This window comes from Legionella lytica (genome assembly GCF_023921225.1).
In the GTDB taxonomy this organism is placed as follows: Bacteria; Pseudomonadota; Gammaproteobacteria; order Legionellales; family Legionellaceae; genus Legionella; species Legionella lytica.
This window is the reverse complement of sequence record NZ_CP071529.1, coordinates 1-115,343: the sequence shown is the minus strand read 5'-3', so window position 1 is coordinate 115,343 and position 115,343 is coordinate 1. Positions and strand designations below refer to the sequence as shown.

Here is a 115,343-nt window from a genome sequence, read left to right as displayed (position 1 = left end):
CTCTATGAGCGTCAAATATTATTGAGGAAGTCGCTATTTTGTTGGAGCGTTTATGCATTTCAAATTTAATTAACTGGCGGATATCTAGTTCGGTTATTAATAATTCGGTGTGAACGTGTTGAATGTCTCTAAAATATTCGTAAATAATCTCGATGTATTGTGCTTCTGTTTGAAGTGGTCAACCAAAATGTTACACCCCAGTTAAGTAACTTTCATTAAAAAATCACTCTGTTTTTCAAATTGATTTGGGCTTAAATATCCTAAATAAGAATGCAATCTATGGCTGTTATAGAACATCGTGATGTAATTCAAAATGTCCTGTTGGGCTTCCCATCGAGTTTGATAATTTCGCCATTGAACTCGTTCTTTTTTTAAACTTCCAAAGAAACTTTCAATGACACTATTATCCCAGCAATCTCCTTTTTTACTCATACTGCCAATATAGCCTTTACTCGTTAATAAGTTACGGTATTGGTAACTTGCGTATTGAGTTCCCCTGTCTGAATGAACAACGAGCCCTAATGATGGCTTTCGCTGCCAAATAGCCATGTTCAGAGCATCACAGACTAATGTTGCTTTCATTCTAGAACCCATACTCCAACCCACTATTTTTCTTGAAAATAAATCCATAACAACCGCTAAATAAAGCCAGCCCTCCTGAGTCCAGACATAAGTAATATCGGATACATAAGCTTTATTTGCTTCTTTAACATCAAACTGTCTATTTAAAACGTTTTCATAAACCGGTTGTTTATGGTTGCTATTTGTTGTCACTTTGTATTTCTTTCGATAGCGAACAAAAACTTGAGCTTTTTTCATTAAGCTTTGAGTTCGTCTTCGCCCCACTGGATAGCCTAATACATTTAAAGCATTCTTCATCCTGCGGCTTCCATAACAATACTGGCTGGCTTCAGCTATTTTCTTTACCCATTCAATAATCTCCTGATGCTCAGGAGTCTCTGGTTTATTTCTTTGGCGTTGCTGATAACTGTAATATCCATGTCGTGTAATGCCCAGTAGTTGGCACATTACGCCAACCGGCCAGCTCTTCTTATATTGGGCAACAAACGAATATTTTATTTCGTTTCTTGAGCAAAGAAGCGCCGCCTTTTTTAAGATCTCTTTCTCCTGCTCAAGGCGCAATAATCGCTTCTTTAACTCTTAATTCTCTTCGAGAACCTTGTTTATATCTGCCTGAGTGATGACACTGGTATTCAGCTCAATAATACTGTTTCCTGTATATTTTTCCTTGTTTATCCATTCATGCAGCGTCGGGCCAGGAACTCCTAATCCTTTTGCTGCCTGATTCACATTACCATAACTTAATGCAAGACTTACTGCCTCTTGTTTGTATTCTTTACTGTACTTGCGTACTTGTCTTTCCATAACTTACACCTCTTTGTTGGTTCATAAATACTAACAAATCAGTGTCCGTTTTTCCGCGGTAAGATTACTTTCACACATTAATCCATCACCCTTTTTTGAAGTGGGTATCAAATACGTATTCGATGAAAAAACTGTCAATCCCCCTCCCGATAGAATATAATTCAATCAGAGTGAATGATTAATGAATAGCGAGATGGAATCATGCCGTTAAGTATAAACGCCAACTGCCCCTCAACCTGGGGCTCATCGATGAATGAGATACAGCAAGCGATTTATCAGGTGTTGCTGAATTCGAGCTTGTTGTCCTATGAGGGTTGGCTGTATCGTCGAGACCAACTCCCGGAGGCGCTTGCTGGTTATGAGTACAACTACGTGTACGTCCGCAGAGACGATTCAAAAACCTTATACTACATCACTGCGGAGGGGACTGCTGAAGCGATATCCGATGCGTCGTTTGATTTTGACGCGTTGGAGCAAGACCTTCAGCATCTTGAACCAGATAGCTCAGAAATACCTGATATCTGGGCACTGAGCCATGAACAATTTCAGCAATTAATCACCAAAAAGAATGGCCCTGCTCCAAGAAACACGCCATTAGCCAATCCAGTGATGACTGCTGAGGTGGGGTACACTGATGCAGAGAGCCTGCTTAATCTGAAGAGTGCCTTACTCCATTTTAACATTCTTTTTGGTGATTTGGCTCCTGAATTAAAACAACAGCTGGTGACACAAATCATTACCACGAATCAGGATAAAAATTACCAGGATGCATTCGCATCCATGGAATCCCTTTTTAGAAACGAGAAAACAATCACCACGAAAATAGAATTAGTCCGTGAAGAGGAACGCGCACGGCAATTAGAACAATCAACACGCCCAAAAAATCAGTTAGACATCCCCTCAATGGAAAAAGCCTCAACCGATGATTCTATGCCGATGTTTTCCCGATTACCGCAACCAATAAAACAACGCATACTGACAACGCTATGTGCCTCAGCCCATTCGACGGTGGCACTGTTTATGAATGATTTATTTCTCGAAGGTTTTCTGGATGAAGGGAATACAATATGGCCCTATCTGGCGAAGGTGCTGGAGCAAAGCCCTAATATTGAGCGCTACGTTACGGCAGCCAAGATGTTAAATGATCCAAACAACCTCTTGTTCACTTGGCTGAAAAAAATCACCGTTGATAATGAGCCTGTCTATGATTGGCCGGCTTTTTTGGACCCACTGTCCACTCAACAACAAATATTCTGCCTTCGCTTGGCACAGCACCTGTTGCATCAAGGTGATAACGTATCTGATGAACAGCTCCAAAAAGCATTTAAAGTTAAGCCATTTTTGCAGCATGTGGCTTATGGGCAGCAAGATGAGGCTGATGCCTTACTTAAAAAAGACCATACTTTGGCTCAGGAACTCCTCACCGCCAGGAAAATTCCCTTTACGGATTACTCAGGAAGAACCTTTAAATGCAGTGCTTATGAATATGCCTATTGGGCCAAAGACACCCATATGTGCCGCATGCTTGAACGGCACATGGACAATGCCACCAAACAAGAACTCTTGAACCGCGTGCGAAAAATCGAAGAACTCACTGGCTCTGAACTTATCCAAAAACCCAGGGGACTCGCTTATAGGGATAAAAACGGAGTTGAGCATCGCAGTGCTCATTTTGATTTAGGTCCATTAAAGCGGGCATTAAGAGACTATCTTGAGGCTTTCGACAAAAGCCCTAAAAATAGTGATGAAGATTGGGCTGCATTACGTACAATCTGGCTAAAGGTGGGTTTACCGCAAAGAGAGGTTCCGGCGCACATTGCGCAGGAGTATTGTCATCCGGACCGTTCATTTTACGAGGTATGTGTGTATCCGCGATTATTGGATGCCGCAAACCCTAATAATCTGAAGCGGACGCTTTATTTTTTTAATAAAAAAACTGTCTCCTATAACTTGTGGTTTACTCCTGATTCTTATTCTGATGATGCTGGTTTGGGTTCTTCAGTTGCAATAGTGAGTCCGGACTGTTCGTATCAAGAAAGAGCTGAGAACCCAGTGTGTTGTGCTGAGTGGGAGGACGTCAAGCATAATTTATGGGTTATAGGATTCTTGGATGAAGCAAGAACAAAGGACCTTATACAGTCGCGTGCCAATCTGGAGTCCTCATCAAGCGTACAGGCAACCCCTTCTCTCGGTAGGTAATGAACAACAACTCGGCCGCCGGAGCGGCGAGCCGAGTGTCATAACAGGAATCAGCCAGTAAGCAGGTATGGTATTCATACATAGTATAAATTGACACTTGGTTTGTATCATTAGCAGTGGCTAATATTATAAATGGGTATTTATACACTAATTTGTAATGAGGACATTGTTCAAAAGCGGATACCCTGCCCTATTTGTAATATGTGTTAAGGGCGAGCTTATGTTTATAGAGCATGGAATAAAGGCGGGTCTAAAGGCACTATAAAAAAATATTGCCACGAACATTACATATGTTAAAGCTGTATTTGAAACAGCACAAGACACATTGCTAATATACACATCCTTATTAATTGATTGAAAAGGAACAAATTTATGTGGACTACTGCTATTGCTTGCATTTCAATAATAGTCTCCGTTAGTTCTATATATCTTAGTTATAAAGCTAACAAATTAGCTGACAAAGCAAACGAGCTATCTAAGGAAAATGCCGAGTTTTCTAAGGATTTGAATAAAGTGAAGATTACTAAATCTATTATTGATGAGATTTCTAATGATTGGAATAGTTCCCGACATATTATATTAACACACTGGAAGTTTTATCAAAGCAGAGATTTTACAAAAGAGGATTTCAATGAGATCTGGGAAATAGCAAATTATAGAAAAAAAGGTAAGGCAGCGCGTCTTTCATTTGAACAAATTCTTAACGAACAATCATAATACCATTTAAGTCCAATGCTACGAAGATTTCAGTAATTTGTTCTAAATATACGTTGGGTATGCTTCAATTAGTTTCAACAATGGAGATCGATTATGGGCAGCCTTAACAAAGAAAAATGAAGCTTTTATGGAGCTATAGCCGGTTGATTTCAATACATCTTTATTGAAACCTCAAATGGTAGATTTCTCATCTTAAAACTGAAGAACACCTCCCAAGCAATTTTTGGGTTCTTCAACAGACCACTTTCTCATGATTTAGATAAGTAAAATTTTAATCAACCCGAGTAAATGTATGAGTCAAACATGAGATTTTAGGCAGTGTTGCAAAAAAATCGATTGTCTATACTTAGTCAATCAAAAGTATGGAGTAATGCATGGAGAAATATCAACCAGTGGATTTTAAATGGCGCCATTTTCATGGTGAAGTGATAATGCAATGCGTCCGTTGGTATTGTAAATATGGCATTAGCTATCGAGATCTAGAAGAAATGATGGCAGAGAGAGGGATGACAATTGATCATACGACTGTTTATCGCTGGGTTCAGCATTATGCACCGGAACTGAAAAAACGACTTGACTGGTATAAAAAAAGTTATGCCAGGCGTTGGCATTTGGATGAGACTTACATTCGAGTGAAAGGTGAGTGGAAGTACTTATACCGAGCCATTGATGAGCAAGGCAATACGATTGATTTTTATTTGTCTCACCGACGCAATACTATTGCGGCCAAACGCTTTCTGAAGAAACTTATAAAGAACAATCCAACATGTGATATTAGTGTGATTAATACGGATAAAAATCCCACATATAATCAAGCTATTCAGGAGTTAAAACAAGAAGGCCATTTAGCGCCACATGTCAGGCATTTGCAAATCAAGTATAGGAATAATCGACTCGAAGCAGACCATGGAAAACTTAAACGTCTTATTAATCCTGTGCGAGGATTTCACTCAATGAAAACAGCTTATGCAACGATTAAAGGTTTTGAGGTTATGCGCATGTTTAAAAAAGGTCAGTTTAACCTGTGGATGTGTGGGAACCGTAATGAAATTTCTTTTATTAATGAGCAATTTGGTTTATACAGTTGAGCTACGCCCGAAATTCATGATTCTTCATTTTTAAAATTATTTGCAACACAGCCAGTGAATTTATCTGTGTCTACCCATTCAATTTTTAGTAATCGTGGTCCGTTTTCAATACCATGTGTAAGTTTATCATCAAAATTATAATTTAAATCATATGTATCTCTTGTTCTAATATTTAACTCACCCATTAGTTTAAGAGTATTTTCTATATATTGGATTTCCACACTGCACCTCGTTAACGCTGGTTTTTCCAAAAACAGTTTATCATTCGTCTTTATATATTTTCATTACCTTTCGTCCCCCCTTTGTATAATAATCAAGGCGCTCATATATTTCTTTTAATTCATCAGGAGTAATGGCCCATAAGTAATCGAGGAATTGCTCGATTTTGAAACATCATCATCTCCTATTTCAAGTGGTCCCTCAACTCTGCGCGGGGTATCTTAGTATTTGTCGAGTTACAGACGCTAACCTCAATTACGGAACTTAGCCTTGTATTTTTAGCAAATTTCGGTAGTTATTTATTCGTTTTTTGCGACACAGAGCGAATTCCGGAGCACAAATATGAATGTTTAATAAGTTAGAAAATATTAGACATCGGAATCAATGAAACGATTAAAATATAACTAAAAAGCCGCACATAGCCTTTTGGCCAAAATTACGGAAAGCAACTAGTTAGTTCTTGTTTGTCGTGTAGGTTCTATCCATGGCCGAGGAGTCGCTACTCGACAATATATATAATCAGGGTTTCCATCCGTTCAGATTAGGATACATTATATCGTCTTTTCTCTGTTTAGATTTTGATCTAATGGTGTTATGTTGTATAATTTGACCACTTCCAGACTTGCTATATTTATATGAATATTCTTTTATTTTGGTCTATATGTTTTATATTTCTCTCTAACACAGCGCTATGTTTTAAATTAGATGAAAAAATATTTTGTCCGAACGAGATAACTTGTTCGCGGGAAAAAAGTATTAGTTCTTGTAAGTTTTCTGATGACCAAACGGGCCTGTGGAGCAAACCAATTGCTCAGGGACAAATTAAAAAAGGCACATATAGATTTACCAGTGTATATGCTAGCTATCAGGCACAAATTAATGATCCGATTCGCCGAGCTGAATTTAATCCTTCACTAGATAAAGCGCAATGCAATTACAAACTTGAAAGTGATATATCTGACGCCCACTTTATAGAATTAAACACAAACAGCTTTGAAGAATTAGTAGAAGCTAGTCCGGATGAAGTTAGCCAATGGAGATTATATTCTCCTGTAGCTGGTTGCGAAGGAGGCATATCACAAGCATGCCCTCTTGCTCGCGTCCCTTCATTGAAATTTATTGTAGAATCATCTTCGGAACTGTATATAAGCGCTAATGGCATAATTATATCGGGTCTAATACAAAACAAAAATAAAGGCTTTAGTGTCTTAACTATGTATGAAGCCTGGGATGCCTGCTCAGATACTGGATTATGCTTACTTCATTTAATGCTTAAAAATGGAGAGCAAAGCGTGGATTTGGGTGGTGTAATAGTTGACATGAGCAACGGGATGAGTGCCGAAGATTATTTTGATAGACCAAGGACTAATTTTGAAATATTAATAAATCGAGATGAGCCAAATATAATTAAAATTAGCCCAACAGTTAGCGCAAAATAAAATTGTAAAAATTTGCCATTCCTAATAGTCGTTATAAACATGTTGAATTGAAAAATATAATTATATTCATTTCCATCCATCATTACCGGATATGATACGGTTACATGAAATACAGCGTGTTCCTATTGATTGTTGTTTAGAATCAACTTTAGGATGAGTATATAAAGGATCTGTTAAAAATTCCTTTATCTCATTTTCCAAATACGCCTTTGCAGAGTTTGCGGTAGGAAAGATACTCGATGTAAAAAACATTTTTCGAGATAAACAGGGACATTTTACATCAGCCCTTCCAGTAAATTGATTGTTATCTCCAGAAATTTCAAACTTGCATTCATGTCCATTAATTATTTTCTCACTTGTATTCATGACGCACTCAGATGTCTAAATCCTTCCTCTATATATTATAGCTCACGGAACTATACCTCAACGAATTGTAGGGAAGCACGCGAAAAAGAAGTTCATCATGTAACCGCATCGCAGCAGCGCTTTTAAATATTCATCTTATTTATATGTAAGTGCTCGCTCTCAAACTATCTAGTTCCTTATCTTAGAGTATTCATCTACCCTACCCGTTTTTTGTGAAAGCCATTTTATATTTCGTAAAATTTTTATTTGGTATAGCCTAATACGGATGATGGTGATTTGTGATGCTAATGCATTAGGTTTAGACCATAAGAAGGCATGTTTTCTAGCTAATCGTATATAGTTTTTATATCTATTTTTATCTTTCCAACTAAAAAGAGGTTTATTTTCTATTAATTCCTTATTAAATTTATCAATAGCTTGTTGTACTGTTTGAATTTCTTGTTGCGGTGATCGAGAATTTAAGCTCCAACTTGCATAGGAAATGCACATAAAATCATATGATTTGTTATAAAACTCAATTTTTTTATGATCTCTTTTTAATTTGGTGACGCGATCATATATAAACTTGCTCCAAACATTAACTATATTAGAAATCAGTTCTAGCATTTTCTTTATTCCTTCTATCAAATTAAGGGATAGGAGATTATGTAATTAAATATACATGGCAATGTAGCTTTGTATTATTTATACACAAAGTATGGCAATTATTTAATGAGCGATAAAGAGATTTACTTAAAACTTAATAAAATAAATCATTTTTTAGAATTTTAATGAAATTACGATTGAAATCGACCTCCAAATATTGCGTATTTTAAACGATTGAAGGTACTCCAATGCAAATGTATGAATTGATTTATACGTTGCCTATTTCGATAAGATAAGCCTTTCATCAGCGGGCATATATTTTTAGTACATTAGATTCCCTAGTTGTTCTATTATTGTGTATAGGTTAATTAAAAGGAAAAACGTAGTTGAGGGGGGTATTGAATTTATACGATGAGTTGAGGAAACCGTGTTATTAGTCTTTGGACGTTCACGGCGTTTGGTTTAGATTACAGCCAAAAGTCTTGGCTTTGGAGTAAATCCCCGCGCTGAGTTCTTAGTTTCGCCATAACGCAAAAATATTCAAATCCCTCATCAAAAATCGGAAAAAGCCAATTTCCTAGCCTAGCTCATCCACCAAATCCTTACACAGATGAATCACATAATAGTGTGAGTCTTTTTTAAAACGTAGTTCGTGGTTGCGCTCTTTATTTTTAAACCGAAGAAGCTGTAAAAAAATAAACTTTAGAAACCAGTGCATTATTAAAATAATGCTAACGAGGAAATTCGTTTTAGACGTTCAGGGTTATCTTCTACATAAATAGCAGTAGTGACAATATTGGCATGCCCGGCTAAACGAGATACGGCTTTAATGTCTGCCCCTTGCTCAATAAGGCGGGTAATAAATGTGCGTCGTCCTGAATGAGAGCTTGCCCCATGGATTCCTGCTTTGTCGTAGAGCGCACGAAACCACTTTTGCAGAGTGTTGGCGGTGAATCGGCTTTTGCGTTGGGTTTGAAACAGCGGTTTATTAAAAGGGGTTTCTTTTAACGTATTTAGATGGGCTTGTAGTGTTTCACGAATTTTCTTATGCGTAAGGTAGACATGCCGTTGCTTATCTCCTTTGGTCATCGATCGCTTTAAACTGATCTCATCTAATAATTGATAGTGTACATTCGCCACATCGCCAATGGTAAGTGAGGCGATTTCTTTAGCACGCAAACCCAATCCGAAGGAGCAATAAATGATTGCCAGATTGCGAACACCAAATTTTCCTTCTTTAGCGACTAAAGTGAGCAATTTAAATTCATTTTCCGTCAAAACCTTTGCTTTGCCTTCGCGAGCCATTCTTCTCTCATATAACTACCTAATTTATCGATATTTTATATAAAGTAGGGTGTATTTGCAAAGACAAAAAATGGCGTCCGCTTAAAGCCCTTTCTGGGTCTGATGACATCCTCTTTTGTCTATAAGAGGGTGTCTTTTTAAAGTTTTAAAAAGTGTAGCTCGGTGTAGCGTTCACGTAGATTTTATTTTGCTACGGAAGGACTTCTTAATTTTAGTGGAGAGGGAATGCAAGAGCTTCTTGTGTTTACTGGATTCATGCTAAGCGGTGCAGCGGCAGGGGCGCGTGTTTAGTTCTTTATTGCCCCCATGTAGCAGATGTAGCAAATATTGGAATTGGATATCGATTATTTGCGGTAGGGATTGAGTTCAATGCGAGTTTTATTTCCTGACTTGATGAGGCGAATGTACTGATGTTCGATGAGTGTTTCTAATGCGTTATCGCGCAGCTCTTTTGTACGTAAAGGACTAAATTGCAGTATCTCTCTTGGGGTTGGCATTTCGGGTTTTCGTACTAAGAGCCAATCAAGTAGCTTACGCGCCTCATCAAGATAGGGCTTTGCCGACTTAGGCTCTAATAAACGTCTTGCTTCACACAAATACCAGCGGGTTAATATAATGGCCTGCTCCATCTCTTCGGCTGCGATGTCCCCTAGTCGTCCTGAAAAAAGATGAAATAGGGCTGCCAGACGCGCTGCATTTTCAGCGGCTTTGCTGGCAAAATCTTTGATTTCCATCCACTGCCCTTGGGTTGTAAGACCGGATTCAATGCTATTAAAGAACTGAATCCATAAATGCTTTGCTGCGGCGGTCATTTTTAGTGTGGGTAGATTAATACACCCCACTTGGGTTAAGCGTTGAGAGTGTTCCAGGCATTGCGTGATACGCTGCTCGTATTCGATTAAACCCATCAGTTGTTCTGGAGGTTCTTGATAAAAACGAGTTCCCATGGAGCTGTCAGGGAAGGCGAGAAGGCAACGCGCCAAAAAACCGCTTTGACGGGTAACACCCGTAGCCTGATGAATCATTTGATTTAACAGCAAGGGTTGCATCATTAAATTTAGCGTCAAGCGCCGATGTTCAATAATGAAGCTTTGGGATGTTTTGCGATGTGCCGCAAAGGACTTTCCCTCCCATAAGCGATTGAGCAGGGCAACAAAACGCAACGGGTTTGATTGCATGCTGTGGCTTCCGAGTATGATTCCGGCCTCATCAGACCATAAGGATGCACTTGGCCAGCCGTGTGCTAAATGAACAGCCAAAGCTTCTTGGGTTGCATCTTCAAAATACAAGGTTGGTTGTATGGGGATGTCTGGTTCTTGGTGAACTAACTCTTCAAGTAATTCTTTGTAGTATTCACTGTCCTCTCCTGTATAGGTGGCGCGTTTGATTTGGGTGAGTAAACCATCTCGCTCCATTTGCCAGGCTTTATGCTGGGTGAGTGCGCTTAATCGTTCAGGTTCTCGTTTTTTTCGTATGTTGCTTTCCCACTGGCGAATAGCATTGGAAAAAATGGAGTCAGCCGCACTTTTACGTTCTCCTGAACTGGCAATGACTAGAAAATATAAAGAAACAGGACTAGTTAAATAGGTGTCACGAGCAACATTAGCATGAGCCTGACATGCTAGAGAAAGGTTTGCTAAAGCACCATTTGCTACTAAAGAGAGTGGTTGTTGCCCATAGCATTGATAGGAGTGAACTACACGTTGGAGTATACTCGGTAATGCATCTAAAGGATAAGTCGCTTCATTATTTAGAGTATAAACAAGCGGTATGGGCTGTTTCCAATACCCTTGTGGATGCTCTTGATTGGGTAATGGGTTTGGTTGCTCTAAATAAGAATGGGACATAAAATCGCGCTATAAAATTGGAACTTAGGGCGCTATTTTACGCTCAGAGCTTCCCTGTTGTAAAATAGACATCAAGCGTAGGGAATAGGGTGGCTAATGAACGAGGCAAATGAAGAACAAACGTGGGTAATTCAGTGGCGAATTGATGCAAAAACCCATAATTACGAGGATTGGCCAGGTTATAGCGAAACCCCGATGACTCGCAATGAAATGCTTTCCGCACTGGAAGAGTGTCACAGCAAGTGGCCTCATTATGAGTTTCGTGGGCATAATGTTCATGCAGCTCTGTTGCGTCATCGAGTAGATGAATCAATAGGTGCTACTAAAAAGGAGTAATTAGGAAATGTCTTTAGAGTTGTGTCATTGGATTCTTGCGCTTTATGTGGCTGGATTGTTTATGAGTATTCTTGGTTCTATTCAGTTCTTGCTTAATCGTAATGAGATAAAGAAAACCACAGATATTGATGTCTTTCAAACTCGCCCTAGCTTGAAACTTTATCTTATTTTAAAACCCATCTTTTGGCCTTATTTTTTTGTTGCCGAAAAAAGCCCCATCGAGCGAATTTCTGAATTATTCTTTAAGCATTATGGTGATGAGGGGCATACTTATTTACGAAATAATGGGCTTAAAAATTTTCTAAGGGATGTAGTAAGGGAAAAAATCGCTATGAACATTATCAAGTAAAACGACTCTTTTGGCCAATTGATGAAGGGAGTGAAGACTATCAAGAACACCAAAAATATTTTCCTAATAACAGCAGGCCTCTTCATGCTGAAATTATTTATGCGCAGCACCAAGAAAAGTATCTTGTTGGGGTGATGTGGAGTACTAGAGAGTGTTTGGACAATACTAAGCCAGTGAGCAGATTTCAATTAGACGAATGTGAATCAATGACTTTTTTGCAATTTCAACAGCGATTGCTGCAAATTAATCAGGCCAAGGCAAGAGAGTTCTTGAATCAGTACAAATACACTAATTAGCGGTTTTTTCGCTATTTATTTTAAATTAAAGAGGGAGGGAGGTATTAAAATGAACACAGTGAGCGTTCAATTGAAAAACGGGAATTATTTGCTTATCCCTGCGGAATTTTATCCCAGATATCCTACATATAGTAGCCACTAAGGAAAATTTATCATGTTTCACACCTATTAATCGATTTGTAGCTGCTATTAAAACAACCTCCTCTTTTATTTTTAACCCGGTTTTTGCGGTTTTTCAGTGATTAATTTAAGTCTCTGCACCCCTCTACTGGTAACTAACAATTCATTAAATCCAAAAACAACCTATTATTTTTATCTATTTCTCGGTTTCATTATTTCTTATTACCTCACTAAAGCGTTCACCCTATTTACCAGTATACGTCCCTTTACTACTGATCGCTTGGCGCATAACTTAGGGTATAGTTCTTTTGAAAGTGCACTTAAGCCCTATGACAGCCGGATGCTTCAAGAAATTATTCATGTAAATGATTTAAAAGGATAAAGACGAATATTGTACTTTGATGATTTATATGGAATTTTATTTTATGTAGCCACCCCAAGAAGGTTATATGATACTTTTGGGCCTTCTCGCCTACGAGTAGTTAAATAATATAATAAAATATCGAGCGTTTTTTAAACAACAAATACCCATTTAAACCATACCTTCAATGTTTGTATTGGAATTTAATATTGGTTATGTATTTGATAATGACACCGTACTTTTAAGATAGTGTCATTATCAACTTGGGTTCAATTAGCCAAGCCCTTATTTCTAAGCTTGTAATTGTAAGGTTAATCGCATATTGAGCGCATCAGCTACTTTGACCAATGTTTCCAGAGAAGGAATAAATGAACTGCTGCCACTTTCAAGGCGAGAGACAACGGACTGCTTGCTGCCAATTTTTTTTGCAAGTTCTGATTGGGTCATGTGGCGCTCTTTGCGTGCATTCGCAATCATTACCGCAATGTTATTAATAATTTGTTCGCGTTCGTAATGCTTTGCAAACTCATCATCCTGCTTGATTTTATTGTCAATAAATTCATTCAAGGTAAGTGCTTTCATTATCGTATACCTCCATCATGCGTTTTTCAGCAAGTTCAATCTCTTGCTTTGGTGCTTTTTGCGATTGTTTTTTGTATGCATGTAAAAGTACTATAATCTCTTTTTGAATGCATACATAAAAAAAGCGATAGCCACTGCGAGATGTTTTGATCTTAATTTCCCAGAGCGATCCTTTTATTTGTCTAAATTGTACGCGCGGGCTATCGAAACCAAGCTCCTCGATGTTTTTCAAGCATCCAGCAATACGCGCGATTTCATCTGTCGGTAAATCGTTTAGGAATTCCGCCACCGGGTTTTTTCCCGATTGTTTTTGGTAGAATTTTACTTTCATAATTTATTATAGCATAAATGTGATATTTTCGCCATTGTTAAACCCATGGAGTCCAATCTTTTAGGTAATAGCATTTTGTGATCCTCCCATTTATAAGTAGGTTTCAACTAATTAGTTGCAGTTTTATCATGTAGGTTTTTATAGCATTTGATTTTATCCATTAACTCATTTTTATTGAGATGAATAATTTTCTTAATTACGAGCTCAGGGTTATGGCTTTGATCTAATAATTGCTTCGCCCATAGCATAAAGACATCATCTTCAGTGAGCATCGTGAATAATATTTCTGGCTTCTCTTTAAATAATAATTCAATAGCACAGGCTGTAAGCCATTTTGTAGGAATTGTGTCTCCATGAGCCATGCTTTGAATAGCCATTGGTGAGAAGCTTTTGTCTTTTTTAAATAATTCTTTTGCTAGGGCATGTAATTTTTCAGAACGGTTGTAAATTGATTGTATTTCGGCAAAAACAGCTTGCATTTGGCGAGTAAAATCCTGCTTTTTATATTCTGCAAGATTTGCCTTGGTTAAAATCGTTAAAGCATCTTCTTTGCTCTGTCCCGAAAGTTTGCTGACAGCGATTTTCATTTGTTGAATGATGCTTGCTATCATTGGTTCAAAAATGTTGAGTTCGACCTTGTTTTGATGACAAAGAATTTCAATTTGGTCTAATGTCTCGGTGAACTCATAAGGCAGTCGGAAGCGGAAATCAATTAATGAATTTTGTGGTGTTGGATGTAGCTGTTGATAAATAGCCGTAATATTTTGGATAAATTGTTTAAGTTCAATCAGTTCATTTATGGATAATTTAGCCCATCCGTCAAAAGAGTCGGGGGCATCCATTAGAAATGAGCCATATAAAACTTTTGAGTCAGCTTGTTTTACATAAACTCGCGGAGCTTTCCGTGAGTTTTGTCTAATTTCGAATCTTAAGAGCTTATTCATTAAGAAGCCTCTAATAAAATAAGTGGTGAGTTGTTGTTATATTGAGATGCAATATCTTTTGCCTCGTTTAGTCGTGTATATGTTTTGTTTGTTGCTAAATCAACATAATATTTTTTCCCTGCGTGTTTGTAATGGTGTTTCGCGCGAAAGGCAAAAATAGGGGTATTTATAAAACCACCTATTAAAGAAATTTTCATGATTTTAGTGATTGCTTCCGTATCCTGAATGGTTTCATTAAAGTATTTTCCTAGTAAATGATGTTCATTTAACTCGTACAAACTTTTTAAATGGTTCCAGCGATTTCCGTAATACCGCATGTAATAAGTAACACCGGATATATTTATTTTTCTGGCACGTGTCGCATCGTTTTTGTAACTGGACCTTCTTAAAGAATAATAAGGTTTGAACGCACGCAAGATAGGCAGCGTTTCCTTTTGGCCATATAAAAAAACAAGATTATTGAACCGTGCGTCTAGTTTCGCTTTTTGAGTTCGCGCATCCCCTAATTTAACCTTTATTGCTTCTAGCGATTGGATAATAGAGTCAATGCCCTGTTCCTCTAGGGTTGGGATGTCATGCAAAGAGATTTCGATTTGATATTCCAAACGCTCAAACGTTCTGAGGGATTTGCATAGCTGTGGATAATGGATTAGCGTGTCGAGTCCCACGGGGCTGCCTACAACTTCTTTAATGGCTATTCTATTCCAATAAGAGTAGGAAATCTCTTGAGGTCGTGTGCACTGCGGTGTCAGTCTTAATGCACTGAGTAAGTCATTTAATGAAAGGCCCAACTCAAGGGGTGTTTTTTCCGATTCTAAATTGATCATGACATCCTCTTTTTTTCTCTTAGTGTCCCAATGACAGAGCTTAGTTTATTCATCATCGTTGTTTAAGTCAATACAAAACATCAATTTAAAACACAAACAATTATTATAAATTAAGTTTACAAGTACCTGATAATTTGGCATAATATACGTGTTCACTTAGGAACATTAAAGAAAACAAAAGGAGTTAAATCTATGAATCAATACGATGCTCTAAAGGTGCTTGGTTTGTCAGGCCAGGTAACTCCAGAGGATATCAAAATAGCTTATAAACGAGCATGCTCCAAATATCACCCCGATAAAAATCCAGCGGGTCTTGAAATCATGAAGATGGTTAATCTCGCTTATGACGCATTAAAATCATTTGATGGTCAGGTTTCTGTTTCTCAAGATGCAGCGCAATATGGGGAGGCAGTTGCAAACGCATTGAACGCAATCAGCGGCCTTGGCCTTATTATAGAGATTTGTGGCGCATGGGTTTGGGTTACAGGAGAAACCAAGCCTCACAAAGATTCGTTAAAAACCGCTCAATTCAAATGGGCACCTAAAAAAACCTGTTGGTATTTTAGACCAGAGGATGCAAAGCGCTCCCGTTCTCAAGGTAATTATACTCTGCAAGATATTCGAGAAAAATACGGCAGTGTGCAGTTTTCAGGGCGTGAACCCCGCCATCTACCTTAGTATCCATGACCACCTGCAAAGGTGGTCTTTCGCCCTCCCCTTTTTTCTAAATCATGGTGGGTGCAAAGAATTACCTATTGCATAGCTCGCCAAGTTAGAAACTTAGCTTAAGGATTTATAATGATGAAAGAGAAAAATGAATTTCAACCAACCGCTGAAATGGCACAAGCCGCACAAGATTATATTCATGCAGAAGCCCATTATTTAACGATAGAGCCCATTGTAAAAGAGATTCAACAGGCGTTACTTACCGAAACGCAGTATCGCCATAGAGAAACCAATCAGGTTATAACAAACCCTAAAGATACATGGTTAATGAGTGATGTCGATTTCAATCAATACAACGTATTGTTGCATCACTGCTATTTAGAAAAGGGATTTAATCCAAAATACGGTTATTGCCCCTTACTTATTGCTGAAGATGAACTAAGAAAGGCCGGGAAAAAGTTAATTGATTCGCTTCGCTCAATCACGGGACTGGGTGCAATGGATGTGATTAACGCGAAAGATGGAAAGGGATTAATGCATTTCAAAGAGTTTATTGATGTTTCGTTACGGCTTTTGGTGCCTTATTTAAGGAATTAATCGTAAATAAAGTTCATGAATTATATTTACATTAATGGGATTTGTGTTATACTGTCTTTGTTCTTTAGGAACATCATAGAAAATTAAAGGAGCTTTATAATGATCAAACATCCACTTCAAATCGACTCCATTCTTTATTCCTCTTGGGGTTATGACCAAACCAATATCAATTTTTACCAAGTCATTCAGCTTGTTGGTAACTCTACCGTCGTTTTAAGAGAGCTCGCTCAAGAAATTGATACATCACCAAATTCATTTATTGGTAAAACAAAACCTATTCTTAATCAATTTATCGGCGAGGCTTTTAGAAAAAGACTCAGAGAAAATGGCATTGTACGCATTGAATCATTTATTAATGCTTATCCATGGAATGGCTCGAGTCGGAATTATTCATCATATAGCTAATATTTCCCCCTGCGTAAGCGGGGGTATTGATAATAAATTAACTAAATAAGCTTACTTAGGAACGTTGATGATGAATTTATCCCCTTTAGAAAGTCACGGATTAATAAAAGAAATAACGATAGTGTGGACTATTGATGATGTGCTGGAGGTTCGACCCGGTTTGACCAACGCACAAGCAAGTGCGGTCTTGTTTCACCTTAAAACTAATCATGACGCAACCATAGGCATTAATTGGGATGTAGTAGGGGCTGTTTGTGATTATTTATTTGGTAGATAGCAATAAATTTAGGTGTTATGGAGGGTGGTGTACGCCTACCTCCTCTTTTAATAAGAAATATATCTGTTTAAGAAAAGGAAAATCATGGAATTAAGACTGTACCACGGACGAACGAGTCCTGAGCAAGAAATGGATAGCTGGGGCTTTGAAGGGCCAATACTTACCGGAGTCGAAGGGATTGTATGGACTTATGGAATACCTAGAGTCTTTTTTGGGAGTAGCGATGACTATAATAAGGCTAAAGAGCTTACAGGGTGGGATGAATTAGGCGACGGGTTAGAAATGTCAGTTTTTGAAGATATGATTAAAACAAAGCAAGGGTATTTTGGGGATTGGGAGTTGATATAAACAATGCCTCTCATCAATAAATGTAAATTATTATTATAAATAATATTTACATTTATTGGGGTTCTGGTATACTGTATTTGTTCACTTAGGAACATAATAAAAAACATAAGGAATTAAAATGATTAAACATTCCCTTCAAATTGGCTCCATTTTTTATAGTTCTTGGGGTTATGACCAAACCAATATTGATTTTTACGAGGTTACAAAGCTTATAGGCAAATGTACTGTGGAGCTTCGTAAAATTGCTCAGTCCAAGATTCCTTGCGAACGCGATTACTTTTGCGGCAAGACAAAACCAATTCCTGGAAAATTTGTAAGTGGCCCCCTCAGAAAGCGGTTAACGAAACTCGGTAATATCAACATTAATTCATTCGAACATGCCTCCCTATGGGAAGGAAATGAGCTTCTATATTCCTCTTACGCATAAAACAATCCAATCAAGAGGAGAGCTGTCTCTCCTCCTCAAGAATAAAGGAGAATCCTATGTTTATCAGTCTGATTTTAAAATGTTTTTCCCCCTTTCACATCGCAGTTGAGTCATTAAAAAAACAAAAAAGGGAAAAAGAAATGATTCATTATCATTTGGGTATAAAGGTTCCCACAAAGACATGGGGTATTACCACATGGATTATATAAAGTTATGGCAAGAATTTTCGGATGTCCCTATCAATAGCAGAGACGAAATAGTAGAGCGGTTCATTCATTTTGAAAAAGGAACCGATAAAATTGATATATGGTCGTGGTTTGACCGAAAGTTACCGAAGGGAATTGCATATGAACATTGTAAATAGATTTGATACGGTATCGTATCTGGCGCTAATAATTTTGCTTACAGGCTTTATGTCTTACCCCGCACAATCAGCACGTTCAATATCTTTTGTGGGGAAGCATATGTTACACCGCCCTACAAAGACTAATAGGGGCAAATTTTTAACTGGAGTGGCAGTAGGTTCCCTTTTGTTTTCTCAAAAGAGCGGTTCTGAATCAGATAATGTAGACTACAGTTTTAATGGCTTTGATGAATTGTATGCTGAATATGAGCGTAATACACAATTATTAAAAAAAGGAAGTTTGTCGAAAGAGCAGCAATTAACATTGATACGTAGAAATGAGCAAATAAAAATTGCATTAGTTCGGAAAGCTAGAAATCGGTATGTCGAGTCATTTACGCTTCAATTAACTCCCTTGAAAGAAAAAATAATCGACCGCGAAAAAACCGAGTCCAAAAGATCGCCAAATACCGACCAAGTTATTCGAAAGGAAATTGTATATCAAATTCGTTTATCAAGAGAAAGTCCGAGTACAATTGATAATTTTGATGTAATTAGCGTAAATGATACGAAACCAAATAGCTTAAATCCTTATCAGTTTAACTATTCGGAGCAATGGGGAGAGAATGTTATTAAGATAAAACTGAGAGATAAGAAAGATCACGGGTTCGAATTTGAATTAACCAAGACTTATTATGTGCCACAGCCAAAAGAAAAGAACCCACAAAGAGCTTTTCTCCCTGAAATCGAAGACAGATTCTTGTATCTTGCTCCTTTACTGGTGATATGGTTTTCTCTAAGAGCGTTATTAGGGCCTGCTGAGTAAATGCAGGCCTATAAATATAATTGTAAGGAGTATTTTATATGTTAGAAATATTAGTTGGTATTGCAGTTGTTCTAGTAATTTTTTGTTTTTACGGGGTTATTTATTGTGAAGCAACAGGAGGTTGCCCTCATTGAGCGTTTAGGAAAATATCATCATGTTGCTCATGCGGGACTTAATTTTAAAATTCCATTTATTGATTGGATTTCTGGCAAATTATCCTTACGAATCCAGCAACTCGATGTGAAAGTTGAAACCAAAACCAAAGATAATGTTATTGTTCAAATTCAAGTTTCAGTCCAGTTTCGCATCAAAGAAAACGGAATCTATGACGCGTATTACAAATTAGAAGATCATACGCAACAAATTACAGCATATGTACTTGATTTGGTTCGTTCCGAAACCCCTACCATGATTTTAGATGATATTTTCGAGAATAAGGACACCGTAGCCAACGCGGTTAAAACTCACTTGACGAGGACGATGGAAGAGTTTGGATTTGAAATTGTGAAAGCGTTAGTAACTAATATTGAGTTAGAAGCAAAAGTAAAAAATGCCATGAACGAAATTAATGAACAACAGCGCTTGCAAATTGCCGCTCAAGCAAAAGGAGAGGCCGAAAAAATTCTAATCGTCAAAAAAGCGGAGGCAGAAGCTGAAAGCAAACGATTGCAAGGTGAAGGAACAGCCAACCAAAGAAAAGCAATTATTGATGGATTAAGTCACTCAGTAGAAGATTTTAAAAAATCTATTCCAGATACAGAATCTAAAGATATTATGAACATAGTATTAATTACTCAATATTTTGATACATTGAAAGAAATAGGAGCTAACAATAAATCCAGTACAATAATATTGCCCCAAATGCCCTATGATATTGCATCTCAACTACAGCAAAGTATCATCACAGGAAATTTAGCAAGTAAGGCTTCCGAAAAAGACTGAAATTTGGATTTATAGATATAAAATGAAGCTTACATAAGTTAAGCTTCATCCTTAAATGGATATTGATAGCTTTTTTAGGTTAAAAATGAATTTGATACTTAAACAAATAAGAATTCTGGCAGAAATTTGGGTTAAATTACAGACTCGGTACAAATGCGAACTGGAAACGTGATTTTGATTTAATTTAGTACTAATTCGGTTTGAAGTTAATTACGTTATCTAATAAATATTCAGAGTTATTTAAAACAAGTAAATTACTATAAAATATAGATTTTATATGGGCTATGGCTGTATCAGTATTGATGAAATTAAGCAATGGCATACCAATAACTGATCGCATAATTATGCGATTGTACTACAAATTAAAATGACTAATGTTAATACCCCCACAAGCAATAACAAGAATAGATTCTAATGGTTGAATAATCGGGTGATTATCATAGACCACAGACATCGAAGCTCCACTTGAAAGCTCTACCAACATACGCTGATCTTTTGCAAAAGCACGACTGCCTTGTTCTGCGTCCGTATCGCTGACGATTATGTTTTTAATAACATGCTCTTTTGTCCATTGCATGAGTCTTGGTGTAACACTTTTTGCTCCTAGGCTAGTTGCTTTACTAGTAATTGTCGATAATGTAACTCGGTGATCGGCCTTTACTGATTGAAAAAATGCATCAGCGCCCGCTGTTTCAACAGCAATTAATGGTACATCATTCCAACCTTGTTGACGCATGCCTTTTAGAACACCGCAAGCTAATCCACCACCGCCTACTGACACAATAACCGCATCAGGGGGTTGAATGCCTTGCGAGACAACTTCCTCAATTATTGTCGCATGTCCATCCCATAACATCGGGTGATCAAAGGGAGGAATATAGGGGTTCTTTACAGGAAGGGACGAAATTTCCCGGTTCACCCTTATAACCCTTTGCCAGTCTAGGCTAGAGTCAATAAATTGATTTTTGCCTGGTTAAATCAAATAACACTAACCTATTGAATATAATTTCATTTGTTTCGTTGGATGATTTCATGTTAGATGAGGAAGATATATAATAAAATATTCAGTGAAATAATTCTTATACTAATTTTTTTAGCACTCAATCTAAGTCCCTCAGCATTAAAAATTTTTAACGACAGAACCTTTTGAATACAGTAAAATGAGTTTCCCTCAACAAAAGTGCAAATCAATTGCACTGATTGATAAGGGAGGTGCTGTATATGGAAAATTTTTTATCAATTGCTTTTTCTTAAGTAAGTCAACTCATGGAGGTATTGGATGAAAAAAATATTATTCTTATCTGTAATTTTAGGGGCTCTTCCCTTAAATTCTATCGCTGGAATATGGGCTACTACAGTTCATAGCCGAGCAAATTGTATCAATAATGAATCAATAACTTGGTGGCTTAATCATTCTTTTGACTGGCGTGTAGTCAGTACTCATGGGAATATTTATGGTAAAGACCGAGATCATTTAATTGATACAGGATATGCCGTTACGTGGAGGCAAGCTGCTGTTCATTGGAATGAAGCTCCATTAAACGATCACCGATGGTTTGTTTCCGGATATCATTATTTAAGCGACTATGGCAATGGACGAATCCCATTCGATACTACCAGTGTAGGGGACTGCAGTATTTATAATGGCTGGTGGGATTATTAAATTAGTACGTAATCATATAAGGATTAAAAATGAATAAAAAATTATTACTTGCCGGAGTTTCTATCTTATTTTCCCTCAATGCAACAGCGGCACATCAAAATTCACTAACAAAAGAAGAAGTTAATAAGCGTAACATTGAAATGCTTTCTAAAGCAGGTATTGAGATTTCTGATTCAAGCGAAATCAGTATTGTTTCAGCCAATAAATATATTAATTCTAAAAATATTTATAAAAATGATAATGATGCTCATATGGCAAAAAAGATGAGAGAATATCTTGCCATGTATGATGAACAACAAAAAAAAGGCTACGTTATGGAGGCAGAACCACGCGCCAAGGAGCTAATGGAATTAAAAAAAGTAGCTCCATTCCACAAAGAAAAATATAAAAATGTTTTTTCTTCTAAAAGTACCCATCTAAGATCTTCTAGTAGCGAACTAAAGTTGGCATATACTTTTGTTGGAGTACCACCATCTGAAATGGATCTCAATATAGGCGTATCGCCCTATGGAGCATATAAGTTAGTTAAAAATGGAGATGATGGTGATGGATGGGACGGGGCTGTTCAGTTTTTTGAAAAAAATGGTATAGGTAGTTGTGCTTTCACTGAACATAATAGAAAGCTTGCCCATAGCGGCGTGGAATTAATAAAGGAATTAACAAGTTATGAGATTAATAGCAAGCCCACTATCCTACTTGTTAAAGGAACGAAAGAAAGTGGTTTCATCTATAAATTAAAATGGTATGACTCTACATTTAGTAGAGAATTGGAGTGTGCAAGTTCAGATTATAATACACAATTACGTGCAAAAGTAATTGAATTAGCTAATCGGATAGAATCTTATCAATAACTTTAACTTAAAACCTTTGACCTGGATAAAGTACTTTATCCGGGCCATAGAAGTTAAGATCGAAGTTCAGTTATGCCTTTTGCTAAGAACCCTGATGAATAGTAAGAAACTCAGCTTTATCTCGCGCTACTAAAAATACTTATCTAAATGACATAAAGGAACACTCGTTTTTTGTAGAGCTTGAGACGTCATTTGAATAAAATCGTCAACTTCCAGTTTATTTTTTTTAGCAAATTCAAAAATCTCAAGCTTTTGATTGTTCAAATCTTGCTTGTCAGTTGAGGTGCGAAGATAAGCAATTGTTTTGGCCATAATTTACTCAAAAAATAGTCTGTTAATGTTTAACCTAAAATAATAGGTTTAATTATACAGTTAACTATAAATATATAAAGTGTAATAGAGCAACAAATCTGATGTATAATAACGTCCGTTTTAATGCATACAAAAATAACCCGTGGCGCGACTAAAAATACTTTCCAGTGACGATATTAATAAATTATACAAATTACCCGCCTTGGAGGATAAAGACCGATCGTTTGTATTTGAGCTAGATGAGGAAGATAAGGAGTATCTCAACTCTTTTGATAATATCCCTAAAAAAATCAATTACATTTTGCAAGTTAGTTTCTTTAGGATTTCGCAATATTTTTTTAATTTTACGTTTCAAGGACTCAGGAAAGACACCTGGTATGTTATTAAAACTTATTTTCCTTGCGAGAAATTTCCAAAAAAACAAGTGAATAAACGGCATCATTATGACAACCGTAATGCCATTTTAAAAAAATATGGCATGTCAATTTATTCGAGCAAAAATAAGGCTATAGCTATCGGGTACGCCAAGGAGTTAATAAAGCAACATGCCGTACCCAAATATGTATTTAATTCCCTGATAGAGTACTTCCATCAGCATAAAATAGTCAGGCCATCCTACACCACCTTACAAGAAGTGGTTTCTAAAGCTTTGAACCATGAAAAAAATAGATTAAGCAATAAGATATATACCCTAACTGACAAACCGTTCAGAGAATTATTGGCAAACTTTCTCGAAAAAGATGAGTTATTTTATCAATTGACTGCTGTGAAAAAAGATCAAAAGGATTTTACAACTGGAGAGATTAATACCTCCATAAAAAACCATCAATTTTTGTCCGCTCTTTATCAAAGATCCACCGAAATCATTAAAGAACTGGGTATTTCAGAACAAAACATTCTGCATTATGCTGATTTAGCTGTGTACCATACCTGTTACGGTTTGCGGGCTATGAAACAAAAAAACTTATCTCGACTATATCTCATGTGCTACGCTCACCAACGCTATTTAAAAATCAGCGATCACTTGGTTGCCAGTTTTATTTATAAAATGAATTATTACACAGGTGAAGCGGAGTCTTACCAGGCACAGGCCATTTGTGATGCTAAAAACGAAGACAAAGACCAACGTCATGCAGCCGCTGCAATATTATCACTCGTAAACAATAAAAAGGTGGCGGATTCTGAAATACGGAAAAAAGCATATGAGATTATGCCAGAAGAGAAATTCCAACAGTTCATACAAAAAATTAAAAAACCAAATTTTACTCCCGAGTTTTATCGTTGGGAATACTACAGTGATGCAGCATCGACCATTAAGTTAAATACCCGAGCCGCATTTAAAGCTCTGGATTTTCATAGTAAAAATAAGGCGTTAAATGCTGCTATAGTTTTCTTAAAAAGCCACTATAACTCTAATAAGTCATTCAGCACTTACCAATTTAAAGACATACCCCTTGAATTCATACCCAAAGTGCTTCAGCGCTACGTGATTAAAAAGGTTCGATTGGATAAAAATAATAAAAAGGTAAAAACCATTGACCCTGACAGGTATGAGGTGATGCTTTATCTTCAAATTGAAAAGAGCCTAAAAACAGGTTCAGTTACCATTTATAATAGTTTATCTTACCGCTCATTAAATGATGAGCTACACCCCAAACAGGATTGGGATGAAAATAAACATTCAATCATTAAAAGCCTTGAGAATAAACTGTTGGCAACGGATATAAACGATATCCTTAAACAGCTTACTGATCGATTATTCCTGCGCTATAAAGAAATAAACGATAAAATTGCATCAGGTCAAAACAACAAAATTAAGCTCAAACACAACAAAAATGGAGAGGTTATTCGCTGGCAGTTACCTTATAAAAAATCAGACGATGGTGTTAATAATCCTTTTTATGAGAATTTACCCCTCACAAGTATCGGGAAAATCATACAGTTTGGTAATAACCATACCGGATTTATGAAAAAATTTACTCATATCTTGCCAATAGGCAGTAAAAAACAAGCTGATGAAGCGGCATTATCGGCCTGTCTTGTTGCAAAAGGTACTGGAATTGATATTGATAAAATGAAAGACATTAGCGATGTTAAAGAACATGACCTAAAGTCAACTTATGCTGATTTTATTCGCCATATGACCTTAACACAAGCAAGTGATGTAGTAATGAGTTGTGTAAAGGAATTGCCAATATTTGAAAAATATACCCTGGCTGATTATGGAATCCATGCAAGCATTGATGGACAGAAATTAGAAACCAAATTCAATTCTATTATGGCAAGGTTCTCAACAAAATATTTTGGATTTGGCCAGGGAGTATCTGCTTATACATTGTCCGCAAACTGGCTGCCCCTATGCACAAAAATTATTGGAGCAAATGAGCACGAAAGCCATTATCTGTTTGATATGCTCAATAGCAACACTAGCGATATTGAAGTTGCAGCGGTATCAGGGGACATGCACAGTATAAACCGAGTTAATTTCATCATATTGTTCCTTTTTGGCTACCGTTTTATGCCTCGGTTTACTCAATTAGATAAAAAAGCAAGTTCAAACCTGGTCAGTTTTGATGAGCCTAAGCTTTATGAAGGAATGCTTATAAAACCAAGTAAAAAAGTGAACGTTAAATTAATTATTAAAGAATGGGATAATATTCTAAGAATAATGGCAACACTTGGACTTAAAAAGAGTAGCCAAAGTACTATTGTAAAAAAACTATCATCTTATCAATCTAATGATACTCTGAGAGCGCTGATTGAATTAGATCAAATCATCATGACCTTGTATGTGCTTGATTATATTGACGATGAAGGTATGCGTAAAACGGTTCATCGTTCATTGAACCGAGGAGAGTCTTACCACCAAATAAGATCGGCAATAGCTAAGATAAGTAGCAGAAAATTGGTTGGAAGAACAGAAATTGAACTTACTATTAATAATGAATGCGCTCGTTTACTGGCTAACTGTATTATTTTTTACAATGCTTCGCTTCTTTCTGGACTTTATGAACATTATAAAAAGGACAAAGCGGAGGACAAGTGGTTGAAAATTATTCGATTATCTCCCGTGGCATGGCAACATATCAATTTGATTGGAAAATATGAATTTTATAGTGACAGAGAACTCCCTAATTTACATGAGGTTATACAAAATTTGATATCCAATGAAAAAATCGATTTATTGGCTACAACTTAGGCTGGTAAAGGGCTATAAGGGCATGCTGGGAAATTTCGTACCTTCCTGCAAAGAACCCCAAATAGAAAAAGAGCAACGTACTCTTATAATGAGTACAATACTGAAACATTGTGAAAAAGCACAGCAGCCCAAAAACTTTGAAGAAGATGCACAAAAACACCATAATAAGCGCAAGGCTTCGAATAACATTGCCTTTTTAGCTTGCGAGATGATTCCATCTCTAACTTCCTCCTTAAACTCAAAAGAACGGCTTGCCTTATTTGAGAAGCTTAATACATCTCTCTTTCAAAAGTTTCTTTCATCAATCCTCCTATTTCCTAATTTTCTGAATCTAAGCCATCCGAAAAACGCGGATCTAGAACCATTACAATCCTTGGAAGAAGAACATCAATGCTACATTTACTACCTTATTTCATTTATTAATACCCCCCAACAAACAAGATCCTTTCATGAAATTCTATATTACCGTGCAACACCAACACATGCTTTGACTGCGTTAAATTCCTGGATGCTGCAATGCCTGCAAGAACAACCTGAATCGCTGCTGTTTGTTAATCAAGTCATTCATGAGGCTTCAAAAGAAGAAAACACTAAAGAATTTCACATGTTGCAACAATTAATCAATTTGTATTGCATTAAAGAAAGCCCCTCAAGGGAGGCTCAGCAGGCAAGGAATGTGATTTTAACTTGATTAAATATGTTTAACTGTTTTGATACAATATTTTTGACTGGGGAATAATTTCAGCCCAACCCAATATTGACGAAAAACTTATTTAAATATTTGGTAATGTGCATGAGTTGCATAAGCTAACATTTCTGCATCGCCAGAGCTGTCACCATAGGCATAAATTATGCGGGGCTCATTTCCGATGAGCTCTAAAACACGATTTAATTTCTCTGCACCATTACAACTTTGCCCATGAATTGTACCGCTCGCAACGTTCTGAGTATCAAAGTGGATTTGCGTGGAAACAATCGCATTAAAACCATTAATTTTAGCCCAATAATCAATATAAACGTTAAACGCCGCCGTAGCTAAGATACAATAATGGCCTTGGTCTTGGTGCCATTTTAACCGTTCCAGCGCAGTGTTTTTTACCAAAGAAGGGAGCATTTGATCAGAAAAGTGCTCGCCTGCTTGGTATAAATGTTCACGCTTCAGCCCTTTAAAGAAGGTGTTGGCAATGATGTTATTTAATTGATCCAGTCCACTAAAATGGCAATGATAACTAATCAAAGATGGGAGTCTGAAAAGCAGTTTTGGTAAAAAAAAGTGCCCACTAATGAATTTTAAAAAGGGAGTTGTGGTACTTTTTTTGGTGATTGTACCGTCAAAGTCAAACAATGCAATTGTTTGATTATCATTGATTTTTTCTGACATCTTAAGTCCAAAATAAATCTTGTTGGCTCATATCAAGTATAGCGTGAATAAGAACATTTTTAATGTGATCTATAATTAATCATATTGAGCATTGAATGCCCTTTTCATCTTTAATCATGTGAGTTTTAATATGTCTGAAAATAATTTATTAAACATTGTTTTTCATTATGCGCAAACCCAACCTCAAAAAATAGCCTTAAAGTTTTTGGAGTCTGATTATCAAACCAGTCAGGAGTTATCATACGAACAACTAGGTGAGCGAGTTCAATCTTTAGCAAAAAAATTAGTGGTATTACAAGCGAAGAGCAATCAAACTATGCAAAAACCAATATTGCTGTTGTTTGATTCCAGTATTAATTATATTGTATCTTTCCTCTCCGTATTGCATTCAGGCAATATTGCGGTTACCGCTTATCCTCCACGTCAAGTGCGACATTTACAACGTTTATTCAAAATTATTACTGATTCGTCTGCACAATTGATTCTTACTACCAGTGCGGTAAAAGACTATTGTGACGAAAATAAATTTGAATTTCCCGAAGGGACTACATTAATTTGCGTGGATAGCTTAGAGCAAAAACCGGCTGACTTAAATATCGTTTTACCCAAAGTTGATTCAGAGCACATTGCCTTTTTACAATATACCTCAGGCTCTACAGGTTCACCGAAAGGGGTGGTAGTAACTCATAAAAATATTTGTGCCAATCTTGAGCTTTTAGAAAAATATTTAGGGCATGAATCGGTAAGTATATGCGTTTCATGGCTTCCTATATTTCACGATATGGGATTAATTGGCAATACTTTATTACCTTTATACACTGGTGGAACCTGTGTATTTATGGCACCGTTTACCTTCTTAAAGCGTCCATTTTTTTGGCTGGATACCATGAGTAAGGAGCGGGGAACTTATTCAATGGCCCCCAATTTTTCTTATGACTTGGCGCTTAAAGCATTAACCTCCAAAAAATCTGCCGTAGAACTTGATTTTTCACACCTGCGTTGTGCGGTTAATGGTGCTGAACCAATTAAACCGGAGACTATACGACACTTTGAGCAGACACTTGCGCCTTATAACCTTCAAAAAGGCACAATGAAACCTGGTTATGGTATGGCAGAAACCACTCTTTGTATTTCTGTTGGGATGTCCAAAGAGCGCATGTCGCGGATTGACAAAACCGATTTGGAAAAAGGGATTGTAACACCGACACCGACTAATAATAAGCCAGGCACCTTTGTCGAGTTAGTCAGTTGCGGGCCTGTGCCAGAAGAGTATTTGGCCCGAATTGTCGATCCGAATAGCTTACAGGTGCTTCCTGTGAATACCGTTGGTGAATTGTGGGTTCAGGGTGATTCAGTTGCTTCTGGTTATTATAAAAATCCGGAAAAGACTAACGAAATATTTGGGGCATTTACTGCGGATACTCACGAAGGCCCATTTTTAAGAACAGGGGATTTGGCTTTTCTGGATGATAAGGGGCATTTAACGATTTGTGGACGAGTAAAAGATTTAATTATTATTAATGGACGCAACATTTATCCTCAGGATATAGAAGCTATTTGCTATCAAACTGACCGTGCTCTCATGCCTCATTGCGCTGCAGCCTTTTCCATAACTCAAGATTCAGGAGAGGCTTGCGTGCTGGTTGCTGAAGCTAAAGCTGGACTTGGCGATGCTAAATATCGAGAGGTTATTGCAAAAATCAAGAAAGCCGTTCTTGAGACAACCGATGTTGGTTTATTCGATATTGTATTGATATATCCACAAAAAATATTAAAAACCAGTAGTGGGAAAATTCAACGTAATGCATGTAAACAAGCCTATCTAAACGATGAGTTTCCGCGGCTGGCATGGATGGGACAGCATACAGAACAAGTTGAAAATACCTCAACAATACATATAGATGAAATAGAGAATAAGCTGGTTCTCTGGCTGAAGGAATGGATTGCGATGCAGACGGATACTCCTATTGATGCAATTGAAGTGAATGGAGCTTTTTCTGAATACGGACTTACGTCAATTCAATTAGTAACGATGATGAGTGAATTGGAAAAAGTCGTTGAGCGGCCTCTTGATCCATGGTTGGCTTGGGAATGTCCCAATATTCATAGTTTATGCGCGCATTTAACCCATCAAGCGTCTAATACACACCATATCGAATCCAAAGACTACGAAGCCATTGCCATTATTGGGATGGATTGTCGCCTTCCTGGTAAAAATTATCAGGATATTAATGGCCATGATGAGTTTTGGCAGAGTTTGTTAAAAGAAGAGGACAGCATTGAACCCATTCCTACATCGCATTGGGATAATCGATTGTATTTTGATGTCAAACCTGATGCTAAGGGAAAAATGTATTCTGGCAAAGGAGGATTTTTAAATGATGTAAAATGCTTTGACGCAAAATTTTTCAATATTTCTCCTCGTGAGGCAGAATACCTTGATCCGCAACAGCGTTTGGCATTAACTACCACCTGGCATGCCTTGGAAGATGCAGGTTTAGTTGAAAGCGATTTGAAAGGTACGCACACCGGTGTTTATCTCGGTATTAGTACCCATGATTACGACCAATTAATTCAAAAACAAGTCCCCCTCACCGAATTAGGAACTTATCAGGCGACAGGTACCAGTTTTGCTACCTCTGCTGGTCGCATTGCTTATTTCTTAGGAACAAATGGCCCGTGTATGGCCATTGATACAGCGTGCTCTTCTTCTTTAGTCTGTATCCATCAGGCAAGTCGCGCATTACAAGCAGGGGATTGTGAATTAGCGATTGCTGGCGGTGTAAATTTAATTCTATCACCTGAAAGCAGCATTATTTTTTGTAAAAGCGGCATGCTGTCACCTCATAATCTTTGCAGTACTTTTGATATCAGTGCGGATGGTTATGTACGGGGAGAGGGATGCGGTATTGTAGTACTAAAAAAACTAAGTGATGCATTACGTGATGGGGACCGCATTCATGCAGTGATTTACGGTAGTGCCGTGAATCAGGATGGAGCCAGTAACGGTTTGACTGCCCCTAATTTGGCTGCTCAAGTGGATGTAATAACTACCGCATTAAATTTAGCTCATTTAAAACCAGAGCAAATCACTCATATTGAAGCCCATGGTACTGGTACTGAATTAGGCGATCCAATTGAATGGGAGGGAATTCGTCGCAGTTACGCTCAAGAGCGTACTAATCCATTGTACGTTAGCTCAGTAAAAACACGTCTTGGTCATCTTGAAGCTGCTGCAGGTGTTGCAGGCTTCATTAAAACCGTATTGGCAATTAAATACGGGCAAATTCCTGCGCATTTAAATCTGCATCAGTTGAATCCTAAATTGCATCTACATGATGCCATGTCTATTCCACTGCATTGCACACCCTGGAAGGAGGAGGAGCGTTATGCGGGGATTAGTGCCTTTGGTTTTAGCGGTACTAATGCGCATATCATTTTAGGCAATACCCCAACGGCGGAGCCTAAAAAAGAACAGATTAATCATCCCGAACATTTATGGGTTGTTAGCGCCAAAGAACCAAAAATTTTGCAGCAATATCTACAAAATTACCGTACTTATGGTGAACAGAATTCTGCAATTCATTTTCCTTCGTTCTGTCATCAATCGCTGACTCAAAGAACACATTTTCCTTATCGGGCTTTTATTAGTGCAAAAGATCAATCAAGTTGGCTGTCAGCTTTACAGCAGGAGCAGTGGCATGAAGGGAGCATTGCAAAAAGCAACCAGTTAGCCTGGTTATTTACGGGGCAGGGCTGTCTGCTGCCCAATGTAGCGACGTCTTTATATCAGACGATTCCTGAGTTTGCTGCGGTCTTGGAGCAATGTTGTGTTATTGCGCAAAAGTGGCTTCCTTATGATTTACGCGCCATGTTATTAAATACCCCAGAGGACGTGGATATTAATAATACTTTATATGCTCAACCGACTTTATTTGTTTATGAATATAGCTTGGCACAATGGTACCTACATTTAGGGTTAAAACCCAACGTGTTGCTGGGGCATAGCCTGGGAGAATATGTTGCTGCCTGCATTGCGGGGATATTAACTCTTCATGACGCCCTATATTTAGTGTGTAAACGTGCCGTGCTAATTTCTTCCTTACCTATTTCTGGAGGAATGTTAGCGATTAATGCTTCAGCATCTGAAGTAGAGCAGTTTATTTCTCGTTTTGACGATTTGGTGATTTCTTTAAAAAATGGCCCAGCACAAACGGTAGTTTCAGGAACAGATGCTGCAATTTTAGCCTGTGAAAATTATTGTGAGGGGCATGGAATTCGATGTAAAAAAGTGGCAACCTCTCATGCGTTCCACTCTCCGCTCATGAAACCAATTGTTGATGAATTCGCCAAAATTGCTGCTGAAGTTAGTTATCACCCAGCCAAAATGGCCGTTGTTTCTAATGTGACTGGCGAATTAATGTACGATGGACAAATTACTGCGGAATATTGGTGTGCACACATGCTACAAACCGTGGAGTTCTTGCAAGGAATTCATACTTTGGTGGCCCATGAAGTGGAGTTATGTCAAGAAATAGGGCCCAAACCTATTTTAGTAGCTCAAGCACAAATGGTGCATGATTTTGTCATTGTACCGTCAGTGAGTGAACCAGAAAATCCCTGGCCTGGAATTATGGAAACATTAGGAACCTTCTATTTAAGAGGGGTTGATATCAAATGGCAACAACTGAATAAGCATGCATCTTTTGTCCATGAAGAATTACTTAAATACCCCTTTGGTGGTAAAGAATATTGGCTTCCAAAAAATGGAGCGTTTAGTTCCCCCAATAATGAGATGTGGAAGACGTATTTATATCGTGAACAATGGTTAAAAGTAGATCCTCATTTGCCTTTGATTAGCCTAAAAGATGAGCATGTACTTTTGAGTGGTACTACATTAGTCGAGCCTAACTCCCTATTTTTGTGTAAGACGATGAGTTTCCTTCCTGCGAAAAAGGTAGTGGATCGTTCTCATGAGAATATCTTACAGCAAGCAAACTGGATTGTTTATTTTTGCCAGTCTGAGCCTGAACAGCTGATCTCTGAGACAACTTCGTTTACCCATTTTGTCCAATACCTAGTGCAGCACTACCCGGATAAGCCAGTTCTATTGCTCGCAGAGAATGATTCTTTGGTTGCTCCTTCTCTATTGGCGTTACTGAAATCAGTAAAACAAGAATACCCACTATGGCCTGTGCATTATTTAGAATTTAATTTAAATGATACAGATAATAATCCAATGCAATTTATTGGCAGTAAGGACGCAAATTATTGGGCTTTACGCAAGGAGCAAGAACTATTTTATCGTCAGGATATTAGTCCTGTTGAAGCAGAACATATTGACGGTGAACGAATGATTAGCGCCGACTATTCATATCTTGTTACCGGGGCAGGTGGTGATGTGGGCCAAGCACTCATTGAATCATTATCTGCGTTAGGAGCTCGGCATATTATTGCAATTGGACGCAAAGAGCAGGACCCAACCTGGAGTGAAAAACTAGTACAGCAACAAATTAAAGGCGTTAAAATTAAATATTACTCATGTAATATCGCAGATTACGAAGAGCTGTTGCAATTGCTAGAGAAAATTCCTGATGATTTTCCACCTTTAGGCATGATTGTTCATGCGGCGGGAGTTGCACATGACAAACCGTGGCAGGAAACTACAAAAGAGGATATTCAAGAGATACTAGGTGCCAAAGCGATTGGAGCCTGGAATTTGCATCAAGTATCCCTGAGCCATCCACTAAAAGCTTTTATTACCATTTCTTCGCTTAGTGCGGTATTAGGCAATCAAGGACAGGCAGCATATGCTACAGCCAATGCATTTTTGCACGCATTAAGTACGTATCGCCACCAAAAAAATCTACCCGCACAATCATTAATTTTAGGGCCAGTTAAAAACACCGGCTTATTTAAACGTAATGAGTTGCAATTAACTTCTTATTTAGCTGAAAAGGGGATTACTCCATTGCTAAGATCAGAATTACAACTGATTTTTCAACAGCAGATTAATGAGCCTAATTTAATCGTGAATCATTTCTCAAGGGAGCCATCACTGATTGTTGCTCCCCTAACCGCATTAACTGATGAGACATCAGATGATTCTGTGAATGCTCGGGATCATAAATTGTGTACGGCAGAAAAAATCCTACAGATAGTGGAAGAAGTTCTAAAACTGTCTTCAGGAGAACTTTCAGTTACCGATAATTGGTTTGAGTTTGGCATGGACTCCATTATGGCAACTCAACTTATCTATAAAATTAATCATCGCTATCCTAATACTCGCATTTCAGCACCGGATGTGTTTAACCATGCTTCTGCACAAGAGTTGGCGCTAAAACTAAACGAGCAATCTAAAGATAGCGAGCAAGATAAAAGCGTAGTTCATACTGCTGTTTATAAAAGTAGAAGTACGTTTCCTTTGTCCTTACAACAGCAGGAAATTTGGAATTTCATCCAAAATTCCCCTCAAAGTTTGGCCTATCAGGTACCAATGGAACTTGCAATTACGGGTAAATTATCAGTAGAAAAATTGCAGCAAGCTGTGACCTTTGTGTTGAAGCGTCATGATATTTTACGTTGCAGTTTTCATGAAATTGTACACCAGGTCAATCAGCATGTGCATGATGATTGTGCGCTTACTCTAGAGTTATTTGATAATTATGACGAACAACAGGTTACTGACTTTTTTAATATGCCTTTTAATCTGAGTAAAGCCCCCTTACTCAGAACCTGTCTAATCCGAGATGGAAATGATCATTATCGCTGGCTGCTTGTTTTCCACCATTTAATTTGTGATGGGAATACGGCGACATCCTTTATAAAAGAAGTAATTGCTCATTATGAAAATGAGCAATTTGAGGATGAAGTAGTCAACTACAGCGATTATGTTAGTTGGCAATGGGATCAGGTTTTAAATCGTTTTGATGAAGAAATTGAAACTTTTTGGTCACAGCAATTACAAGGGGTTTCGATAGACGTTCCTTTAGCGACTGAGACAAAGCTTCCCCAAGAAGCTGGAGTGATTCGTGCAAATATACCCCTTACCGACATGAATTCATCTTTAGCACTAATTGAACAGAATAAACTTTCATTGAGTAACTACATTTTAGCAAATCTGTTTACTATGTTGTTCGATAAGTTTAAACAGGATAAGCAGGGTATCATCGTATTTTTCTCGGGTAGAGAAAATGGCGATTTTGCTACAGTTTTTGGCGATACGTCGAATGATGTTCTGCTAGTTGGTGCTCGTGATACCAATATCTTTAGTTTCGCGGAGCGATTACAACAACAAATATTTTCCTTACATGAAAAACAATATTTTCATATCCCTGTATTCAAGGAACTAGGCCTGGCTACACCTATGATTTCATTTGACTTCCAAAGGAGTAGTGACTTAAACATTAATACACACTTACAAATCAAAGCACTAAAAAGTGGCAATATACAAAATCATTTATGGGGCGATGAGCCACGTTTATTGTCGTTTAAAGTTTTATTAAAAGCACAAAGCCTAGAGCTAAGCTTGAAATATCGACGTGATAGGATAGATGAATCATTAGCTAATACTTTATTAGATGACTGGGTGAATACCTTAAAAACTCAGGAGCAAAATAATACTCATTTTGTTAAGGAGAAACCCTTGGCGTTGTATGATGCTTCAGTAATGCAAAGCAATTTATGGCCTTTATTTAAAGGACATCCTGATAGAACTCCATATTATGTTCCGGTATTCAAAGAGGTCGATGGCGTTTTGGAAATTGATCGCCTTAATCAAGCAATCAATAAGGTGGTTAGTGATACACCCGCACTACAAGTGTTTTTTATTGAGGAGAACGGGACGCTTAAATGGAACTTTAATCCTAAAGCAAATACAGAAGTGTGCGTGATCAACGAGAAAAATCTTTGTCAAACCATAGGCGGCCTGCTTGTTGACCCAATTGATATAACACAAGCACCTTTATTTAGGTGTTATTTAGTTCATTGTGAGGACCATGAGAAATCAATTTTATTAATTCGTTTTCATCATATAATTGCGGATGGTGTAGGTGCAGAATTATTTTTTAAGAAGCTGGAAGATGTATATCTTGCGAAAAACCATACCTCAGAGATCCATCTGCAGAAAAATAATTATCTGCATGATCATCATCAAGAAGCGATGCTGTATGAGAGTAATAAGGCAGAATATAATCGCTACTATAGTGAAATGAATCAGCAGTTGGAATCACTGCATTTCAATAAGTCACCCCAAACAGTAAATTATGTTGGCGGGGTAGTTTATAAACTATTACCTCAAGAAGATTCAGAAAGGGTACATGGGTTTTGCCGACGACATAATATTTCCCTGTATGCGTTTTATTTCCATGTCTTTTGTCTTGCTTTAGCTGAGATAAATAAGCACAATAAAATTTATATTAGCATGGTGAAATCTAATCGAGGTCGATTAAATGATCCAGAAATGATTGGATATTATGCGGATAGTATTCCTTTTCTTTTTGAAGTCAAAACAGACAGCGGAACAACCCAAGCGCTGAAAAATACCCAGATGCAGGTACTCCAGTTGATTGAGCGTTTTCAATATCCTTTACGTGGAGAAGATGCTGAACATTCTAAATACCTGCAACCGCAATTTATTTTTAATCAATACAATCTGGAGCCCTCACGCGGTTTACTTTCTTGCGCCGATTATTTGATTGAGAATTTAATTAATCTCAGCGGAAATAAGGTAGGACTATGGAATTATAATCGTCCTGAACAGTTTAATTTATTGATTCGCAGTAGTCATGTAAATCACATGATGGGGTTGGTTTATGACCAGACTTTATCAACTGAAGCCGAGGCTGAATTAGTACTAAAATATTTTAAAGAAAAGATCTTAAGTTTTCTTTAAGTGATGTTGTCAAATAAAAGATGGGCTCTTCTGGCATCGTCAAGTTATGATGCCAGAAAAGTCCAAAAGATTTCAGCACCCAGACTGGTCAATAGCTATTCGTTCATATAAAAAATAAATGTTTTCTTTCAATCAGTTACGTAGTTCTGTTAAATTACTATTTAGAGCTCATTTAATCGTAAAGACTGTTTAATTTGCCAATATTCCTTCCACGGATCTTCTTTTAATTGTTCAAGCCGTTTGGGCAACGTTTTAATAGTATAGCTATTTTCTTCAATGCGATTGCTTAACTCATCCCAGGCAAGAGGTGTTGAAACAGGGGCATGCGGCCTGGCCCGTGTTGAATAAGCTCCAATCGCGGTAGCTGTTCTTTGATTTCTTAAATAGTCTACAAATATTTTCCCAGTTCGTTTGGACTTAGTCATAGTGCTGATGTATTCACTAGGTTTAAGCTTTTCTAAAAATTTAACAAACGTATGAGTAAACTCTTTTATTATCTCCCAATCATATTCTGGAATAATGGGGATAACGACATGAAGCCCTTTACCGCCCGTGCTTTTAACAAACGATTTTAACTGATATTGGGCTAGATGCTCCCTTACTTCAAGGGCAGCGCTGACCACTTGTTTCCAAGGAATCCCAGCTGCGGGATCTAAATCAATCACCAGAGTGTCGGGTTGTTCAATATGATCGATGCGACTACCCCAAGGGTGGATTTCTAAAACGCCCATTTGTACCAGACTCAATAGTCCTTCCCGATTATTAAGATAAATATAACGTTCATGTTCTTTATCATTGGGATCTTCAAATGGGAGTAATGTTTCTGGAGTAGACTCATTAAAATGGCGTTGATAAAAACATTTAGCGTAACTGGATGGGCATCGCACTAAAGTTAGAGGCCTATACGAAATGTAAGGTAAAATATACTCACTGATTGTTTCGTAATAGTTAAGTAAATCTTTTTTAGTGATTTCATCCTCTGGATAAAGAATCTTATCGGGATGTGTAATCACAAAAGGTGCTTCTGAGTGTTTTGAGTCCGCTTTCTGTTTTTTTATCTTTTCTATGGGCATTTCTAACTCACGTACCACCTCAGAAGCTTTTTTATCTAAACGTATCCCTTTAAAACTTGGGTGACGAATGTGACCGTCTTTAGTCCATTCAGTAAATTCAACGTCACATACCAAATTAGGTTCAAGCCAATGAGCCGTCGTATAGCCTGGAGGATTGTTATTAAACGGGTTTTTGGGGGATTTGTTTTTTTGTAAGAGTTTATTGATCTCATTTAGGGATTTTTCAGTAAAGCCCGTACCGACATTGCCTGTAAAATCTAAGGTTCCGTGCTTATTGTAAGCACCTAAAAAAAGTGACCCAAAATGTGAGCGTTCTCCTTTGGGTAAAGTGTACCCTCCAATAACAAATTCTTGTCGTTTTAAGCATTTAATTTTTAACCAGTTTTTGCTGCGTTTAGAGAGATAGGGTGCTGTACTGAGTTTAGAAATTATTCCTTCCAAATTTTGAGCACAAGAATACTGATAAAGATCGTTACCTTTTTTTATAATGTGGTCACTGTAATGTAATCCGGGGATAGTAAACGATAAAATATTTTTTAGAATTGCTTTACGCTCTAATAAAGGCAGTGCTCTTAAGTCATACCCTTCAAAATAAAGAAGATCAAACACAAAATAGACAAATGATGCCCCATTATTACTTTTTAAAGAGTTTTGTAGTAGTTGAAAATCGGAACGACCGTCCTTATCTAGAACAACCACCTCCCCATCCAAAATGAGTTGTTTAAAGGGTAGACGACTGACAGCCTCCACAATGGAGGGAAAATCATTAGTCCAGGCATTATTATTTCTGGAGGTAAGATTGACCTCTGAACCATTTTTATAAGCAAGAATGCGATAACCATCAAATTTGATTTCATGAATCCACTGTGCTCCAAGAGGGGGTTTATCAACTAATGTGGCGAGTTGAGGAGAAATAAATCCTGGATATTCACTGGGTACTAAACCCTTAGGTAAGGTCACAGGTGGTTTTGCCTGTTTCATGTTTTTCGGTTTTTGTGGGGATTTTACTTTTTGTTCTCCCGCACTATTCCAAATACGCTCATAATTGGCAGTAATTTCATCCATGGTGTAATTGGAAACTACACTTCTATAAAGTGCTTTAGTAATGTCGTATTTTTCTTGGCTTTGTGCGAATTCGTCTTCGTGCTTTATTAAGAACCAATGTTTTTCATCTTTAAAACGAATTAAATCCCATCTTCCTTGAAGCTTTTCTGCATGAAGCAGAAATCGTAAATGACCTTTTTCATAAGCTTCATAGGGTTTTTCATCTAATGGTTCCCATGTCCCTTTATCCCATAGCATGACGGTCCCACCTCCATACTGACCTTTGGGTATAATTCCTTCAAAGCTGCCATATTGAATGGGATGATCTTCAACGTGCATGGCTAGGCGTTTTACTTTGGGATCTAAAGAGGGACCTTTAGGAACGGCCCAACTTTTTAATACCCCATGCAGCTCTAGGCGAAAATCATAATGAAGATGACTGGCTGCATGTTTTTGAATAATAAAAAGGCGTGAAGGTTCTTTGCCTACGTTTCCTTTAGGCTCCGGTGTTTTTGAGAAATCTCTCTTTTTTTTATATTGACTAAGACCCATAATCATTCCCTAGAGTAGTCCTTGATCGATAATCTCTTGTAAGTGAATAATGTAGAGATTGGTCATGAATAAAGCGATGTCAGTTTACCTAGCCGTGATATATTTTATGTATTTACAATAAAACGTCAGCGCTTGGGTTGATTCAAACGTAGTAATTTTCGATATTGGCAATCACTTTAATTCTAGAAGCTTGTTTATTGAATGTCTAACTAAGTAGCATGTTAATTAGACTAATCTTCAATTTTTGTTAGTGATACAAGGTACTGGAGCCACAATAACTAATTAAAAAATAATCTTTTAGTGTGAAGAGTTACTGAAATGAAAGTAAATTAGGGTATTTTTAGTATTATCCTCAATTAGATTCTTGGTATAACGTGTTTAAAGTACGCATGACTTTGTCTTTGTGAAAGCTTTTAGCCTTAAAAATGTTGAGTAAAAGAAAGGTGGGCTGAACTTATCATTCATAATAAAGATGGAAATTGCATCTAAAGATACCCACGGCCACTCTCACAGAACTGTTAATAGCTAAGGATAAATGTACTGAGGAACACTGGTAATAACTTTACCAGAAGAGTGAGCGCTTATTTACAGAGACGGAGATTAATTCGTGTTCCGAGGAGACAAACCACATCCTTGTGGTATGCATCATCCTTGATGCGCTCGAATCATCCTTAAAGACATCCGCTGTCGTTCCTCGTACTGAACTAATCATAGCGAACAATTAGAGTAAATTACAGTCAAAACCGCTGCTTATCATGTAAGAAATTTCTTATTTTGATTTCCCTGGGCCAAATGAAACTTAATGAACATCATTTGAGGTGAAGCAAGAGCCATTAATTCTGGTCAAATTTGACACAATTAGATTGCTCTCCTATAATTAGAATGTAACCATGTTCTTTTTTATAAAAGATATTGGTTGCTGGAAGGCCACTTAGGTGGCCTTCGTCATTTTAGGATATCTTGGAACGCTTTCTTTTTACTTTATCCATTTGGCCTAAAAGAAATGCACTTCATTGAGGCTTTTCCTAAATAACAAGAACGGTCATTGATCTTCACCTTCATGTCGTTAGAATTAAAATTAGTAAAAGTGAAATTTCATACTATAGTTTGTACAGTTGACCGAGTAGTTTAAATGGATTTTATATTACAAGGGAGATTTTAATGAAAAAAATTATTTTAAGTGTCCTCTTCATCTCATCTATTTCCTCTGTTTGTGCCGAAAATATTATTAATACTCAAACTAATACATGGAAAAGTGTCCCAATAACTGTTGATGAAGATAATAAAACATATACGACCCAAAAAGGGTATTTAATGCCTGAGGGCAATTATTACTATACGTTCTCTGGCTATCGTTGCCTTATGAATAAAACAGAAGGTGGTGGTGAAGAACCTTTAGTATTAAAGCCAGTAAATACCGGTGATAAAGAAATTTATTGCTATAAAGCGGATTAGTTCGTTCTGAATGACTGGTCTATGGGCCAGTCATTTCTTGAGCATCTATGTCAAAGAGAAAACCTGATTGCAAATTTGAATGATTAAACAACTATTTTTATTATTGCTCTTACAGGCAGAGAGTCGGTTTTGGTAAGCCGACATGTAAACAGAAGCGTTGAGCTGATAAAAAGGAGCAAATGGAAATCCAATCAAGGAGAGAATTATGAGGCAACATAATGACACGCATAGTACCACAGTCGAGCGCGCTCTTTTCCATGATAAAAGAGTATTAAAGTGGGAATGCTTTGGATTTGGTAGCGAGCAGCTAACGTTTGTTGTGATTCCGTATTGATTTTAGCAAACCTAACTTAGGGCTCCAGAAGTGTTGCAGCCTTTTCAAAATAAGGTGCCATAATTTTACATGGGCCACACCATTCGGCCCAAAAATCAACAAACACTGGAATATCATTCTTTTGGAAATGAAGATCGAACTGTGCTGCGTCTAAAGAAACAGGTTTTCCTTCGAAGAGTGCTTTTTGACATTTCCCATATTTTGGGTTCTCGACCAATCGCGTAGAGAGCAAGCGATTTGTTGTTTAACAGTGTGGGCAAACAAGATGGATTGAATCCTTCATAATACGAGCGCCCATCAATTTAACCGTTTAATTTTTTATACCCAATATGAACTTTTGCTCAATAAACCTCTTTAAAACCAAAAATGATACACACACATCTAAGTTATGGAAAGTACTTATCTCTTAAATCTTATATTACTTAAGTTATCTTCCATGATAAAATTAGAAGCAATTTTTTAATAGTGATAAATTAGGATTGAGTATGTTTAATTCGTTCCATGCAGATGGAGTAAAAGCACTTGATGAACATAATTATGGAATAGCTAAAGATTTTTTCCTTCAAGCAATTGAAAAAAATCCAGAAGTAGCAGAAAGCTATTTTTATTTAGGAAAATGTTGCTTTTTTTGTGATGAAAAACAACAAGCTCTATCCCCCTTAAAAAAGTTCATTGAATTAAGGCAAAATAATTCAGATGAAGTAGCCAATGTTTCTTATGCATTCGATTTACTAGGTCAATGTTATGAAGCGGAAAACAAGAACACTGCAGCACTAAGATGTTACGAAACGGCAACTAAGATTTATCCATCCGCAGCTTCAGCCTGGAACAACATGGGTTTGTTTTATATAAAATCTGCTCTGCATTATCTTGAAACAGATCTGGCAAGCAGCGCGAAAGTTTTTAAAGGAGCACTGTTTTTTATCAAAAAAGCCTTGGAGCTATGTAGTGACAATCCTGTATTTCTACAAACTGCAGCCAGTTGGTATGAACAATACATCGAAGTTCTTGAAAGAGCGGTTGAAAATGTGGAGGCTATACAGAAAAATATCACTAGCAATTTTAGTTATGCAATACAATATTACCGAAAAGCATTATCCTTATGTCACGAGCAAGACCTAGCCTTAAAAAATATTATTTCATCTAACCTTACAGAATGTTTAGCGCAATATGGCCATCACTTGTATAAAAATAAAGATTATAAAAATGCACAAGTAATTTATTTAGAAGCAATGTATCTTGATCCAGAACACCTTATTGTCATTAATCAAATTGGAATGTCTCTTTTTAAACAGAATTGCTTCTCTGAGGCCAGAAATTATTTTTCGTCCATCTTGGAAAAAACAGACGATAAACAAGAAGTTGCGGATGCATGGTTAAATATTGCTTGTACTTACAGATTAGAGAAAAAATGGAGGAAGGCTGAAGAGGCTCTTAGCCACGCTCAGAAATTTGCACCAGAGGACTCTTCTATTACCGAGGAAGAAATAAAACTGAATGAAGCAAAATTGGCCGAACTACTTATATCTACACCTCAAACATTATTTGGCAGCTCAAATCTTGATTCTTTAGATACTGGAAGTAAAACAGTTCAAGAGTCAAGTTTCCAATTTAAGGTAGACTAAAATTTTCTAAAGCATATTTAGTTCATTTCCACTCTGGGCTAGATATGCTGTCAAACCTGGCTTAAAACTACGCTTCGTCATCATTTCCGGTTTCTTCGCTGACTCGTTGATAGCGCACGCGAGATTTTGTTTTCGAGTCTAAAAGATGGAATTTGAGCTCATTGTTTTCTTCTATAGACACTAATGATACTGGGATGCAAACAAGACCGAAGGAGATTTCACCTTTCCAAATGGATGGTTAGATAATTTTAGACTATTAAAAACAATAAGAAGAATTGCCATAGGGTTATACTTTGAGAAAATGGGACGATGGGTTGTGTTCGTATACCATCCCTTTGGATATGAGTAAGGGGATGTTCGCGCAAAAGTACTTTCTCGACTTAGTCCTTTTCAAACGGATCGGGATGAGCGTAAAAGCGAACTTTTTTGAAGAAACTATTATAACTATATTTCCGGCCCCCACATCGGTAGGAGGATTTATTTGCTTTTTATGAGATTGGATATCATATTTACTCCTATTGAGATAGATTAGGCCTCATTCAATTGCACATTGTTCACCTTGACCTCCGACCGAGATCTTTGTAAAAAAGGGTCATGTCCATACTTAGACTCTATGATTAACTAAATCAAAGAGGTTCTTTGCCTATAATAGGCGAGCCTTGACGATATTAACCCAATATGGAAATGGTTGGGCTTTGAGATAAAATAAAAAAACATAGTATACCTACGGTGTAAAGTGCATAATTTGAGTGAGATTTGATCATGACCCTTTTTTACAAAGATCTCGGTCGGAGGTCAATTTGAACGGAAAATTTTAAGGGAACGTGTTAAATCCGGTATCGCTCATGCCAGACAAAAAGGAAAAAATCACGGTCGACCTGCAACAACAAAAAAATACGAAAGTGAAATAGATACATTATTTAAATCAGGATTTAGTAAATCTGAAATTGCTAAAAGACTTGGCATTGGCCGAACATCGGTAAGACGAGTTTTATCCGCACAATTACAGGAATTAGAATGCTAATTATTTTTGGTGGACTGCCAGGAACTGGTAAAACAACAATTTCAAAGGAAGTAGCCAGCCGCTTGAAGGCTGTTTACCTGAGAGTGGATACTGTTGAGCAAACATTAAAAAATTTAGAGGGCTACCCTGATTCATTGATAATAGGCTCTGAAGGTTATGTAATAAGTTATGCTATCGCGAAAGAAAATTTGGCGTTGGGCCTGGATGTTATTGCTGATTCAGTTAATCCAATTGCCATTACTCGCCACGACTGGCGCCAGGTTGCTAAAGAAGCGGATACTGATTATGTAGAAATTGAATTAATTTGTTCAGATAAAATACAACATCAAGGCAGGATAGAAAAGAGAGTGGCAGATATAAACGGTCATAAACTACCTACATGGAAAGATGTTTTAAATAGAGATTATGAACCATGGGAATCAATATCTATGATTATTGACACCTCCAAACATACTGTAAATGAGTCTGTTCAAAAAATTATTGAGCTATTAGCCTCATTACAGAACAAGGGAAGTTAACTCATAACAACTTAATCGTGGTCAACGAGACAAGTACAAATTTAGCAGGGGTATAATGAAAAAAGTGAACCTGGCCGAAAAATTTAACCTTTTTAATGAGCACTGGTCTCCTTATATTGTTGGAGAACTCAATGGGCAATATGTCAAGCTGGCAAAGTTCAAGGGAGAATTCATGTGGCATAGCCACGCCAAAGAAGATGAGTTATTTTTAGTAGTAAAAGGCACGCTCAGAATTGAATTTCGAGATGGAATAGTTACCTTAAATGAAGGTGAATTTTATATTGTCCCAAAAGGAGTTGAACATAAACCTGTTGCAGATGAGGAAGCGCATGTAATGCTGTTAGAACCCAAATCTACGGAGCAAACTGGCGGAATTGAAAGTAACTTGCTCGTTGATAAGCAACCAAGGATTTGAGGAAAAAGCATGATTGACCATGTGACAATTTATGTAACTGATCTCTTGAAAAGCAAACGCTTTTACGAAAAGGTTTTCCTACCTTTGATTATAAGGTATCCTTTGGAGATGAGGGAAAATTTTGGGCATTCCACATAGGGAACGGAGCTCTGTTCGAAATCGCTCAATATAAAGACGGTGAGAGGGGAACGCCATGTCATATCGCTTTTCGAGCCAATTGCTAAAAACAGGTCGAAAAATTTTATGAATCAGCGTTAGCTGCCGATGGCCAATGTAATGGCGCTCCAGGATTAAGGCCACAATATACAAAAATATATTATGCTGCCTTTATAATCGACCCGAATGGACATAATATTGAAGCTGTATTTGACTCCAGGATACATAACTGTCATCAACCGAGATAAATAGACTCCTTAGATGCTGATTATAATCAAGAAAATTACAGATGTTTAAATTATGTACAAAAGTGGGCCTTTTCGTTAGAATTCCGGCCGACCCTCAATCTGGCTGAAATAGACCGCTTCATATATATTTTAAAGTCGAGGATAGTGAATATTGTGCCTATAAAATTAGTAAGAAACAAACTTGGGTATGGTCAAAAAAAGATCTACGTTCCCAGCCTGGCTCCAATTATGGAAGAGCGAAGTAATGCGGCAGATGAATCTGAGCCTGAATCCATATCGGCCTCAGTGAGCTACTCAAGCGAAGCTCATTCAGAAGACTGGTGGTCCGCGTACAGTTCGAATGAGACAGATGAAATAACGCATACTGATTTAAAAATCGAAGAAAATTATAAGATTTATTCTTTATTATACAATACAGTTCCCATTTTGCAACGCACTGAGTCAGAAGAATTTAAACACTATCAAGCTGTGTTTGATAAGTTTTTAAAAGATTATTCAAGCTACCTCAATAATACCACTTCATTTCTTAATGAAATTAAAATAATTCATTCTACGCAGAACCATGAACCTGTTAACTGCTGCTCTATTTTCAAAAAGAAGGCGCCTGCCAATACAGTAACGAATAAACTCATTATGCTTATGATTCATTCGTCTATGCAACTAGACCTAGCAAGTATCCAACGAATTCAAGAACTAGTGGGCGATCCCTCGTATCCGGCGCAGAGCCTTGAGTTTTGAATACAGTAGTTTTTTATTGAGCAGATGAGATGGGTTGCTCTCATAAAAGGGGTTTTATCCAGATAGCACTGGTTTGTCCTGATCTACCTTTGCATTCCTTATAGAATAAGGGTTTTGGGTATTGTAACCATCTTTAAAGCCCATTAGTAAATTCTTAATAATTCCTTTTATATTAAAAAGTTCATCGCTTGTGGAAAAAATAAAATTTCCATGCAAGCTAATATGCTGCCAAGCAACGGGTGACCATCTTTAATTTGACGGACTAACTCGGCATTACCAGCCATTTCAGATTGTACTAATAGCTCTGATAACAAAGAAGCATTATAGTAAATAATGCAACAAGCTAATATCCTGTTACATTGGTTACTGATTTCCAAGGCATTCTCTGATTTTCCTAATATTTTTTTACCACTAACTTGCAACAACGCCTTACGCAGCTGATGAAAAGCTTCTCCGCGATTTAATGCCCGATGTACTTGTTGGCCTTACGCTCCGGAACTTGCGCTGTGATGCAAAATTAACAAGCAATAGTCGCCCATATTGAACTATTATTTAACTGAAATATTGATGCTAGTTCCTAGAACGGTGAGAGTAGGAACTCAATTAGTTATTTTGGCGTACATACGCTCGAAGAAATGACAAAATCCAATAAAAATATCAACCACAAAAGTTAAATAGGAATCAATAGCGTTAGATTTCTAGCCTTTCTTAGTCAGAACTTTGCGTCACAGCGCAAGTTCCGGAACGCGGCTGAGAGCAGGTTTATCGTGTTCGTATCCAGTTTTTGTTTCACCATTTGAATAATCACTGAAAAATTCTGCGTTAGCATAAGCTTCATCCACTGAAATTTTATAAGTTAATTATAGACTGATAATTGAGCATAAAGGGTGAAAAATGGGTTAATTTGAATTTTAATAAGTTCATTAATGTCATTGGCTTAGATAGAAAAGTCCTCCCAGAACTCATGCTTAATGCAAAAGTCCAGGAGAAAAACGGCTCCAATTTAATGAACGTTTTTTGCTGGTGTTTTCGTAATCCAACTCCGGTGTTTGCGGGGCTTAATCGATTAATGAGAATGCAACCAACGTTTAATGTCGAGAAGGCTTTCATCAATCACCCGAAGGGTTTGTTGATAGAGTGCTTCCAGCAACTCACGTTGCCCTGACTTCCAATATCTTTCTAAGTATTGGCAGGCCATTTTAATTTTTACCGTACCCACATAGACTGCGCCACCCTTGATTTTATGAGCTATTTGTTGGACTTTATCCCAATCTAATGCGTCATGCGCCTGTTTCATTAGCTGGACATCGGGAATCAGCGAGTCATTCACCATAAAATGCAGCATTTGAACGAGAACCTCAACGGTACCGGTTGCTTTAATGCCCGCGTCAATATCCAAAGCAGGGTAGGGTACTAAATCAAATAAGGAGTCATTGTGTTGGGGTAGTTCAGAACGATAGGCGACTTCTTGGGGCGTCGCATTCGGTTGATGATACCCTGGAATAAATGCATCGAGTATGTCGATGCAATTTTGTGCGGTCAGCGGCTTGGTTAAAACAGCATTCATGCCTGCCTCGATACAGCGTTGTTTATTTTCGTCACCGGCATGAGCTGTAAGGGCAATAATAGGGCTGTATGTTTTTTGCGTGATTTCGTACAGTCTAATTTGATGGGTGACTTCATAACCATCCATATCGGGTAATCCAATATCCATGAAAATGAGATTATAGTGTCCCTTTTTCCAGAGTTCGACTGCTTTTTCCCCCGTGTCTGCTAGATCCGTATCACAGTGAAGTTGGTGGAGAATAGCTTTTGCGACCGTTTGGGCAATAGGATTATCTTCAACGACCAGCACACGAAATTTATGGCTATGTTGAGGGGAAACGGTTGGCTTAATTTCTTGGGCGTAGGGTGTTTCCAGAGGTTTATCAATAAGATCTTCCATCTGCGAATCAATGCCTGTGGCATCGTCAAGCAGCGGTTCTTGTAAAGGAATAAGGCAGGTAAATGTCGTGCCGCATCGTGCTTCACTGTGCACATAAATCTCCCCATCTAATTCATCGATAAATTGTTTGACCACCGAAAGACCAAGTCCTGCCCCTTTATAAATTCCCTGATAGGAGGGAGTAAGGCGCTTGAACTGCACATAAATTTCTTGTTGTTTGTCTTTGGGAATCCCAATCCCTGAGTCTTCCACCATCAGTTTTAATATTAATTTTCCATCGTCTTTTTTGGCGATTAGGGCGCTTAGTGTAACAAATCCGCTGTCGGTGAAATTCAACGCATTGGCCACTAGTTCCAAGGCTACACGGTGCAGACGCACCTTATCGCCAATAACATACTTTGGGAGGTCGCGGTCCATGTTCAGGGTTAAGGAAAGCCCCTTTTCTAAAGAGCGGGCGAGATTGAGTGCAATCACTTGGTTTAATGTGTTTTCGAGGCTGAATTTTTTCTTTAATTTGGGGATTGCACCCGAGCTCACTCGAATTGCTTCTAGTACCTCATCTAATAAGTACAACAGAGCATGGCTTGATGCGACCAGGTTCTCTGAGTATTCTTTAATGTGAGGATTATCTGGGGTCCTGTGGAAGAACTGACAAAAAGTGGGATTTCAAGATTTAGCCCAACAATCCGTGCAATTTTATTGCAAATAATTAAAAATGAACGCGTTACTTAAGTAACTTTCCAAAAATGCTGCTTTAAATGTTTTTCCAGTTCCTCAACCATTGTTGCAATATTAATATCACCATTACTTTTTTTAAAACTGTACTTTCCGGTAAAGGCAATATGCGCCCAAGCAATAGGTGATATTCTAATAAATTCATCAATAATGTTTTGGCTAACTCCTTCTTTAAGCATTTTTTCATAAATAGTATTCAAAATAATACCGTTGTAGGCAATGATACAGTTTGCAACAAGTCTTACTGCATGTGCACTGACTCGATTATTAACAATTTTCTTTCCCTTAAAGACCCCACGATAAACTTTCCTAATGAGACCTTGCAATTGGTGATAAGCCTCTGTTCGATTTCTTGCTGCACGTATGGCCTTCCTAAGCGCCATGTTATCTATTAAATTTAATACATGCGTAGTTTTTAATATTTTATTGTACTCAAAAAGTGCTTTTTTTAATCTTCCATACCGAGCAGAAGAGTTTATTTTTTTAACGATGATGCTCTGAGTATTTTCCTGCAAAAGTAAGGAGAGTAAAACCCGTAATATCCCTCTTTCCTCAGATTTAATCAGACCTTTATTAATAACCCCACTAGGACGAATAATTCCAGTGTAGTGATCAACTGATTTAACTGAAAACAAATCATTTGTCGCTTCTTTAACATTTTTTATACTTGGAACATATTCAATATCTATTGAATCCAGTATAACAAAATTGAGTTGATTTAAAGAGTGGTTGTCTCCAGTCACCATGTCAATATCAATGTCTGTCTTATTGCCAAAGATTACATCATAGAGACAGTGTCCTTCATACTCGTTAGGTCCAATATTCTTGGCATTCACAGCAACAAAATTTGCAATTAATGTATACACAGAAAGCCCAGGTTCCTTACCAAGAAATTTTTTTGAATATCTTGACTGAATTGTACTTTCACTAGTTGGAAGCTTTTGCCCGTCTGCATCAGCTAATAATTGTAAATCCATTAAATTCCATTGTTTAAAAATAGGCAATGAATGGAGTAAATTGCTTGCTATATCATTCGCAGGGCATAAAGTATCCACACGAATGAAATCTTCATGAGTTGATCGCAAAAGATTATGGCTAAGATCTGACATATCAGCCATTTTTTCCTCACCAATACCAAAGGCATCGGACAGTACGCACGCATTAACAACCAAAGGAACAGGCTTTCTTTTTTTATGATAACGGGTTTTCATGTGGGTAAATGCACGCCACATATCAACGTGATTACCAATATGCATAGTAATATCAGGGATTTCTACTTGTGTGAGGGTCTTAAAAAAAGCATCATCTAGCTTATCCAGGCTATCGTAGCCTAGACTCCACTCTTGCTCACCAGATTTAGTTTCTTTTATCAGAAATCCAGGATTTTCGCCAAGACTAATGCGTTTTGTTGCCCTATCCCACGTGTTATCTAGGACGTTAAGCACTTCATCTAAGTGCTCACTGCAATAGATTGGAATATTTGGATAACCAAATTCATGGGCTATTTTTTCTACATCATCCACTAACGCATCATCAATTAAATCATGGTCTATGTCACAATAAGAGACACTTTCATTGCAACAGAGCAGTCCTTTATCTAAACGACGATACATTTTTTGATAGACAAAAAATTCAAATAAATGGGGATCTACATGCTCATCAGTTGGATTTGCTTTCAAGTAAGGAATCATTGTTTTAGAGATGGCGTCCTCCAAATCCTTTGGCAGCTTAAATGATGATGGACTTTTATCAGCACCATAGTGTTTTTTGAGTAAATCGATAAGCCTCATAATATCGCTGTCTTTTTTATAAAATACGAGCGGTACTGCTAACATAATAGGCCGGAGATACAATGCAATTTGCCTTGATGATTCCAGAAAAAATGCCCATTTGGCTGCTTTTTTATCAAATACACTGCCTTCCAAAAATTGTGCAAGAGCAGGGAACTGTTCCACTGGTAAAATATTATAAGCTTGGTGGTTTAGCTCATCATGGGTTAAATTATGCTTACGATTTGGAAACCATTTTAGAAATCGAGCCAATTTTGGTAAGTCAACAACCAAACCTGAACTATGCTCAGCCATTGCCTTTTCAGCATATATTTTACCCTCATTCATTATACCTCTGGTGTGATATATAAAGCTGGTAATTAAGTGATCCATAATTTGTTGATAACGATGATATACAAAACACAAAGCTTGAAGCCATTGTTGTGGCTTACTTAAACGTCTGAGCCTAGAAGCCGCGTACTGTTCCGCTAAATCAGCATAATAGCGAATAGAGTTCTTGGATATTTTGAGTCTTGGGAGGAAGCTTTTTGCAAAATCATATAATTCGGCAAGTCTCAAGGCCTTATCTACCTCAGCCTTGATAGCCTTATATTTAAAATTCTTCTGATCCAACCGGATTACATTCAATGGAGTTATCCCATCCTCTTTATTGATTAAAACCGACAGTTGTTCTTTTTTTGATTCTGGAATAACTGAAATAAGTGCATCAAGTCGAGCATCTTCTATTGAATATGCATTGGTAAACATATCCTGTATGGTGCGATACGAAGGTAAAACAATCTGTTGATTACTAAAGTAGTTTAATAATTGTCGTAGAGCATCATGTCCTTTTGGGTACAGCTTGATCAGCTCACTTAAATGAAGCTGAATTTTGGGCTCATACGGTGGCTGCCAATCTTTAAAGCCAAACAACAAGAGAATATCAGTTTTTTGTTTTTGATAAGTTTTAAAATCGATTTGACCTGTAAGTCCTAGTAGGTGTTCCCCGAAATATTTTCCTAAAATAAATTGTGAGTCATTATCTTGGCCTAAATTAAATTTATAAAACTGTTGCTTGGCCTTAAAATACCCAAGCAATCGAATAAAATAAATCTGTGCCTTCGTAGTGCGATATTTTTTGACGATGAGCATTTCCTCATCCGTTATTGAAAAATACAACTCTCGTTCAGCTTTATTAAATTCAGGGATAGCATAAATGGCTTCAATTTCTTGATCAGATAACAGGTTTATTCGATTAGGGCTATACATTAATTACTTGGATACCTATTATTGAAAACGTTCGTTTTTGAGTAGATTAAACTACGTTAGGGTAGATCCCCGTTTTTATTGGATTCTGTTATTCTCAATAACCATTCTTGATATTGCTTTCTTACTGCATTATACTTGATATGAGTTTTGAGAAAAGAGGACAACGAGTAAATGCCAACAATTAGTGCATTTTATGGAATACTGATTCAAATGTTTTGGGGTGATCATGCGCCACCTCACTTTCATGCCTTATATGCAGAATATGAAGTGCTCATTGATATACATACACTTGAAGTAATTAGGGGCTCTATGCCTCGTCGAGCATTGGCTTTAGTATTGGAATGGGCATTTGCACACCGCGCAGAGTTACTTGAGGATTGGACATTATGCGAACAAAATCAGTCACCAAAGAAAATATCGCCCCTGGAATAGTATGCACTGCTCCTTGGCGTTTAACAAAAGTAAAACCACTACAAAATTATGAAATTGAAGTCGAATTCAATGATGGCACACATGGTTTTGTTGAAATGATTACATTAATAATGAGTGAGCGAGCGGGCATTTTTGCTGCACTTAAAGATAGAGACGTCTTTAATCAAGCCCATCTTGAATATGGGGTATTAACTTGGCCTGGAGAAATTGACTTAGCACCAGATGCGATGCACGATGCAATCAAACAAAAGGGTCGCTGGGTTTTATCATAGAGGATTTGTTATGTTGGTTGGTTATGCGCGTGTTTCAACAATTGATCAAAATCTGGAACTTCAACTTTCTGCATTGAAGGAAGTGGGCTGTGAGAAGCTATATCAAGATCACATATCAGGAACCAAAGCAAATCGCCCAGGTCTCGATCTAGCTCTTGAAGTATTGAGAAAAAATGACACTTTGGTTGTTTGGAAATTAGATCGATTAGGACGAACTGTTAAAGGATTGATTGACTTAGTTAATCATTTGCATCAGAAAGAAATCCACTTTAAAAGCATTACCGATAATGTCGATACGTCCACACCAGCAGGCCGTTTCTTTTTTCATGTTATGGCAAGCCTTGCACAAATGGAACGTGAATTAATGGCCGAACGAACTAAAGCGGGCTTAGCTGCTGCGAAAGCAAAAGGTAGAGTTGGTGGTCGTAAACGAAAAATGACTCAAAGCAAAATTGAGTCGGCTAAACAATTACTGTCTTCTGGCTCGTTACCTCGGGATGTTGCACAAAATCTTGGGATATCTATACCAACTTTGTATCGATGGATACCTGCTTCTAACCAGGGATAGGAAACAAAGCTCCGTATAGTTACTATAATAATAGAATAATTCTTACAAAACAAAACCAGAGAAAGACCATGCCTGAACCTATTGCCTATATATATAGACAAGCTCGCGACTCCAAGGGGAAGATTAATGCTGATGCTTTGGGTAGTCTGATACCTAAAGACACGGTGGAAGAAACAATGGAAGGTGATCGCATTCTTTATATTCATCAGCCACCCTCTACTGAAACTCAACCAGGAGTTTTAATACTCATGGATGGCGAACAAGAAATGCGGCCAGGGGATTCTGTTAAATCTACCCCTGCAATTTTAGATGAGTTGTGTAAAAAGAAACAAATATCTCCACAAGTCACTGTATATATTCCTGCACCGGAGGATAGGATAGGTGAGTACGCTTGTAATAAAGAATTCGCTGATTTTTTAAGTAATAAACTTGTCCCTCTGCTTCAAGAACCTCCATTTGGATGTAGTAAACGCCGAGAACAAACAACAATAGGTGGCACCAGCTTTGGTGGGCTTGCAGCAACACATGCTGCACTTACAAATCCTGAAACATTTGGTAATGTTCTTTCTCAATCAGGTGCTTTCTGGTGGAATAAAGATTGGAAAGGATTTGATAAATTTGAGGAGTGGGGAAAGGCAGCCAAAACATCAATACTTGAAACAACTAAACAAGCAACGGCGATGGCGTGGTTGAGTAAAATACCTCATAAAGATGGCTTGCCAATAAAATTTTATCTAAGTGGTGGTGAAATTGAGGAAGGTAAAACTCCTAGTTTAAATGGTGAATCATTCCCTGGAGCAATTACATTAAACAAGGGGTTGAGTTTACAGTTAGCCGAACGTGGACATATTGTAAAAACAGAAATTAAAAGAGGAGACCATAATTACGACTCTTGGCAAGCTGATAAACCAACGGCGTTGCGAACGTTGCTCCCTAAACCAACACCACAGTTAATATCCGAGAAAGAAAAAACAAACCAATATAGAGATCATGTTAGAGAAATGAGGCGACCTGAGCCAGGATATATGGCACCTACAGAGTCATCTAAGGCAAAAGAAAGAGAAAAATTTAGTCCTTTGCACACAACACCAAAACCATGGAAATAATACATATCAATGGCTATTATTTTTATTTCCTAGCGCTTTAATTAAAACCGAATTAATTGTTGGGGTTTTCCTGAAATCCCACTTTTTGTCAGTTCTTCCACAGGACCCCTATCTGATTCCATTTTTAATAACTCAGCAAAACCCACAATCCCGGTTAATGGAGTGCGGATGTCGTGGCGCATGTTCTCCATAAACTCTGTTTTGGCTTGGTTTGCTGCTTCAGCAGCTTCCTTGGCAAGGTTTAATTCTAACTCTCTTTGTTTTATTTCGGTGATATCAACAGCGATTCCAGTTACCCCATAGCAGGTTCCTTGTGTGTCAAAAAGCGGGAACCCTCTATCCAGTATCCAGCGGATAGAACCATCGGGTCTGATGATGCGATAGTGTTCCTCATAGCGAGCCTTTTCTCCTTCAACTTGAATTTTTCTAGCCATTTCATGAATGGGATGATGGGTTTTTGCATCTTCGGGATGTAAAAAAGTAATCCATAGTTCTGGGTTGTGGTAAAGCTCTTGTCTTGGCCTTCCCCATATTTTTTCATAAGAGGGGCTGATGTATTTTATTGCACTGAAATCAGGACTGCTAATCCAATACACTTGGTCACTGAATTCGGTATATTTTGATAAAAAGTCACCGACATTATCTAAATTGAGTAGAAACATAGAATAAGCATCCATGTCATTAATCCTAATTTAGTTAAATTTTAGCACATAAGTTATAATTAATGATTACAAGACTTTAACGAACAGGGTTGAATTATGTTAACACCAGAAGGATCAGATGCAGGAAATATAGACAGAATCATGCTCTTATCGATGTGGGCAAAACACCTGGATACAGAACAGATAAAGCAAAAACTGATTTATGCTGGAATGGGAAAGCCTACCTTTCGTATCAATCCTTATATGGTTCAAGCGTTTGTTGCCTATTGGGACTGCATCCAAAAAAGGCTGGGAGATCTTATCAATAAGACAACGGATGAGCATGTTGCCATAGATTATGGAGATCCTCGTGGAGAGGAACAAGCTTTGCTGGACATGGCTAAAGCAATGACCCAATGGTATTCCACGGAAGTCTCTACAAAAGACCTCTTGTTCACCGTGGGAGGTGCGGGTGCTTTAAAAGTAATTTTTGACACATTTAATGAACCAGGGTCCCATTCACCTCAATATCGAGTGATCACGCCATTTCCTTATTACACCTTATATGCAAATGAGCGTCACATATTACATCCCATTGAGGTGATGAATGAGTCTGGATATCGTTTGAGTCTTAATAACCTTAGAACAAGCATCGAAGATGCGAAAAAAGCAGCCAAACTCGATGGCATTCCCCCGAAAGTCCTATTGTTGTGTAATCCCAATAACCCCTTGGGTACGGTGTTATCGGTAGACGAGTTAGGTTATGTGGCTACTGTACTAAGAGAACATCCTGATTTAAATTTAGTGATTGACGAGGCGTATGCCGAAATGGTTTGGTTAGATGAAAAACCGACTTCAATCCTTGAGCTGGCTCCAGACCTTAAAGAGAGAGTCACTATTTTACGTTCGGCAACAAAAGCACATTCAACGGCCGGAGAGCGAATGGCGCTACTCATGAATTTTAATCCGGAACGTATGACCCAATATCGTACTAAGAATATTTCAATGATTGGCCATGCGCCACGCTCGGCGCAAATAGCATATGCCTCTGCCATGAGCCATTTTAATGATAAAGAAGCCAATGAGTTACGCGTCTTTTATGAACCGAAACTTCGCTTTGTCCAACAAAAGTTAGGTGAACTGAACGCGTTAATGCCGGATCCAGAATATAGGATTGAGGGCACTTTTTATGTGATGGCTGATTTAAGTGACTTAATAGGGATGGACATACCTATTGAAGCCTCCGCGGCCCTTGGGCATGGGGGGGCTGTGAACACCTGTGAGGAGTTAGTGTATAGCTTACTTTTTAAAGAATCCATCATGCTTGCCCCGAGTCAATATTTTGGATTAGCGCCTAGCTCGGCCTTTTGCCGCATCACGTGCAGTGGATCTGAAGAGGATTTATCTACGTTAATGGATAGGCTGGGTCGCTGCTTACTGACAGAGCGCGTAAACCAGAGAAAAAAGCTTCTGTTGGCTATTGAAGATGAATTACAGCCCTTGGAGTTATCGCATCCACTGATTTATCAGCGCCATAAAGCATCCCTTGATGCGTTTAAAGAGGAAACAAAAAACCATGTTGAACTAGTAGAACAGAACAAAGCGTTACAGATGGTGTTATCTGAGGTGAAAGAACATATCCTGTCGTTAACAGGAAAAAGTGAGCCCCTTAGGACAGAAGCCTCTCAAAGTTTCTTCATGCAACACCAGGACAACACGCTTGAGAAAAAAATAAAAAAGGAGATGGATGCTGAATGGATAGTTTTTATTGATGAAATAGCTTCAGAAGGTCCCTTAAAAGAATATTTATTGAATTTACCTCCCAAAGAACGCATGAGTTTTAAACCTTGGACTGAACGCTTAGCATTAAAACAAATAGGAGATGCCCCTTTTGTGCATTAAACAGTTGCATGAAACGCTTAGTGCTTGGAAACGTGCACGCCCATTATCGCTCCTGTAACTGATGGCTACATGGCCTCAGGAGTTGGCTTTCAACAGCCACTTTGATGTTGTTTAATGGACTTCAATTTCTGGAGCCGTGCCATACTCTTCTTGAGGGTATAGAAAATTCAAATAGTAAAAGAATGATTTTTGTACAGCAATATTATTGTAGTTTATGACTGTTTTTGTTGTGAATCAGGGAAGAGGGATAGAACCAAGAATAAATTTACCCCAAAATGGGATGTAAATTGTCGAATTTTTGAAAAAGAGGCTTTTCAATTGCTGCTCTTTTGTTAATCCGCTCTGCGTAACAGAAACATGAAGATGCACATGCCAGTTAAGCGTTCTACCAAAGGTATGTAGGGCCATAAAGATCCCCTTTGCTTTGGCTAATTTATTGAAAATTTTTCCCACAAGCCCGGGCAGCTGATTCAGCAGGTGGCGGTTTACCAGAAATAAATCACTTATGGCTTTGGGCATGGTAAAGGTAATGTGCTGCCATGGGCAGGGTGGAGGCAGTTCTTTATTCTTTTGCAGCCAGTTGTCCGTGCAATTTTGCCACAGGCACTGCAGCCCCGATCTTTACAACTGAAGTGGACTCGATTTTCATGGGTACACGAGGGATTAGAGCAATGATAATGCGCATGGCCGCGCATGTAATGACGGCCCCTTAGTATTTTATTGATGCTGTAATCCACGCTCTCTCTGATTCCACCAAACTCTGAATAAAACTACGGTAGTCGGCCTGTGCACCTACGGAGCCTTGAAGATATAATTTTATAAGCTGTGGTAGGTTTTTTGCTTGAACTCCTGTCATAATATTGGAGCGATGTGGCTCTACAGTGGAAATAGAGATAGAAAGCTCATGAGCTATTTGCTTATTTAATTTGCCCGTCGATAATGAGTTTGATTATTTGCTGTTCTCGTTTAGATAAAATGCTGAAGCGTTTATTGAGTAGATGTAGTGATTCATTACTAACGGACCGATTAATATGTTTTTACACTTTATCCAAAAGTATTTGTTCGTTAAATGGCTTCAATAGAAAGTCTTTGGCACCAAGTTTCATCGCCCTTACGGCCCTGGGGATTTCCCCATATCCAGTAATGACGATTACGGGTAAAAATATTTTTTGCTGCCTTAGTTTCTCTAAAAGCTCTAATCCACTGATATCTGGCTGTGATAAACAACCCAGCTTTTAGGGGACTATAACTTGTATTAAAGAAAGCAGATTAAGTATTTGACGTATCATCTAAAATAAAGGTCACTTGTGGCCTTTGTCGATTGCCTCCATGAAACAGATTCCTTTCCCCAGTGAGCCGTAATGACTTACCCACTCCTTGCGATGGAGAATGAACCACAAAAATACAAAGTGGGGTATTACCCCCATTCGTGTCAAAATTTACGGTTTAAGAAAAAACAAATTAATATCAGTTATCAAAGCCCTCAAAACTGGCTATTCCCCTAATATAATCATGTAGAACTGGGTTAAATTACAGACTCGGTACAAATGCGAACTGGAAACGTGATTTTGATTTAATTTAGTACTAATTCGGTTTGAAGTTAATTACGTTATCTAATAAATATTCAGAGTTATTTAAAACAAGTAAATTACTATAAAATATAGATTTTATATGGGCTATGGCTGTATCAGTATTGATGAAATTAAGCAATGGCATACCAATAACTGATCGCATAATTATGCGATTGTACTACAAATTAAAATGACTAATGTTAATACCCCCACAAGCAATAACAAGAATAGATTCTAATGGTTGAATAATCGGGTGATTATCATAGACCACAGACATCGAAGCTCCACTTGAAAGCTCTACCAACATACGCTGATCTTTTGCAAAAGCACGACTGCCTTGTTCTGCGTCCGTATCGCTGACGATTATGTTTTTAATAACATGCTCTTTTGTCCATTGCATGAGTCTTGGTGTAACACTTTTTGCTCCTAGGCTAGTTGCTTTACTAGTAATTGTCGATAATGTAACTCGGTGATCGGCCTTTACTGATTGAAAAAATGCATCAGCGCCCGCTGTTTCAACAGCAATTAATGGTACATCATTCCAACCTTGTTGACGCATGCCTTTTAGAACACCGCAAGCTAATCCACCACCGCCTACTGACACAATAACCGCATCAGGGGGTTGAATGCCTTGCGAGACAACTTCCTCAATTATTGTCGCATGTCCATCCCATAACATCGGGTGATCAAAGGGAGGAATATAGGCAGCGGCATGTTTTTTAGCAAAAACTTCTGCCGCCTGATGGGCTTCATCCCACACAGAGCCTGCAACAATAACTTCCGCACCATATGATTTAATTGCGTCAACGTAGATAGCATGGCTGCTACTTGGAATAAAAACCGTCGTTGGCACCTCTAATTTCATTCCGCAATAAGCTACGGCAACACCTGCATTGCCCCCTGATGAAGCCACAAAAGACCTGACACCCTTCTGCCATTCATGTTGACATAATTTGCCAATACCACGGAGTTTAAACGAACCAGGTGGTTGAAGTAATTCCAGCTTGAAGTGAATTTGTTTTCCTAAAATGTTTTTAAGGTGTTGCGATTGAATTAATGGTGTTTTGATATGGAGTGGTTTCATCAGATATTGATCCAAAATAAAGTTAGTTAATGGAAAAATTTATACCGAGACTGTTTTTTAATGCATTTCGATAGACAACTTCAGCTACACTTAAATCCTGGATTGCGAGACCAACCGATTTAAATACCGTGGAATGATTTTTATAATCCATATCTTTACGCAATAGCCATTGACCAATCTCAATGATAGTTTCTTTTTTTAATGTATTTTGCTCAACAGCTTTGATTACTTCCCCAGACTCCGATAGCACAGCTTCCAATTGATCAACAAAAACAACTGAATGACCTAAGACATCCTGACTAATTTCTTGCATAGATCTAGAATGCGATCCTATGGCATTAATGTGGACATAGGGTTGAATATCGTTTAAATGAATTAATGGTTCGGTGCTACTGGTTGCTGTACAGATGATATCGGCATCTCTCACGGCCTGTGAAACATGTTCATAGACCTTAATGTCATATTGCTTCTCTAATTTTTTAGCAAACTCTTCCGCATTCTTCATATTTCGTGACCATATGGAAACACGCGTAATATTACGGACTGCAGTCACTGCCTCAAGTTGAGTCAGTGACTGGGCTCCAGATCCAATAATGGCGACATGATTTGCATTGTCCCGTGCAAAATACTTCGTTGCCAATCCAGAAACAGCACCTGTTCTCAAGGACGTTAGATAGGCTGCATCCATCAAGACCTTTGGTTCACCGGTGCTTGCATCGAGTAGCATAATAAAGCCAGTAATAGATGGCATATTTTTAGCAAGATTATTAGGAAAAATAGAAACCACTTTCAAACCTAAAGTCTTATCCTGTGCTAAGTAAGCTGGCATTGTCAGTGTTAGCGCTTTTTCCTCATCAATAGAAATGGCTGTTCTCAATGGCAACTTGACTTGTTGATTGGCTAATTGAGTAAATGCACGCTCCATTGCATCAATTGCCTGACTCATAGTGATACTTTGTTTTACTTCACCTAAGGATAACAGTCGAAGGCTCATTCGTTTTTCCCCTCTATTTTTATAAATATACTGACGACTTTACAGATCTAGTTATGGTAAAAAAATATGACCTTGTAAATATAGTTGGCATGAGCCCGACAATAAAACCCGATCCCTGGCTACTTCACACAATAATTCTCCTTTTCGCTTTAATCCCTGTATTGCATGAATTTTGTTCTTACCTAAACGACTACTCCAATAAGGCGCTATAACACAGTGCGCCGATCCAGTTACCGGATCTTCGGGCACATCACAGCCAGGGTAAAAACAGCGTGAGTACACATCCGCCTGACTTGCTGGTGCGGATAGAATCACACCACGATTGTTTAGCTCGCTAATTGCATACAAATCTGGTCTGGCCTCTTTTACATCGAGTTCATTTTCAAGGATTATCAACAAATCAAAGGTACTTTCGTACACCTCCACCGGTCGAACTTTAAGAGCCTTTAATAAGGAAGGTAATGGGGTTATTTTAGTATACGGCAGCGCCGGGAAATCCATCTGTAATAAACTGGCATTTTTCTTCACTCGCAGTTCACCACTTTTACTATTAAAAACAATTTGTTCTTTTTTATGACCTAAGAATTCAAAAACAACGAAAGCACTTGCTAGTGTCGCATGACCGCATAATGCTACTTCAGTATTAGGTGTAAACCAGCGAATCTGATAATGTTCGTCTTCAGGAAGAATAAAAGCAGTTTCAGAAAGATTATTTTCAGCGGCAATCGATTGCATTTGATCATCACTTAACCAATGACTCAATGGGCAGACTGCAGCTGGATTTCCACCAAATAATTCGGAAGAGAAAGCATCAATTTGGTATATCGGTTGTTTTTTCATAAAGTCTCCTAGATTGACTAGATTATATTAACATAGCCTGCTAATATATAGCAAGCTATGTTAATATAATGAGGTTATAAATAATAATGAATACATCTACCTTACTTAAAAAAGCCAATCGTCTCCTAATTAAGAAAGCGAATGAATTATTAAAGCCACACGGAATAACCCATGCCTATACTTATTTTCTAATGGAGCTTTATCAGCAAGATGGGTTAACCCAGTCCGAGATGCATAAACGCATTGGTATTGAACAACCCACCGCTGTAAGAACTCTAGATAGGATGGAGCGAGATGGATTAATTTTACGTGAGCAAAGTCCCACAGACAGACGCGCCTTATTCATAAAGCTTACTGATAAAGGCAAACGATATAAGGAGATTATCTTAGGCTGTGCTAAAGAACTTAATGATTTTTCATTGAGGGGCTTCACAGACAATGATAGAGCCTTATTTAATCAGTTAATTAATCGACTTAATTCTAATTTAGATAGTTGATAGTGAATCGGCTGCACCTAGAATAACTAATCGTATAATGCGCCTTATACGATTAGTTTGATGCTAACTCATCGTATAACTCGTGTCTTTATGGTAAATTATCTCTATAAAATCTAATCGCATAATTATTAATGACTAAAAATACCTATATTGAAAACTACATGGCCTACCAAAAATCAACTGATAAGTCTCCAGCGACCCTAGCAAGCTATCGAAGCGATTTAATGCAATTTGCCATTTGGTTTGAATCTATTAATAAGGTTGAAATGGGGCTGGTCAATATTACACCAACCGATACGCGCCAATACAAACAACAGTTAATTGATTCTAATCTCAGACCACAAACCATCAACCGCCGGCTATTGTCATTGAAATATTTTTTGGAATGGGGATGGGATACTAAGCGGATTAAATACCGTTTTCCCTTACCAAAGACAGTAAAACAATCTCAGGTAATACCTAAATGGTTGACGAAGCTTCAGCAGAATCAATTACTGCGCCACATAGAACATCATGGGAATACAAGAGATCTCGCTATTGTTAAAATTCTATTAAATACAGGCTTACGTGTTAGCGAACTATGTAGTATAAGATGGGCGCATATTGTTATGAGTGATAGAAAGGGGAAATTATTAGTGAATGCTGGCAAAGGGTGTAAGTACCGTGAAGTTCCTCTAAATAAAGATGCACGCCAGGCGTTTTTAGATTTGGATCAAAAAACACATGCCGGTAGCGATGCTTATGTGTTCCTTGGTCAACGAGGTGTTCTATCCCCCCGTGCTATTCAGCTGCTGTTAAAAAGGCTAAATATTCCTGCTGAGCTGGGAGCAATATCACCACACCAGTTTAGACATACTTTTTGTAAAAATCTGGTGGATGCAGGGATTAGTTTGGAAAAAGTAGCCTCACTTGCCGGTCACGAGCGATTAGATACCACAAAATTATATTGTCATCCGTCTTTTGCTGATCTTAGTGATGCAGTAGAGCGAATTGGAGAGCTTGATTAATGAGTTTTATAGAAGTTCTTCCAGATCATGAAGTTAAACGATTTAGTAGACCACCCGTTTTTGTCGCTGAAGATAGGAAACAATATTTCAAATTGGATGAAATAGTTTCTGTATTACTGAAAAATGTAAAAGATCCATGCAATAAAGTAGGTTTATTGCTCCAATATGGCTACTTTAGAGCAAGCGGTAAATTCTATATGCAAAAATTGTTCAAAGTAGGTGATATTAAATTTGTAGCAAAAACCCTTGGTATTGAATTATCAAGTGCTTCTCTTTCGGATTATATCGATAGGACACGTCAAAAACACAGGTTATTGATTCTTGAAGGTTGTGGCCACGTCGAGTTTTCCAATGCGGAAGCTTTTTTTGAGGAAGCTGTTGAAGACATGGTTAACCAGCAAATGCATCCGCGAAAATTATGTTATTTAATCGTTGAAAGGTTACGCAACAAAAAAATTGAATTACCGAGTTATGACCGGATTGTTAAAACAATTACCGAGAAATTTAATGCATTTGAAAAAAATACGCTGCAGACAATGTCCAATGTTATCACTCCGGTTCATCAGGAAGCATTAGATCATCTCACAATTACAACTGGAGAATATTACGAGCGCCCCTTGTTGACGCAACTAAAAACCATAACGCAATCTATGAGACCCAAACAAATCAAGCATGGTATTCGAAATTTTCTTATCATTAAAAAATTATTCAACGAGATAAAACCGATCATAGATGCTCTATCTTTATCAGCAGAGGCCACTAAATATTATGCACAATGGGTCATTAAAGCAAAGGTGACACAGATAACGGATATGGTTGAATCCAATAAACGTTACTTATATTTGGTTGCATTCATCGATCATACTCATAGGATGTGGCAAGATACTCTGGTTGATATTTTATTAAAAAGTGTCCAACAACAATTGAACAAAGCAGCTAAAAAGTTAGACAATATAATAAAAGATCGTGCGCCTGATAAAAATAAATTATCAGCTTCAGTTTTGTCTGGCTTTAATGAAACCCAATCAACGGTGAATGCAGTCAGGACAGTATTACATGACAATTTATTGAATGATAATGAAAAAATTGAAAGGCTATATAAAATAGTCCCAGAAAAAATAGTTAATCCATCATTAATTCAAGCGGTATTGGATGCCGATAAGCTTAAAGACCAGATAAACAGCGAGGACGATGAGGCAGACCAGTTTGATATTTTGACCACTCTTTCAGTAAAATTACAAAACCGGGTTGCGGATATTGTAAAGCACCTCGATTTTGAAGTAGGTAATAATGCAGATCCCCTGTATTCAGCATTAGCCCACTATCAATCAGAGAAAAATATTACTTCAACGGCTCCTAATGAGTTCTTGGACGATCATGAGTACAAGGCAATTTATAAAAATAATAAATTTAACATCTCGCTTTATAAAGCACTCTTGTTTTGCAAAATAGCTAGTGCCGTTAAATCTGGAAAAATCAGTCTGTTACGATCTTATCGTTACTTATCGATTGAAGGTTACTTAATCGATGAACAATTCTGGCAAGAAAACAAACAGGCGCTTCTTGAAAAATTTGGACTTTCTAATTTCAGTGATATAGAACAAGTCCTACCGAGACTCAGTACTTTGCTGAATAAACAATATATTGATGTAAATGAACGTATTCTTCATGGTAAGAATCAGTATGTTACCGTTAAAAAAGAAGGCGGCTTTTCAGTGTATACCCCTGCAGTTGAAAAACCAGATTATGATTCAATTACAACAATCATAGGAAAAGATAGATATGTACCAATTCTTCAGATGATGGCGGAAATGAACGGGCTTTCTAAATTCACATCAAACTTTACGCACCATAAGATCAAAGACTCCAAAGAAAATCCTGAGAATGAAATATTTTATGCAGGAATTTTTGCTTTAGGGAGCAATATAGGGCTGCATAAACTTGCTAATACGGCTGTTGGTATTAATTACAATACCCTCTCAAATGCCGTCAACTGGTATTTCTCATTAGAAAATTTACACATGGTTAACCAGACCTTAACCGACTTAATGGCAAAATTATGGTTACCAAATAAATTTAAACGTGAGAAAAGTTTATTACATACCTCCAGTGATGCCAAAAAACAATGTGTATCAGTAGAATCATTAAATGCTAATCACTCTTACAAATATTTTGGCAATGGCAAAGGAGCAAATGTTTATCGATTTATTGATGAGCGTGGTATTTTATTTTACACAACGGTATTCAGTAGTTCAGAGCGGGATGCAGCTTCTGTTATTGATGGCTTACTGCATAATGACAGCATCCAAAGTGATATGCATTCCACAGATACACACGGCTATACTGAGATGATTTTTGCAGTCTCTCATTTAATTGGAGTAACTTTTGCACCGCGAATAAAAGATATTTCATCAATAAATTTAGCCAGTTTTAACAAAATAAAACCAAAATCAGCCAAGGTAGAATATCCTGTCACCCCAGGTCATTACATCAAAGAAAGTAAAATCAGAAGAAATTGGGATACCATATTGAGATTGATTGCAACCATTATGCTTAGGAAACACCGAGCATCAACGATTTTGAAAAGGCTCAGTGCATATGACAATCAACATCCATTGGAAGAAGCCATCAAAGAATTTGGTCGAGTTATCAAATCTATCTTTATTCTGAAATACATTGATGATGTCACCTTGCGACAAACGATTGAAAAACAATTAAATAAAGGCGAGTTAGCTAATAAATTCGCATCTGCCGTTTCATTTGTAGGTGATGATATCACTGAAGCCTATCGAGAGGATCAAGAAATATCAGCTATGTGCAAAACCATTATCCAGAACATCATCATTCTATGGAATTATATAGAACTGACAAAAATAATTATGCGATCAGATAATGAGATGAGAAAAGTCTTGCTCGAGAATATTACCAGCGCATCGATCCTAACCTGGCAACATGTAAACCTATATGGGACGTATGATTTTAGTAATTTACTGAGTGCAAATGACCCGGATTACTCGTTAGATGAGGTGATTAATTTTACTGCAGCTTAGTGTTATATATGAGCAATATTGAGTTTCCAGTTCGCATTAGTACCGAGTCTGTAATTTAAGCCAACAATCCAGAAAAGTAAATTTGACAAGGATAGTGACAAAATTAAAGAATTATTGGCATTAGGTTTATCCGTGAGAAAAATCGCGATTTTCTTAGGATATAGCAATCATATAGGCCTCAATACCTACATTAAAAAAAGACAATTACGCTCAATAAGCCATTAAATTTATAATCTTTAAAAACACCTGCCATAATTAAAGGAAGCAAATCTTTTTCAAAAGGAATTAAAGTGAATTTGGCTGATAAAGTTTTATATAGATTTGTGAACTTTGTATCTGTGATTCTACTTATTCTAGTTACTGGATTTTGCCTGCTAGGGGCTTATGTTGCGCACGAACCTATCTATATATATATAAATCTTATAGCGGTAATAATAATTATTTTGATAAGAGAGGGTATTATTTACGTTGCATATGGGCGCGATTCTTCTTTTCAATTGATCCGCAAAATGTTTGGGACAATAACTAGCCCAGACGTTAACAAAATGAAATGGAGCGAACACCCAGGATGTTTTGAAAGCTATCTAAAAATTAAATTTAACAATCCCATTTTTCCTCAGAATAAGAGGATTATTACACCAGAGGATATAAATCAAGCCATTTTAAAAGATGAGTTAGATACAAATAATATCAGACATAAATATGACGTTATTACTAAAGAAAGCGCTACTTTAGAAAATGAAATATTCACAATGGAAAAGTTTGATGAATTTCGGATTAAAATCGATGGGCTAATTAATGACGTTTATAGTGCAGGAGGAATTAACCTAGACATTTTACCTTATTTATTTGAAGCTAGAGAATTACTCGTTAATACTATTAATAGAGTTTATGTTAATTCTCCTGACGTGTTAAATGCATTGCATATAGCTCAAAACTCTTATAACGATGAATCTTCAAAATTTCATAATACTTTTATGCAGCAATATATGCGGAAAGACACTCCGATACAAAAAGATGAAATTGTGGAGGTTTTATTATCTCAAACACTAGATAATTTTAAAGCCTTTTATAACATTATCATTTCTAATGAAGATAGTACAATTGTTGATAAACTCAAAGGAGACGCGACTTGTATTATACGCTCACTTCCAAGACCTTATACCGTAATTCCAGATTTAGATTCTAAAATGAAATTACTCAAAATTGGATATAATGAGATATTACATTAGAAATTACAGACGGATATGCAATTTTCATTTTGCTCATGTAATCACTAAAACATGTCATTTTAAAATTAAATTTTTCTGCCAAATAAAGATAAAACTTACATTGATAACCCTTATAGGCGCTAATGACATCCTCTTTTGTATATAAGAGGGTGTCTTTTTAAAGTTTTAAAAAGTGTAGCTCGGTGTAGCGTTCACGTAGATTTTATTTTGCTACGGAAGGACTTCTTAATTTTAGTGGAGAGGGAATGCAAGAGCTTCTTGTGTTTACTGGATTCATGCTAAGCGGTGCAGCGGCAGGGGCGCGTGTTTAGTTCTTTATTGCCCCCATGTAGCAGATGTAGCAAATATTGGAATTGGATATCGATTATTTGCGGTAGGGATTGAGTTCAATGCGAGTTTTATTTCCTGACTTGATGAGGCGAATGTACTGATGTTCGATGAGTGTTTCTAATGCGTTATCGCGCAGCTCTTTTGTACGTAAAGGACTAAATTGCAGTATCTCTCTTGGGGTTGGCATTTCGGGTTTTCGTACTAAGAGCCAATCAAGTAGCTTACGCGCCTCATCAAGATAGGGCTTTGCCGACTTAGGCTCTAATAAACGTCTTGCTTCACACAAATACCAGCGGGTTAATATAATGGCCTGCTCCATCTCTTCGGCTGCGATGTCCCCTAGTCGTCCTGAAAAAAGATGAAATAGGGCTGCCAGACGCGCTGCATTTTCAGCGGCTTTGCTGGCAAAATCTTTGATTTCCATCCACTGCCCTTGGGTTGTAAGACCGGATTCAATGCTATTAAAGAACTGAATCCATAAATGCTTTGCTGCGGCGGTCATTTTTAGTGTGGGTAGATTAATACACCCCACTTGGGTTAAGCGTTGAGAGTGTTCCAGGCATTGCGTGATACGCTGCTCGTATTCGATTAAACCCATCAGTTGTTCTGGAGGTTCTTGATAAAAACGAGTTCCCATGGAGCTGTCAGGGAAGGCGAGAAGGCAACGCGCCAAAAAACCGCTTTGACGGGTAACACCCGTAGCCTGATGAATCATTTGATTTAACAGCAAGGGTTGCATCATTAAATTTAGCGTCAAGCGCCGATGTTCAATAATGAAGCTTTGGGATGTTTTGCGATGTGCCGCAAAGGACTTTCCCTCCCATAAGCGATTGAGCAGGGCAACAAAACGCAACGGGTTTGATTGCATGCTGTGGCTTCCGAGTATGATTCCGGCTTCATCAGACCATAGGGAGGCACTTGGCCAGCCGTGTGCCAAATGAATGGCCAATGCTTCTTGGGTTGCATCTTCAAAATACAAGGTAGGCTGTATGGGGATGTCTGGTTCTTGGTGAACTACCTCTTCAAGTAATTCTTTGTAGTATTCACTGTCTTCACCGGTATAGGTGGCGCGTTTGATTTGGGTGAGCAAGCCATCTCGCTCCATTTGCCAGGCCTTATGCTGAGTTAACGCGCTTAATCGCTCAGGCTCTCGTTTTTTTCTTATGTTAGTTTCCCACTGACGAATGGCATTAGAAAAAAGGGAGTCCGCAGCACTTTTACGCTCTCCTGAGCTGGCAATCACTAAGAAATATAATGAAACAGGACTAGTTAAATAGGTGTCGCGAGCAACATTAGCATGAGCCTGACAGGCTAGAGAGAGGTTTGCTAAAGCACCATTCGCGACTAGGGATAACGGCTGTTGTCCATAGCATTGATAGGAGTGAACTACACGTTGGAGTATGTTCGGTAATGCGTCTAAAGGATAAGGGGCTTCATTATTTAGAGTATAAACGAGCGGTATGGGCTGTTTCCAATATCCTTGTGGATGCTCTTGATTGGGTAAGGGGTGCTCTAAATAAGAATGGGACATTAAATCGCGCTATATAATTGGAACTAAAGACGCTATTTTACGCCTAGAGCTTCCCTGTTGTAAAATAGGCACCAATCGTAGGAAATAGGTTATTTAATGAACGAGGCAGATGAAGAAAAAGCGTGGGTCATTCAGTGGCGAGTTGATGTAAAAACCAATCACTACGAAGATTGGCCTGGCTATAGTGAAACCCCGATGACTCGCAATGAAATGCTGTCTGCACTGGAAGAGTGCCACTCCAAGTGGCCTCACTATGAGTTTCGTGGGCATAACATTCATGCAACGATGTTGCGTCATCGAGTAGGTGAATTATTGAGTGCTATTAAAAAGGAGTAATTGAGAAATGTCATTAGAGTTGTTTCATTGGGTTCTTGCGTTTTATGTGGCTGGATTATTTATGAATATTTTGGGCTCTATTCAATCCTTGCTGAAGTATAATGAAGTAAAGAGAACTATGGATATTGATGTCTTTCAAATTCGCCCTAGCCTGAAATCCTATCTTATACTAAAGCCCATCTTTTGGCCTTATTTTTTTATTGCCGAAAAAAGCCCCATTGATCGAATTTCCGAATTATTTTTTAAGCATTATGGTGATGAGGGACATACTTATTTACGAGATAATGGGCTTAAGAATTTTTTAAGGGATGTGACTCGGGGGAAAAATCGCTACGAAAATTATCAAGTAAAACGACTCTTTTGGCCAATTGATGAAGGCAGTGAAGACTATCAAGAACACCAAAAATATTTTCCCAATAACAGCAAGCCTCTTCATGCTGAAATTATTTATGCGCAGCACCAAGAAAAGTATCTTGTTGGGGTGATGTGGAGTACTAGAGAATGTTTGGACAATGCTAAGCCCGTGAGCAGATTTCAATTAGACGAATGTGAATCAATGACTTTTTTGCAATTTCAACGGCGGTTGCTGGAAATAAATCAGGCTAGGGCAACGGAGTTTTTTAGTCGATTAGACAACAAAAATTGAAATAGAGGGTGAGCTAAACAGCTTTAAATTGGTTGCGTAAAAGCTAAGTAATAAAAACAATTCAACAAATTATATAGCTGTCATTTATCTCGCAGTTGTATTTAGCTCATATTATTTTTGGTTTTTATGTCTAGCTAAGCTGGCTTAGATAAACGGCGCGACAACTAATAATCTATTTTTCCGCACAGCATATAACATATGAAGCCTATACCTGCTGAAACATAACTTACAAAGTACTCATGTCCATTAAAATACGGAAATTTACTTATAACAAAATTGCTATAACTTCCTAATTCATGCTTAAAATTGGAAAAAAGATAAACACCTGACGATGCAAAATGATTTAAAAGCAGGCTCAAGCTAATTGCCATGAAGAACATAAAAAGCAAGTAACAGCTTATCACCAAGATAATTTTTTCATTAAGATTGCCTTTCTAATATGTTTATAAAAAAAGTTGGGATATATCTTCTACGCATCTAATAAACTCTGGTGACGATTTTATCTCTCTTAATCGGAATAAAAGTTGGGAAAGCTCGAAGCCTGAGCGTAATTTAGGTTTAATCCAAAGATCAAGAAGTTCTTCTGAGTTGAGAATATTGAACGGGCTTTCGCTTTTTGAAATTACATCCACTGCACAGGCGCAGATCCATTTTGATGGTAGCGCATGTCCTTGTGCATAACCCTTAAAATGGCCAATTTTTATATTGGGGTTTTTCTTATATTCATTTGTAGCAATTTGCTTAAACTGATTATAAAAATCAGGAATTTCAATCAATTTTTTGAATAGTTCCAGGGTTGAGGAATTAAGTCTATCTGCATTTTCTGAAAGATCTTTAAAATGAATCTCTTTTAGAACATTACTGGTGATCCCCGTTTTTTCATACAGGCTTTTTTCTGTAGCCTTAATCTTGTTGATGATGGACTTAAGCAATGAGTCTACGGGTCTATAGTCAATTTTGTGTTCTTGGCATTTTTTGTGTAATTCATAAATGGCTTGATAAAAATTTTCTGGCAGAAAGAGTCTATAGCGCTCTAAATCGGTTGCGTTAGTGTCTTGATGCTCATGAAAGAATTTAACCATTTGGTCAAACCATGAAATTTCAAATAGCTCGGCTTCTGAAAAAATCGCCTCTTCTGGTAAGGGGGGATTAGACTGCCCATAACTGTATGAAATGTTTTCACCTTTGGTTTTTCGAGCGATCTGAATTAAATCTTCAGACCTCCTGTTTTTTCTTAATGTAATTTGTAAGGTTTCTTTCATTTTATAGCCTCCTTGCGCTCTGTTCCGATGGATTAACTACGGGAGACATTAATAGTTCTTGTAATTGCTCTGGGTGTTTGTCTAAAAGCACTAAAAGCATACTTAACGGCTTAGGGATTGGGTTGGTTCCTCGTTCATATCGGTTAAACGAGTTAATGCCACCACCAAATAGACGACTGGCATCCTTTTGATTCAGGTTTAAGTGTTTTCGTATTTTTGCAATTTCATTAGGCGTTAATATACCATCAATTCGTGAGCGATGCCCTTGAATTTCTAAGGCAGTGGCTTTGTTATCCTCAGGACTTATAACCCCTTCCCCACATGAGTCGCACCAAAGGGCTGGCTGCATGATGTAAAATGCGTGTCCTTTATAGTTATAGGTTGTGCTTCGCTCTTCATGGCTTGCTGCCAGTTCGCCACAAATTGGGCATAGTTCTTTTTTCATATTATTTCTCCTTAAATGAGAGAATAAGTTCGCCATAACTGTTTACTTGAAACTTTATATAAAGATGCACACCTTTATAATTAGCTTTATATACATCTTGCCAAGCGGTAAAACCTGGGTTTATTGGTTCCATTGATTTATAAAAATCAGTACTTGTTAAGCTTTGTATGGCTTCTACTACATCATGATCGGAGAAGCCAAGCGCTAGTTGCCCTTGTTTGGCTGATACCGTCATTCGTAATTTATGTTCATTGTTAAACGCTTTTTTAATATCGTTTAAATTATAACTTGGCCGTCTTGATTCGCTCATGGAATTGTCCAAATTATAACCTTTAAGGTTATTATAGGTATAAATTAAAATAACCTCAAGAGTTACGTTTCTCGATTATAAATAGTGTAATACAGGCGCGATGATATTACAACAATAATTTGTTGCAAATAATTGTTGTATAAATATGATTATATGCTATTCTATACATGTCTGAGAAAAGACACACGTTTGAAACACACATAAGGATTTTTAATAATGAACCGTAATAGAGTCATTTATAAGCAACTCGTTGTAGAAAAAAATCGCCTAAACTTCCTCCCCAAACATGTAAAAAGGCATGTCATTCAATTTGAAAATATTATTTATTACCTTGCTCAATCTATGTGCTATCAATACAGCGGCGGGTATTGGAATTTCTACGAGCTAAGCAACGAGGGATTCTTTCTTGCTCCGGCATTAGAGCAGCCGTTGGAAATGTTTGTTGATGGAAATGGCTTTAACGGATTTGTTAGCCCGGAAGCCTTGAGCGTTATTGTCACATTGTTTTCGATTAATGGCATTTCTGGGCAACAAGGTGATGATTATTTAATTGATAAATATTACGCATTACGTGACTTTGCCATTCAGCATCCTGAGAGAGACTTGATTTTACTTGCAATTGATTAACTGCATGCCCCCTATATCGGGGCATATCAAAAAAATTATAAACAATAAGGATAATAAAAAATGGCTAAAAAAATAATTAGAAAGCTTGGCGCACCCCTTCAAAAAACATTAGATGCTCTGAAGAGAAAACGAAACCAACGGTTGATGATGTCCTATGTGTTAAAGATTAACGTGAAATAAAACGCTGCCATACACGCAGGGAGGGTTAAGGAATAAGAAACGAAACAAAGGGAGTTGAGAACAATAATTTGCAACAATTATTTGTTGACATATGTCGGCACTATGTTATTATATAAATGTCTACTACAGACACACATGTTTAAAACACAAAAGGATAAAATCATGACTTACGTTACAAACATAGAAAATGAACTCATTCAACACATTCCTCAAGCAGCAGACCTTCTAAATGATATTAACCAATCTGCAGCTGAACTAGCCTTTGTTAACACTTCATTCTCACCCGAAAAAAGAGCGGTACAAGTACGTGTCGAATACGTAGAATCCCTTTTAAAAGACAAAAAAACGGTACTGGATGAAATTTGTAAAGCTTCTAAAAGAGGCGCAGAAGTAAGAGGTGATTTTGATGTTATTGTTGAGGAATGGTTTAAGTCTCATCGTAAAAAATTAAGCACTGGATACAACTCATGGTTGCTCGCATATGCCAAGGTTGCGTCAAGTTTTATTGTTGGTCCAGCAAACTTCCCAATTGCAAGAAATCAAAAACTTTCTAACTATGCGGATGCCAAATTAACAGCAATAACCTAATTTAGAAACAAATCCGTTAAAAATATTTTAAAGTTCATATTACCTTATGGTGATGGCTCATCAATCCAAACTGACGATCCAAATGCAGGTGAAAAAATTGAGAATAAAATTGAGAAATTGGAAGCGCAACGTGAAGAAATGAAGGCTATCAATAAATTGATTAGAAAGTATTTTAAAAATGGTTGTCCAGATATATCACCCGAAAAACTAGCAGAGTTTAAAAGCCTATTGCACACGGAATTCAATTTAAATGAAACACAAATAGCAGGTTTATTGAAACCAAATTATCGTGGAAAAATTATAGGTTTTGAAAGATGGGAGTTGCAAAATTTAGGGGCTAATATTACTCGTTATAAAAAAAGAATAAACGAGGTAGAAAAGACAAATTCTAAAACGATAGATGACGAATTTGAAAATGGGATTAAGGTAACAATTAGTGACGATCAAAAGATTTGCATTCACTTTGGTTTCAAGCCAAGTGAGGAAATAAGAACTCTACTTAAAGAAAAAGCATTTAAGTTTTCACGAAATCGAAATAATGCCTGGGTGCGAAAGTTTACCTTAAATGCAGCATTCAGTTATGAGCATTATATTAAACCAATACTAAAAACTCTTGAAGAGAATTAAAGAGGTTAAAGCCCTTCGGGGCTTTTGTTCTAAGATAGAAAAAAAGTTAGTTGTCCATATTTTTATTTCATCTCCTGCCCCTAGTAAATGCGTGGATTATTACTATTGCATTAATTGTTAAAATAACTGCGTAATAAATAGTTTCATGGTTTGAAATCAAAGTATCTATTTGATTGAGAATTGGAAGGAAAAGATTTTTTATATAAGAAAAAATAGATTTCATGTTAATTAAAATAATAATAAGCACTAAAAATAACACCTTTCTCTTCAGAAAATGAAAACATAAACTTGCTAAATATATTTTACGTTGCAGCGATCTAATGTTTATGGTCATCATGAATATTTACAGTTCCTATTTTCAAATATTTGGCGATATAACAAAACGCTAATTCTAATAATCAGCATTTATTGAAAATCCCATCCCAATAAAAACCAAAGTTATTATTTATTAGCTAAAGCGGTTGCTAGCTTTTTGAATTCACTATCTAGTAAATCCAAATCAAATTCGTTGAGTCCATGCTTATAGGCTAGCTTTCCTAAATTCAATTTCTGCTTCTCTTGTATTGCAGTAAGCTTGCTTTGAGCATCGGCAATTGTTTCCTGCAAACTTTTTTCCATATCTGATAAATTCCTTTTAACTTTAGCCATAATAAAACTCCAAAAATTAGGTATTTTTAAAGATTCAATTTTAACATAAAGGTAAATATGACCATATAAAAATCTAGCTTATATTTTACTATATTAAACCCAATGAAATCCTTAAATAAGTAGCAGGTTTAAATATAGTTAGATTAACTTTATTAATGATACTTTTGAGTGAAATACACAAATACGCCTAAACTTAAAAATCACAAACACGCAATTTCCCTGCGCTCTAATAAATCATCTAATAAGAAAAGTTACACGGGAACAAACATTAACATAAAGGTTCTAATATAAAATGCAGCACACCTTTCGCTTTAGAATGCTTCGTGTTAACTAAAGAGGAATTCATCGCGATGAATAATGATTACCTAATGAATCATAGCTTCAATAAGATCCGAATGAATTAGAACGAAAGTGATCGGTGCTTCGATGATAGTCGTTGAAGGAATTACTTGTTCCATATGAGCTACCATTGAGATCAAGACAACCCGTCATTGGCAATCCAGTAGCCGGATTTACTCTTGTTTCAGTTAAGGCTGAACGCTGCAAACATCTTTTTGTTAAATTGTTTCTTTCGTCCTCTGTAAGATCGCGAACAGCAATAATTTTCACAATTGGTTTTAAAATCTTTTTTATTAAGCTCATCATATGTCTCTCCTTTACCTAAACTCTCCACATTTAGAGAGCGCGGTTCACGAATAAAATTAACCAATCACAATCGCGCAATTTATATGCGCTAACCAAAATTCAAATAAAACATATCAAAACAATAATAGCCTATAAGCAACAAAGGTAAGAAGATATAACTCCTTTGAAAGTAACACACCCCTCGCAACTGTCATTGCTTTTAATTTTTCAAATATAAATCATATAGTTACGAGAGTAATTGGTTTTTAAACTTTTTAATAAGTCAAAAAGTTCAAGGTGTTGATCCACTCTTTAATAATAATCAATATGTTATGATTAGTCAACACCTAATCCACACCTATATAATGATTGCTAATGGAGTAAAATTTAATGGAACACACCCTTTAGACACCCACCCTCACATGATATAATTCTAGTACTTAATATGAGATCAACCTAGTTCAAAACCATAAAGAGGGTCATATGCCGAAGGCTTATTGTTACTTAACACAAAAAACAATCGATCAATTAGATGCAATCAAACAAGAGGAGGATCACTCCTCATCATCTCAAACCATGAAAGAAATGATCGAGTTGGGTATTAAGGTCTACCTACACAACAAAGAAAATCCTCCCTTAAGTGAAGACGAAAAATTACGTATCGAAAAAGAGGCCGAACTTAATAAGCAGCACACCACACACTTATTAAGATTATTAGGAATTAGCGCTGATATTTTCCGTTGCGTTTACGACAAAAATAAATTGGCAGGTGAATCAAATACAGCAGACGAGCACATCGCAGAACTTAAGAAAAAGGTAGACAATTTTATCGAAGGATATATCAGTAACTAAAACAAGAAGCAGATTTAATTTTGTAAAATTAATTCAATTAAATCTGCTAAAATGAACCCGAAATAACTTAGGATGGTTGTGATAATAACTGCTTAACTTGCAAATAACTGATGTACACAATGAGTATAATTGCCATTAAGGAAATGCTTAAACTACCCCAGTAGAAAAGTTCATTCCAATTTGTAAAATGGAGTACTTTATCTACAAATTCTAATAATAAAAAATACATTATCCATATCCCAATAAGGACGTATGATAACCATTTGTTAATGCTAAAATAATAACTTTGTATACCATTTATTATTACTAAAAGCACAAAGAACGGCAAAGAAAATAAATAGTATAATAGTTGCGTTCCAGATGGCTCATAAGAAAATCCAAAGAAATTATCCGGGTTCGTTGAACAAGCGATTGCCACATACAGAAATATAAGATAAACGGCAGCCCCGTTTACTAAGGATAAAGTCATTAATCCAATAAATTTTTTCATTTAATTCCTAGGTAATAAGTTTTTCTCGAATTTAATATATTTGCATTTCCTCTCGCTGAAGCGTTTTTATTTTATCAATTGACATGGTTTTTTCCTTAGGTATTTCCAAGTTAAGCTTACTGGAAATAGACTCTAAGCACTCCGCAATTTTTTCTGAGGTTACTTCAATTTTATTTGTATTACTCATAAATTTATCAATGCTTACCGCCTTACTCAGAGCCTCAACAACACCAGGAATACCCCTTAATTTACTTATATCGTTAAAGTCTTTTTCTCGTTGGGGAATTACAATTTGCACAGATTTCCCATGATGTTTTAAACGCTCAATAGCTTCAATAATTACCTTGTCTTTACCGATGGGTTTGCCATCATTATCAAGACAAAGCACAACCTTATCAGTTAAAAGATCCATGTGAATAGTTTTAAAATTGCCTTTACCTAGCGTTGTAATAACACGTTCATTAGGCACCGCATCGCGGACACTAAGGGCTGTTTCGCCTCCCTCTGCTAAGTATGTAACTGAGTCCTTCTCGCCTTTATTTAAGATAACACCCGAACCATTTTTATCTCCATAAGACCTTTTTGATTTTATTCCTAGAGATGCTTTATTCCCTGTCAGTTTATCTAAATACACCGCTTCAACTGCTGTCACTTTATTGTCTTTATCTCGGGACAAATATAGGAGTGCAGGCTTATAGTGTTCAGCCTCAGTTTTTTTTGTAAACACTCCAGGGTGATATCGTAGATTGTCACCGGACACATGATGAATCCCTCTAATTTCCGTTAAATATTTTTCAGCCAAAGTCCCATTTATTGGTTTTGATTCGCGAGCTAATTGCAATGCATAATCTTGAGTTTTATTGGGCTCACTTTTCTTGATTTCTTTGGGCTCGTACTGTCTATTCCCCCTTTCTTTTAACTGCTCCTTTAAATCATCTCCTGTTAATTTAGCGGCATATGAAAGACTTTGTTTGAAATCCAAGTTTAACGTTTTTTGTATCAGATGGAGCAAATTTCCCTTTTCCAAAGTTTCATGGTTGTACCAAACTCCTCTCTTATCCCCATGCAAACAAATGACCAAACTTCCATAAGTACCATAACGATACTCGTTCTTAGAAGAAAGTTCCCTATTAGGTTGCCCAAGCAAATTCTCGAGAATCACTTCGGCATGATTCGACAGATTTTGCGAAATGATATTTGCATCATAATAAGGTCTGCTCGCTAACTTAACAGGTTTACTCTGTCTAATGTCCTGGGATTTTCTTGGGCTATTTTGCACCTCTTTACTACTGGTTTTAATATTGGGATTAATACGATTTAACGCTTCTAAGGCTGAAGTTTTTTCAGGAGTAACACGAAGCTGAGCTTGTAATTTATTTCGGTCATCGGTGTAGAGCATCGCGTGCAATGAGCCTCGCGTTAACATGATATAGAACGAACGAAAGTGATTTACCTTATCATTGCCTGTCTCAGCTACTCCAATCACAAAAGGAGAAGAAGCCCCCTGAATTGAATAACTGGTTGCTGTATAGCTGTAATCCCAGTGAGCATCTTTCATATCATCTTTACTCAAGTGGTGCTCTGAACCGGAACTGTCTTTAACAACTATAGCCCCCTCTTTAGCCTGAGTTACTTGTAAGCGCTCGTTAGCAAATCGTTCCAAAGATTTATCTGACTTCTTAAAGTGAATTTTTTCACCAACAGAGATTTTTGCCGGAGCTGATTGAAACAATTCAATTTTCCAATCTTTATTTTCTTTTTCAGGAACAAAAAAGGATTTATTTCCTTTTAAATCCTCTAGCAAAACTACCTTTTTCGACTCATCAATCGATGTCACTTTAAAATATTCGCCTTCTCGTTTTAAATAAAATGTGCCTTTATTCAGACATTCTTGATATGTTTCGCAAAAATAGAGCTCCGCCGTTGTGTAGTTGGTGCTCAGTAACCTGGGAAATGAGATATTCTCTGCCCCAAGCGTTTTCTCTTGAATTAACGCCTCTCGAATAAGATTATTTGCGAGCTCTCTTTTTTTATTTTCATGAATAATCACTATGGTTTTGTCCCGAACCTCATTCGTTCGAGACAAATAATCGCCCACAGCCATTTTAAGACACATATTGTCATTCAATCCTTCTTCCCTGTTCTCTCCTTTTTGTACCGCAGATAAGCGATTGTCTAACGACTCATCCGTTACTACTAACGAGGAGGTTAATTCGTGGTAAGGGCTATTCGTATCTTTTCGCTCAATAAGATCACGGGGGAGAGCGCTTAATTGCGCTAACGCTTTTTCTGGATCTCCTTGGATTAAGGTTTCAACGGCGTTTTTATATTCGATAACCTGCTGTCGCACGATATCGTCCATGCACGCTACGCGTATGCTTCCCTCTTGCATCATTAGTTTGCTAGGCTTTCCACTTTCGATACTTTGATGTTGGCTTACATCACCTAATAAGGTACACCGAGCTCCTGAATCTTTAATTACTTGAACAAGACTGGCGCAATCCCTATTGGAAACCATTGACGACTCATCAAGTAGCACAAGGACATTCGAAGATAAAGTAGGTTCTTGCTCTTGAGCAATAAGAAAGCTTTTCAAGGTCTGAGACTCTATCCCTAAAGCCCTCATTTCTTTTACCGCTTGATGCGTAGGAGCCACTGCAATGATTTGCATCTCTTCTTTAACCATAGAAATTGCGTATTGAATGGTATCGATCGCCGTTTTGGTCATCGTAGTTTTTCCTGTACCCGCATATCCTTGAATCATATTAAATTGATCTGGGGATGTTGTGATTAGTTCACAGGCTTCTTTTTGACCTTTAGTTAATTGAGCCGATACTAATTGTTTCCGGGCATCCTCTTCAGTGATTAACGGTTTCACCGAATTAATGCCGGATTTAACCGTAGAGATTATTGACTCTTCGAAAAACACTGCCTCTTTTGTCGTTAAAAAGTCATTGCCACCTGCGATTAATTCTCCTTTTTCAAGTAAATAATCCAATTTTTCATTTAACTCTTTATAATCCACACGTCCTATGACCTTATGGATAGCCGCTTCAAGTAATTCGCTACGTTTAAATGCCGCTTCTCGCTCTCCAAGATGAGCGATTGCAAAGGCCAATGCTTTTTCACTGTCCTCCTTAATTGGTTTTTCTAAGGATAAACGAGTTAATGCATCTTCTAGTGCCATAATGAGTTGTTTGCTGCTGGCATTATCGAGCACTAGAGCACCATGGTGCCTTTGTGCTGCTTCTAACGTTAAAGAAATTGCGGTCTGTTTAGGTGAAGCCTTTTGGGCATAACGATTGGCTTTATCTACATCATCAGTAACAATATGCAATTCTTCCTTGCTTGACTCTGACAGCAAAGAAACAATATTTTGGCGTAGTGAGTATGCGGGCATTGTTGCGATGATTCGATCTGTGGATTTAAAGTCATGGGCATAGATTGTCTTCGTATACGCATAATTCATAGGAAAATGCTTTTCAGTATCCAGATCCAAATGAATCGTGTCTTTACCTGACTTGATTTTAATCCCATGAGGAGTAAATTCAGATACTTCATATTGAGCCCCTAAACGTATCCCTTCTAACGCAAGATTTCCAGTAGCAACAAGTTTTTCCCCAATAGCCACAGGCATTTGGGTTGGTTCATAGATTTGTGTTGTTTTCGATAATTTATTTGTCGAAATCATGGATTTCATTCCATGCGCATTTCGTATTATGAGCTGGTTTGCTTGTTCATTAACCCCAATTACTTTTAATTTCTGCGAAACAGAACGTGTTTTTTGAATGAGTATCATCCCTTCTTGATAACTCTTTGCCATTTTTTTCTCACTTTCTGTTAACGAAATAGGCGTTAATATAGAAATAATACGCTCCTCCTTTGATAGCTCACCGTGTTCTTTGAGCTGAGTACGTATAGACTGATTCACTTCATTTGCCTCCAATTTGGAGTGAGTTAGTATTTGGGTATTTTTTCTCTGAGTGCTGGTAAGAGATTGATAGAGTTGTGCCGTTTTAAGGATTCGATCTTCTTTTTTTCGCGCCTCCACCAAGGTAATATTGGTTTGACGTAACGGTCTATCATTAACATCGATTGTATTCATCTGGGCTTTATCTAACAGCTCGGGGATATCCGATTTAAAGCCAGTTATGGACTGAGACTTCTCTAAAAAAACGACTTTGGCTAAACGTTGTTCCGCAATAGACAGCAATTTATTTAAGTCATCTGGAGACAGGCGTTGCGAATCATCAACAATCAGCAATTCACGTTCCTTTTTACTGTTAAAAAAAGGCAGACGATGTTCCGATTCGTGACGGTAATTAAAACCAGACACCGTATCACATAAATCTTCTTTACCTATAGAGAGCACCCACTGCCATAATGTGGATGGCCGTTTCGTAAATTCTTGATTGATGTTTTGAGAAGTGAGTGCGGTGGGGGATAAGATTCGAACCTTTTTAGACTCTTCCGCACAGTCAATCAGCGTGCTTAATACTTCACGGGATAAAGCACTTTGTTGCCTTATCCGCACAAGGCTGTCTTTGGATGACAACGCCTCAGTGACCACTTTTTGGATATGCTCATTGCCCCCTTCTTTTTCTTTTCCCCAATGAATCGCTTTTTTTTGCGATGGAAATTGGTTAATTCGATTAAGAAGTTCGTGTTCTTTTTTGATCAAATCTGGAGTAGTGAAACGAGTATCCTCTTCATTAAGCGGAATAATTTTTTTTTCTTTAAGTACATTGTCTATTTGAGCTAATAATGTCTCAAAGTTATGCTCACCCATAGAAAAGTACAGACTAGTTTGCAAGAGTTCATGATGAGTAAAACTTAACTTCTTTTCTTCTAAATGCTTAATTGCATACATCACGTTCATACCCAATTCATCCGAGCTCACCTGGGAATCCTTTACCGAGCGCGATTGAGCCGTCTTTTCTTTTAATTGTGAAAAATAAGAGGAAGGGTCAATACCAAAAACGTTACTTTCATTGGTCCACCGCTCACGCAATGCTTCAGGGGAAACCACGGTTTTTTCTTTTCGAGAATCAAGAGTTGCTCTATCGTATGCTTTTAATGAGCTAGAGCGCATTCCTTTAACTTCTTCCTTAACTTGTCCTCGCCGTTTTGATAAACATTCTAAAAGGCCTTTATCAAAGTGTTTAATTTCGAAAAGCCCATGGGCATCACCAGTACTTTCTATTTCCAACCCCATCTCATTCAAACCTAATGCAATCTCAGAACGATAAATCAGACCTAATAAAATCTGATTATTCATAATCCATTCCATGGTTCCGTGATTACGACTAATATCTGAAGCAAGAGCACGCCATTTTCCGTCCAGACGCTCTGTAAAATTCATCATTAAGGCATGGACATGAAGTTGTGGATCGAGTTCTCTTGACGTATCGTGAAGAATGGTTGCAAAACAAAGATTTCCGGTATGTTCATATTCCACCCCGGACTTTCCTGTTTTTCGTGCCTGTGCGGCTTCTTTCTCAATCACCTTTAATACCGTTTTTACTGCATTTAAGTGCAAATCAATAAATTCTTTATGTCCTGCAACCAAGCCAAGATAGGAAACCGATTTAGGTGCTGAAAAAGTTAAATCATAGCCTCCACGGTGTTTGATCTCACCTTGATGGGTTTGGAATCCGATCACATCCCCACTAGGCAAAACACCACCAACAAGTTGTTCTAGGGTCTGAACCTCTACCTCACCAGATAAGTTTTGTTTTTCTGCACTGAAACCAACCCATTCAGTCGTAAGTTGGTTTGAGAAATAATAATTTTCCTTGTCATAATAATAAGACGCTTTTTTGATTGGCTGCACACGAAGACTTAACATCATTGATTCCTTAGATTAAAAAATTGATTCCATATCCCATTCGGATTCTTTACTTTTGGATGAAGAGGTAGGCTTTGTTTCTAAACGTGAATCACTTGATTCAAGATTTTCGAGTAACGATTCAAATGCAGTGTGCTGCGCTACTTCGACAGGCAGCTCACGAGGGATAAATCCTTCTGATTTGGCTTTTCTTTTTTGAAGTTTAAGTTCGAGTTTCGTAATGGGAAACTCTCCAGGGAGGCGCAAATAACAAGACAGTGGCGCTAAATTCATAATCTCGGGGTAGGTAACTAAAGGGCGAGTAATTCTATTTTTCCCTAATGAAATACCATCACGAATTGAATTTGCCCCATAAGAGTAGTTTTCTCGTGTATCATCAATCTCCTCCTCACCTAACTCTTTGCTCACTAGTTGCGCCATCTGACTGCTAGGACTTGCAAAAAAAGCACGCGTATTGAGCAAGTCAAATATTTCAGAAGCCCCACTTCGTCCATATACTTTCTCAAGTTGACTATAACTTTGCATTCCTAATAAAAAGCAACCTCCAAATTTTCGCACCTCTGCTATGGTTTCTCCCAGTAAGGGTAATTTATGCAAACTGGGTAACTCATCACAAATGAACCAAATACGGCGATTAGAGTCCTCCTCCAGACTTAAAAGAGTCAACGATGCCATTGCAATCCACATCGATATAAGCGGTTTTAACGATTTGTGCTGCTCCCCATTCGAAGAAATAAAAAGCCATCCTGATAACTCTTTATTTAAGAGATAATCTCTGATTGAAAATACTTCTTGTCCTGATTGTTCCAGTCCGTTCAACGAGTGGAGGGACTTAAGATAAGTCGTGATCACTGACCGAATCGAGATGGCGGTTTTTTCAATTTTACTACTGACCAAGGTTGCCGCAGCCGTTCCTACAAGATAGGGTTCAAGCTCATCAAACTCTCCAGTGACCAAGAGTCGTAATAGCTTCGATAAAGAACGGTCTTTATCTTCTCTCATGCGACTGGCTACTGACGCGAACACGGTGCGCGCCGCATTTACCCAAAAGGGATCGTTTTCTCCATGCATAGGAATTAGGCTTTCTGCCATATTCTCCAAAAGTTCATCTTTGGGCGCTTCCCGCCATAAATCCCAATTCGCACAACGCTCATCAAACGGATTCAGTAAAATATCATGGCCTTCTTGAAAATAAGCTTGAGTAAACGTACACCCTTTGTCATAGACAATAACCCGATCCCCCCGAGCACGAATCACGTCCATCAATTTCATAATGAATTGACTTTTACCCATACCCACCGTGCCATGGACTAACAAATGCTGTACTTCGGAATTCTTTATTAATGGTAATCCATCAAGATTCAGGTCTGAGTTTTGCTTCTGTTTGATGATTTGTTGTTTCAGTTCGGAAGCAGGAACTTGAGATGCGCCACGAATAAATTGATTATCGGTTTGAGACTTTCCTCTTCGAATAAAATAGGCCGCCAAACAAAGCCCCACGATACAAGCCAATACAAACCCAATGAGTGCTGACTGGCCTACCCTATCCACCATGTGGCGCGCATTCGTCTCAAAATAGGAGTAGTTCATGATTTGCTTTACAGATTGGTGATAAATTTTCCCATTAAATGACAACGTAAAGGTGTGTGATTTACCGGAAAAATCGAGCAAAGAAGCATAGTAATAAGCCAGTGCATGAGTGAGTTTCTCTGTAGGGAGTAGCAACCAAGAAATAAGACACGTAAAAACAACCCACAAGCAAAAACATACGGTCACTAGCGTTTTGGTGATTTGATCCCACATCCTCAAATTATGAAAACTTATTTGCCCCCCACGGGTATAATGTTTGAAATTAGGCTCGGCCTGCATCAGTTAGTTCTCCTTTTTTAGACAAAGCTTACGCGGCCACTGAGAATAAATGGCTAAAATAAGCTCTATTTGTTGGTGTTTAGATTAGGCGGTTGATTATTATTTTTTATTCACCCATTGATTTACCAAATCGAATAAAACACTGGCTCCAACGCGGCTCATTTCCATGCTTAATACAATGTAGGATGCAAATAAGGCCGCGAAGTAGGAAAAGCCAAGAAATATTCGGAACGCAAAAGGATCAGGGCATTGCATTACAAAACAGCAACAAGCCCCAAACACGGCGATAAAAACCCAACCGACTTGTTTTAACTTTTTGACTAATAAAGAGCCAGTTTGAATCCGATGGTTTAAATGGATTTTGATTAGATAGTATTGTGTGAGCGAAGGAAGGAGCATCACTACGCCGACAAAAGTTATTAAAAAAGAACTTAATAAGATATCAAATACGAGCTCTCTGCTAGCAAAAATAGAACCATTTCTAAGTGAAGACTCTACGTAACATGTCGCTAACAAAACGATTAAGCCCATTTTCCAAAAACAACCGCCAATGAGTGTTAAAAGTCCCGAGTAATAAGCGCGCACTGGAACCACATCAAAATCGAGTGAAGGCAATAGCGCAATATCCGCTTTTATCGCTTGTTTTAATTCCATTTCTTTCATTTAGATTACTCCTTGGGATGTAATTGATTTTCTTTGAGCCAGTTTTTAGGATTTAGCGTATTTTTCTTAGCCTCCTCCCTCCCGCCCATAACAGTGGTTTGTGTTTCATGAGCAATAACCTCATGTTGTTCCGTCATGCGTTGATTACCTTGGTCTATTTGAACCTGTTTTTGCAACACATTATGACCCACTTGCTGTTGCAGTTCGTGAGCTTTTTGAGAATCTACTCCCAGGTCTAAGGTGCTGGCGCTTTGTCCCATTCGGTTACTGTTCCCATGATATTGAGTTGCCAACTCGTGCTCTTTTCCTTCCAGGCGATTGTTCTCTTTAGCATAATAAGCATGAACCTCATCTTTATGTTGAGCTCCTCCGAACTCAGAGATTAACGCATCTCGGCGCTGGGCAATAAAATCCTGTCCCAACGTATTTAATTGATGTAAGGACTGGGAATCACCAGGATGGCTAAAGAGCTCATCTCGTTGAGATTGACCAACACGCTGCTCCACATATTTGGGAAACGCCTGATTTAAATCTGTTGTAATTTGTGAGCCATGGGATTCCACATAACTTTTAGCTTGGCTAATACGTTGTGATTTGGCCATACTTGCATCGTAGCTATGACTTGCTGTTTGGGCATCTCGTAAATCCGCTCCGAGTTGTGAACTTAAACTGGCTGCAGTCGAATGGCTCTCATCAAAATGATGCGTTTGGGCAAAGTTTTTGACATAATTCATCGCATTATTAAAGTCTTGAGCTTGCCGTGCAGAAATGGATGCATCCGCGCCACTATGAGAACGTGCACTGTCCGAAGAAGAACCTTCTGCTTTAACATGCGCATCAACACCCGCACTAAAGCCTGTTCCATATTTAATCACCTTGCCAGCAAGACTGCTGTCGGATCGAACCCCTGCATGACCACCAATCCCATTAGAAATAAGGCGTGAATATGCTTCTTCGGTACTCACTCCTGTTCGACTCGCGACATCTTCAGCAATATGCTTCATGGTCGATAAGGCTTTTGAAAATTGCCCTGAGTCACTCTGAGAAACCCCATCCCCCAATCGCAAATCGTGTCCCGAAAGTTGAGACAGTTGCAATCCACGATGTGCTGCATTAGACAAAGCCGTTTGGTAATGAGCCGCTTGATTGCGCGCGGCTTGAGTAGTCTGTTCATAAGCATCATTCAATGAGGCACTTAAACCATCTGATGAATTAATGGATACCGCATTTCGAGACATTCCCGGACCCATATCAAATACGGTTTCGCCACTTCCTGTTACTGTTTTTAATACCCCACTTCCCATTTGCTCTGTACGCATTCCATGTAAATGGGTCCAATTCGAATCATGTTTGTTTGCGGACATATTATTCGCATTCGTATTATAAAAACTGGTTTGGCCAATACTAAACGACCCACTGGCTGCTTCACTTGCGGCCGACATACTAGAACCTTGCATATGGCTCATCATGGAGGTGGCTAAATTATTAAATGCGCCACTAAAATTGGTGACAAAGCCTAAGGAAATAAAGGGAATCATCATCATGATAAATCCGCAAGTTCCTGCTACATCGGCATGTAATTCATCAATTTTATCCAAGTTAACCATGGAAAATTGACCAAACTCACTTGAGGAAGAAGCCCCATACGCAGTCATCCCCACATTTAATATGGCAAACATAACCGGCCAAAATTGCAATGAGATAAAAAACTGAAGGTATCCTGACAAAATTTTTATGCCATTGGGCAGACTGGTTAATACGAGAATCAATGGAAAGACACCAAAGAGCAACATGGTTAAGCAGGTATGCATAATGGGTAAAATCCATAGGGCTTTATGCTCCATAGCTTGCCAACTCCAACGATGCTGTACTTGAGACTTAGAGAATTGCTGATTCACCACACCGGCGGTCGCATCAGTAAATGCTTGATAATTTCCTATTCCATCTCGCATTGCATTGATCATCATACTTTGCAAAAAGATATTACTGGAGGTATCGGTTAAGCCTTGGTAATACTCAAAAGAAGACTTTAGATGAGTTTCAAATAAGTTCTGATACGTCGTGTTTTGAGGTTTTCCAAAAAGACTCACGCCAAAAATTTTATATGCTCTATTAATTTCCTGTTCTAATTTTTTACGCAAACTGTAAGTGCCTTTTTCTGAAGCGGCCTCTTTACACGTCACCAACTTATCGCCTACTTGAATCATCCTTAATGGGGAGGCTTTAGCTGATATTAAATTCCAAATGTCTTTTGACTCAGACAACTCGCCTACGCTGTACTTACGATTAATACGAATGTCCCCAACGACACAAACGCGGAAATAATCGTTCATTTCTTCTTTTAACACCGGATCGGTAATGCGAAATGAGGTGGCAGTCTGTACCAGACGTGAACCAAACAAAGCTCCGGTACGTGTATAAAGTAACTCCTGCGGCATGGGATTACGATTTCCGATTGGAATGCTCATCAACATGTCATAAGTTTGCGCAAGCCCGTAGCCTACCGTAGTAATTAGAGAGGCGGTTAGGGCAAAAACCACCGGGACATTATCCACTAATTTAACTTTTTGCGCGGTGATGTCTTCTATTTCTACTGTAGTTTTAGGAAGAATAACCACGTTCGTACAAAGCAAATAGGCAACAAACCAACGAGCAAATATCATGGGATCGCGTGCTTTTAAAAAGCCGGCAGAAACCATAATGATCCCGGCAAGAGCAGTAATCCGCAGTAATCCTTCAAAACTGTCTTGTTTAAGAAACGCCGCCAGTGCATTGAGGACTAGCTCAAACAACTCGCCACAAGCAAGCACATGAATCGTAACCATAGTATTTAAGCCCCCACGCTATTCATATTCGATGCAACTTGCTTTTCAACGCGTGCAACGCGCTCGATTAACGCAAGTTTCTCTTGAAGTTTTTTGCCAATTTGCGGCTCGATTGATGCAACCTTAACTTGTGCCTCACGTACTCTTTTTTGAACTTGTTTGATTAAATCCTCATTCAGCTCAGAGCCGGATGTTGCATTATCCACTTCCGTAAGCAACTCGGTTAAATAGTGAGTCAGTAGATCTTGAGCAATCAACATTGAATATTCTTCTACATCAACCGCGGCACTCGCATATTGGGTACTTAAAAGAACCTGCAAAAACTTCATTACCGGTAAAGAAATCATACTCAAAAAACTTTTATCCTGAGCTTCCGGTGCTTGATCAGACACTAGCTTGTTACGAAGACTGTTGATCATTTCTCGAATTCTATAAGTTAATGTTGATTTTTCAGGAATGGTTACGTCTGATAATTTGACCGTCATGCATTGACTGGCACTTCCAGAGTCAGTACAACGCCAAATTTTTGCAGTATGAACACCGGCTTGAGTTCCTATTAACGCATTAATCAAATCTGCATTTCCAGCCAATGAAGGCACATTCGTCACCTTACCTTGCCTATCGATGATGAGCGTCCCTGTTAAACTCATCACCATTTCTGCAAGTTCTGAATCGGTATTGAGAAATGACTTGGATTGTAAAATGGACCAAACTAAATTTTTGTTAAGTACAACCTGCTTCTTACGCTCTTCATCTTTAGATGCTTTATCCATAACCGAATCAAAACCTCTACCCGAACACGCCATTCGCGCTTGAACATAATCACTGTACAACCCTTCTTTGCCCATAGCCGCTTGGTCTTTACACACCTTTTGTTGGCTTGCCGCTGTTTTGGGCCACATTCCACCCACTAGATTTTCAGCAAGCTGGCAGGAGTTAATGCTTGAATGATTGGCCATTTGCTCTAACTGTTGTAAAAAGTCTCGAACTTGTTTGAGTTCGGGTACTGTTGAGGCCAACATCACATCCACAGCATAGGCTCCCGCATTGGTCATCACGGATTTACCCAAATCCACCAACTTTTGACTGCTTAAAAAACTCATGCTGCCGGTAAATAAATCAATCCCCCCACATCCCGCTCGGTAGCTGGGTAAATCCAACTGAATCAATTGATATTGCCTTATTTGATTGCGAGCATATAAAGAGCCTCCACCAAAAAACCCTGCAGCCTGCGACTCATAAGCAGCTGGTGAGGTCACGTTGGAGGCATACCCCATCCCATTAAAAAAAGCATCCAAATCAGAGCCAACATTGGCATGAAGTGCGCTTGAACCCATTAACAAGAAACTGGCCATCAATCGCTTCATATTCCCCTCCTCTTCGGCTTAGATTCTGGATGCGAAGAAAGTTCACGTGATTTAGGCCAAGCTTCATCAGCAATTCGCTCAGCAAACCCATTGCTCGGAACTGCACCTTTAAATTGAATATCATCAAAAAAGTGCTCCCGGCTCCTATCCTCTGGCGGATTAGAGGCCAAGCTTATAAGTAATAATAAAAGTGCGCTCATAAGGCACCGCCTTGATGCTCATGAGCCTTAATTAGAGGTATCAGTTGTTCCATCCTCGTATCAAGCTCCACATAACTCATAGCCCCAAATGCCACGGGAAAGAGTTGTTTGGTATCAGGATTTACCATAAAAAGAGCGGGGTAATTAATCGGATTTCCTTGAAATGCCGCATTAATCCATTCGGTAGTTGCCGGAATAAATTGGGGAAACTCAGCCAAGGGCTGATTGTCTAATGACAAAGGCAAGATACGCACATGATGTTGGCTTGCCCATTGTTTTAAAATCGGGGCAAACTGTCTGCAGTGAGGACACTGACTGCCGTAGAATAAGATAAATCCATGGTTTTTATAAAACCCATCTTCTGGTGATTGAATAGGTTGAATGCCCCGACGTTCAACTTGTGGACGCTCCTTTTCAGAAATTAAATCAGATAACCATGCCGCCTGACTCGAAGCACCCAATGAATAAAACATCAATACAATTCCTAACAGTCGAACCGAGCTCATACACTACCTCCTTTAAATTGGGTTGCCACCTGTTCAAATCGTTCCATTAATACATCCTGCGTGGTTAATCCAAAAGCCAGCGGAGCAGTCTTCTTGCTGTTTGGATTAACCAACAAAATAGCCGGGAAATAACGCACCTTCATCTGATTGGCTTGCCCAACATCCACCCGTGAACCCGGTAGTTCGGGTGCAATCACCCCATCCACACTCACTGGCATCAGCGCTAAATTAAATCGCTTACAAAAATCAGAAATAATGGGAATTTGCTTGATGTCGTATGGACTTTTACCGCGATAAAAAAATAACACCCCATGGGTTTGTGCCATTTTAGAAATCAAATGTGTTCGTGCTTTATCACGAAACTCATCCGTTATTTTGGCTCCAATATTTGAAGTAGGATGGGTTACGGTATAATCGTATTCGGGATAAGCCAGCATCGTTTGTTGAAAGAGTTGTTTAAATCGTGAAGATTCTTCCAACCAATAATGCTGTAAGCTTAAAAACACGCGCATATCCTCTACACGTTTTGTATGGCGTGCTTTATGCAAGGCTTCCATGGTGTAGAACCTGAGTACCGCATCCCGCTGAGTGAAACTAAGTTGGTTAAACGGAACACCTTTTTTAACTTCTGGGGCTCTTTTTTTCGCTTGGAGCGATTTTTCTTTTTTTATGTTGTACCAAAGAAAGCCCACAGGCTCCTCTTCAGCAAAACACCAAGAGCTACACACCATTAAGATAATAAATAACACTTTAGTCATGAGCCTTCCCCTGTGCACTCAAGTGTTGAATGCGAGACTGATTCACCTGGCTAATTTGCCCATTATTCGGAGGAGTCATTAGCTCGACAAATTCTTTTTCAATGAGCGACATATCCAGCGCAGAAAAATTAATGCGTTCTAACTCCTCAGGAGATACCCCCCGACAATTCGCCTCATTGTCGTCATCTTTAGCTCGGCCAAAACTGATTCCCAACTGGCTGTAACGTCCTTGAATTTGAATAATGGCCGCAAGAGCATTCGGAAAAACACACCATGATTCTTTCGTCTCCACACATCCCATCATTCGCTTAGCACAATACTCACCCACCTTAAATGCACGTCCTTCCTCTTTGGCTTTAGCAAGACGTTTTTCATCATCACTGCAATGCGTCATCTGATAACTGCTGCCGCAACAATTACGCATGTTTGCAAATACCTTTCTACACGTTGAGTTATGCCCTTTGAATATTGCCGTAACCCCACTACGAATTTGATTGGCAGCCACATCGCCTGCAGCACCAAATAAAACACCCAGTCGAGAAATGCCTTCCCCGGCATCAGTGCTTTCTTCTATTTGAGACTCATCACACTTACCATCGGCACAGCCCACAGTTCCTGGGCAAACGGTTTTTTCAGGAAGGCATTGTTGTTCCATGCACCGAAATGTTTGTTCATATTGGGTACATTGATTCTGTGATAATGCACTGCATTGCGACCCGACTTGGGAGCATCCTTGATTAATCAAACCAGTACATCCACTGCTGGTGATGTACATACATTGATAGTGATATTCTTGCTTCCAGCAAGGACGTGAGACGAGCACCCCATTAATCCATCGCGTCTGGTTGGCATCCAAGCACGTATTGGCTTCTTTAATGAAGCACTGTCCTTGATTCGTTTGAGTTTGGATTCTGTCGCAATCACGATGCATCCACTCGTCATCCGTAATTTTTTGCGTCAGCGTGATGGTTAATTTGAGTTCGCGCTCCCAATGAGAACGTTTTATTTTGAATGTGGGATCGGTACAGGTAGGGATTTTTGTAAGGTTTCTCTTTCTGTTATTTGTAGTAACAGAAACATCCACTCCCTCACATCGGTCTAAAAACTTGATTAAATGCGCATCAGAACAAAGCCATTCGCCCTTAGCACAATGACTTAGATCGACTGTGGTTTCTAAACCGTAAGGGGATACTTTGATTTTTCGGGTCACTGTTTGACTAATCGGTTGGACGGAAACCTTCAATTCCTCTGCACAAGTTGCCCCCTTATAGGCAATGGATTCGAAACAAGTATGATCCGAGCGGTTTTCGCTACACTCCGCTTTTTGGATATAACATGCACCATTGAGTACCTCTTGCGGATTATCGAGTAGCTGTTCCGCATAACGAACCTCAGGACTGTTAGGCGATAATCGAGACGCATGCCTTCCTGCATTACGATAAATCTCCTGTCCGGTTGCATTCGAACTTAATGCATTAATCCCTGAACGTTTTAATTCCTTGGCCTTTAAAGTTTGTTCTTTAGGACTCTCTGTAAAACCAGGTATAATCACTGAAGGATTCAATCCTTTTAGCGCATTCATAGCACTTTCGCGAGCCGTCAAAGCATCATTTTTATTCGCAGCCAAGGCACAACCACTCAACAACCCAATGATAAGAAATCGTTTAGCGTTCATCACGGCCTCGCAATTGGTTCAGGCTCAACCCGCTAACGCCTTGCAGTGCAATTCGTTCCAATCCCTTTGTTAAGGATAAGTTCCCATAAATCACATCAAATTCTTTGCCATTGTCCACGACTAACGCGGGAACTGACGTAATGGCGTATCGTTCAAATGCGGTGGGATCGATTTGCAAATTGAGGTTTGGTACACGTTGAGTTAAGTTCATAATTTTATGAACCGTTTTCTCCATAGAATCCTGATGTAATCCGTTTAAGTAGACCGGGATATTTAACTGAACGCTCTCTTGGAGTGTTTCAATTAATAATTGCTTGGGCATCGAAAAGCTCACATACACTGAAAAGGTATGTGCCATGCAATCTACGAACACCATGAACTGCAGGAATAAACCAATGATTAGAGGCATTCTGCTATCTCCTTATAATCAAGCCCGCAATAACGATTCCAAGCTAAAAAAACACCAATCACTGCGATGACGAGGCACAATGAGCTCGTGGTAAAAATTTTATGGGCGAATGAGCCGTAGCGTAAAATGAAGTCTGGAAAAATAAATAGGCAATAATTAAGGGTGAAATAACGAATCACATGCAATAAATCATGGTAACTACGTGATTGCCAATAATCTCTAACCGCAAGGAACGTTCGAGGAAGAGAAATACCAAACAATAACAGCCCAGAAAACCAACATATACATAAAAAAATCAGGACCACTGTACTGGACGCACAAAGCGATGTGACATCCTCTGAGGTAACTAATGACAGGATACTACCCGTGTGAACACTGATTAATACGAAATAACATCCCGACAATCCAATCAATACCGAATTTCTTAATAACTTAATATTCATTTCGAACTCCATTTATAAAAAGGTACAGTTACGTTTTCGCCAAACTAAAAACCCATATTGAGAGGGTTTATCCGCTCTGATTTTCCCAGCCTCCCAAGCAAGGGTGCTGTATCCTGTTGGATAACAGTGTTTTCCATCGGCTACTTGATTAACCAACTCATAGCGGTATCGTGATTTTGGGGTGACTGGGTAATATTGCTCTTTACAAATGGCCCCGGACTCAGGACTTGAATCAGATAGAAGAAACTCTCGATGCATCTTATAATTCATGCGCTCAGTCAGCAGTAATGCGGTTTGTACAGGAGATATCGGAGCATTCACATGTCCTGTTAATGGATAATGTGTTCCTTGACTTCCTGCACACCAAAACAGCTTATCCATGGGCATTTTGCGCACTGTAGACGATAAACTGTCAGCAGCACAGGCAGCTTGCGTAATGGGATTACCAAACAAGATGGATTCAGGACTTAATACAAAACTCATTTCCGAATCCATCCATGTTGGATCAAGCTCGGTTAAATAAGCGATGTCAAAACCCCCTCCTTGCAAACACCCCACCGAGGTAGTTAAATTTAACCAATAAATTAAAGGGTACTTGTACCAATGCACATGAAAAAACGCATGTTGCTGCCCCATTCCGACAACATGCCTGCCCCCTTGAGCCGACTTAAGACCGATATTGAGCTTGGTTCCTCCTAAATTAACCAAGCAATAAGGCGTATCCGTGACATCCGTTAATGCCATGGGCTCCCAATACCCAATATTTAGCCCTACCCTCATCCCGATGTTCGTTGGACACATGCCTACAGGTAATTTGGCATTGTCAGTATCTTCTAAAGAGGAGTGAACAATTTTGGTATTTCCAATCGAAAGCGGAAACAAACAGCGCCAACACACATCTTTAATGGGATTTACAAAATGTCCCTTACATGGAGCACTGGATATTTGGAAAGAGAACAACATCCCCAAAACAATCAAAACACCCTTAATTCTCATCACCGCTCTCCTTGATTGCGACCTCATTAATAACCAAATGATGATTCAATCGGCTCACTCGCGCGGGAACACCAGCAATATGTAACTTTCGAGTGATGCGGCCCTCTTGATCAAAAAAAATCGGCGCATTTAACGTTCTTTCGGCCTGTGAAATGGCCCCACCCGTGAGAATGAATTTGGCGTTAATACACCCTAATGCTTTTTTCTTGGCCCAACGAATTTGAGCCTCATCATCTGCATTAAAAAATAACCAACACGGTTGATAGGAGGGAAGCTTCTCTAATGCATTGATTCGCGTCCCTTTGGAATACAGCATCCTTCCAGTACTGTCTTTAATATCCTGTGTCAGGGTCAGCTCAGGTGTGTACTCATGACGACGTGAATACCTCACACGGGTTAAACTCAATGGCTTGGGACGATTTGCATGTTCTGCAGCCGTTTGTAGCCATTGTTGATTGAGTTTCTCAATTGCTCCTTGAGTGCTTAACTGAGTTAAGCGTTCATAAATGAGTTTAAGGAAACTCTTCTCTTTGATTGGAAATACCGCACCCGCAACACCTAATGAGTGCGCATTGAGTGCAGAACACTCAAGAAAGAGAAGCCCTACTAAAAGAATCCGTCTCACACCGAGCTCCTCATCGCCGTGCTCAACATCAGCATGAGTTCAGAAGTCACATCCACACCACCACCTAAAACACGGTGCTTTTCAATCACAAGAACATGATGTTTGGTTGCGTACTCATTAATGACTTTGGGTAATATCCTTTTCAATTTTTTAGATGCATTAGCGATTTGTGCCTCGGTGGCCTGATGCAATGCCAATTGACGAATTAGTTGAGCCTGGACTTGGTCCGTATCAAAAAGCACCACTTGGGGTCGACTGCTCCATATCCCTCCAACACCTAGAGCCAGAGCAAACAACCCAATGCCTAAACCATACTTCCATGTTATGCGCATAGTTCGGCTCCATAATATTTATAGGCGACTTCCTTAATTGCTCCCGCCATTGGAACACCCTGATTTAGCAGTGCTTCAATATCACTGTACTCCTCCCCTGAGGTAGAAAACAAAATGCGCGAAAACGGATCGCAAAAATAACGATGAAAACTACTTACTGAACCAAATTGCAGCATGACATCAGAATATCCTTGTACTTTTGCTTCGCCAAACGAGTCTATTAACGTGGATTCCAAAGAGGAGAAATAATCAGGGTTTTTAGTAAGGAAGCGTTTAAAATCACCTTGTCGCATGATGATCTTAGTATCTGCACTGGCTGCAATGGCAGCTCCTTGAACAGTCCTGACTGTGTCTTTAAGAAATTGAGTAATGACGGAGAACCCCCCCATATGTTTCCGCGCAGTTCGAAATCCTTGTTCAATAAAGGCGGCACAAATTGGGTTCGTTCCATTAGCCAAAAATCGCCATGCTTCGTCAATAATGCAACGCTTTTGGCGTTTTCTATCGGAACTATAAAATTGCCCTTGAATAATGACTATCATGACAAACATCACAATGCTCATTAATTCTGGATCACGTTGTAAATCTCCTAACTCCAAAACGACAAAATTAGATCCATTAAGCAAGGGGGTATCACTATTAAAAATATGGCCATAAATTCCATTGCTTCCGTATTTGTCCAATAAAATAAGCAAATCTTTCAGGCGTTGATCGTTTTTTGAATCTGGATGTTCCAACAAATGACGAAGTGCATTTAACACATCATCCATTCGTGTCTTACGTCCATGTTGTTCCCAACTTTTCAATACCGCGGTTAATAACCAGGCACGCTCAACTTCACTAATAGGCTCATGAGGATTAGCCATGATCGCTAATAAATCACGGATTTGGGTGTAATCATTGACCGTTTCATCTTCAAGTTCGGTAACACCATCAAAGTCAAATAAAGTAAATGGATTTAATGTGAGTGTTTTCGCATTAATATAGGTTCCACCAACCAAGTCACATAAGTGTTTGTAGGATCCCCCTAAATCAATGACATAAATTTGCTGCCCCCGTGATAAGCCATCCAAAATTTGGGCCTGTTCAAAAAACGACTTACCTGAACCCGTGCTTGCAACAGTTAATCGATTGTAGTTCGTTATAGGCAAAGCCCTGTCATCAAATATGTCTAAATAAAAGAGTTGATTACGTATAGTAGGCAATAACAAGCCTTGATTTGACCCCTTAAAGTCAGCCACAACAGGGGCTAAATTGGCCGCATTGTAGTGACTTAATAGTTTCGTTTTCCCTAGGAGCTCCATAGGTGAAAAAAGCCCCTCCGTTAACATAAAAGGGAGGCTTGCTAAAAATCGCAACCATTGGATGCAGGGGCTTCTAATTAGGGTAAAGTCTAAGCTTCGATAACATGAAATGGCTTTTGCGACATGTTGACGCTCGTCTTTTTCATCCGTAAATAAAATTAAATTATAAAACGTGGGCATTAAATGCAGATCACCTTTGGAGGCCTGCGCATGAACAAATCCCCACTCGTTTGCCTCATCGCTTATCCCTGGATTAATAAACGATTGCACCCTATTGTTATTCGCATCAGCAGAACTAGCACGACTTTTAGCGCGCGCTTTCATTTTTTCCTGACTGGTCCCACGAATGGTGAACGACAATAAAAAGGGGCAGGGTATGCCTTGTTCTTGTCTTAACACATTGGCAAATAAATCAGGAGTTTGCCATAACGGAAAGGAATTTTTGGGATAAGAAACCACTTCACAACTGACGATCCGTGATTTATGAAGCACGCCCTCATCATCAGACACCGAAACGTTGACTGCATTAGCTCCTCCTTTATATACCGTAGAAGGTCGAGGGATTGTGTCACTTAATCTATCCGAAGAATCATGTACTTCAGGCCAGGAGAACTCATTAAAATTTGGAGAAACGACTGCACGTAAAAACACTTGAAAATCCTGAGCATCACAGCGAGAGAAACAAAAACTCGCTACTTTAAGTTCGGACTCAAAATCATGACGTAATTGGACCAACTCATGTTCTACACCAGGACTTTTTTTCCGCGAAATAAAAATCATACATTGATAATCCGCGAGGGCCGCAGGAATATTTCGATTGTTTTTATATCCGTTGTGTATGGCATTCAGATGATATTTAATGCTCATTCGTGCAAGTTCTGCATAAATACCTCCACGTTCAAGAATTGGCCCAAAGTTATTTTGGAGTGAACCGGCCAACCAAGGATGCTTGTACATCATGAAAGTGCAATCGGTTCCATAGGTCAACTTATTTTTAAACATGGAAGCCAATGAATTTATCAAGGTTTCGTCTGCGCCCGGCATAGGCAATAACATGAGTCCAAACCCAATTGAGTTGCGATTAACAAAAAATCCATTCTCATCGACTGACTCGTAGGGGAGTAGTTTTGAAAACGAAGGCAAATCAAGATTTAATGATTCGTTCGCATGATAAATGTCCGCCAAAGAGTCGGGCTTAACTCCCTCCGTTTCGCCTAAAGCGTGACTCAGGCGATGAAAGGTAGCACGCGCCTTATCCCTTAACTTCATGATTTTTAGCTCCATGATTTCCCCTTAACTGATTTTGAAACCCATAATGAACTTCCGTTGCTCTTTTGAACGACACGCCCAGACCCAACTTGACTGTGATGCTTAAATTTCGTGGAGTATGCTTTTTTTCGAACATAAGGCACGAGCTCATCTGCAAAACGCGTCATGTCATCAACCTGCTCAATGGTCAAACAACTGTCTGTTGCCGTGGCTTTACATGCGGTATTGGTACTTATTGAGCTGCATCCAACACAACCTAAACCCATCAGAAATAGTAAACTGGACCTAATTACGTTCATTGACGTTCTCCTGCACCCATGCGACTTGCCGCATTAACCTCATCGATTCGTCCTAAAACTTGGGGAGGAACCGTGAAGTTCATTTCGTTGTTTTGATTTGAATGCTCCTCTTGCACCACTTCTTGTGCTAATTCTCGTGCTTCATGAACTTGTTTTTTGGCATATTCTTGTTTGTCTTCATCAGGCTCTAAATAGAAACCATCTTTAAAGACAACCGTCACTTCATTACCTGCTCCAATAGGGATAATGGGATGGTATTGTTCTGCACGTTTGATGTAGTATTGTGCCAACATATCGCCTGACTTGGATGCGCCTCCGTATGCTGCATAAGGCACAATATTTCCCGAAGGAATAATGGATGTTGCCCCAATAGGACTAATGTTTTGCATACTTTGCGCATATTGTGCCGCAGAGGTGACTCCTGAAATGATTCCGCTTAAACCGGCCCATTTCATGACCTTGCCATCCTTCATGACCGGAGTGCCTTTAATCCCTACTTTTCCTTTATAAAAAACCCATCCAGTAACCCGTTTGTCAATGATTGGCTGTCCAGGATATGCACACGATAAATTATAAAGAGAAGGAATAGCACGCTCGCTGGAAATATCTCCGTAAGTAAAACTACTGACACGACATCCATGTAGCCGCGCACGTTGACCATTGGGTAATCGTGCATCTTCGATAAACTTAAATATCATGGCTCCATTTTCTTTCGCCTGACCATTAACCGAAGAGTCAGCATCCGCACCGCCTAAAATAACCGCCTTTACGGATGTATTTGAGGGAACATAGTGCTTGGGATTAAGGTAATTTTTATAATGATTACTGTGTCGCTTAGGCTTAGGACGAAATGACACCACATGAATCTTAGGTACTGCATCCGAGTGAACTGCCTCACCCAGCTGATTCAATGAATTCATGGCATAACTATTCGCACTGTGCCAAAACCCGGAATTTTTTGCCTGATTTAATTCGCTCGGTAATTGCGACTCAGCCTCTGGGCGTTCTGCAGATTCCTGTTTCGCCGTAGCAAGTGATGCTAATTGAGCACTTAATTCGTCTTTTTGTGTTTTTAATTCAAACTGATGTTCCTCATTCATTTTTTTTATGTTGCGTGTTAACTCACTTAGTTGTTTTTTAAGTAATTCCACTTCGGTTTGTTGAGCTGTTAACGCATTTTGAGCCACCTCTTCGGTAAATGATTCTTCAATAATACCGGTCAGATCGGCGGATTCTTGGGCTTGAGGTTTCTTCTTTGCATGCCCACCCGCCATCAACGCAAATACAACGAAAAATCCCATAATCAAACTGCCACCAATTAGAAGAAGACGGCGGATTTGGACTTTTTTAACTAATTTATTCAGTTGCCAGTTAGCCATGCCCGACCCCTTGAATACGATAAAGTGTTGCTGTTTCACCAGGCGCAATTGTTGATTTGGAAAATTTCACAGCCAAAGTGCCGTCTTTTACAAACCAATCTTGCGCCAACTGCAGCGGATGCTTTCCTCCATTTCGAAGCGTGATTGCTTCTCCCAAAAGCTCTTTTCCTTCCCACGTTTCATTTATTTGCAAGGTAAGACCACGATTCCACCGTTCCACCCGTCCAAAATGACGCTTCACGGCAACATCAGTAAACGGTTTATGCTGTTCCATATGAGACAGCAATGAAGTAATTGCTTGTGGCACCTCTTCCTCAAGCACTTTTTCAGGCTTTTTCACCGGAGATTCTTTAGCAAGAACAGGGACGGGTTCCTTAGGAATTAGTTCAATGGTTTTTCCTAAAGAATCCTCAGTGTTCACTGTAAGCGAATAGTGGCGGCCTAGTTTTGTGGTAATAAATAAAGTGACCGGAGCCCTTACAGGGAGCACATACACACTATGGTCCCCTTTGTCTTGTTGAATACCTAACGCGCCGGGTGGGAATGCAAAATCCCAGATTTCATCATCTTTAATGAGAATTCTATTGTAGTTATTTGCACTCAAAGACAAGCTAATCTCCCCGTTATTAGCAACCGGAACTGCTGTCTGCGCAAAGCTATTCATAGAGAATAAAATAAGCGCAATCTTTAGTTTTTTAACCATTTTTGTTTTCCTTTTCTACTGCAAATTGGACTATTGATAAGCGACCTTGAGCATATCGAAATGCTAATTTGTAGACCTTGGCTTCTTCGCTTATTTGTTTAATTCCCACATACCGCGCCAAACGTCCCTTTACCTTGACCGTAAGGGTTTGAGGTGATGGAAAAATATGGGTAATGTAGAAATTTGACGATATTTTTTGCGCTTTAATTATTTTCGATTCGGCATTCAACGTCTTAACGAAATCAGCGTAATGTTTTGGATTAACAAATGCTAAAAGCTGCTCATGATTTGAATGCACGGTTTCTGGTGTCACATTAAGGCGGGCATAAACAAAATTCTTAGTCATAAGACTTAAATAATTCTCATCGACATGTTGAGCACTCTTAATGTATCCAGGACTACCATAAAATGGGGTTATTTCAATACTGTGTCGATTCCACCCCATATAGACCAGAAAGGACAAAACCACATTAGCAATGAGTAACCCAAAGACCAGACACACCATTAAGTTAAATCGTGCAGACAGCTGACTCAGTTTATTTTGATACACTCGATAATCCATATTAATCTCCTTAAGCAACCCATACGCGGTAATACGACTTTGGTAATCTAGGCAGGAAAAACTGTGTTATGGCATGGGGTAAATACCAATATGCCAAAACAAGCAGGGCCTTAGGCCCCTGTCCTTTTTTGATTGCTCGTAGCCCACTAACAAGACTAAAACCTAGAATGCTCACCAATATTCGTTGACTTAAAAAAGCAAAAAGCAACAGACTAATACCGGCCACAACCAGCTCATCTAGGGTCAATGTGAGGTATCGCTTAGGTGCATCAATATGATTCAAAAACGGATGGTGCATTGGATTCATCGCATGCCCCTTTAGTGAAACACAAAAATTTTAAGGAGCGCTCCTGGGATAAACGCGATAAAGAACACACCAAAAAATACTTTGGGGTTTCTCGCGGCAACCGCAAGCGCTGTAGCAGCAATAATGTCGATTAAGATAAAGATCCCCCAAAACTTCGCATCACTGGAGAATGTATCTTTTACATCCCCTTCCAATGCATTAACCAATAGGTCTTTAGCAAAAAGACTATGTGACATGATGAACATAAGAACCATAAGCGCCCCTTTGTTCATAAAATTAAGCAATGATTTACCCGCGTTCATGTTTCGTTCCTTATTCATTTACTGATGCACGAAAAATTGATTCCAATTCAAACCCTAGATTGGTTACTTTCTCTATGTAAGGCTTCATCATCGAGGAAAAATAGCTGCAGTCCTCGTAACGCGAACGGACACGCTCCAAAGTTCGATTCACAAAGCCAAGGTTTTCTAGTGCGGACTGTATTTTGTTCGCGTTAATATACGTAGCTGTTTGCTGCATCATGACTCCTGAATAACCCACATCAATGGAACAATGCTCTTTTGTGTTGGCATTGGCTAATTGACTTAAACTAGCCCCTAGATATTTGCATTCGCTAGCCAATTCATCTTTATCTACAGATGCTGAAAATACAGCACCTGACAACACGACTGAACTTAAAAACAGAGCTGCTTTTTTGTATAAATTTTGTTTCATTTTCCTTCGCCTCCTTTTTTTAGGTAAAAAAATCCCATCAACCACAATATCTGGTCTTTTTTAGTTCATTTATGTCTTTTTAAGGACGGACGGAAATGTCCGTGGTGTTAAAAAATTCCTGAAATTGTTTTAACCAATCCTTGCTCTAATACCGGACGCGCTTGCGCAAATGATAGATTCATTTTATTGGCATTAGACACCACTCGTGTTCGATAGCGTTGATAATCACTGTGTTTATACGAGGTTTGATGGGTGCTGGATGCCGTTCCATTTTCCAGTGCGGAATTAAAGCGCTCCTTTACGGTGACTCCTTTTCCTACACGTTCTGAAATTTGAACGTCAGTAATGACCGTGTAATTGACCTCTTTAATCAGGGAATCCGCGGCTAATCCCACTACACCTCCTACAATCCCTCCTGCAAGCATGGTTTTAGAATTGCCAAATGCGCCTAAGGCCGCTCCAGTTCCAGCACCTGCCAGTGCGGAACCATAACCCCCACCCAGTGCATTTTGCGAGGCAGACCGACTCATTTTACCTACCTTGAGAATATTGGCCTGAATCAGGTAATGCGCCTGATTAGGATTGGTTACCACACGATATCCATTAGCGGTTAGGGATTGAGTTAATGGTTTACCCAATTCAAAATCCTCATCGGAGGTATTTTTAACTGCAACAAAGATGGTTTTTTGTGCTGGTGATACGGGGTCGAGAAAAATAGTTTTACTCAACTTGGTGTTTACTTCTAAATTACGGTGCTCCAAAGCAGTTTGCGTGGCCGCACAGCTGGTTAATAAGACAATTGCCCCGACACATGCGCTGAGGTTCATTACTTTAAAACCGTGAACTATGTACTGTTTCATTACTACGTTCCTTATGATTTATTTCCAATGATTAATGAGCAAGCTCACGATGTGCGTTTTTTTTAAATTTCACCTCTAATTGGTTGATGATGGATTCATCAATCGACAAGGTCTGTGCTGCATTGGCTTGATGTTTTTCAAGCTGAATGCGGTTGTAAATCTCATCTCGATGAATAGGGATTTCTTTCGAAGCCTGGCATCCTAAGCGCACCTGATTCCCTTTGATTCCTAAAATGGTTACATTAATTTCGTTATCCCCGATGATTACTGCTTCACCTATTCGTCTCGTAAAAATCAACATCGTATTCTCCTTTATTAATGGTGTGTTTCGTTCGTTAGAACCGCTTCAAGTTCATGCACTAAGGTGTGCACTTCATCTAAAGAGGGTTTTACCTTTTCTCTAGTGATTCATTACACGAGCAGGCTCTTCTTGCTCTACTTCAGGTACGGGCTCTGCTAAATAATGGGTATCAACCACATCAATGCACTGATTTTTGGCGGTGACCACGCCTGGCTCTTTAAAAAATGAGTAGGCAGAAATGAGCCCAGTCCCGAGGCCTAATGTTGTACTTAAGGCCGCAACGCTCAGAGCGGGTACTTCATAAGCCATCAGGGAGGCCATATAAAGAAGTGGCGTTTGCCATAGACCCGATAACATACCAATGCCGACCCCCAGCGCACCACCAACGGCCAGTGTGGCGCAAGCAATCGCAATCGCACAAAGACCAAGCACGATGTAGTAGGAGGTGTTATATTGTGAATCCAGGATGGTTCGGCATCTTAAATCAAACACTTCCACGGCATTAATTGAATCCTCTGGGTCCTGCATCAAGCTTTCAATAAATTGAGTCGCTGCTGAATACAGGTTAATTTGAACCAAGTGGTCCAGTTGCTTCATCTCGAGTTCGAGTTGCTGAAACGCCTCATAAATATCTTTACGCTCATGCGCGGTGTTCAAGGCTTTTCTAAATTTTTTGTGACAATACATCAGAGCAGCGCTCATTGTTTTTCCTTTGTTGTTAGTGAATCGTTGTATTTGGACGTAGATTTAAAGCCAGGGCTGAACAGGCATCGGCTGTTTTTTCAAATGCCGCCCAAACATCGGGTCTTAAGGTGTCGTCATATGCCAATAAGAGTTTGTTGGCACATTGTTGCAACATGGTTAGTAACTCTTCTGTTACGTTGGTCATCTTCTTACACTCCTATGCGTTGTTTGATTTGGTTTAAATGCATTCTTGCCACTTCTGGATTTCTGGTTTTTCTAACGCGTTGCGTCATCGTGCTTTTTGGAATTTCATGGCCTTGTTTCACCAGGTCGCTCACCTGATCATAAAGTGGTTTAAATACGGTATAAGCCACACTTTCTTGCTCAATTAAGAAAAAATCCTCCGGCAATCGTTGTGCGATAAACGCCGTTATTGGATGGCTCCAGTTACATGTTTCTTTGTAGGCGCTGTTCTTGATTTCCAAGTAAGCCTCAGAAGCTTTAGGCAATTTTAAATCGTCATAAAATGCCAAGCACAATGCTTTAAATTGCAGGCAATTAGGTGGGTATTCCGCAAATTTCCCATTACCCGCCAAATTGTTTAATCGCTGCATTCCGCTCTCCAGTGCTTTAGGAGTTAATCCCTTTAGTGCTTCAAACCATGTTCCATTGTCTTGGATTCCAAATTTAGTAAGAAACAATGGTCCGTAAATCTTGGTTAATTCCATCCATAGCCATGAGATGTGATTCGTCGTAGTCAAATTCAATGACTTCGGGGCTTGGAGGCAGATCGCTTTCTGATGGGGCGCGGGCGTTTGGATTGTGTTTTCTGACTGTTTCCAGGGCTTCCTCAATAGAGTGGATTTTATGGGGTGTACGCTCATTGTTACTGCTCCTTGTAATAGGGTTGGGTGGCGTTGTTGCTCTCATTGCTTCACGTTCTGCATGACGTGCAAGAAAGCTTAAATAAACAGGGTTGAAGTCAGCAAAGGTACTACCCCAGGCTGTATTTTTGTCTATGAATTCTTGGATAATGTGGGTATCTGTTGCGTTGTGATGTCCTGAGGCAATTGCTTTTGCAATTGTTTCTTGACTTGGATAAAAATCTTGCGATACGGTTTTTGGGGTGTTTTTATTTCCAAGCGTTTTTGCATCGCTTTTGATATTGTTGTTATTAATATAATTATTATTTATTAGCGTCGGATTTTCCGGCGACGGATTTCCAGGGCGCGGTGTTTTTTGTTCATTTTTTACCGAAGACGGCTTTTCAGTCTCTGGTGCGTAATGTTGGTTTTTCGGTACAGGAACTTCAAAAACAAGATATTCAATCCCACCAAAACGGCCGCTTGTATTATCTCGGGTGGTCGATTTTTGAATGTAACCGACTTGTTCTAACTCGCAAAGAAAACCACGAACTGCATCTCTACCGTTCTTCGCTCTTTCTTTTAAATCAGATACTTGTACTTTCCAATCATCTGGTAAAGATATCAAATAAGCATGCAATCCTTTTGCGCCCCATGACAAGGAGGCATCATTCAAACAAGTCTTATCGAGAATGACGAAATTTTGTTGTTTTTTATGGATTCGTAGTACGGTCATGATGCGCTTCCATTTTCTGCTTTATTAAATAATTTACTGAAAATTTTAGGCATCTCAGGAAAGAAGAATTTGAGCGATTGGCCTTCTGAAATCACTTTAAAGTAGTCATTGAATTCTCTCTCAATGGTGATACTGGCGTTTCTTACAATTTGTTTTTGAGGAGCGCCTGACTCTATTCTTCCAGGGGTTTTACTGACTTTTAATAATGCTGAAATATCACTATAAGTAATATTCGTCACTATTCCTGTTAATGGATCAGCAAGTGTCATTAATGATTTTATTAATAAAGTGTGCGCATACTGCAATCCCTTAAATCTGCGCTCAATATTTATTCTTGCTTTTCTATAAACTCCAAAAAAACTCACATCAAATTCCTTTTTTAAAAGTAGGATAAAATCCTACCAATTAATGGTTAAAATGTCAACTCAATTTTAACCATTGAGGTATTAAATTGATTGAATTATTAGCCTCTAATTACAAGATCATAATATTTGAAATGCTTACGAGGTAGCTTTTGCGGTGCTTTTTTAACTCTATTGGTATAATATGCTATTAATAAAACCACTAACGTAGTCATTTATATATATGAAAAATTCGTTGCTTGACTCCCCATCCAGTGCAGAAGCACGCGGAAAAAGAATAAGATTTGTCCGTGACCATCTTCTATCTCTTACCAGAAATGAATTTTGTGAAGACAGTGATATTACATCAGCAGCTATAAAAGGATGGGAGTTGGGATGGGGAGGAGGATTAACCCAGCAAGGAGCTGAAAAAATTGCAAAACGTGCTAAGCAACTTAATGTATATTGTTCTGATTCATGGTTAATGCATGGAATAGGACGGGAGGCTATTCACCTAACAAAAGATTTGGATATCCAGGAGAAGGATGAAAATCATATTGCTAAAGAATTACTTCTTTTCAGTGAGCTTCATAACTCCGTAAGCGCTATAGTTAAGGATGATGGAATGGCGCCCCTTTTATTTCCTGGCAACTATGTTGCTGGGATAATATACAATAAAATAGAAAATGCTATAGGAAAAGAATGTATTATTATTGACGATAATAATGACATATATATCAGAATTCTAAGACATGGAGAACATCAAAATGCATTTAATCTTGTGTGCCTTAACCCTAACCCTAGCCTTGTAAAAAAAGAAATAAAAAATATAGTTGTTCGAGTTGCAGCCCCTATCATTTGGATTCGCAGAGTTTTTTTAGAAAATGATTCCTAATATAAATTTCAGTTAAGATATTGTATCATTCGATGATCCTACATAATCAGCTACTTATCTAATTCTAAACGCATGTAATGAAGCCTATCACTTATAATTTTACTCTTTAAAGACTTTGCATAAAATTCGAGAGCCTCCGTATTCTCTGCAAGCACAAAAAACTCGATACGTCCACAGTGTTCTTGTTTCGCAATTTCTTTGATTTTATCGGTTAATAAGGTTGCGCCTCCCATGCGGCGATATGGTTTTTTGACAAAAAGATCATTAATATAAAGATTGGGCAACGTATTCGCGGTAAAATTGCGGTGATCAATGGAGAAATTTGCAAAGCCTGCAGGGTGATTATCCATCAAAAGAATTAAAAAAATAGCCAGTGGCTTTTCACCAAAAATGATTTTTTTAAAGTCGTCTTTTGAATACTTGAAGCGATGAAGAACTCCTTGTTCATCTAAATCCTCTCGCAAGGAATCATAAATAAAATTATAATCATGTATGGTGGCAATGCGGACTTCTTTATGCATAAAAAAACCTTTTTTTGAATGGTACGATTCTATTTAACTTAAAAATATCCAAGTTTAATTTACCAAAATTCATGGTAACATAGCATCTCATCGATCAATTTTAAATCAAATTTTCAATGCCTTTGTATTTTAAACGGATTAATTATATAACTTATGGTTTTATATTTTCCTTCATTTTCTGGTTGGGATTATTCTTTTTACAAATATCACAACGAGTATCCTCCGAGAAAATCAGTAATTTTTCAGCTCAAGTAGAGTTTGTAATACACTTTTTTACATTAATAGCAATTTTCTCTCTATATTTCAAAACAAATGTTGAGGATCGAGGGATCTTAAAATGGTTCGTACTGGCCAATGTGAGCTTATTTTGGAATGATTTGACTTTTTACTTAACTGTTTATTTTTCCAACAATCACATTTTATCTGCTTCCTTTTTACCATTTGCCGTGGGGTACATCCCTTATCTTTTTTGGATTTCTTCTCTCATTATTTTTTTGTCGAAAATATTAATTCAGGATATTTTTAATCTATCGCACTTTTTCAAATCATTGCCATTTTTCATTCTCATTAATTTTTTGATTATTTTTTTGTTTTTTTCATCCGTAAATTATGCATTTCATTACCTATCTTGGGAAGGAGTTTCACATGTATTAAGTTTTATGAATGAGTTCATTATTTTTGATTTCGCCATCTTATGTTTAATCTATTCAGAAAACATAGGTATATCAATTTCCTTATATGGGTTTATTACCCTGATATCAGGAGATTGTTTTGTTAATTATTCCTTTCTGTCACAAACCAGCAGTTTGTTGATTTATGGTGAGTTATTATGGCTATTAGGCTTGATTTTTATTTTATTCGGTACGGTTACTATTCTCTCTAACAAAAATTATGTTATTACAAACTGGTTTAGTCGAACCAATACTATTAAAAATGAATTGGCTTTTTGGTCTTTTGGAACTTCCATTTTAAGCTTCTTGTTGTTCTTTACGATCGCTTATTTCTTTTCTGCCATTAATAAACAACTTCTTCTAGGCTTACCTCTTTTTGTCATGATGTATTCCGTGATAGTGGTGATTTCCTCTATTATTATGGGTAAACGTTTTGAAGCGCCTTTTAAAAAACTCACTGATAATGTCGAAGCCTTGCTAGCGCAAAATCGAAAAAACGATATTGACGATAATTTTACTACCCAAGAATTTATTTTCTTGCAAAGATTCATTGTCGATGCATTTGAAATCAAAGAACAAAAGGAACGCGTTCAACAAGCCATGATTAACTTAACAACACAGGTAGCCCATGATATTAGGTCACCATTAGCGGCAATAAATACCGTAGTTTCTGATGTAGCATCAATTCCAGAAAATAAACGAATTATGATTCGAAATGCTGCTAAAAGAATCAATGATATTGCTAATAACCTACTCTTACAGACAAAAGATAATTTTTCTGACCTTCATGATTGCAATACAGATAACAACAGCTTTCCAGAATTATTGTTTGTAGTTTTAGATAATATCGTTTCAGAAAAACGATATGAATATTATAAGTCCAATGTTAGCATTGTTTTAAAAGGATCGGACTGTTCATATAATTGTTTTTCCAATATTAACCTCGGCTCTTTTAAACGAGTCTTGTCTAATCTTATCAATAATAGTATTGAGGCAGTTAATTCTCAGGGTTCGGTTGTCATCTCCTTAACATGCAATGATACTGCTGTTGAAATTATTATTGAAGACAATGGCTGTGGTATTCCACCTGATATTTTACCTAAAATTACCGAACAAGGATTTAGCTTCAATAAAAAAAACGGTGCTGGTTTTGGTTTATCGTATGCTAAACAATATTTAGAGTTAATTGATGGTAAAATGCATATTCATTCGGAAAAAAATATTGGTACAAAAATTATAATCAGCTTAAATAGATGTCTTCCTCCTAGCTGGTTCTGTGATTCATTGAATATTCAAAAGGGCTTTAAAATTGTAGTATTAGATGACGATCTATCTATCCATGAAGCATGGGATCAAAGATTTTCTCATATTTCTTTCGTTAAAATAATCCATTTTTATAATGTTTCCGAATTATTACAATATGAATTTGAGCTTTGTAAACAGGTATTATATTTAGTTGATTATGAGCTACTTGGTGATGCTAAAAATGGTCTAGACGTTATAGAAGAACTTAAATTAAATGACAATGCTATTTTAGTTACGAGCAGTTTTGAAGATATTACTATACGAACTCGCTGTGAAAATATTGGTGTTAAAATAATACCCAAATCTTATGTTCCTTATATTGAAATAAATCTGCTGCCAAGCATTGAGAATCAAAGCAGTATGGTTTTTATTGATAACGACGAAATGATGCGTACAACTTGGGCTTTTGCGGCCAATAACTCAGCTAAAAATATCGCACTATATTCCTCGCTAGACGAATTCCTTAGTGTAATTAATGATTATGGCAAAGATACCATTATTTATATTGACTCCGATCTTGGTAATAATATTAAAGGTGAAATCGAGTCAAAAAAACTTTTTGAACTTGGGTTTACAGAAATTTATCTTGCTACAGGTTATTCCCCCAGAGAGTTTGGTGAGATACCATGGATAAAAGCTATTGTTGGCAAATCGCCACCTTTTTAAATAAGAGATCATTATGAACCTTGAAGATAAAAAAAATTTGATTCATGAAGTTACTAATTCATTTGTTATTATACGTAGTATTAGCAAGTCAGCTTTTAATTTTGTTGATAAAAGCTTTGACAGTAGTATAACTGAAAGTCAAATTGACTTATTTAAAAAAGCAATGACCTCACTTCAAAAAGAAATATCGAAAATAGAAGTTATATTCCAGGAAAGACTAAGTAAACTATAGTATTTACTTTATATATGAGGCTACTTTATCCCAATCAATTGATTTGGTTAAATTTCCCTTTACTATACTAAAACTATAGTCATCATTTAGTTTTTTTGATTTAAAAATATATTTTTTCCAATTTGTAATCTCTTCTTTATATTCATTTTCTGAAAATAAAAATAATAGTGTTTCCTTATTTTCTATTCCTATAATAAGTTCATCAGGAAAGCCATAATCCCTTAGTAAATCCACTTGGCTTTTAATTTTTTTCTGATCAGACATAAGTAGCCAAATGGGATTTCCTTCTTTTGTTAAGAACAAAACACTACCTACTCGATCCACTAAATAATATTCAACAGCATGGTTTTGTTTTGCAACTCTTTCAAATAAATCCTTATATGTTTTACTTTTTAGCAAGACTTTTAAAGATTCACTGTAATTATCGAATGTATTTTTTGAAAAATTAATAAAAAATTTATTCCTTAGCTCATTAATATATGTTTTCAATTGTTCTAATAAATTAGGATGAGTCTTCAAAATAAATTTATCTATAATCCCCTCATTAAATGCATTAATAGCAATATCTTTATCAGCTTCGGCTGTAACTAAAATTTTGAATATTGATTTATCCCCAAATTGTTTACAAAATTCAACTCCATTCAGGGAGGGCATTGAGTAATCAACAATTAAAACAGCCACATGATCAAATCTGGTTGGATCGTATAGCATATTAATCATGTTGCTGGTTGTTGTTACCGAGTTAGTACTAAGGTCCAAATTGCTATTTTCTTCTTCCATAGTTGTAAGTTGGGGTTCTTTTGTATTACTATTTTTTATAAACTCCATCGCTCCCTCTGGGGTTGTAAACATAAATATATTATCTTGTTCATGGAATCCTAAAGCCATAGCATCAAGAAAAGCTTGATTATCATCAAGAAATATAATTTTGGTGGGATGATAGAAACTTGTTATAGTAGCATTAAATAAATTCATTTTTTTTCCATAATGTTTAACCGCTTAAATGACTGCGAATCCTTTTGTCTCAGGATTTTTTGAGAACGAATCAATTTGTAACTTCTCAGTATTTTTAAATCTATTAATAATTATTGTAATTTATATATCCATAGTGGACTTTTTATTTGAATAATAACTGCTTTATATATTATCACAACAAGTAAATTCCACAAAAAAATGCTATTTTCAGCAACTTGGAATTGTGAACATTACCTTCTCTATATCTTTTTTTGGTATAAATTAATACGGGAAATCCACTGGTTTTAGTAAGACTCTAAAGGCTAGGCCTTCATATTTAGCAACGATGATGTCAAAATATGGTAGCGTCATATAGTGCCCCCATTTAAACCGGTCCACCTAGTTTTAAATTAACGACTAGGAATAGGACTAGGAATATGACTATAACGACATCATTAGAATGTAATGAAATAATCCATTCAAGTAGTAATCGACGTCGTTGGACTCCCTAGAAAAACAAAATAGTCCATGAGACCTACCATTCAAGGGCGACGGTATCTTACGTTGCCCGAAAACATGGAATACTACCTAGCCAATTATTTTACTGGCGTAAATTAATGGAGACCAGTGCATTGACTGGAGTAAAGGCTGATAAATCTGTTGTACCCCAAAGCGGGGTGAATGAACTCAAAAGGCGAATTAAGCAATTAAAACAAATGTTAGGCAAAAATCGATAGAGAACGAAAAATTAAGTGAAGCGGTAAAGCTAGGCCGGGAAAAAACCTGTTCTCGCTGCAAGCAACCTTGCTTGGAATAAGCGATTTCGAATAAGAGCTATATCCCGTGCTCTAGAAGTATCTCGTTCAAATCTAACAGAAAGGCTTAAAAAAATTGAACCACGAAGGACTTATTACGTTAAAATCGAGGACAATGAACTGCTCCCTTATAATCGCGAAATCACGGACAAACGCAGCAGCTATGGCTATCGAAGAGTCACTGTTTTACTTAACCATTGACTGCATTAAAAGTGAATCACAAACGGGTATATCGCATTATAAAGCTCAATAATTTATTGCTTTTGGCTCCTAAGAAAAAGCCAACACGATCTCACGAGGGTAAGGTGTTTACTTTAAAAGTAATACGCGCTGGGGCTCTGACTACTTTATCATTCAGTGTGCTAATGGAGAAAGAGTTCATGTTGCCTTTGCTATGGATACCTGTGACCGGGAGGTTATTAGTTACATTTCATCAACTATCGGCATAGATGGTAGAACGATTACACTTGCTACTTGAAGTATAGAATATCGTTTTGTCAAATAGACGTATTAGCAAAGCCAATACATTGGCTTAGTGACAATGGATCTTGTTCTACAGCGCGAAACAGCAGCATTTGCTCGGAAACTTGGCTTTGATGTGAGAGCCACGCCTGCTTATAGCCCTGAACGTAATGGAATGGCTGAAGCATTCGTAAAACGTTTAAGAGAGATTATGTCGCATTTAGCGATCCATTAGATGCGCTCATAAAGGTTAAATATGATGACACCAAGATAATTTATCAAAAGAGCTTTAGCGGGCTAAGTGGGCCGGTTTTAAGGTGCAACTCCACGATACGCTTGGATCTGTCAATTAAATCGCTCACTTCCTGCAAATGTCCCACCTTTAAAATTAATAATACATATATAGTTAATCAATTAATTCGATATAGTCCTCCATAGAAATAATAGTTCCTATTTCATTTTGTTTATTTTCTTTTATAAACCTATGGAAATCTGACTTGGTTGCAGGATGCTCTAAACCATATTTTTTATACATACATTTAAAAATAGTATTTTGATTTTCCTTTATAAAAAGCTCAAATTCGCGAATCAAATCGTTACTTTGCTCTTGCGTCAAATTCATAAGATAATTATTTATCTTTTTATTAACGTATTGCTTATAACGATCTTCTTGTTTTTCAATCTTATCATTTATTTCTTTTTCTTTAGCCTCTGAGATTTTACGGCGTTCATTTATTATCACTTTACTTGATTTACTTGGCTTGTAATCTTTTTTCAATGCTTCCATTAAGTACCCAGCTAGCCCTCTAATTTTTCCTGAAGAAAAACTTTCTGATTGAGTAATCATTTCTACTTTTTCTCTGATATATTCAGTATCATAATTTTCATATGTCTCATCAACCATTTGAGATGAAAACCCAAATGTATTTATAAGAACTGGTTTTAACTTATCATCAACTGCTAATTCGCTTAGTGCTATAGGCGATTCATTAATATTTGTTTCCAGTTTAAATCGAATTCTTGTTACCCTCTGGTTAATTCGTTCTATATCAGGATAAATACGAATGGGCGATACAGAATTAACTTCATTAACTCCTACATCAACAACTCTTTTTTTAAAGTCCTTAAATACAACATATTTCCCATCAAAAACCCCCATCAACTTCCTAAAAATATCAATGGGAAACCATGGTGTTTGTTTAAGCCCTTTGTATCGAATACAGTTTTCGTAAAGCGCTAATCCATAACCAGATTTAAATTTTGACATTAATTCAACATTAATCTGACCATAAATCTCAGGTTGATACATAAGATCTTTCATTACTTGGCTGTATTCATAAATACAAACTCCATTAGACAGCTCTGCAGATGCTAATATTGAGCTGGCCTTCCATTTTTTTTCTTGCCCTGTTGAGCAATCTATAACATTCCATTCTATAGCAATTGTTATTAATCCAATTAATGCCTCTTTGAGTTTTGCTGTATCGTTGCTATTGTACCCAATTAGTTGATATAGATCTTTTCCCCTTATTTCGAACTGTTGCTTGTGAGGTAGATCTGGATATGCATTGTATAATAGTGCGTTAAACAACTTTCGTTGAACCAACGATAGACTATTAGAACAATGTATCGCGTTAATATGTTTTTTGAGTTCTAGACTCTTCTTATTAGTGTTCACGCTTCTCATGTATCTCTCCATACTTAACAATCCGGATATCCGGATTATCCTTCAATCCGGATATCCGGATTGCTCAAGAATTTTTTCTAAATAATGTGAAACGTGTTCACACATATCTTCCACGTTAACAATACTAGCAATTTCTTTATTAAGGACAATAGAAGGAAGTCCACGTCGATCAGCCTTAAATATAAATAACTTTTTTCCTCTTAACGAAGTATATGATTTAGAGCTGCTTGATGTTTGGGTCAGTATATTTTGCTCAAATATTTTTTCTAACTTAGCTTGAGAGGTGATTGTCTTACCTAGCTGGTTAGCTATAGAAAGCATCTTGTTATAATTGTCTTTAGATTTATTAAGTAATTGAACAATCTTAACAGCTAGTTGTTTTGAGAGACCATGTATATCAGGGATAGTATTTACTATATCTTCGGGAATTTTTGAATAAGCCATTAGATCGTTAAACGATGAATAAGATATTCTTAATCTTTCTGCCAAATCCTTTTCCGTTTTAAATACATTATCTAATAATAATCGCTTATAAAGTATCGCATTAGAATAGTTACTAACATTATTTCGTAATTTATTCTCAGCATCTTGAGATGCAATCGCATCTTGAACATTAGGTATGTTTTTTTTAATTACAAGAAAAGGAATCCCCAGGCGGGTACAAGCAATATGACGTCTACGACCGAAGATCACTTCATATTTTATTTTTCCATGAGGTTCAGGATGATTTCTCACTAAAGCGGGTTGTAATTGTTTATTTGATTTAATTGATTCAATTAATCCATCAATATCACCAAGCTCACTTTCATGACGATTGGCATATTTCCAAGGCTCACATTCATCTGGATTAACATAAATTAACTCTTGTTCAGCAAATTCAATACCGGATTGCGTTTTGAAATAAGAAGGGGTTTTCGGAGTTGCTTGTTTTAAAGCAAGACCTTCTTCGTCAGCCTCTATTTTTTTTACTTGACCGCTCTTCATTAGCATACCTAAAGGACCAGAATTATGAACATTACGTTTACTGTTATCCATTTTATTCTCCACTTACAAAGGATGCATGAGATTGTTTATCCCAAATGTCTTTAAAATTATTAATGATTTCAAGATTTACATCATCCAAGTGTTGCAAAGCACGGCGGTAAGCTTCTCGGCTACCACGTGGTTTTGCAACATCATAGATAGTACCAATCTCATTAGCTGCTTTTGCTACTTCAACTGTTTCGCACATATGGTTTGTAAGAATATATCGGCCAAATTGCTCGCGCATCATATTCTCCATTTGTAATGCTTCATTACTTCCACTGTGTTTAGAAATAAGTATTCGAAGATATTCCAATTTTTTTTGAGGTAACTCTTTGAACATATTACGTAATGTAGCTGTATACATAATAAAGCTCGAATAATCATTCATACTTGGAGGAATAGGGATAATGATTCCATCACATGCAATAATTGCATTAAGTGTGAGTAAACCAAGGTTGGGACCACAATCAACTAAAATCACATCATAATCATTTTTAATAATTTTTAATGCTTCTGATAACCGTATGAACGGAGAACCTAAGCGTTCATGATTATTTTCTTTTTCATTAGGTAATATAAGATCACAGTCCTGTATGGCTAAATTGGCGGGAATAATATCAAGTCCATCAAAATGTGTTTTTAGTATTACGTTTTTAACGTTATTAGGATTTGAAATTAACACATTGGTTATTGTATCTTCATAACGTAATTCTAAATCGGGAATTAATCCTGAGCTAATTAAAGTTGCTGTTCCTTGTGCATCGAAATCCAAGAGTAATACTTTTAAGCCTTCTATTGCTATTTTTTTCCCTAAATCAACAGTAGTTTCAGTTTTGCCAACACCGCCTTTTAAGTTAGAAACAGCTATAGTTAAACACTTCGTGCCTTTGGGTCTTATATATCTAGTTCCGGCTTTGTCTCTAAGAGCATTGATAGCAGCCAAAGTATATTTTTTAGTTTTTCGTCCATTTTCTGAATCTTCTATAACGACGCCTGGTATTTCTTCGCTTGATTCTAATAATTTTCTGAAAGTAGGATCTGATACCTTAACCATTTTTGCCGCTTCAATAGCACCCCAAGTTCTTGGTTTTTTTCTTTTCTCCGGGCTAACAACAAAATTTCGCAATGTTAGTAGCATTTCGTTGCCTGCTTGATAAAATTTATCCATTAACTGCTCTGGATTATCTGTACCATAAGTTATGATTTGAGGGGCAAGCATGATTTTCCTTTCATTAAAATTACTTAATTTCAT

Annotated in this window: 108 protein-coding genes and 7 pseudogenes; 48 read left to right on the top strand and 67 right to left on the bottom strand. The window is 37.9% G+C overall.

Going from position 1 to position 115,343, the window contains the following annotated elements; all coding sequences use genetic code 11:
- Nucleotides 1-201: 201 nt before the first annotated feature.
- Nucleotides 202-1,386, bottom strand: a pseudogene (locus J2N86_RS16005) (IS3 family transposase).
- 249 nt (nt 1,387-1,635) lie between these two features.
- On the opposite strand from J2N86_RS16005, the gene J2N86_RS16000 reads away from it, so the two are divergent.
- The 3 genes from J2N86_RS16000 to J2N86_RS15990 all read left to right on the top strand — a co-directional run bounded on the left by J2N86_RS16000 (nt 1,636) and on the right by J2N86_RS15990 (nt 5,390).
- Nucleotides 1,636-3,585, top strand: a complete 1,950-nt coding sequence (locus tag J2N86_RS16000) for a hypothetical protein (protein WP_252582775.1) — start codon at nt 1,636-1,638, stop codon at nt 3,583-3,585.
- A 372-nt stretch (nt 3,586-3,957) separates the two neighbouring features.
- Nucleotides 3,958-4,302, top strand: a complete 345-nt coding sequence (locus J2N86_RS15995) for a hypothetical protein (RefSeq protein ID WP_252582774.1) — start codon at nt 3,958-3,960, stop codon at nt 4,300-4,302.
- A 374-nt stretch (nt 4,303-4,676) separates the two neighbouring features.
- Complete coding sequence (locus J2N86_RS15990) at nt 4,677-5,390, top strand: IS6 family transposase (protein ID WP_252582773.1); 714 nt, start codon at nt 4,677-4,679, stop codon at nt 5,388-5,390.
- A 14-nt stretch (nt 5,391-5,404) separates the two neighbouring features.
- Here the strand turns inward: J2N86_RS15990 and J2N86_RS15985 are convergent, their stop codons facing one another.
- Nucleotides 5,405-5,641: a hypothetical protein gene (locus J2N86_RS15985; RefSeq protein ID WP_252582772.1), complete on the bottom strand. Its 237-nt coding sequence runs from the start codon at nt 5,639-5,641 to the stop codon at nt 5,405-5,407.
- A gap of 603 nt (nt 5,642-6,244) precedes the next feature.
- On the opposite strand from J2N86_RS15985, the gene J2N86_RS15980 reads away from it, so the two are divergent.
- A complete protein-coding gene (locus J2N86_RS15980) occupies nt 6,245-7,048 on the top strand; it encodes a hypothetical protein (protein ID WP_252582771.1) in 804 nt (267 codons plus the stop codon).
- A 66-nt stretch (nt 7,049-7,114) separates the two neighbouring features.
- Here J2N86_RS15980 and J2N86_RS15975 read toward each other — a convergent pair whose 3' ends face one another.
- The 4 genes from J2N86_RS15975 to J2N86_RS15960 form a co-directional block, all read right to left on the bottom strand.
- On the bottom strand, nt 7,115-7,414 hold the full coding sequence (locus J2N86_RS15975) for a hypothetical protein (protein WP_252582770.1): 300 nt from the start codon (nt 7,412-7,414) through the stop codon (nt 7,115-7,117).
- A gap of 168 nt (nt 7,415-7,582) precedes the next feature.
- Nucleotides 7,583-8,020 (bottom strand): hypothetical protein, encoded by a 438-nt coding sequence (locus J2N86_RS15970; RefSeq protein ID WP_252582769.1) that lies wholly within the window; start codon nt 8,018-8,020, stop codon nt 7,583-7,585.
- A gap of 699 nt (nt 8,021-8,719) precedes the next feature.
- The gene (locus J2N86_RS15965) at nt 8,720-9,304 is read right to left on the bottom strand and encodes a tyrosine-type recombinase/integrase (RefSeq protein WP_252582768.1); all 585 of its coding nucleotides are present in this window, start codon (nt 9,302-9,304) and stop codon (nt 8,720-8,722) included.
- A 344-nt stretch (nt 9,305-9,648) separates the two neighbouring features.
- The gene (locus J2N86_RS15960; RefSeq protein WP_252582767.1) at nt 9,649-11,151 is read right to left on the bottom strand and encodes a YfjI family protein; all 1,503 of its coding nucleotides are present in this window, start codon (nt 11,149-11,151) and stop codon (nt 9,649-9,651) included.
- Nucleotides 11,152-11,247: 96 nt separating this feature from the next.
- On the opposite strand from J2N86_RS15960, the gene J2N86_RS15955 reads away from it, so the two are divergent.
- From J2N86_RS15955 to J2N86_RS15945, 3 genes are all read left to right on the top strand, one after another.
- Complete coding sequence (locus tag J2N86_RS15955) at nt 11,248-11,487, top strand: hypothetical protein (RefSeq protein ID WP_252582766.1); 240 nt, start codon at nt 11,248-11,250, stop codon at nt 11,485-11,487.
- 7 nt (nt 11,488-11,494) lie between these two features.
- A complete protein-coding gene (locus J2N86_RS15950) occupies nt 11,495-11,836 on the top strand; it encodes a hypothetical protein (RefSeq protein ID WP_252582765.1) in 342 nt (113 codons plus the stop codon).
- A gap of 534 nt (nt 11,837-12,370) precedes the next feature.
- Nucleotides 12,371-12,634, top strand: a complete 264-nt coding sequence (locus J2N86_RS15945; RefSeq protein WP_252582764.1) for a hypothetical protein — start codon at nt 12,371-12,373, stop codon at nt 12,632-12,634.
- 270 nt (nt 12,635-12,904) lie between these two features.
- On the opposite strand, the gene J2N86_RS15940 is transcribed toward J2N86_RS15945, so the two are convergent.
- The 4 genes from J2N86_RS15940 to J2N86_RS15925 form a co-directional block, all read right to left on the bottom strand.
- Nucleotides 12,905-13,195, bottom strand: coding sequence for a helix-turn-helix domain-containing protein (locus tag J2N86_RS15940; protein ID WP_252582763.1), 291 nt, complete (start codon nt 13,193-13,195; stop codon nt 12,905-12,907).
- On the bottom strand, nt 13,173-13,526 hold the full coding sequence (locus J2N86_RS15935; RefSeq protein ID WP_252582762.1) for a type II toxin-antitoxin system RelE/ParE family toxin: 354 nt from the start codon (nt 13,524-13,526) through the stop codon (nt 13,173-13,175). The genes J2N86_RS15940 and J2N86_RS15935 overlap by 23 nt, the downstream gene beginning before the upstream one ends.
- 107 nt (nt 13,527-13,633) lie before the next feature.
- The gene (locus J2N86_RS15930; protein ID WP_252582761.1) at nt 13,634-14,470 is read right to left on the bottom strand and encodes a hypothetical protein; all 837 of its coding nucleotides are present in this window, start codon (nt 14,468-14,470) and stop codon (nt 13,634-13,636) included.
- The gene (locus tag J2N86_RS15925; RefSeq protein ID WP_252582760.1) at nt 14,470-15,297 is read right to left on the bottom strand and encodes a hypothetical protein; all 828 of its coding nucleotides are present in this window, start codon (nt 15,295-15,297) and stop codon (nt 14,470-14,472) included. Before J2N86_RS15925 ends, J2N86_RS15930 begins: the two co-directional genes overlap by 1 nt.
- A 192-nt stretch (nt 15,298-15,489) precedes the next feature.
- On the opposite strand from J2N86_RS15925, the gene J2N86_RS15920 reads away from it, so the two are divergent.
- From J2N86_RS15920 to J2N86_RS15885, 8 genes are all read left to right on the top strand, one after another.
- On the top strand, nt 15,490-15,975 hold the full coding sequence (locus J2N86_RS15920) for a J domain-containing protein (RefSeq protein WP_252582759.1): 486 nt from the start codon (nt 15,490-15,492) through the stop codon (nt 15,973-15,975).
- A 120-nt stretch (nt 15,976-16,095) separates the two neighbouring features.
- Entirely contained in the window at nt 16,096-16,560 is a 465-nt protein-coding gene (locus J2N86_RS15915; RefSeq protein WP_252582758.1) for a hypothetical protein, read from the top strand.
- A 99-nt stretch (nt 16,561-16,659) separates the two neighbouring features.
- A complete protein-coding gene (locus J2N86_RS15910; RefSeq protein ID WP_252582757.1) occupies nt 16,660-16,965 on the top strand; it encodes a hypothetical protein in 306 nt (101 codons plus the stop codon).
- 67 nt (nt 16,966-17,032) lie between these two features.
- Nucleotides 17,033-17,242, top strand: coding sequence for a hypothetical protein (locus J2N86_RS15905; protein WP_252582756.1), 210 nt, complete (start codon nt 17,033-17,035; stop codon nt 17,240-17,242).
- 84 nt (nt 17,243-17,326) lie between these two features.
- Nucleotides 17,327-17,590, top strand: a complete 264-nt coding sequence (locus tag J2N86_RS15900) for a hypothetical protein (protein WP_252582755.1) — start codon at nt 17,327-17,329, stop codon at nt 17,588-17,590.
- Nucleotides 17,591-17,708: 118 nt separating this feature from the next.
- The gene (locus J2N86_RS15895; RefSeq protein ID WP_252582754.1) at nt 17,709-18,017 is read left to right on the top strand and encodes a hypothetical protein; all 309 of its coding nucleotides are present in this window, start codon (nt 17,709-17,711) and stop codon (nt 18,015-18,017) included.
- Between the two features lie 347 nt (nt 18,018-18,364).
- Nucleotides 18,365-19,186: a hypothetical protein gene (locus J2N86_RS15890; RefSeq protein WP_252582753.1), complete on the top strand. Its 822-nt coding sequence runs from the start codon at nt 18,365-18,367 to the stop codon at nt 19,184-19,186.
- Between the two features lie 105 nt (nt 19,187-19,291).
- Entirely contained in the window at nt 19,292-20,128 is an 837-nt protein-coding gene (locus J2N86_RS15885; RefSeq protein WP_252582752.1) for an SPFH domain-containing protein, read from the top strand.
- A 355-nt stretch (nt 20,129-20,483) separates the two neighbouring features.
- Here the strand turns inward: J2N86_RS15885 and J2N86_RS15880 are convergent, their stop codons facing one another.
- Nucleotides 20,484-21,047, bottom strand: a complete 564-nt coding sequence (locus tag J2N86_RS15880; RefSeq protein ID WP_252582751.1) for a pyridoxal-phosphate dependent enzyme — start codon at nt 21,045-21,047, stop codon at nt 20,484-20,486.
- 360 nt (nt 21,048-21,407) lie between these two features.
- Here J2N86_RS15880 and J2N86_RS15875 point away from each other — a divergent pair, with 360 nt between their 5' ends.
- Nucleotides 21,408-21,791: a hypothetical protein gene (locus J2N86_RS15875; protein WP_252582739.1), complete on the top strand. Its 384-nt coding sequence runs from the start codon at nt 21,408-21,410 to the stop codon at nt 21,789-21,791.
- Nucleotides 21,792-21,820: 29 nt separating this feature from the next.
- A complete protein-coding gene (locus J2N86_RS15870; protein ID WP_252582740.1) occupies nt 21,821-22,642 on the top strand; it encodes a hypothetical protein in 822 nt (273 codons plus the stop codon).
- 129 nt (nt 22,643-22,771) lie between these two features.
- Here the strand turns inward: J2N86_RS15870 and J2N86_RS16155 are convergent, their stop codons facing one another.
- Nucleotides 22,772-22,954 (bottom strand): recombinase family protein, encoded by a 183-nt coding sequence (locus tag J2N86_RS16155; RefSeq protein WP_289781859.1) that lies wholly within the window; start codon nt 22,952-22,954, stop codon nt 22,772-22,774.
- 142 nt (nt 22,955-23,096) lie between these two features.
- On the opposite strand from J2N86_RS16155, the gene J2N86_RS15860 reads away from it, so the two are divergent.
- Together J2N86_RS15860 and J2N86_RS15855 are read left to right on the top strand one after the other, a co-directional pair.
- Nucleotides 23,097-26,153 (top strand): Tn3 family transposase, encoded by a 3,057-nt coding sequence (locus J2N86_RS15860; RefSeq protein ID WP_252582741.1) that lies wholly within the window; start codon nt 23,097-23,099, stop codon nt 26,151-26,153.
- The gene (locus J2N86_RS15855; RefSeq protein WP_252582742.1) at nt 26,122-26,844 is read left to right on the top strand and encodes a hypothetical protein; all 723 of its coding nucleotides are present in this window, start codon (nt 26,122-26,124) and stop codon (nt 26,842-26,844) included. Before J2N86_RS15860 ends, J2N86_RS15855 begins: the two co-directional genes overlap by 32 nt.
- A 78-nt stretch (nt 26,845-26,922) precedes the next feature.
- Here J2N86_RS15855 and J2N86_RS15850 read toward each other — a convergent pair whose 3' ends face one another.
- Complete coding sequence (locus J2N86_RS15850) at nt 26,923-27,534, bottom strand: HAD-IB family hydrolase (RefSeq protein ID WP_252582743.1); 612 nt, start codon at nt 27,532-27,534, stop codon at nt 26,923-26,925.
- A gap of 130 nt (nt 27,535-27,664) precedes the next feature.
- Between J2N86_RS15850 and J2N86_RS15845 the strand changes: the two genes are divergently transcribed.
- Nucleotides 27,665-36,427 carry a type I polyketide synthase gene (locus J2N86_RS15845; RefSeq protein ID WP_252582744.1) on the top strand — a complete coding sequence of 2,921 codons (8,763 nt, stop codon included), beginning with the start codon at nt 27,665-27,667 and terminating at the stop codon, nt 36,425-36,427.
- A 161-nt stretch (nt 36,428-36,588) separates the two neighbouring features.
- Here the strand turns inward: J2N86_RS15845 and ligD are convergent, their stop codons facing one another.
- Nucleotides 36,589-39,096, bottom strand: coding sequence for a DNA ligase D (gene ligD, locus J2N86_RS15840; protein WP_252582466.1), 2,508 nt, complete (start codon nt 39,094-39,096; stop codon nt 36,589-36,591).
- Between the two features lie 1,161 nt (nt 39,097-40,257).
- Here ligD and J2N86_RS15835 point away from each other — a divergent pair.
- Nucleotides 40,258-40,551, top strand: a complete 294-nt coding sequence (locus tag J2N86_RS15835; RefSeq protein WP_252582467.1) for a hypothetical protein — start codon at nt 40,258-40,260, stop codon at nt 40,549-40,551.
- Between the two features lie 203 nt (nt 40,552-40,754).
- Here the strand turns inward: J2N86_RS15835 and trxA are convergent.
- A pseudogene (trxA, locus tag J2N86_RS15830) lies at nt 40,755-41,117 on the bottom strand (thioredoxin).
- Between the two features lie 253 nt (nt 41,118-41,370).
- Here trxA and J2N86_RS15825 point away from each other — a divergent pair.
- A complete protein-coding gene (locus J2N86_RS15825) occupies nt 41,371-42,510 on the top strand; it encodes a tetratricopeptide repeat protein (protein ID WP_252582468.1) in 1,140 nt (379 codons plus the stop codon).
- Between the two features lie 67 nt (nt 42,511-42,577).
- Here the strand turns inward: J2N86_RS15825 and J2N86_RS16345 are convergent, their stop codons facing one another.
- Nucleotides 42,578-42,727, bottom strand: coding sequence for a Ku protein (locus J2N86_RS16345; RefSeq protein WP_407659017.1), 150 nt, complete (start codon nt 42,725-42,727; stop codon nt 42,578-42,580).
- Between the two features lie 564 nt (nt 42,728-43,291).
- Between J2N86_RS16345 and J2N86_RS16150 the strand changes: the two genes are divergently transcribed.
- The 5 genes from J2N86_RS16150 (at nt 43,292) to J2N86_RS15800 (ending at nt 45,609) form a co-directional block, all read left to right on the top strand.
- Nucleotides 43,292-43,534 (top strand): helix-turn-helix domain-containing protein, encoded by a 243-nt coding sequence (locus J2N86_RS16150; protein WP_322790929.1) that lies wholly within the window; start codon nt 43,292-43,294, stop codon nt 43,532-43,534.
- A complete protein-coding gene (locus tag J2N86_RS15815) occupies nt 43,528-44,052 on the top strand; it encodes an AAA family ATPase (RefSeq protein WP_252582469.1) in 525 nt (174 codons plus the stop codon). Before J2N86_RS16150 ends, J2N86_RS15815 begins: the two co-directional genes overlap by 7 nt.
- Nucleotides 44,053-44,107: 55 nt before the next feature.
- Complete coding sequence (locus tag J2N86_RS15810) at nt 44,108-44,467, top strand: cupin domain-containing protein (protein WP_252582470.1); 360 nt, start codon at nt 44,108-44,110, stop codon at nt 44,465-44,467.
- 9 nt (nt 44,468-44,476) lie between these two features.
- Entirely contained in the window at nt 44,477-44,605 is a 129-nt protein-coding gene (locus J2N86_RS16340; protein ID WP_407659000.1) for a VOC family protein, read from the top strand.
- A gap of 419 nt (nt 44,606-45,024) precedes the next feature.
- Nucleotides 45,025-45,609, top strand: coding sequence for a hypothetical protein (locus J2N86_RS15800; protein ID WP_252582471.1), 585 nt, complete (start codon nt 45,025-45,027; stop codon nt 45,607-45,609).
- Between the two features lie 167 nt (nt 45,610-45,776).
- On the opposite strand, the pseudogene J2N86_RS15795 reads toward J2N86_RS15800, so the two are convergent.
- The 3 genes and pseudogenes from J2N86_RS15795 to J2N86_RS15785 form a co-directional block, all read right to left on the bottom strand.
- Nucleotides 45,777-46,079 (bottom strand): annotated as a pseudogene (locus J2N86_RS15795) (Tn3 family transposase); the annotation flags it as partial.
- A gap of 596 nt (nt 46,080-46,675) precedes the next feature.
- Nucleotides 46,676-48,091, bottom strand: coding sequence for a response regulator (locus J2N86_RS15790; RefSeq protein WP_252582473.1), 1,416 nt, complete (start codon nt 48,089-48,091; stop codon nt 46,676-46,678).
- A 191-nt stretch (nt 48,092-48,282) separates the two neighbouring features.
- Nucleotides 48,283-51,327, bottom strand: a complete 3,045-nt coding sequence (locus J2N86_RS15785; protein ID WP_252578683.1) for a Tn3 family transposase — start codon at nt 51,325-51,327, stop codon at nt 48,283-48,285.
- A gap of 171 nt (nt 51,328-51,498) precedes the next feature.
- Here J2N86_RS15785 and J2N86_RS15780 point away from each other — a divergent pair, with 171 nt between their 5' ends.
- From J2N86_RS15780 to J2N86_RS15765, 4 genes are all read left to right on the top strand, one after another.
- Nucleotides 51,499-51,759: a DUF4160 domain-containing protein gene (locus J2N86_RS15780; RefSeq protein WP_252578685.1), complete on the top strand. Its 261-nt coding sequence runs from the start codon at nt 51,499-51,501 to the stop codon at nt 51,757-51,759.
- Complete coding sequence (locus tag J2N86_RS15775; protein WP_252578686.1) at nt 51,714-52,031, top strand: DUF2442 domain-containing protein; 318 nt, start codon at nt 51,714-51,716, stop codon at nt 52,029-52,031. The genes J2N86_RS15780 and J2N86_RS15775 overlap by 46 nt, the downstream gene beginning before the upstream one ends.
- 10 nt (nt 52,032-52,041) lie before the next feature.
- On the top strand, nt 52,042-52,599 hold the full coding sequence (locus J2N86_RS15770) for a recombinase family protein (protein WP_252578687.1): 558 nt from the start codon (nt 52,042-52,044) through the stop codon (nt 52,597-52,599).
- A 68-nt stretch (nt 52,600-52,667) separates the two neighbouring features.
- Nucleotides 52,668-53,705 (top strand): alpha/beta hydrolase, encoded by a 1,038-nt coding sequence (locus J2N86_RS15765; RefSeq protein WP_252578688.1) that lies wholly within the window; start codon nt 52,668-52,670, stop codon nt 53,703-53,705.
- Between the two features lie 41 nt (nt 53,706-53,746).
- Here J2N86_RS15765 and J2N86_RS15760 read toward each other — a convergent pair whose 3' ends face one another.
- Nucleotides 53,747-54,382 carry a sensor histidine kinase gene (locus J2N86_RS15760; protein ID WP_252582474.1) on the bottom strand — a complete coding sequence of 212 codons (636 nt, stop codon included), beginning with the start codon at nt 54,380-54,382 and terminating at the stop codon, nt 53,747-53,749.
- Between the two features lie 81 nt (nt 54,383-54,463).
- On the opposite strand from J2N86_RS15760, the gene J2N86_RS15755 reads away from it, so the two are divergent.
- Complete coding sequence (locus J2N86_RS15755) at nt 54,464-56,248, top strand: aminotransferase class I/II-fold pyridoxal phosphate-dependent enzyme (protein ID WP_252582475.1); 1,785 nt, start codon at nt 54,464-54,466, stop codon at nt 56,246-56,248.
- Between the two features lie 285 nt (nt 56,249-56,533).
- On the opposite strand, the pseudogene J2N86_RS16375 reads toward J2N86_RS15755, so the two are convergent.
- From J2N86_RS16375 to J2N86_RS15730, 6 genes and pseudogenes are all read right to left on the bottom strand, one after another.
- Nucleotides 56,534-57,018: pseudogene (locus tag J2N86_RS16375) on the bottom strand (transposase zinc-binding domain-containing protein); the annotation flags it as partial.
- Nucleotides 56,958-57,176: pseudogene (locus J2N86_RS15750) on the bottom strand (LuxR C-terminal-related transcriptional regulator); the annotation flags it as partial. The pseudogenes J2N86_RS15750 and J2N86_RS16375, both read right to left, overlap by 61 nt.
- A gap of 109 nt (nt 57,177-57,285) precedes the next feature.
- Entirely contained in the window at nt 57,286-57,456 is a 171-nt protein-coding gene (locus tag J2N86_RS15745; RefSeq protein ID WP_407659016.1) for a response regulator transcription factor, read from the bottom strand.
- Nucleotides 57,457-57,997: 541 nt separating this feature from the next.
- Nucleotides 57,998-58,903, bottom strand: a complete 906-nt coding sequence (locus J2N86_RS15740; protein WP_252582476.1) for a pyridoxal-phosphate dependent enzyme — start codon at nt 58,901-58,903, stop codon at nt 57,998-58,000.
- Nucleotides 58,904-58,925: 22 nt separating this feature from the next.
- A complete protein-coding gene (locus J2N86_RS15735) occupies nt 58,926-59,897 on the bottom strand; it encodes an ornithine cyclodeaminase family protein (RefSeq protein WP_252582477.1) in 972 nt (323 codons plus the stop codon).
- Between the two features lie 51 nt (nt 59,898-59,948).
- Nucleotides 59,949-60,737 (bottom strand): PhzF family phenazine biosynthesis protein, encoded by a 789-nt coding sequence (locus J2N86_RS15730; protein WP_252582478.1) that lies wholly within the window; start codon nt 60,735-60,737, stop codon nt 59,949-59,951.
- Between the two features lie 86 nt (nt 60,738-60,823).
- Between J2N86_RS15730 and J2N86_RS15725 the strand changes: the two genes are divergently transcribed.
- The 5 genes and pseudogenes from J2N86_RS15725 to J2N86_RS15705 all read left to right on the top strand — a co-directional run bounded on the left by J2N86_RS15725 (nt 60,824) and on the right by J2N86_RS15705 (nt 66,523).
- Nucleotides 60,824-61,234 carry a MarR family winged helix-turn-helix transcriptional regulator gene (locus J2N86_RS15725; RefSeq protein ID WP_252582479.1) on the top strand — a complete coding sequence of 137 codons (411 nt, stop codon included), beginning with the start codon at nt 60,824-60,826 and terminating at the stop codon, nt 61,232-61,234.
- A 131-nt stretch (nt 61,235-61,365) separates the two neighbouring features.
- Entirely contained in the window at nt 61,366-62,241 is an 876-nt protein-coding gene (locus J2N86_RS15720) for a tyrosine-type recombinase/integrase (RefSeq protein WP_252582480.1), read from the top strand.
- Nucleotides 62,241-65,291 (top strand): Tn3 family transposase, encoded by a 3,051-nt coding sequence (locus J2N86_RS15715; protein ID WP_252582481.1) that lies wholly within the window; start codon nt 62,241-62,243, stop codon nt 65,289-65,291. The genes J2N86_RS15720 and J2N86_RS15715 overlap by 1 nt, the downstream gene beginning before the upstream one ends.
- Nucleotides 65,292-65,348: 57 nt before the next feature.
- Nucleotides 65,349-65,516: pseudogene (locus J2N86_RS15710) on the top strand (recombinase family protein); the annotation flags it as partial.
- Between the two features lie 65 nt (nt 65,517-65,581).
- Nucleotides 65,582-66,523 carry a hypothetical protein gene (locus J2N86_RS15705; RefSeq protein ID WP_252582833.1) on the top strand — a complete coding sequence of 314 codons (942 nt, stop codon included), beginning with the start codon at nt 65,582-65,584 and terminating at the stop codon, nt 66,521-66,523.
- 364 nt (nt 66,524-66,887) lie between these two features.
- On the opposite strand, the gene J2N86_RS15700 is transcribed toward J2N86_RS15705, so the two are convergent.
- A complete protein-coding gene (locus J2N86_RS15700; protein WP_252582832.1) occupies nt 66,888-68,384 on the bottom strand; it encodes a YfjI family protein in 1,497 nt (498 codons plus the stop codon).
- Between the two features lie 96 nt (nt 68,385-68,480).
- Between J2N86_RS15700 and J2N86_RS15695 the strand changes: the two genes are divergently transcribed.
- Nucleotides 68,481-68,720: a hypothetical protein gene (locus J2N86_RS15695; RefSeq protein WP_133137989.1), complete on the top strand. Its 240-nt coding sequence runs from the start codon at nt 68,481-68,483 to the stop codon at nt 68,718-68,720.
- 7 nt (nt 68,721-68,727) lie between these two features.
- Nucleotides 68,728-69,366 (top strand): hypothetical protein, encoded by a 639-nt coding sequence (locus J2N86_RS15690; RefSeq protein ID WP_252582831.1) that lies wholly within the window; start codon nt 68,728-68,730, stop codon nt 69,364-69,366.
- 443 nt (nt 69,367-69,809) lie between these two features.
- On the opposite strand, the gene J2N86_RS15685 is transcribed toward J2N86_RS15690, so the two are convergent.
- From J2N86_RS15685 to J2N86_RS15675, 3 genes are read right to left on the bottom strand one after another with little or no spacing between them, the layout of a single operon-like run.
- Nucleotides 69,810-70,628, bottom strand: coding sequence for a hypothetical protein (locus J2N86_RS15685; protein ID WP_133137991.1), 819 nt, complete (start codon nt 70,626-70,628; stop codon nt 69,810-69,812).
- A gap of 1 nt (nt 70,629) precedes the next feature.
- Nucleotides 70,630-71,073 carry a type II toxin-antitoxin system MqsA family antitoxin gene (locus J2N86_RS15680; RefSeq protein ID WP_165485215.1) on the bottom strand — a complete coding sequence of 148 codons (444 nt, stop codon included), beginning with the start codon at nt 71,071-71,073 and terminating at the stop codon, nt 70,630-70,632.
- Between the two features lies 1 nt (nt 71,074).
- Nucleotides 71,075-71,383, bottom strand: a complete 309-nt coding sequence (locus tag J2N86_RS15675; protein ID WP_133137993.1) for a type II toxin-antitoxin system MqsR family toxin — start codon at nt 71,381-71,383, stop codon at nt 71,075-71,077.
- A gap of 216 nt (nt 71,384-71,599) precedes the next feature.
- Between J2N86_RS15675 and J2N86_RS15670 the strand changes: the two genes are divergently transcribed.
- From J2N86_RS15670 to J2N86_RS15660, 3 genes are all read left to right on the top strand, one after another.
- Nucleotides 71,600-72,010 carry an antirestriction protein gene (locus tag J2N86_RS15670; RefSeq protein WP_252582830.1) on the top strand — a complete coding sequence of 137 codons (411 nt, stop codon included), beginning with the start codon at nt 71,600-71,602 and terminating at the stop codon, nt 72,008-72,010.
- 342 nt (nt 72,011-72,352) lie between these two features.
- Nucleotides 72,353-72,778, top strand: coding sequence for a hypothetical protein (locus J2N86_RS15665; protein ID WP_252582829.1), 426 nt, complete (start codon nt 72,353-72,355; stop codon nt 72,776-72,778).
- A gap of 117 nt (nt 72,779-72,895) precedes the next feature.
- On the top strand, nt 72,896-73,405 hold the full coding sequence (locus J2N86_RS15660; RefSeq protein ID WP_252582828.1) for a hypothetical protein: 510 nt from the start codon (nt 72,896-72,898) through the stop codon (nt 73,403-73,405).
- A 441-nt stretch (nt 73,406-73,846) separates the two neighbouring features.
- Here J2N86_RS15660 and J2N86_RS15655 read toward each other — a convergent pair whose 3' ends face one another.
- Together J2N86_RS15655 and J2N86_RS15650 are read right to left on the bottom strand one after the other, a co-directional pair.
- A complete protein-coding gene (locus J2N86_RS15655) occupies nt 73,847-74,053 on the bottom strand; it encodes a hypothetical protein (protein WP_252582827.1) in 207 nt (68 codons plus the stop codon).
- A 381-nt stretch (nt 74,054-74,434) separates the two neighbouring features.
- On the bottom strand, nt 74,435-74,698 hold the full coding sequence (locus J2N86_RS15650; RefSeq protein ID WP_252582826.1) for a hypothetical protein: 264 nt from the start codon (nt 74,696-74,698) through the stop codon (nt 74,435-74,437).
- 462 nt (nt 74,699-75,160) lie between these two features.
- Between J2N86_RS15650 and J2N86_RS15645 the strand changes: the two genes are divergently transcribed.
- Nucleotides 75,161-75,529, top strand: a complete 369-nt coding sequence (locus J2N86_RS15645) for a hypothetical protein (protein WP_252582825.1) — start codon at nt 75,161-75,163, stop codon at nt 75,527-75,529.
- A 67-nt stretch (nt 75,530-75,596) separates the two neighbouring features.
- Here J2N86_RS15645 and J2N86_RS15640 read toward each other — a convergent pair whose 3' ends face one another.
- The 30 genes and pseudogenes from J2N86_RS15640 to J2N86_RS15495 form a co-directional block, all read right to left on the bottom strand.
- Nucleotides 75,597-76,019: a hypothetical protein gene (locus J2N86_RS15640; protein ID WP_252582824.1), complete on the bottom strand. Its 423-nt coding sequence runs from the start codon at nt 76,017-76,019 to the stop codon at nt 75,597-75,599.
- A gap of 31 nt (nt 76,020-76,050) precedes the next feature.
- Complete coding sequence (gene traI / locus J2N86_RS15635; protein WP_252582823.1) at nt 76,051-81,870, bottom strand: conjugative transfer relaxase/helicase TraI; 5,820 nt, start codon at nt 81,868-81,870, stop codon at nt 76,051-76,053.
- 12 nt (nt 81,871-81,882) lie between these two features.
- Entirely contained in the window at nt 81,883-83,736 is a 1,854-nt protein-coding gene (traD, locus tag J2N86_RS15630; RefSeq protein ID WP_252582822.1) for a type IV conjugative transfer system coupling protein TraD, read from the bottom strand.
- Nucleotides 83,737-83,835: 99 nt separating this feature from the next.
- A complete protein-coding gene (locus J2N86_RS15625; protein ID WP_252582821.1) occupies nt 83,836-84,399 on the bottom strand; it encodes a hypothetical protein in 564 nt (187 codons plus the stop codon).
- Nucleotides 84,400-84,404: 5 nt separating this feature from the next.
- Nucleotides 84,405-87,224: a conjugal transfer mating-pair stabilization protein TraG gene (gene traG, locus J2N86_RS15620; protein WP_252582820.1), complete on the bottom strand. Its 2,820-nt coding sequence runs from the start codon at nt 87,222-87,224 to the stop codon at nt 84,405-84,407.
- Nucleotides 87,225-87,229: 5 nt separating this feature from the next.
- Nucleotides 87,230-88,591, bottom strand: coding sequence for a conjugal transfer protein TraH (locus J2N86_RS15615; RefSeq protein ID WP_252582819.1), 1,362 nt, complete (start codon nt 88,589-88,591; stop codon nt 87,230-87,232).
- The gene (locus tag J2N86_RS15610; RefSeq protein WP_058532913.1) at nt 88,588-88,791 is read right to left on the bottom strand and encodes a hypothetical protein; all 204 of its coding nucleotides are present in this window, start codon (nt 88,789-88,791) and stop codon (nt 88,588-88,590) included. The genes J2N86_RS15615 and J2N86_RS15610 overlap by 4 nt, the downstream gene beginning before the upstream one ends.
- Nucleotides 88,788-89,297 carry a type-F conjugative transfer system pilin assembly thiol-disulfide isomerase TrbB gene (gene trbB, locus J2N86_RS15605; protein ID WP_058532914.1) on the bottom strand — a complete coding sequence of 170 codons (510 nt, stop codon included), beginning with the start codon at nt 89,295-89,297 and terminating at the stop codon, nt 88,788-88,790. Before trbB ends, J2N86_RS15610 begins: the two co-directional genes overlap by 4 nt.
- On the bottom strand, nt 89,294-90,055 hold the full coding sequence (traF, locus tag J2N86_RS15600) for a type-F conjugative transfer system pilin assembly protein TraF (RefSeq protein WP_252582818.1): 762 nt from the start codon (nt 90,053-90,055) through the stop codon (nt 89,294-89,296). The genes trbB and traF overlap by 4 nt, the downstream gene beginning before the upstream one ends.
- Nucleotides 90,048-91,730, bottom strand: coding sequence for a conjugal transfer protein TraN (traN, locus tag J2N86_RS15595; protein ID WP_252582817.1), 1,683 nt, complete (start codon nt 91,728-91,730; stop codon nt 90,048-90,050). Before traN ends, traF begins: the two co-directional genes overlap by 8 nt.
- The gene (trbC, locus tag J2N86_RS15590; protein ID WP_252582816.1) at nt 91,720-92,139 is read right to left on the bottom strand and encodes a type-F conjugative transfer system pilin assembly protein TrbC; all 420 of its coding nucleotides are present in this window, start codon (nt 92,137-92,139) and stop codon (nt 91,720-91,722) included. The genes traN and trbC overlap by 11 nt, the downstream gene beginning before the upstream one ends.
- On the bottom strand, nt 92,130-92,582 hold the full coding sequence (locus J2N86_RS15585; RefSeq protein WP_252582815.1) for a hypothetical protein: 453 nt from the start codon (nt 92,580-92,582) through the stop codon (nt 92,130-92,132). The genes trbC and J2N86_RS15585 overlap by 10 nt, the downstream gene beginning before the upstream one ends.
- A 12-nt stretch (nt 92,583-92,594) precedes the next feature.
- A complete protein-coding gene (gene traU, locus J2N86_RS15580) occupies nt 92,595-93,545 on the bottom strand; it encodes a conjugal transfer pilus assembly protein TraU (RefSeq protein ID WP_407659015.1) in 951 nt (316 codons plus the stop codon).
- A 22-nt stretch (nt 93,546-93,567) separates the two neighbouring features.
- Nucleotides 93,568-94,203 carry a type-F conjugative transfer system protein TraW gene (traW, locus tag J2N86_RS15575; protein ID WP_058532920.1) on the bottom strand — a complete coding sequence of 212 codons (636 nt, stop codon included), beginning with the start codon at nt 94,201-94,203 and terminating at the stop codon, nt 93,568-93,570.
- On the bottom strand, nt 94,200-94,535 hold the full coding sequence (locus tag J2N86_RS15570) for a TrbI F-type domain-containing protein (RefSeq protein WP_252582814.1): 336 nt from the start codon (nt 94,533-94,535) through the stop codon (nt 94,200-94,202). Before J2N86_RS15570 ends, traW begins: the two co-directional genes overlap by 4 nt.
- Nucleotides 94,526-97,123 carry a type IV secretion system protein TraC gene (traC, locus tag J2N86_RS15565; protein WP_252582813.1) on the bottom strand — a complete coding sequence of 866 codons (2,598 nt, stop codon included), beginning with the start codon at nt 97,121-97,123 and terminating at the stop codon, nt 94,526-94,528. The genes J2N86_RS15570 and traC overlap by 10 nt, the downstream gene beginning before the upstream one ends.
- Nucleotides 97,114-97,407: a conjugal transfer protein gene (locus J2N86_RS15560; protein ID WP_252582812.1), complete on the bottom strand. Its 294-nt coding sequence runs from the start codon at nt 97,405-97,407 to the stop codon at nt 97,114-97,116. The genes traC and J2N86_RS15560 overlap by 10 nt, the downstream gene beginning before the upstream one ends.
- The gene (locus tag J2N86_RS15555; protein ID WP_058532924.1) at nt 97,404-98,786 is read right to left on the bottom strand and encodes a TrbI/VirB10 family protein; all 1,383 of its coding nucleotides are present in this window, start codon (nt 98,784-98,786) and stop codon (nt 97,404-97,406) included. Before J2N86_RS15555 ends, J2N86_RS15560 begins: the two co-directional genes overlap by 4 nt.
- Nucleotides 98,779-99,489, bottom strand: coding sequence for a type-F conjugative transfer system secretin TraK (gene traK, locus J2N86_RS15550; RefSeq protein ID WP_252582811.1), 711 nt, complete (start codon nt 99,487-99,489; stop codon nt 98,779-98,781). Before traK ends, J2N86_RS15555 begins: the two co-directional genes overlap by 8 nt.
- Nucleotides 99,482-100,051, bottom strand: a complete 570-nt coding sequence (gene traE, locus J2N86_RS15545; protein ID WP_252582810.1) for a type IV conjugative transfer system protein TraE — start codon at nt 100,049-100,051, stop codon at nt 99,482-99,484. The genes traK and traE overlap by 8 nt, the downstream gene beginning before the upstream one ends.
- Nucleotides 100,052-100,061: 10 nt before the next feature.
- Complete coding sequence (gene traL / locus J2N86_RS15540; protein WP_252582809.1) at nt 100,062-100,358, bottom strand: type IV conjugative transfer system protein TraL; 297 nt, start codon at nt 100,356-100,358, stop codon at nt 100,062-100,064.
- 11 nt (nt 100,359-100,369) lie between these two features.
- Nucleotides 100,370-100,660 carry a hypothetical protein gene (locus J2N86_RS15535; protein WP_252582808.1) on the bottom strand — a complete coding sequence of 97 codons (291 nt, stop codon included), beginning with the start codon at nt 100,658-100,660 and terminating at the stop codon, nt 100,370-100,372.
- Between the two features lie 10 nt (nt 100,661-100,670).
- Entirely contained in the window at nt 100,671-101,072 is a 402-nt protein-coding gene (locus J2N86_RS15530) for a hypothetical protein (protein ID WP_252582807.1), read from the bottom strand.
- A 107-nt stretch (nt 101,073-101,179) separates the two neighbouring features.
- Entirely contained in the window at nt 101,180-101,932 is a 753-nt protein-coding gene (locus J2N86_RS15525) for a complement resistance protein TraT (RefSeq protein ID WP_252582806.1), read from the bottom strand.
- 121 nt (nt 101,933-102,053) lie between these two features.
- Nucleotides 102,054-102,233, bottom strand: a pseudogene (gene csrA, locus J2N86_RS15520) (carbon storage regulator CsrA); the annotation flags it as partial.
- A gap of 99 nt (nt 102,234-102,332) precedes the next feature.
- Complete coding sequence (locus J2N86_RS15515; protein ID WP_252582805.1) at nt 102,333-102,935, bottom strand: hypothetical protein; 603 nt, start codon at nt 102,933-102,935, stop codon at nt 102,333-102,335.
- A 16-nt stretch (nt 102,936-102,951) separates the two neighbouring features.
- A complete protein-coding gene (locus tag J2N86_RS15510; RefSeq protein WP_252582804.1) occupies nt 102,952-103,122 on the bottom strand; it encodes a hypothetical protein in 171 nt (56 codons plus the stop codon).
- 4 nt (nt 103,123-103,126) lie between these two features.
- Complete coding sequence (locus J2N86_RS15505) at nt 103,127-103,531, bottom strand: hypothetical protein (protein ID WP_252582803.1); 405 nt, start codon at nt 103,529-103,531, stop codon at nt 103,127-103,129.
- Between the two features lie 73 nt (nt 103,532-103,604).
- On the bottom strand, nt 103,605-104,516 hold the full coding sequence (locus J2N86_RS15500; RefSeq protein WP_252582802.1) for a hypothetical protein: 912 nt from the start codon (nt 104,514-104,516) through the stop codon (nt 103,605-103,607).
- On the bottom strand, nt 104,513-104,881 hold the full coding sequence (locus J2N86_RS15495) for a hypothetical protein (protein WP_252582801.1): 369 nt from the start codon (nt 104,879-104,881) through the stop codon (nt 104,513-104,515). Before J2N86_RS15495 ends, J2N86_RS15500 begins: the two co-directional genes overlap by 4 nt.
- A 220-nt stretch (nt 104,882-105,101) precedes the next feature.
- Between J2N86_RS15495 and J2N86_RS15490 the strand changes: the two genes are divergently transcribed.
- The gene (locus tag J2N86_RS15490; RefSeq protein ID WP_252582800.1) at nt 105,102-105,752 is read left to right on the top strand and encodes a hypothetical protein; all 651 of its coding nucleotides are present in this window, start codon (nt 105,102-105,104) and stop codon (nt 105,750-105,752) included.
- 50 nt (nt 105,753-105,802) lie between these two features.
- On the opposite strand, the gene J2N86_RS15485 is transcribed toward J2N86_RS15490, so the two are convergent.
- Nucleotides 105,803-106,273, bottom strand: coding sequence for a GNAT family N-acetyltransferase (locus J2N86_RS15485; RefSeq protein WP_252582799.1), 471 nt, complete (start codon nt 106,271-106,273; stop codon nt 105,803-105,805).
- Between the two features lie 659 nt (nt 106,274-106,932).
- Between J2N86_RS15485 and J2N86_RS15480 the strand changes: the two genes are divergently transcribed.
- Both J2N86_RS15480 and J2N86_RS15475 read left to right on the top strand, forming a co-directional pair.
- A complete protein-coding gene (locus J2N86_RS15480; RefSeq protein ID WP_252582798.1) occupies nt 106,933-108,915 on the top strand; it encodes a sensor histidine kinase in 1,983 nt (660 codons plus the stop codon).
- 13 nt (nt 108,916-108,928) lie between these two features.
- Entirely contained in the window at nt 108,929-109,147 is a 219-nt protein-coding gene (locus J2N86_RS15475; RefSeq protein ID WP_252582797.1) for a hypothetical protein, read from the top strand.
- Nucleotides 109,148-109,150: 3 nt separating this feature from the next.
- On the opposite strand, the gene J2N86_RS15470 is transcribed toward J2N86_RS15475, so the two are convergent.
- The gene (locus J2N86_RS15470; RefSeq protein ID WP_252582796.1) at nt 109,151-110,122 is read right to left on the bottom strand and encodes a response regulator; all 972 of its coding nucleotides are present in this window, start codon (nt 110,120-110,122) and stop codon (nt 109,151-109,153) included.
- A 500-nt stretch (nt 110,123-110,622) separates the two neighbouring features.
- Here J2N86_RS15470 and J2N86_RS16325 point away from each other — a divergent pair, with 500 nt between their 5' ends.
- Nucleotides 110,623-110,838 carry a transposase gene (locus J2N86_RS16325; protein WP_407659014.1) on the top strand — a complete coding sequence of 72 codons (216 nt, stop codon included), beginning with the start codon at nt 110,623-110,625 and terminating at the stop codon, nt 110,836-110,838.
- 619 nt (nt 110,839-111,457) lie between these two features.
- Complete coding sequence (locus J2N86_RS15465; protein WP_252582795.1) at nt 111,458-111,613, top strand: hypothetical protein; 156 nt, start codon at nt 111,458-111,460, stop codon at nt 111,611-111,613.
- A 171-nt stretch (nt 111,614-111,784) separates the two neighbouring features.
- Here the strand turns inward: J2N86_RS15465 and J2N86_RS15460 are convergent, their stop codons facing one another.
- Genes J2N86_RS15460 through J2N86_RS15450 form a run of 3 tightly spaced genes read right to left on the bottom strand, consistent with a single transcriptional unit; the run spans nt 111,785 to nt 115,310 of the window.
- On the bottom strand, nt 111,785-113,065 hold the full coding sequence (locus J2N86_RS15460) for a replication initiation protein (protein WP_252582794.1): 1,281 nt from the start codon (nt 113,063-113,065) through the stop codon (nt 111,785-111,787).
- Between the two features lie 42 nt (nt 113,066-113,107).
- Nucleotides 113,108-114,100: a ParB/RepB/Spo0J family partition protein gene (locus J2N86_RS15455; RefSeq protein WP_252582793.1), complete on the bottom strand. Its 993-nt coding sequence runs from the start codon at nt 114,098-114,100 to the stop codon at nt 113,108-113,110.
- A gap of 1 nt (nt 114,101) precedes the next feature.
- Nucleotides 114,102-115,310, bottom strand: coding sequence for a ParA family protein (locus tag J2N86_RS15450; protein ID WP_252582835.1), 1,209 nt, complete (start codon nt 115,308-115,310; stop codon nt 114,102-114,104).
- Between the last annotated feature and the right edge of the window lie 33 nt (nt 115,311-115,343).

What these genes read in the sequence shown, in the direction of transcription:
- J2N86_RS16000 (WP_252582775.1), top strand. Translation starts at nt 1,636, where the DNA reads ATGAATGAGATACAGCAAGCGATTTATCAGGTGTTGCTGAATTCGAGC.
- J2N86_RS15995 (WP_252582774.1), top strand. Translation starts at nt 3,958, where the DNA reads ATGTGGACTACTGCTATTGCTTGCATTTCAATAATAGTCTCCGTTAGT.
- J2N86_RS15990 (WP_252582773.1), top strand. Translation starts at nt 4,677, where the DNA reads ATGGAGAAATATCAACCAGTGGATTTTAAATGGCGCCATTTTCATGGT.
- J2N86_RS15980 (WP_252582771.1), top strand. Translation starts at nt 6,245, where the DNA reads ATGAATATTCTTTTATTTTGGTCTATATGTTTTATATTTCTCTCTAAC.
- J2N86_RS15975 (WP_252582770.1), bottom strand. Translation starts at nt 7,414, where the DNA reads ATGAATACAAGTGAGAAAATAATTAATGGACATGAATGCAAGTTTGAA.
- J2N86_RS15970 (WP_252582769.1), bottom strand. Translation starts at nt 8,020, where the DNA reads ATGCTAGAACTGATTTCTAATATAGTTAATGTTTGGAGCAAGTTTATA.
- J2N86_RS15965 (WP_252582768.1), bottom strand. Translation starts at nt 9,304, where the DNA reads ATGGCTCGCGAAGGCAAAGCAAAGGTTTTGACGGAAAATGAATTTAAA.
- J2N86_RS15960 (WP_252582767.1), bottom strand. Translation starts at nt 11,151, where the DNA reads ATGTCCCATTCTTATTTAGAGCAACCAAACCCATTACCCAATCAAGAG.
- J2N86_RS15955 (WP_252582766.1), top strand. Translation starts at nt 11,248, where the DNA reads ATGAACGAGGCAAATGAAGAACAAACGTGGGTAATTCAGTGGCGAATT.
- J2N86_RS15950 (WP_252582765.1), top strand. Translation starts at nt 11,495, where the DNA reads ATGTCTTTAGAGTTGTGTCATTGGATTCTTGCGCTTTATGTGGCTGGA.
- J2N86_RS15940 (WP_252582763.1), bottom strand. Translation starts at nt 13,195, where the DNA reads ATGAAAGCACTTACCTTGAATGAATTTATTGACAATAAAATCAAGCAG.
- J2N86_RS15935 (WP_252582762.1), bottom strand. Translation starts at nt 13,526, where the DNA reads ATGAAAGTAAAATTCTACCAAAAACAATCGGGAAAAAACCCGGTGGCG.
- J2N86_RS15930 (WP_252582761.1), bottom strand. Translation starts at nt 14,470, where the DNA reads ATGAATAAGCTCTTAAGATTCGAAATTAGACAAAACTCACGGAAAGCT.
- J2N86_RS15925 (WP_252582760.1), bottom strand. Translation starts at nt 15,297, where the DNA reads ATGATCAATTTAGAATCGGAAAAAACACCCCTTGAGTTGGGCCTTTCA.
- J2N86_RS15920 (WP_252582759.1), top strand. Translation starts at nt 15,490, where the DNA reads ATGAATCAATACGATGCTCTAAAGGTGCTTGGTTTGTCAGGCCAGGTA.
- J2N86_RS15915 (WP_252582758.1), top strand. Translation starts at nt 16,096, where the DNA reads ATGATGAAAGAGAAAAATGAATTTCAACCAACCGCTGAAATGGCACAA.
- J2N86_RS15910 (WP_252582757.1), top strand. Translation starts at nt 16,660, where the DNA reads ATGATCAAACATCCACTTCAAATCGACTCCATTCTTTATTCCTCTTGG.
- J2N86_RS15905 (WP_252582756.1), top strand. Translation starts at nt 17,033, where the DNA reads ATGATGAATTTATCCCCTTTAGAAAGTCACGGATTAATAAAAGAAATA.
- J2N86_RS15900 (WP_252582755.1), top strand. Translation starts at nt 17,327, where the DNA reads ATGGAATTAAGACTGTACCACGGACGAACGAGTCCTGAGCAAGAAATG.
- J2N86_RS15895 (WP_252582754.1), top strand. Translation starts at nt 17,709, where the DNA reads ATGATTAAACATTCCCTTCAAATTGGCTCCATTTTTTATAGTTCTTGG.
- J2N86_RS15890 (WP_252582753.1), top strand. Translation starts at nt 18,365, where the DNA reads ATGAACATTGTAAATAGATTTGATACGGTATCGTATCTGGCGCTAATA.
- J2N86_RS15875 (WP_252582739.1), top strand. Translation starts at nt 21,408, where the DNA reads ATGAAAAAAATATTATTCTTATCTGTAATTTTAGGGGCTCTTCCCTTA.
- J2N86_RS15870 (WP_252582740.1), top strand. Translation starts at nt 21,821, where the DNA reads ATGAATAAAAAATTATTACTTGCCGGAGTTTCTATCTTATTTTCCCTC.
- J2N86_RS16155 (WP_289781859.1), bottom strand. Translation starts at nt 22,954, where the DNA reads ATGGCCAAAACAATTGCTTATCTTCGCACCTCAACTGACAAGCAAGAT.
- J2N86_RS15855 (WP_252582742.1), top strand. Translation starts at nt 26,122, where the DNA reads ATGAAAAAATCGATTTATTGGCTACAACTTAGGCTGGTAAAGGGCTAT.
- J2N86_RS15850 (WP_252582743.1), bottom strand. Translation starts at nt 27,534, where the DNA reads ATGTCAGAAAAAATCAATGATAATCAAACAATTGCATTGTTTGACTTT.
- J2N86_RS15845 (WP_252582744.1), top strand. Translation starts at nt 27,665, where the DNA reads ATGTCTGAAAATAATTTATTAAACATTGTTTTTCATTATGCGCAAACC.
- ligD (WP_252582466.1), bottom strand. Translation starts at nt 39,096, where the DNA reads ATGGGTCTTAGTCAATATAAAAAAAAGAGAGATTTCTCAAAAACACCG.
- J2N86_RS15835 (WP_252582467.1), top strand. Translation starts at nt 40,258, where the DNA reads ATGAAAAAAATTATTTTAAGTGTCCTCTTCATCTCATCTATTTCCTCT.
- J2N86_RS15825 (WP_252582468.1), top strand. Translation starts at nt 41,371, where the DNA reads ATGTTTAATTCGTTCCATGCAGATGGAGTAAAAGCACTTGATGAACAT.
- J2N86_RS15815 (WP_252582469.1), top strand. Translation starts at nt 43,528, where the DNA reads ATGCTAATTATTTTTGGTGGACTGCCAGGAACTGGTAAAACAACAATT.
- J2N86_RS15810 (WP_252582470.1), top strand. Translation starts at nt 44,108, where the DNA reads ATGAAAAAAGTGAACCTGGCCGAAAAATTTAACCTTTTTAATGAGCAC.
- J2N86_RS16340 (WP_407659000.1), top strand. Translation starts at nt 44,477, where the DNA reads ATGATTGACCATGTGACAATTTATGTAACTGATCTCTTGAAAAGCAAA.
- J2N86_RS15785 (WP_252578683.1), bottom strand. Translation starts at nt 51,327, where the DNA reads ATGTATAGCCCTAATCGAATAAACCTGTTATCTGATCAAGAAATTGAA.
- J2N86_RS15780 (WP_252578685.1), top strand. Translation starts at nt 51,499, where the DNA reads ATGCCAACAATTAGTGCATTTTATGGAATACTGATTCAAATGTTTTGG.
- J2N86_RS15775 (WP_252578686.1), top strand. Translation starts at nt 51,714, where the DNA reads ATGCGAACAAAATCAGTCACCAAAGAAAATATCGCCCCTGGAATAGTA.
- J2N86_RS15770 (WP_252578687.1), top strand. Translation starts at nt 52,042, where the DNA reads ATGTTGGTTGGTTATGCGCGTGTTTCAACAATTGATCAAAATCTGGAA.
- J2N86_RS15765 (WP_252578688.1), top strand. Translation starts at nt 52,668, where the DNA reads ATGCCTGAACCTATTGCCTATATATATAGACAAGCTCGCGACTCCAAG.
- J2N86_RS15760 (WP_252582474.1), bottom strand. Translation starts at nt 54,382, where the DNA reads ATGGATGCTTATTCTATGTTTCTACTCAATTTAGATAATGTCGGTGAC.
- J2N86_RS15755 (WP_252582475.1), top strand. Translation starts at nt 54,464, where the DNA reads ATGTTAACACCAGAAGGATCAGATGCAGGAAATATAGACAGAATCATG.
- J2N86_RS15740 (WP_252582476.1), bottom strand. Translation starts at nt 58,903, where the DNA reads ATGAAACCACTCCATATCAAAACACCATTAATTCAATCGCAACACCTT.
- J2N86_RS15735 (WP_252582477.1), bottom strand. Translation starts at nt 59,897, where the DNA reads ATGAGCCTTCGACTGTTATCCTTAGGTGAAGTAAAACAAAGTATCACT.
- J2N86_RS15730 (WP_252582478.1), bottom strand. Translation starts at nt 60,737, where the DNA reads ATGAAAAAACAACCGATATACCAAATTGATGCTTTCTCTTCCGAATTA.
- J2N86_RS15725 (WP_252582479.1), top strand. Translation starts at nt 60,824, where the DNA reads ATGAATACATCTACCTTACTTAAAAAAGCCAATCGTCTCCTAATTAAG.
- J2N86_RS15720 (WP_252582480.1), top strand. Translation starts at nt 61,366, where the DNA reads ATGACTAAAAATACCTATATTGAAAACTACATGGCCTACCAAAAATCA.
- J2N86_RS15715 (WP_252582481.1), top strand. Translation starts at nt 62,241, where the DNA reads ATGAGTTTTATAGAAGTTCTTCCAGATCATGAAGTTAAACGATTTAGT.
- J2N86_RS15700 (WP_252582832.1), bottom strand. Translation starts at nt 68,384, where the DNA reads ATGTCCCATTCTTATTTAGAGCACCCCTTACCCAATCAAGAGCATCCA.
- J2N86_RS15695 (WP_133137989.1), top strand. Translation starts at nt 68,481, where the DNA reads ATGAACGAGGCAGATGAAGAAAAAGCGTGGGTCATTCAGTGGCGAGTT.
- J2N86_RS15690 (WP_252582831.1), top strand. Translation starts at nt 68,728, where the DNA reads ATGTCATTAGAGTTGTTTCATTGGGTTCTTGCGTTTTATGTGGCTGGA.
- J2N86_RS15685 (WP_133137991.1), bottom strand. Translation starts at nt 70,628, where the DNA reads ATGAAAGAAACCTTACAAATTACATTAAGAAAAAACAGGAGGTCTGAA.
- J2N86_RS15680 (WP_165485215.1), bottom strand. Translation starts at nt 71,073, where the DNA reads ATGAAAAAAGAACTATGCCCAATTTGTGGCGAACTGGCAGCAAGCCAT.
- J2N86_RS15675 (WP_133137993.1), bottom strand. Translation starts at nt 71,383, where the DNA reads ATGAGCGAATCAAGACGGCCAAGTTATAATTTAAACGATATTAAAAAA.
- J2N86_RS15670 (WP_252582830.1), top strand. Translation starts at nt 71,600, where the DNA reads ATGAACCGTAATAGAGTCATTTATAAGCAACTCGTTGTAGAAAAAAAT.
- J2N86_RS15665 (WP_252582829.1), top strand. Translation starts at nt 72,353, where the DNA reads ATGACTTACGTTACAAACATAGAAAATGAACTCATTCAACACATTCCT.
- J2N86_RS15655 (WP_252582827.1), bottom strand. Translation starts at nt 74,053, where the DNA reads ATGGCTAAAGTTAAAAGGAATTTATCAGATATGGAAAAAAGTTTGCAG.
- J2N86_RS15650 (WP_252582826.1), bottom strand. Translation starts at nt 74,698, where the DNA reads ATGATGAGCTTAATAAAAAAGATTTTAAAACCAATTGTGAAAATTATT.
- J2N86_RS15645 (WP_252582825.1), top strand. Translation starts at nt 75,161, where the DNA reads ATGCCGAAGGCTTATTGTTACTTAACACAAAAAACAATCGATCAATTA.
- J2N86_RS15640 (WP_252582824.1), bottom strand. Translation starts at nt 76,019, where the DNA reads ATGAAAAAATTTATTGGATTAATGACTTTATCCTTAGTAAACGGGGCT.
- traI (WP_252582823.1), bottom strand. Translation starts at nt 81,870, where the DNA reads ATGATGTTAAGTCTTCGTGTGCAGCCAATCAAAAAAGCGTCTTATTAT.
- traD (WP_252582822.1), bottom strand. Translation starts at nt 83,736, where the DNA reads ATGCAGGCCGAGCCTAATTTCAAACATTATACCCGTGGGGGGCAAATA.
- J2N86_RS15625 (WP_252582821.1), bottom strand. Translation starts at nt 84,399, where the DNA reads ATGAAAGAAATGGAATTAAAACAAGCGATAAAAGCGGATATTGCGCTA.
- traG (WP_252582820.1), bottom strand. Translation starts at nt 87,224, where the DNA reads ATGGTTACGATTCATGTGCTTGCTTGTGGCGAGTTGTTTGAGCTAGTC.
- J2N86_RS15615 (WP_252582819.1), bottom strand. Translation starts at nt 88,591, where the DNA reads ATGAAGCGATTGATGGCCAGTTTCTTGTTAATGGGTTCAAGCGCACTT.
- J2N86_RS15610 (WP_058532913.1), bottom strand. Translation starts at nt 88,791, where the DNA reads ATGAGCGCACTTTTATTATTACTTATAAGCTTGGCCTCTAATCCGCCA.
- trbB (WP_058532914.1), bottom strand. Translation starts at nt 89,297, where the DNA reads ATGAGCTCGGTTCGACTGTTAGGAATTGTATTGATGTTTTATTCATTG.
- traF (WP_252582818.1), bottom strand. Translation starts at nt 90,055, where the DNA reads ATGACTAAAGTGTTATTTATTATCTTAATGGTGTGTAGCTCTTGGTGT.
- traN (WP_252582817.1), bottom strand. Translation starts at nt 91,730, where the DNA reads ATGAACGCTAAACGATTTCTTATCATTGGGTTGTTGAGTGGTTGTGCC.
- trbC (WP_252582816.1), bottom strand. Translation starts at nt 92,139, where the DNA reads ATGCCTCTAATCATTGGTTTATTCCTGCAGTTCATGGTGTTCGTAGAT.
- J2N86_RS15585 (WP_252582815.1), bottom strand. Translation starts at nt 92,582, where the DNA reads ATGAATATTAAGTTATTAAGAAATTCGGTATTGATTGGATTGTCGGGA.
- traU (WP_407659015.1), bottom strand. Translation starts at nt 93,545, where the DNA reads ATGTTGTTCTCTTTCCAAATATCCAGTGCTCCATGTAAGGGACATTTT.
- J2N86_RS15570 (WP_252582814.1), bottom strand. Translation starts at nt 94,535, where the DNA reads ATGCGCATAACATGGAAGTATGGTTTAGGCATTGGGTTGTTTGCTCTG.
- traC (WP_252582813.1), bottom strand. Translation starts at nt 97,123, where the DNA reads ATGGAGCTAAAAATCATGAAGTTAAGGGATAAGGCGCGTGCTACCTTT.
- J2N86_RS15560 (WP_252582812.1), bottom strand. Translation starts at nt 97,407, where the DNA reads ATGAACGTAATTAGGTCCAGTTTACTATTTCTGATGGGTTTAGGTTGT.
- J2N86_RS15555 (WP_058532924.1), bottom strand. Translation starts at nt 98,786, where the DNA reads ATGGCTAACTGGCAACTGAATAAATTAGTTAAAAAAGTCCAAATCCGC.
- traK (WP_252582811.1), bottom strand. Translation starts at nt 99,489, where the DNA reads ATGGTTAAAAAACTAAAGATTGCGCTTATTTTATTCTCTATGAATAGC.
- traE (WP_252582810.1), bottom strand. Translation starts at nt 100,051, where the DNA reads ATGGATTATCGAGTGTATCAAAATAAACTGAGTCAGCTGTCTGCACGA.
- traL (WP_252582809.1), bottom strand. Translation starts at nt 100,358, where the DNA reads ATGAATCCAATGCACCATCCGTTTTTGAATCATATTGATGCACCTAAG.
- J2N86_RS15535 (WP_252582808.1), bottom strand. Translation starts at nt 100,660, where the DNA reads ATGAACGCGGGTAAATCATTGCTTAATTTTATGAACAAAGGGGCGCTT.
- J2N86_RS15530 (WP_252582807.1), bottom strand. Translation starts at nt 101,072, where the DNA reads ATGAAACAAAATTTATACAAAAAAGCAGCTCTGTTTTTAAGTTCAGTC.
- J2N86_RS15525 (WP_252582806.1), bottom strand. Translation starts at nt 101,932, where the DNA reads ATGAAACAGTACATAGTTCACGGTTTTAAAGTAATGAACCTCAGCGCA.
- J2N86_RS15515 (WP_252582805.1), bottom strand. Translation starts at nt 102,935, where the DNA reads ATGAGCGCTGCTCTGATGTATTGTCACAAAAAATTTAGAAAAGCCTTG.
- J2N86_RS15510 (WP_252582804.1), bottom strand. Translation starts at nt 103,122, where the DNA reads ATGACCAACGTAACAGAAGAGTTACTAACCATGTTGCAACAATGTGCC.
- J2N86_RS15505 (WP_252582803.1), bottom strand. Translation starts at nt 103,531, where the DNA reads ATGCAGCGATTAAACAATTTGGCGGGTAATGGGAAATTTGCGGAATAC.
- J2N86_RS15500 (WP_252582802.1), bottom strand. Translation starts at nt 104,516, where the DNA reads ATGACCGTACTACGAATCCATAAAAAACAACAAAATTTCGTCATTCTC.
- J2N86_RS15490 (WP_252582800.1), top strand. Translation starts at nt 105,102, where the DNA reads ATGAAAAATTCGTTGCTTGACTCCCCATCCAGTGCAGAAGCACGCGGA.
- J2N86_RS15485 (WP_252582799.1), bottom strand. Translation starts at nt 106,273, where the DNA reads ATGCATAAAGAAGTCCGCATTGCCACCATACATGATTATAATTTTATT.
- J2N86_RS15480 (WP_252582798.1), top strand. Translation starts at nt 106,933, where the DNA reads ATGAATGAGTTCATTATTTTTGATTTCGCCATCTTATGTTTAATCTAT.
- J2N86_RS15475 (WP_252582797.1), top strand. Translation starts at nt 108,929, where the DNA reads ATGAACCTTGAAGATAAAAAAAATTTGATTCATGAAGTTACTAATTCA.
- J2N86_RS15470 (WP_252582796.1), bottom strand. Translation starts at nt 110,122, where the DNA reads ATGAATTTATTTAATGCTACTATAACAAGTTTCTATCATCCCACCAAA.
- J2N86_RS15465 (WP_252582795.1), top strand. Translation starts at nt 111,458, where the DNA reads ATGGATCTTGTTCTACAGCGCGAAACAGCAGCATTTGCTCGGAAACTT.
- J2N86_RS15460 (WP_252582794.1), bottom strand. Translation starts at nt 113,065, where the DNA reads ATGAGAAGCGTGAACACTAATAAGAAGAGTCTAGAACTCAAAAAACAT.
- J2N86_RS15455 (WP_252582793.1), bottom strand. Translation starts at nt 114,100, where the DNA reads ATGGATAACAGTAAACGTAATGTTCATAATTCTGGTCCTTTAGGTATG.
- J2N86_RS15450 (WP_252582835.1), bottom strand. Translation starts at nt 115,310, where the DNA reads ATGCTTGCCCCTCAAATCATAACTTATGGTACAGATAATCCAGAGCAG.